The organism is Paractinoplanes atraurantiacus (assembly GCF_900215205.1).
Taxonomy (GTDB): Bacteria; Actinomycetota; Actinomycetes; order Mycobacteriales; family Micromonosporaceae; genus Actinoplanes; species Actinoplanes atraurantiacus.
The window spans coordinates 815456-926657 of the sequence record NZ_OBDY01000001.1 but is presented as its reverse complement, the minus strand read 5'-3'; the positions used below and the strand labels follow the sequence as shown (position 1 = coordinate 926657).

116 protein-coding genes (2 of these 116 cut by a window edge) are annotated in these 111202 nt (G+C 70.8%); 57 read left to right on the top strand and 59 right to left on the bottom strand.

Features of this window, described 5'->3' with window-relative positions:
* Window positions 1-176, top strand: the 3' portion of a protein-coding gene (locus CRP55_RS04445) for a hypothetical protein (RefSeq protein ID WP_097318117.1). It extends 136 nt beyond the left edge of the window; the window shows 176 of its 312 coding nt (coding positions 137-312); the start codon falls outside the window, past its left edge; the stop codon is at window positions 174-176.
* Here CRP55_RS04445 and CRP55_RS04440 read toward each other — a convergent pair.
* A complete protein-coding gene (locus CRP55_RS04440; RefSeq protein ID WP_097318116.1) occupies window positions 164-952 on the bottom strand; it encodes an isocitrate lyase/PEP mutase family protein in 789 nt (262 codons plus the stop codon). The two genes, CRP55_RS04445 and CRP55_RS04440, sit on opposite strands and share 13 nt — an antisense overlap.
* A 176-nt stretch (window positions 953-1128) precedes the next feature.
* On the opposite strand from CRP55_RS04440, the gene CRP55_RS04435 reads away from it, so the two are divergent.
* Complete coding sequence (locus CRP55_RS04435; protein WP_245922774.1) at window positions 1129-1926, top strand: ArsR/SmtB family transcription factor; 798 nt, start codon at window positions 1129-1131, stop codon at window positions 1924-1926.
* Window positions 1927-1976: 50 nt separating this feature from the next.
* On the opposite strand, the gene CRP55_RS54340 is transcribed toward CRP55_RS04435, so the two are convergent.
* On the bottom strand, window positions 1977-3995 hold the full coding sequence (locus CRP55_RS54340; RefSeq protein WP_245922773.1) for a serine/threonine-protein kinase: 2019 nt from the start codon (window positions 3993-3995) through the stop codon (window positions 1977-1979).
* 110 nt (window positions 3996-4105) lie between these two features.
* Between CRP55_RS54340 and CRP55_RS04425 the strand changes: the two genes are divergently transcribed.
* Entirely contained in the window at window positions 4106-5839 is a 1734-nt protein-coding gene (locus CRP55_RS04425) for a CocE/NonD family hydrolase (protein WP_097318114.1), read from the top strand.
* Between the two features lie 8 nt (window positions 5840-5847).
* Here CRP55_RS04425 and CRP55_RS04420 read toward each other — a convergent pair whose 3' ends face one another.
* On the bottom strand, window positions 5848-6207 hold the full coding sequence (locus CRP55_RS04420) for a nuclear transport factor 2 family protein (RefSeq protein WP_097318113.1): 360 nt from the start codon (window positions 6205-6207) through the stop codon (window positions 5848-5850).
* 12 nt (window positions 6208-6219) lie between these two features.
* Entirely contained in the window at window positions 6220-7365 is a 1146-nt protein-coding gene (locus tag CRP55_RS04415; protein ID WP_097318112.1) for a serine hydrolase domain-containing protein, read from the bottom strand.
* A 47-nt stretch (window positions 7366-7412) separates the two neighbouring features.
* Between CRP55_RS04415 and CRP55_RS04410 the strand changes: the two genes are divergently transcribed.
* Complete coding sequence (locus CRP55_RS04410; protein ID WP_097318738.1) at window positions 7413-7874, top strand: hypothetical protein; 462 nt, start codon at window positions 7413-7415, stop codon at window positions 7872-7874.
* Here CRP55_RS04410 and CRP55_RS04405 read toward each other — a convergent pair.
* Window positions 7864-8178 (bottom strand): winged helix-turn-helix transcriptional regulator, encoded by a 315-nt coding sequence (locus CRP55_RS04405; protein ID WP_245922772.1) that lies wholly within the window; start codon window positions 8176-8178, stop codon window positions 7864-7866. The genes CRP55_RS04410 and CRP55_RS04405 overlap by 11 nt on opposite strands.
* A gap of 67 nt (window positions 8179-8245) precedes the next feature.
* Between CRP55_RS04405 and CRP55_RS04400 the strand changes: the two genes are divergently transcribed.
* A complete protein-coding gene (locus CRP55_RS04400) occupies window positions 8246-9043 on the top strand; it encodes an alpha/beta hydrolase (protein ID WP_097318110.1) in 798 nt (265 codons plus the stop codon).
* On the opposite strand, the gene CRP55_RS04395 is transcribed toward CRP55_RS04400, so the two are convergent.
* Window positions 9024-10151 carry an aminotransferase-like domain-containing protein gene (locus tag CRP55_RS04395; protein WP_143234401.1) on the bottom strand — a complete coding sequence of 376 codons (1128 nt, stop codon included), beginning with the start codon at window positions 10149-10151 and terminating at the stop codon, window positions 9024-9026. The genes CRP55_RS04400 and CRP55_RS04395 overlap by 20 nt on opposite strands.
* A 38-nt stretch (window positions 10152-10189) precedes the next feature.
* Complete coding sequence (locus CRP55_RS04390) at window positions 10190-10699, bottom strand: hypothetical protein (protein ID WP_097318108.1); 510 nt, start codon at window positions 10697-10699, stop codon at window positions 10190-10192.
* A 34-nt stretch (window positions 10700-10733) separates the two neighbouring features.
* Between CRP55_RS04390 and CRP55_RS04385 the strand changes: the two genes are divergently transcribed.
* From CRP55_RS04385 to CRP55_RS04375, 3 genes are read left to right on the top strand one after another with little or no spacing between them, the layout of a single operon-like run.
* Complete coding sequence (locus CRP55_RS04385; RefSeq protein WP_097318107.1) at window positions 10734-11300, top strand: dienelactone hydrolase family protein; 567 nt, start codon at window positions 10734-10736, stop codon at window positions 11298-11300.
* Between the two features lie 57 nt (window positions 11301-11357).
* Window positions 11358-11978, top strand: coding sequence for a TetR/AcrR family transcriptional regulator (locus tag CRP55_RS04380; RefSeq protein WP_245922771.1), 621 nt, complete (start codon window positions 11358-11360; stop codon window positions 11976-11978).
* Window positions 11975-13534 (top strand): MDR family MFS transporter, encoded by a 1560-nt coding sequence (locus CRP55_RS04375; RefSeq protein WP_097318105.1) that lies wholly within the window; start codon window positions 11975-11977, stop codon window positions 13532-13534. Before CRP55_RS04380 ends, CRP55_RS04375 begins: the two co-directional genes overlap by 4 nt.
* A 12-nt stretch (window positions 13535-13546) precedes the next feature.
* Here CRP55_RS04375 and CRP55_RS04370 read toward each other — a convergent pair whose 3' ends face one another.
* Together CRP55_RS04370 and CRP55_RS04365 are read right to left on the bottom strand one after the other, a co-directional pair.
* Entirely contained in the window at window positions 13547-13876 is a 330-nt protein-coding gene (locus tag CRP55_RS04370) for a YnfA family protein (RefSeq protein ID WP_097318104.1), read from the bottom strand.
* Between the two features lie 26 nt (window positions 13877-13902).
* Window positions 13903-14259 (bottom strand): STAS domain-containing protein, encoded by a 357-nt coding sequence (locus CRP55_RS04365; RefSeq protein ID WP_097318103.1) that lies wholly within the window; start codon window positions 14257-14259, stop codon window positions 13903-13905.
* A gap of 296 nt (window positions 14260-14555) precedes the next feature.
* Between CRP55_RS04365 and CRP55_RS04360 the strand changes: the two genes are divergently transcribed.
* A complete protein-coding gene (locus CRP55_RS04360) occupies window positions 14556-15554 on the top strand; it encodes an AraC family transcriptional regulator (protein ID WP_097318102.1) in 999 nt (332 codons plus the stop codon).
* Between the two features lie 284 nt (window positions 15555-15838).
* Here CRP55_RS04360 and CRP55_RS04355 read toward each other — a convergent pair whose 3' ends face one another.
* The gene (locus CRP55_RS04355) at window positions 15839-16207 is read right to left on the bottom strand and encodes a hypothetical protein (protein ID WP_245922770.1); all 369 of its coding nucleotides are present in this window, start codon (window positions 16205-16207) and stop codon (window positions 15839-15841) included.
* A 248-nt stretch (window positions 16208-16455) separates the two neighbouring features.
* Here CRP55_RS04355 and CRP55_RS04350 point away from each other — a divergent pair, with 248 nt between their 5' ends.
* From CRP55_RS04350 to CRP55_RS04340, 3 genes are all read left to right on the top strand, one after another.
* Window positions 16456-16746: a hypothetical protein gene (locus CRP55_RS04350; RefSeq protein WP_097318101.1), complete on the top strand. Its 291-nt coding sequence runs from the start codon at window positions 16456-16458 to the stop codon at window positions 16744-16746.
* A 108-nt stretch (window positions 16747-16854) separates the two neighbouring features.
* Complete coding sequence (locus tag CRP55_RS04345; protein WP_097318100.1) at window positions 16855-17355, top strand: SigE family RNA polymerase sigma factor; 501 nt, start codon at window positions 16855-16857, stop codon at window positions 17353-17355.
* The gene (locus CRP55_RS04340) at window positions 17352-18533 is read left to right on the top strand and encodes a hypothetical protein (RefSeq protein ID WP_143234399.1); all 1182 of its coding nucleotides are present in this window, start codon (window positions 17352-17354) and stop codon (window positions 18531-18533) included. The genes CRP55_RS04345 and CRP55_RS04340 overlap by 4 nt, the downstream gene beginning before the upstream one ends.
* Here CRP55_RS04340 and CRP55_RS04335 read toward each other — a convergent pair.
* A complete protein-coding gene (locus tag CRP55_RS04335) occupies window positions 18511-19416 on the bottom strand; it encodes a Gfo/Idh/MocA family protein (protein ID WP_097318098.1) in 906 nt (301 codons plus the stop codon). The two genes, CRP55_RS04340 and CRP55_RS04335, sit on opposite strands and share 23 nt — an antisense overlap.
* A 71-nt stretch (window positions 19417-19487) precedes the next feature.
* On the opposite strand from CRP55_RS04335, the gene CRP55_RS04330 reads away from it, so the two are divergent.
* Entirely contained in the window at window positions 19488-19859 is a 372-nt protein-coding gene (locus CRP55_RS04330; RefSeq protein WP_097318736.1) for a hypothetical protein, read from the top strand.
* On the top strand, window positions 19849-20265 hold the full coding sequence (locus tag CRP55_RS04325; RefSeq protein ID WP_097318097.1) for a hypothetical protein: 417 nt from the start codon (window positions 19849-19851) through the stop codon (window positions 20263-20265). The genes CRP55_RS04330 and CRP55_RS04325 overlap by 11 nt, the downstream gene beginning before the upstream one ends.
* Here CRP55_RS04325 and CRP55_RS04320 read toward each other — a convergent pair.
* From CRP55_RS04320 to CRP55_RS04305, 4 genes are read right to left on the bottom strand one after another with little or no spacing between them, the layout of a single operon-like run.
* On the bottom strand, window positions 20262-21725 hold the full coding sequence (locus CRP55_RS04320) for a glutathionylspermidine synthase family protein (RefSeq protein ID WP_097318096.1): 1464 nt from the start codon (window positions 21723-21725) through the stop codon (window positions 20262-20264). The genes CRP55_RS04325 and CRP55_RS04320 overlap by 4 nt on opposite strands.
* Window positions 21726-21727: 2 nt before the next feature.
* A complete protein-coding gene (locus CRP55_RS04315; protein ID WP_097318095.1) occupies window positions 21728-22138 on the bottom strand; it encodes a hypothetical protein in 411 nt (136 codons plus the stop codon).
* 30 nt (window positions 22139-22168) lie between these two features.
* Complete coding sequence (gene fabG / locus CRP55_RS04310) at window positions 22169-22933, bottom strand: 3-oxoacyl-ACP reductase FabG (RefSeq protein WP_097318094.1); 765 nt, start codon at window positions 22931-22933, stop codon at window positions 22169-22171.
* A gap of 47 nt (window positions 22934-22980) precedes the next feature.
* The gene (locus CRP55_RS04305) at window positions 22981-24621 is read right to left on the bottom strand and encodes an alpha-amylase family protein (RefSeq protein WP_097318093.1); all 1641 of its coding nucleotides are present in this window, start codon (window positions 24619-24621) and stop codon (window positions 22981-22983) included.
* Window positions 24622-24726: 105 nt separating this feature from the next.
* Here CRP55_RS04305 and CRP55_RS04300 point away from each other — a divergent pair, with 105 nt between their 5' ends.
* Window positions 24727-25350 carry a DedA family protein gene (locus CRP55_RS04300; RefSeq protein ID WP_438865751.1) on the top strand — a complete coding sequence of 208 codons (624 nt, stop codon included), beginning with the start codon at window positions 24727-24729 and terminating at the stop codon, window positions 25348-25350.
* Here the strand turns inward: CRP55_RS04300 and CRP55_RS04295 are convergent.
* The 3 genes from CRP55_RS04295 to CRP55_RS04285 all read right to left on the bottom strand — a co-directional run bounded on the left by CRP55_RS04295 (window position 25347) and on the right by CRP55_RS04285 (window position 29255).
* Window positions 25347-26465 (bottom strand): carbohydrate-binding protein, encoded by a 1119-nt coding sequence (locus tag CRP55_RS04295; RefSeq protein ID WP_097318735.1) that lies wholly within the window; start codon window positions 26463-26465, stop codon window positions 25347-25349. The two genes, CRP55_RS04300 and CRP55_RS04295, sit on opposite strands and share 4 nt — an antisense overlap.
* A gap of 92 nt (window positions 26466-26557) precedes the next feature.
* Complete coding sequence (locus CRP55_RS04290; protein ID WP_097318091.1) at window positions 26558-27805, bottom strand: chitinase; 1248 nt, start codon at window positions 27803-27805, stop codon at window positions 26558-26560.
* A 76-nt stretch (window positions 27806-27881) separates the two neighbouring features.
* Window positions 27882-29255 carry a carbohydrate-binding protein gene (locus CRP55_RS04285; protein WP_097318090.1) on the bottom strand — a complete coding sequence of 458 codons (1374 nt, stop codon included), beginning with the start codon at window positions 29253-29255 and terminating at the stop codon, window positions 27882-27884.
* A 143-nt stretch (window positions 29256-29398) separates the two neighbouring features.
* Here CRP55_RS04285 and CRP55_RS04280 point away from each other — a divergent pair, with 143 nt between their 5' ends.
* From CRP55_RS04280 to CRP55_RS04270, 3 genes are all read left to right on the top strand, one after another.
* Entirely contained in the window at window positions 29399-30556 is a 1158-nt protein-coding gene (locus CRP55_RS04280; protein WP_097318089.1) for a carboxylate-amine ligase, read from the top strand.
* A gap of 9 nt (window positions 30557-30565) precedes the next feature.
* A complete protein-coding gene (locus tag CRP55_RS04275; RefSeq protein WP_097318088.1) occupies window positions 30566-31933 on the top strand; it encodes an FAD-dependent oxidoreductase in 1368 nt (455 codons plus the stop codon).
* Window positions 31934-32042: 109 nt separating this feature from the next.
* The gene (locus tag CRP55_RS04270; protein WP_245922768.1) at window positions 32043-33464 is read left to right on the top strand and encodes a polysaccharide deacetylase family protein; all 1422 of its coding nucleotides are present in this window, start codon (window positions 32043-32045) and stop codon (window positions 33462-33464) included.
* Here CRP55_RS04270 and CRP55_RS04265 read toward each other — a convergent pair.
* Window positions 33430-34254: an Fpg/Nei family DNA glycosylase gene (locus tag CRP55_RS04265; protein WP_097318087.1), complete on the bottom strand. Its 825-nt coding sequence runs from the start codon at window positions 34252-34254 to the stop codon at window positions 33430-33432. The two genes, CRP55_RS04270 and CRP55_RS04265, sit on opposite strands and share 35 nt — an antisense overlap.
* Before the next feature lie 20 nt (window positions 34255-34274).
* Complete coding sequence (locus tag CRP55_RS04260; RefSeq protein WP_179855007.1) at window positions 34275-35075, bottom strand: SDR family oxidoreductase; 801 nt, start codon at window positions 35073-35075, stop codon at window positions 34275-34277.
* Window positions 35076-35177: 102 nt separating this feature from the next.
* Between CRP55_RS04260 and CRP55_RS04255 the strand changes: the two genes are divergently transcribed.
* From CRP55_RS04255 to CRP55_RS04235, 5 genes are read left to right on the top strand one after another with little or no spacing between them, the layout of a single operon-like run.
* The gene (locus CRP55_RS04255; RefSeq protein WP_097318085.1) at window positions 35178-36020 is read left to right on the top strand and encodes a helix-turn-helix transcriptional regulator; all 843 of its coding nucleotides are present in this window, start codon (window positions 35178-35180) and stop codon (window positions 36018-36020) included.
* 55 nt (window positions 36021-36075) lie between these two features.
* Window positions 36076-36684: a 4a-hydroxytetrahydrobiopterin dehydratase family protein gene (locus tag CRP55_RS04250; RefSeq protein ID WP_097318084.1), complete on the top strand. Its 609-nt coding sequence runs from the start codon at window positions 36076-36078 to the stop codon at window positions 36682-36684.
* A gap of 55 nt (window positions 36685-36739) precedes the next feature.
* On the top strand, window positions 36740-38134 hold the full coding sequence (locus tag CRP55_RS04245; protein WP_097318083.1) for a chitinase: 1395 nt from the start codon (window positions 36740-36742) through the stop codon (window positions 38132-38134).
* A gap of 25 nt (window positions 38135-38159) precedes the next feature.
* On the top strand, window positions 38160-39056 hold the full coding sequence (locus CRP55_RS04240) for a patatin-like phospholipase family protein (protein WP_097318082.1): 897 nt from the start codon (window positions 38160-38162) through the stop codon (window positions 39054-39056).
* Complete coding sequence (locus CRP55_RS04235; protein ID WP_097318081.1) at window positions 39056-40123, top strand: 1-acyl-sn-glycerol-3-phosphate acyltransferase; 1068 nt, start codon at window positions 39056-39058, stop codon at window positions 40121-40123. The genes CRP55_RS04240 and CRP55_RS04235 overlap by 1 nt, the downstream gene beginning before the upstream one ends.
* On the opposite strand, the gene CRP55_RS04230 is transcribed toward CRP55_RS04235, so the two are convergent.
* Both CRP55_RS04230 and CRP55_RS04225 read right to left on the bottom strand, forming a co-directional pair.
* Window positions 40109-40891, bottom strand: coding sequence for a hypothetical protein (locus tag CRP55_RS04230; RefSeq protein ID WP_179855006.1), 783 nt, complete (start codon window positions 40889-40891; stop codon window positions 40109-40111). The two genes, CRP55_RS04235 and CRP55_RS04230, sit on opposite strands and share 15 nt — an antisense overlap.
* 85 nt (window positions 40892-40976) lie before the next feature.
* On the bottom strand, window positions 40977-41777 hold the full coding sequence (locus tag CRP55_RS04225; RefSeq protein ID WP_097318079.1) for a hypothetical protein: 801 nt from the start codon (window positions 41775-41777) through the stop codon (window positions 40977-40979).
* 146 nt (window positions 41778-41923) lie between these two features.
* On the opposite strand from CRP55_RS04225, the gene CRP55_RS04220 reads away from it, so the two are divergent.
* A complete protein-coding gene (locus CRP55_RS04220; RefSeq protein WP_097318078.1) occupies window positions 41924-43075 on the top strand; it encodes an FHA domain-containing protein in 1152 nt (383 codons plus the stop codon).
* On the opposite strand, the gene rocD is transcribed toward CRP55_RS04220, so the two are convergent.
* The 4 genes from rocD to CRP55_RS04200 form a co-directional block, all read right to left on the bottom strand.
* Complete coding sequence (gene rocD / locus CRP55_RS04215) at window positions 43072-44292, bottom strand: ornithine--oxo-acid transaminase (protein WP_097318077.1); 1221 nt, start codon at window positions 44290-44292, stop codon at window positions 43072-43074. The two genes, CRP55_RS04220 and rocD, sit on opposite strands and share 4 nt — an antisense overlap.
* Complete coding sequence (gene ddaH, locus CRP55_RS04210) at window positions 44289-45095, bottom strand: dimethylargininase (protein WP_097318076.1); 807 nt, start codon at window positions 45093-45095, stop codon at window positions 44289-44291. Before ddaH ends, rocD begins: the two co-directional genes overlap by 4 nt.
* Before the next feature lie 267 nt (window positions 45096-45362).
* The gene (locus CRP55_RS04205; protein ID WP_097318075.1) at window positions 45363-46031 is read right to left on the bottom strand and encodes a hypothetical protein; all 669 of its coding nucleotides are present in this window, start codon (window positions 46029-46031) and stop codon (window positions 45363-45365) included.
* A gap of 108 nt (window positions 46032-46139) precedes the next feature.
* Entirely contained in the window at window positions 46140-46751 is a 612-nt protein-coding gene (locus tag CRP55_RS04200; protein ID WP_097318074.1) for an ATP-dependent Clp protease proteolytic subunit, read from the bottom strand.
* A gap of 248 nt (window positions 46752-46999) precedes the next feature.
* Between CRP55_RS04200 and CRP55_RS04195 the strand changes: the two genes are divergently transcribed.
* Window positions 47000-47410 carry a DsbA family protein gene (locus tag CRP55_RS04195; RefSeq protein WP_143234397.1) on the top strand — a complete coding sequence of 137 codons (411 nt, stop codon included), beginning with the start codon at window positions 47000-47002 and terminating at the stop codon, window positions 47408-47410.
* A 25-nt stretch (window positions 47411-47435) separates the two neighbouring features.
* On the opposite strand, the gene CRP55_RS04190 is transcribed toward CRP55_RS04195, so the two are convergent.
* The 9 genes from CRP55_RS04190 to CRP55_RS04150 all read right to left on the bottom strand — a co-directional run bounded on the left by CRP55_RS04190 (window position 47436) and on the right by CRP55_RS04150 (window position 57712).
* On the bottom strand, window positions 47436-47888 hold the full coding sequence (locus tag CRP55_RS04190; RefSeq protein ID WP_245922767.1) for a lamin tail domain-containing protein: 453 nt from the start codon (window positions 47886-47888) through the stop codon (window positions 47436-47438).
* A gap of 108 nt (window positions 47889-47996) precedes the next feature.
* A complete protein-coding gene (locus CRP55_RS04185) occupies window positions 47997-48530 on the bottom strand; it encodes a hypothetical protein (RefSeq protein ID WP_097318071.1) in 534 nt (177 codons plus the stop codon).
* An 18-nt stretch (window positions 48531-48548) separates the two neighbouring features.
* Window positions 48549-48764: a hypothetical protein gene (locus CRP55_RS04180; protein ID WP_097318070.1), complete on the bottom strand. Its 216-nt coding sequence runs from the start codon at window positions 48762-48764 to the stop codon at window positions 48549-48551.
* Between the two features lie 17 nt (window positions 48765-48781).
* Complete coding sequence (locus CRP55_RS04175; RefSeq protein WP_097318069.1) at window positions 48782-51931, bottom strand: cyclic nucleotide-binding protein; 3150 nt, start codon at window positions 51929-51931, stop codon at window positions 48782-48784.
* A gap of 207 nt (window positions 51932-52138) precedes the next feature.
* On the bottom strand, window positions 52139-53773 hold the full coding sequence (locus CRP55_RS04170; RefSeq protein WP_097318068.1) for a trypsin-like peptidase domain-containing protein: 1635 nt from the start codon (window positions 53771-53773) through the stop codon (window positions 52139-52141).
* Between the two features lie 39 nt (window positions 53774-53812).
* Window positions 53813-55378 (bottom strand): sensor histidine kinase, encoded by a 1566-nt coding sequence (locus CRP55_RS04165; protein WP_438865763.1) that lies wholly within the window; start codon window positions 55376-55378, stop codon window positions 53813-53815.
* Between the two features lie 26 nt (window positions 55379-55404).
* Entirely contained in the window at window positions 55405-56118 is a 714-nt protein-coding gene (locus tag CRP55_RS04160; protein ID WP_097318066.1) for a response regulator transcription factor, read from the bottom strand.
* A 68-nt stretch (window positions 56119-56186) separates the two neighbouring features.
* Window positions 56187-56954 (bottom strand): lysophospholipid acyltransferase family protein, encoded by a 768-nt coding sequence (locus CRP55_RS04155; protein WP_097318065.1) that lies wholly within the window; start codon window positions 56952-56954, stop codon window positions 56187-56189.
* Window positions 56951-57712, bottom strand: coding sequence for a GNAT family N-acetyltransferase (locus CRP55_RS04150; protein ID WP_097318064.1), 762 nt, complete (start codon window positions 57710-57712; stop codon window positions 56951-56953). Before CRP55_RS04150 ends, CRP55_RS04155 begins: the two co-directional genes overlap by 4 nt.
* Window positions 57713-57806: 94 nt before the next feature.
* Between CRP55_RS04150 and CRP55_RS04145 the strand changes: the two genes are divergently transcribed.
* From CRP55_RS04145 to CRP55_RS04110, 8 genes are all read left to right on the top strand, one after another.
* Complete coding sequence (locus CRP55_RS04145; protein ID WP_097318063.1) at window positions 57807-58463, top strand: hypothetical protein; 657 nt, start codon at window positions 57807-57809, stop codon at window positions 58461-58463.
* Between the two features lie 36 nt (window positions 58464-58499).
* A complete protein-coding gene (locus CRP55_RS04140) occupies window positions 58500-59411 on the top strand; it encodes an ABC transporter ATP-binding protein (protein ID WP_097318062.1) in 912 nt (303 codons plus the stop codon).
* On the top strand, window positions 59408-60238 hold the full coding sequence (locus CRP55_RS04135) for a DUF2705 family protein (RefSeq protein ID WP_097318061.1): 831 nt from the start codon (window positions 59408-59410) through the stop codon (window positions 60236-60238). Before CRP55_RS04140 ends, CRP55_RS04135 begins: the two co-directional genes overlap by 4 nt.
* A gap of 136 nt (window positions 60239-60374) precedes the next feature.
* Window positions 60375-64100, top strand: coding sequence for a multifunctional oxoglutarate decarboxylase/oxoglutarate dehydrogenase thiamine pyrophosphate-binding subunit/dihydrolipoyllysine-residue succinyltransferase subunit (locus tag CRP55_RS04130; RefSeq protein ID WP_097318733.1), 3726 nt, complete (start codon window positions 60375-60377; stop codon window positions 64098-64100).
* Between the two features lie 60 nt (window positions 64101-64160).
* Window positions 64161-64340, top strand: a complete 180-nt coding sequence (locus CRP55_RS04125) for a DUF6104 family protein (RefSeq protein ID WP_097318060.1) — start codon at window positions 64161-64163, stop codon at window positions 64338-64340.
* Between the two features lie 16 nt (window positions 64341-64356).
* Window positions 64357-65046: an AAA family ATPase gene (locus CRP55_RS04120; RefSeq protein WP_097318059.1), complete on the top strand. Its 690-nt coding sequence runs from the start codon at window positions 64357-64359 to the stop codon at window positions 65044-65046.
* Window positions 65047-65117: 71 nt separating this feature from the next.
* On the top strand, window positions 65118-67199 hold the full coding sequence (gene pta / locus CRP55_RS04115; protein ID WP_097318058.1) for a phosphate acetyltransferase: 2082 nt from the start codon (window positions 65118-65120) through the stop codon (window positions 67197-67199).
* Window positions 67196-68311, top strand: a complete 1116-nt coding sequence (locus CRP55_RS04110; RefSeq protein ID WP_097318057.1) for an acetate/propionate family kinase — start codon at window positions 67196-67198, stop codon at window positions 68309-68311. The genes pta and CRP55_RS04110 overlap by 4 nt, the downstream gene beginning before the upstream one ends.
* A 36-nt stretch (window positions 68312-68347) precedes the next feature.
* On the opposite strand, the gene CRP55_RS52765 is transcribed toward CRP55_RS04110, so the two are convergent.
* Window positions 68348-68515, bottom strand: coding sequence for a hypothetical protein (locus CRP55_RS52765; RefSeq protein ID WP_179855005.1), 168 nt, complete (start codon window positions 68513-68515; stop codon window positions 68348-68350).
* A gap of 275 nt (window positions 68516-68790) precedes the next feature.
* On the opposite strand from CRP55_RS52765, the gene CRP55_RS04105 reads away from it, so the two are divergent.
* Together CRP55_RS04105 and CRP55_RS04100 are read left to right on the top strand one after the other, a co-directional pair.
* Window positions 68791-69576, top strand: a complete 786-nt coding sequence (locus tag CRP55_RS04105) for an alpha/beta hydrolase family protein (RefSeq protein ID WP_245922766.1) — start codon at window positions 68791-68793, stop codon at window positions 69574-69576.
* A 32-nt stretch (window positions 69577-69608) separates the two neighbouring features.
* Entirely contained in the window at window positions 69609-70178 is a 570-nt protein-coding gene (locus CRP55_RS04100; protein ID WP_218854037.1) for a lipoprotein, read from the top strand.
* Between the two features lie 7 nt (window positions 70179-70185).
* On the opposite strand, the gene CRP55_RS04095 is transcribed toward CRP55_RS04100, so the two are convergent.
* From CRP55_RS04095 to CRP55_RS04085, 3 genes are all read right to left on the bottom strand, one after another.
* Window positions 70186-71136 (bottom strand): zinc-binding dehydrogenase, encoded by a 951-nt coding sequence (locus CRP55_RS04095; protein ID WP_097318054.1) that lies wholly within the window; start codon window positions 71134-71136, stop codon window positions 70186-70188.
* Window positions 71137-71177: 41 nt separating this feature from the next.
* Window positions 71178-72431: an NAD(P)-dependent malic enzyme gene (locus tag CRP55_RS04090; protein ID WP_097318053.1), complete on the bottom strand. Its 1254-nt coding sequence runs from the start codon at window positions 72429-72431 to the stop codon at window positions 71178-71180.
* Window positions 72432-72552: 121 nt separating this feature from the next.
* Window positions 72553-72864, bottom strand: a complete 312-nt coding sequence (locus tag CRP55_RS04085) for a S24/S26 family peptidase (RefSeq protein WP_281260751.1) — start codon at window positions 72862-72864, stop codon at window positions 72553-72555.
* Between the two features lie 84 nt (window positions 72865-72948).
* Between CRP55_RS04085 and sodN the strand changes: the two genes are divergently transcribed.
* Together sodN and CRP55_RS04075 are read left to right on the top strand one after the other, a co-directional pair.
* Complete coding sequence (gene sodN / locus CRP55_RS04080; RefSeq protein ID WP_097318051.1) at window positions 72949-73353, top strand: superoxide dismutase, Ni; 405 nt, start codon at window positions 72949-72951, stop codon at window positions 73351-73353.
* 152 nt (window positions 73354-73505) lie between these two features.
* Window positions 73506-73865, top strand: coding sequence for a trypco2 family protein (locus CRP55_RS04075; RefSeq protein WP_097318732.1), 360 nt, complete (start codon window positions 73506-73508; stop codon window positions 73863-73865).
* Here the strand turns inward: CRP55_RS04075 and CRP55_RS04070 are convergent.
* The gene (locus CRP55_RS04070; RefSeq protein WP_097318050.1) at window positions 73862-74554 is read right to left on the bottom strand and encodes a FadR/GntR family transcriptional regulator; all 693 of its coding nucleotides are present in this window, start codon (window positions 74552-74554) and stop codon (window positions 73862-73864) included. The genes CRP55_RS04075 and CRP55_RS04070 overlap by 4 nt on opposite strands.
* 38 nt (window positions 74555-74592) lie before the next feature.
* Window positions 74593-74988, bottom strand: a complete 396-nt coding sequence (locus CRP55_RS04065; protein WP_245922765.1) for a hypothetical protein — start codon at window positions 74986-74988, stop codon at window positions 74593-74595.
* Between the two features lie 52 nt (window positions 74989-75040).
* Here CRP55_RS04065 and CRP55_RS04060 point away from each other — a divergent pair, with 52 nt between their 5' ends.
* Both CRP55_RS04060 and CRP55_RS04055 read left to right on the top strand, forming a co-directional pair.
* Window positions 75041-75988, top strand: a complete 948-nt coding sequence (locus tag CRP55_RS04060) for a diacylglycerol/lipid kinase family protein (protein ID WP_097318049.1) — start codon at window positions 75041-75043, stop codon at window positions 75986-75988.
* A 402-nt stretch (window positions 75989-76390) separates the two neighbouring features.
* Complete coding sequence (locus tag CRP55_RS04055; protein WP_014447395.1) at window positions 76391-76645, top strand: WhiB family transcriptional regulator; 255 nt, start codon at window positions 76391-76393, stop codon at window positions 76643-76645.
* A gap of 222 nt (window positions 76646-76867) precedes the next feature.
* Here CRP55_RS04055 and CRP55_RS56435 read toward each other — a convergent pair whose 3' ends face one another.
* The 5 genes from CRP55_RS56435 to CRP55_RS04025 all read right to left on the bottom strand — a co-directional run bounded on the left by CRP55_RS56435 (window position 76868) and on the right by CRP55_RS04025 (window position 83524).
* Window positions 76868-78019 carry a CbiX/SirB N-terminal domain-containing protein gene (locus CRP55_RS56435; protein ID WP_438865750.1) on the bottom strand — a complete coding sequence of 384 codons (1152 nt, stop codon included), beginning with the start codon at window positions 78017-78019 and terminating at the stop codon, window positions 76868-76870.
* On the bottom strand, window positions 78001-78765 hold the full coding sequence (locus tag CRP55_RS04040) for a phosphoadenylyl-sulfate reductase (RefSeq protein ID WP_097318048.1): 765 nt from the start codon (window positions 78763-78765) through the stop codon (window positions 78001-78003). Before CRP55_RS04040 ends, CRP55_RS56435 begins: the two co-directional genes overlap by 19 nt.
* 151 nt (window positions 78766-78916) lie before the next feature.
* Complete coding sequence (locus CRP55_RS04035) at window positions 78917-80611, bottom strand: nitrite/sulfite reductase (protein WP_097318047.1); 1695 nt, start codon at window positions 80609-80611, stop codon at window positions 78917-78919.
* 296 nt (window positions 80612-80907) lie between these two features.
* Window positions 80908-82458, bottom strand: a complete 1551-nt coding sequence (locus CRP55_RS04030) for a sensor histidine kinase (protein WP_179855004.1) — start codon at window positions 82456-82458, stop codon at window positions 80908-80910.
* A 28-nt stretch (window positions 82459-82486) separates the two neighbouring features.
* Window positions 82487-83524 (bottom strand): SIS domain-containing protein, encoded by a 1038-nt coding sequence (locus tag CRP55_RS04025; protein ID WP_097318045.1) that lies wholly within the window; start codon window positions 83522-83524, stop codon window positions 82487-82489.
* A gap of 162 nt (window positions 83525-83686) precedes the next feature.
* On the opposite strand from CRP55_RS04025, the gene CRP55_RS04020 reads away from it, so the two are divergent.
* A complete protein-coding gene (locus tag CRP55_RS04020) occupies window positions 83687-85210 on the top strand; it encodes a tetratricopeptide repeat protein (protein ID WP_097318044.1) in 1524 nt (507 codons plus the stop codon).
* Here the strand turns inward: CRP55_RS04020 and CRP55_RS04015 are convergent.
* Window positions 85197-85415 carry a biotin/lipoyl-binding carrier protein gene (locus CRP55_RS04015; protein WP_097318043.1) on the bottom strand — a complete coding sequence of 73 codons (219 nt, stop codon included), beginning with the start codon at window positions 85413-85415 and terminating at the stop codon, window positions 85197-85199. The two genes, CRP55_RS04020 and CRP55_RS04015, sit on opposite strands and share 14 nt — an antisense overlap.
* A 103-nt stretch (window positions 85416-85518) precedes the next feature.
* On the opposite strand from CRP55_RS04015, the gene CRP55_RS56430 reads away from it, so the two are divergent.
* Window positions 85519-85593, top strand: a complete 75-nt coding sequence (locus CRP55_RS56430) for a 50S ribosomal protein bL37 (protein ID WP_369752275.1) — start codon at window positions 85519-85521, stop codon at window positions 85591-85593.
* Between the two features lie 44 nt (window positions 85594-85637).
* Here CRP55_RS56430 and rsrA read toward each other — a convergent pair whose 3' ends face one another.
* The 5 genes from rsrA to CRP55_RS03990 all read right to left on the bottom strand — a co-directional run bounded on the left by rsrA (window position 85638) and on the right by CRP55_RS03990 (window position 88951).
* Window positions 85638-85922 (bottom strand): mycothiol system anti-sigma-R factor, encoded by a 285-nt coding sequence (gene rsrA, locus CRP55_RS04010; protein WP_097318042.1) that lies wholly within the window; start codon window positions 85920-85922, stop codon window positions 85638-85640.
* A gap of 3 nt (window positions 85923-85925) precedes the next feature.
* A complete protein-coding gene (locus tag CRP55_RS04005; protein ID WP_179855003.1) occupies window positions 85926-86720 on the bottom strand; it encodes a sigma-70 family RNA polymerase sigma factor in 795 nt (264 codons plus the stop codon).
* A gap of 209 nt (window positions 86721-86929) precedes the next feature.
* A complete protein-coding gene (locus CRP55_RS04000; protein WP_097318040.1) occupies window positions 86930-87538 on the bottom strand; it encodes an alpha/beta hydrolase family protein in 609 nt (202 codons plus the stop codon).
* Window positions 87539-87551: 13 nt separating this feature from the next.
* Entirely contained in the window at window positions 87552-87956 is a 405-nt protein-coding gene (locus tag CRP55_RS03995; RefSeq protein ID WP_097318039.1) for a WhiB family transcriptional regulator, read from the bottom strand.
* Between the two features lie 290 nt (window positions 87957-88246).
* A complete protein-coding gene (locus tag CRP55_RS03990; RefSeq protein WP_097318038.1) occupies window positions 88247-88951 on the bottom strand; it encodes an SOS response-associated peptidase in 705 nt (234 codons plus the stop codon).
* A gap of 899 nt (window positions 88952-89850) precedes the next feature.
* Between CRP55_RS03990 and aroA the strand changes: the two genes are divergently transcribed.
* The 6 genes from aroA to CRP55_RS03960 all read left to right on the top strand — a co-directional run bounded on the left by aroA (window position 89851) and on the right by CRP55_RS03960 (window position 95625).
* Entirely contained in the window at window positions 89851-91134 is a 1284-nt protein-coding gene (aroA, locus tag CRP55_RS03985; protein WP_438865749.1) for a 3-phosphoshikimate 1-carboxyvinyltransferase, read from the top strand.
* Between the two features lie 2 nt (window positions 91135-91136).
* Window positions 91137-92219, top strand: coding sequence for a ribosome small subunit-dependent GTPase A (rsgA, locus tag CRP55_RS03980; RefSeq protein ID WP_179855029.1), 1083 nt, complete (start codon window positions 91137-91139; stop codon window positions 92217-92219).
* Window positions 92220-92269: 50 nt separating this feature from the next.
* Window positions 92270-93073 (top strand): histidinol-phosphatase, encoded by an 804-nt coding sequence (hisN, locus tag CRP55_RS03975; RefSeq protein ID WP_097318036.1) that lies wholly within the window; start codon window positions 92270-92272, stop codon window positions 93071-93073.
* A 118-nt stretch (window positions 93074-93191) separates the two neighbouring features.
* On the top strand, window positions 93192-94061 hold the full coding sequence (locus CRP55_RS03970; protein WP_179855028.1) for a DMT family transporter: 870 nt from the start codon (window positions 93192-93194) through the stop codon (window positions 94059-94061).
* Between the two features lie 217 nt (window positions 94062-94278).
* Entirely contained in the window at window positions 94279-95058 is a 780-nt protein-coding gene (locus CRP55_RS03965) for an ATP-binding protein (protein WP_245922764.1), read from the top strand.
* Between the two features lie 9 nt (window positions 95059-95067).
* Window positions 95068-95625: a DUF5709 domain-containing protein gene (locus CRP55_RS03960; protein WP_097318034.1), complete on the top strand. Its 558-nt coding sequence runs from the start codon at window positions 95068-95070 to the stop codon at window positions 95623-95625.
* A 107-nt stretch (window positions 95626-95732) separates the two neighbouring features.
* Here the strand turns inward: CRP55_RS03960 and CRP55_RS03955 are convergent, their stop codons facing one another.
* Together CRP55_RS03955 and macS are read right to left on the bottom strand one after the other, a co-directional pair.
* The gene (locus tag CRP55_RS03955; RefSeq protein ID WP_097318729.1) at window positions 95733-96371 is read right to left on the bottom strand and encodes a response regulator; all 639 of its coding nucleotides are present in this window, start codon (window positions 96369-96371) and stop codon (window positions 95733-95735) included.
* Between the two features lie 25 nt (window positions 96372-96396).
* Entirely contained in the window at window positions 96397-97530 is a 1134-nt protein-coding gene (gene macS, locus CRP55_RS03950; RefSeq protein WP_097318033.1) for a MacS family sensor histidine kinase, read from the bottom strand.
* A gap of 77 nt (window positions 97531-97607) precedes the next feature.
* Between macS and CRP55_RS03945 the strand changes: the two genes are divergently transcribed.
* Window positions 97608-98012 carry an ATP-binding protein gene (locus CRP55_RS03945; protein WP_097318032.1) on the top strand — a complete coding sequence of 135 codons (405 nt, stop codon included), beginning with the start codon at window positions 97608-97610 and terminating at the stop codon, window positions 98010-98012.
* A gap of 75 nt (window positions 98013-98087) precedes the next feature.
* Complete coding sequence (locus CRP55_RS03940) at window positions 98088-98984, top strand: carbohydrate-binding protein (RefSeq protein WP_143234393.1); 897 nt, start codon at window positions 98088-98090, stop codon at window positions 98982-98984.
* 1 nt (window position 98985) lies between these two features.
* On the opposite strand, the gene CRP55_RS55540 is transcribed toward CRP55_RS03940, so the two are convergent.
* Window positions 98986-100227 carry a chitosanase gene (locus CRP55_RS55540; RefSeq protein ID WP_097318030.1) on the bottom strand — a complete coding sequence of 414 codons (1242 nt, stop codon included), beginning with the start codon at window positions 100225-100227 and terminating at the stop codon, window positions 98986-98988.
* 53 nt (window positions 100228-100280) lie between these two features.
* On the bottom strand, window positions 100281-100532 hold the full coding sequence (locus tag CRP55_RS03930) for a hypothetical protein (RefSeq protein WP_097318029.1): 252 nt from the start codon (window positions 100530-100532) through the stop codon (window positions 100281-100283).
* A 96-nt stretch (window positions 100533-100628) separates the two neighbouring features.
* Here CRP55_RS03930 and malQ point away from each other — a divergent pair, with 96 nt between their 5' ends.
* The 3 genes from malQ (at window position 100629) to CRP55_RS03915 (ending at window position 102980) form a co-directional block, all read left to right on the top strand.
* Window positions 100629-102560, top strand: a complete 1932-nt coding sequence (gene malQ, locus CRP55_RS03925) for a 4-alpha-glucanotransferase (RefSeq protein WP_097318028.1) — start codon at window positions 100629-100631, stop codon at window positions 102558-102560.
* A complete protein-coding gene (locus tag CRP55_RS03920; RefSeq protein ID WP_097318027.1) occupies window positions 102557-102736 on the top strand; it encodes an antitoxin in 180 nt (59 codons plus the stop codon). The genes malQ and CRP55_RS03920 overlap by 4 nt, the downstream gene beginning before the upstream one ends.
* 64 nt (window positions 102737-102800) lie before the next feature.
* Window positions 102801-102980, top strand: coding sequence for an antitoxin (locus CRP55_RS03915; protein ID WP_097318026.1), 180 nt, complete (start codon window positions 102801-102803; stop codon window positions 102978-102980).
* Window positions 102981-102995: 15 nt separating this feature from the next.
* Here the strand turns inward: CRP55_RS03915 and CRP55_RS03910 are convergent, their stop codons facing one another.
* On the bottom strand, window positions 102996-103376 hold the full coding sequence (locus CRP55_RS03910; RefSeq protein ID WP_097318025.1) for a hypothetical protein: 381 nt from the start codon (window positions 103374-103376) through the stop codon (window positions 102996-102998).
* Window positions 103377-103504: 128 nt separating this feature from the next.
* On the opposite strand from CRP55_RS03910, the gene CRP55_RS03905 reads away from it, so the two are divergent.
* Together CRP55_RS03905 and CRP55_RS52760 are read left to right on the top strand one after the other, a co-directional pair.
* Window positions 103505-104356, top strand: coding sequence for a spermidine synthase (locus CRP55_RS03905; RefSeq protein WP_097318024.1), 852 nt, complete (start codon window positions 103505-103507; stop codon window positions 104354-104356).
* Window positions 104357-104517: 161 nt separating this feature from the next.
* Window positions 104518-106002 (top strand): hypothetical protein, encoded by a 1485-nt coding sequence (locus tag CRP55_RS52760; RefSeq protein WP_179855002.1) that lies wholly within the window; start codon window positions 104518-104520, stop codon window positions 106000-106002.
* A gap of 115 nt (window positions 106003-106117) precedes the next feature.
* On the opposite strand, the gene CRP55_RS03895 is transcribed toward CRP55_RS52760, so the two are convergent.
* Both CRP55_RS03895 and CRP55_RS03890 read right to left on the bottom strand, forming a co-directional pair.
* Window positions 106118-107353 carry a TerC/Alx family metal homeostasis membrane protein gene (locus CRP55_RS03895; protein ID WP_097318023.1) on the bottom strand — a complete coding sequence of 412 codons (1236 nt, stop codon included), beginning with the start codon at window positions 107351-107353 and terminating at the stop codon, window positions 106118-106120.
* Between the two features lie 18 nt (window positions 107354-107371).
* The gene (locus CRP55_RS03890; protein WP_245922763.1) at window positions 107372-108025 is read right to left on the bottom strand and encodes a pentapeptide repeat-containing protein; all 654 of its coding nucleotides are present in this window, start codon (window positions 108023-108025) and stop codon (window positions 107372-107374) included.
* A 286-nt stretch (window positions 108026-108311) separates the two neighbouring features.
* On the opposite strand from CRP55_RS03890, the gene CRP55_RS03885 reads away from it, so the two are divergent.
* The 3 genes from CRP55_RS03885 to CRP55_RS03875 form a co-directional block, all read left to right on the top strand.
* Complete coding sequence (locus CRP55_RS03885; RefSeq protein WP_143234391.1) at window positions 108312-108773, top strand: hypothetical protein; 462 nt, start codon at window positions 108312-108314, stop codon at window positions 108771-108773.
* A gap of 91 nt (window positions 108774-108864) precedes the next feature.
* Window positions 108865-110427: a DUF5305 family protein gene (locus tag CRP55_RS03880; RefSeq protein WP_097318020.1), complete on the top strand. Its 1563-nt coding sequence runs from the start codon at window positions 108865-108867 to the stop codon at window positions 110425-110427.
* Window positions 110428-110492: 65 nt separating this feature from the next.
* Window positions 110493-111202, top strand: partial view of a lamin tail domain-containing protein gene (locus CRP55_RS03875; RefSeq protein WP_245922762.1) — the 5' portion only. Its footprint extends 328 nt past the window's final position; only the first 710 of its 1038 coding nucleotides appear in the window; it begins with the start codon at window positions 110493-110495; its stop codon lies beyond the right edge, outside the window.

The window sequence follows — 111202 nt, the reverse complement described above, 5'->3', positions numbered from 1 at the left end:
CCGCTTACGACCGGGGGGACGTGCCGGCGGCCACCGACGAGCCGGTGCCGTACGACCCGCAGGCCGACAGCGTCGAGCAGGACATCGAGAGTGTGACGGCCCGGCAGGAGGCTGAAGGCGAGAACGTGCCGCTCAGCAAGGACAACCCGTTCCCGCCCACCCGCTACGCGGAATAGCGCATCAAGTCGTTGAGCTCGCCGTAGTCGTACGACTCGGCGAGTTCTTCCGCGTACGTGCCCTGGTCGAGCGCCTGCCTCGTGACGCGGCCGAACATGGCGTACGCCGCCTCGGCCGCCCACGAGCCGAGGCTGACCCGGGCCACGCCCAGCTTCGCCAGCTCGCCGACCGTGGGGGCGCCCGGACCGGTCAGGATGTTGAGCGGGGCGGCGATGCGGCCGGCCAGCGCCGCCACAGTGGACGGGTCGGTCACACCGGGCACGAAGATGCCGTCGGCGCCGGCCTCGACCAGAGCCTCGGCCCGGGCGACGGTCTCGTCCAGGTCGCCGCGGCCACGCAGATAGGCGTCGAGCCGCGCGTTGATGAACAGGTCGTCGCCGGCGGCTGCGCGGGCGGCCGCGATCCGGGCCGTCTGCTCCTCGACGGTCCGGCTGCCGTCCTCGATGTTCACGCCGGCCGCCCCGGCCGCGACCACCAGCCGGACCGTCTCCGCCACGTCGGCTGGTGCGGCGCCGAAGCCGGACTCGATGTCGGCCGTCACCGGCACGGCTACGGCGGCGACGACCCGGCGGATCAGCGCGATCGCGTCGTCGCGGCCGAGGGTGTCGCCGTCCGCGGCGCCCAGGCTCCAGGCGACACCCGCGCTGGTGGTGGCCACGGCCGGCGAGCCCGCGGCGGCGGCGATCCGGGCGGTCGCCGCGTCCCAGGCGTTGACCAGGACGAGCGGGGTGCCGGGGGTGTGCAGGGACCGGAGGAGAGCGGCTTTTTCGTTCACGGGAACGAGTCTTCGCGATGTACCGCCGGAGCCGTAAGGTTTGAGTCCCAGCTAAAACCACGGAGTCGGAATTGGTCTCCATCGCCCTGTCGGCGGTCTCGGCGACGCGTGTCCGCTTTGCCGTCTCTTGCTTGTGGGAGGTGCTCGCCGGCGTACGACGGAACAAAGATCTTGGTTTGTCGCCGGGAGGTCTGCTGGGGCGGCTGGTGGCGCCGACGGGTGGCTACACGCCCGATTTTCTGACGCCGGCGCCGGCCGGGCTTTCGCCCGACCTCGACCGTGAGCTGGCCGGATTGATCGAGACAGACCCTTCGGCTGTACGGGCGCAGGTGTCGCTGATGGCGTCGCCGGTGCGCGCCCTCCACGATGATCCGGTCGGTGGCCTGGCCCGGCTGGCCGACGAGATCGCGGAATATTGGTCCACAGCAGTCAAACCGGACTGGCCACGGAGGCGCGGCCTGCTCGACGCCGAGGTGCAGCGCCAGGCCCGGCGGCTGGCGTCGGAGGGTGCCGACGTCGTCCTGAACGACCTGCATCCGAGCGTGAGCTGGGCCGACGGGGTGCTCCGGGTCGATCAGCCGCATTGCCTGGCGCCGGACGTGCCGGCCGGCAGTGGTCTGGTCCTGATTCCGTCCGTGTTCGTGTGGCCGGCGGTCCTCACGGTCTCGGCCGGCGAGATCCCGCAGATCGCGTACCCGGCTCGCGGCGTGGCCACCCTGTGGGAGCGGCCGGCCGGGCCCTCGGACGCGTTGAGCGCGGTGCTGGGCCGCGGGCGCGCCCGGATCCTGACCGCGTTGTCGGCGCCACTGTCGACGACCGAGTTGGCCCAGCGAACGGGCATCACAGCGGGTGGGGTGTCACAGCATTTGAGCACGCTCCGTGCCGCCGGTCTGGTCACCACGCACCGCCAGGGCAGGGCCGTCCTCAACAGCCGCACGTCGGCGGCCGACGTCCTCCTGGCGGCCGCGCTCTAGAGCGGCAGCACCACGGTGTCGGCTGGCCTGGCGACGCAGGTGACGCCGCTCTAAAGCGGCAGCACCACCGGAGTCGGCTGGCCGGCGACGCAGGTGACGGTGATGCGGTATTTCTTAGCCGGCTTACCAGCCTCGACCTCGGTGTCCGCCGTGGCGAAAAGGATTCGCGCGGTGAACGCCGGGCCCGCCTCGACCTCCTTCGCCGTGTAGCCGGGCGCCGGCTCCCAGCTCGTCAGCCGGGCCTTCCCCTGCTCGCACACCGCGTGGACCGACCCGCCCGCCGAGCCGATCCGCTTGCCCTCGGGCGGCGCGGCCGAGGCCGGCGGAGGCGCCTCGGCCGTATCACTGGGTGTGGGCGCCAGGCTGTCAGAGGGCACGATCGGCATCTGCGATGGTCCTACGGAGGGTGGTGGTCCACTGGCGACGGTCGCGCTCTGTCCCGCCGGCGGGGTGACGATCGGTGCCTGGGCCGCTTGGGTGGCGCGCGTGGTCGGCGACCCCAATCCCCGGCTCGCCGCGGGCCCGGGCGAGGTCGGCGCGACGACGGCCTGCTGCCGCCGCTCGCCCCTCTCGTCGCCGGCGAGACCCCAGGCCGCCAGCCCGGCGACGGTCAAGGCCGCCGCGGCGCCGCCCGCCATGAGCCACTTGCGCTCTTTCAGCGGTACGCGTCGGAGCCCGCCCCCTGCCGCACGCCCGCGCACCGCGCTCTCGCCCGGCTGGACCCGCGTGACCGCCGCGGCCCGCCCACGGTCATACCCGACGGGGCCATCACCAGCTCGCCGGACCGACCGGCCGCCCGAAGCCGCGCCCTCGACCCCCGAACCCGCACGCCCACCGGCCGAACCTTCGCCACCCGCGCCAGCACGTCCACCGGCCGAGCCTCCGGCACCCGCGCCCGCCCACACATCCGCCGAGCCCTCAGCGCCCCAACCCCCACTCCCGCCGGCCGCGCCACCAGCACCCGAACCCGCACGTCCACCGGCCGCGCCTCCGGCACCCGCGCCCGCCCGCCCGCCGGCCGAGCCCCCGCGTCCCCGCCCGAGAGCCGAACCCGCGCCGCCGCTGTCCGAGGCTGCCTGCCCGCCAACCGAGCCGGCGTCCGAAGCCCCGCTGCCTCGGCGACGGTTCCCGGCCGTGCCGGCCCCGCCGCTGGGCGCGGCCATCGGTGGTGGCGTCGAGTCGGCGCGGGCGTCGTCCGCCGGCGATGCCGGGCTCGGGATTCTTGTGGGTGTTTCGCGTGCTTCATCGCGTACCGCGAAAGCCTCGGCCGCGTCGGCCAAGGTGACCGAGACCTCGCTCGCCGTTGGACGCTCCGTAGGGTCCTTGCGGAGACAGCGCGTAATCAGATCGGCCACCCCGGGCGGCACCCCGGGCAGTTCGGGCAGGGGTGCCGGCTCGACGTAGACGTGGGCCCGCAGCATCTGCGTCGTGCTCTCGACGCTCCACGGGGACTCGTGCGCGAGCAGCCGGTAAAGGAGCACCCCCAGCGCGTACACATCGGAGGCCGGCTCCACCGCCGCGCCCGCCAGACGCTCCGGCGCCAGGTACGCCGGCGTCCCCACCAGCATCTCCTCGGGCTCGAGCCCTACCGCCGCCGCGATGCCGAAATCGACCACCTTGGCGCCGGACGGCGTGACCATGATGTTGGCCATTTTGATGTCGCGGTGGACCAGTCCGTCCGCGTGGGCCGCGGCCAAGGCGGCCGCCACCTCGCCGCAAATGCGGAAGACCTTGCGTGGCGGCAGCGGGCCGGACGCCACTCTCTGCTGAAGTGTGGGGCCGTTGATGAGTTCCATCACCACGTACGGCAACGGTGTGCCCGTCTCCGAAGCCTCGCCGAAGTCGTAGACCTGCGCGATGTTGGGGTGGGAGAGGGTCGCCGCGGCGCGGGCCTCGTCGCGGATGCGGGCGCGCGACTGCGGGTCGCCCGCGAAACGGGCGGCCAGCACCTTCACCGCGACCCGGCGCCCGAGCACCTCGTCGCGGGCGCGCCACACCACCGCCATGCCGCCGCTGCCGAGTTCGCCGAGCAATTTGTATCGGCCGCCGAGCGTTTCCCGAACCTCCACCGTGGCAGTGTGCCCGTCCCGCCGGAAAATCGCACATCCGAAGCCCACTCGAATGGCATTCACATTCGCATTTGGCTTATTGTTTCGAGGGCACCGGGGAGGAATTGATCATGGCTTTTCGTTTCGCGGACGCGGCTCTCGGCCGATTGTTGCGGGTCGCGCCCGCAGCCAACGACTACTCCGTGGCCGCCGCGCGCGTGCCCATGCGCGACGGCGTCACGCTGGCCGCCGACCATTTCGCGCCGCGGGTCGCCCGGCCGAAAGGCACGGTGCTGATCCGCACCCCGTACGGCCGCGGATTTCCGTCCTCGGCCCTCGAGGGGCGGCTCTATGCCGCGCGCGGCTACCACGTGGTGATCCAGAGCGTGCGGGGCACTTTCGGTTCCGGCGGCTCTTTCCGTCCCATGGCGCAGGAAGCCTCCGACGGACAGGACACTGTGGCCTGGCTGCGGAAACAGCACTGGTTCGACGGCCGGCTGGCCACGCTGGGCGCGTCCTATCTGGGCTGGGCGCAATGGGCGCTGATGCAGGATCCGCCGCCCGAGTTGCGCGCCGCGATCGTTCTCGTCGGGCCGCATGATTTCCGCGAGGCCGTCTTCGGCACCGGCGCTTTCACGGTCGGCGATTTCCTCGGCTGGAGCGACATGATCGCCCATCAGGAGGACGGCGGATTGCTTTCCCGCGTACGCAACGGCGCCTCCGCGCCGCGACGGCTCCGCCCCGCTTTGTCGGGTCTGCCGATGCCCGACGCCGCCGATCCGGTTCTGCGCGGCCGCGCACCCTGGTATCGCGAATGGCTTTCGCACCCCGACGGCGACGATCCGTGGTGGCAGCCCTATCGCGCCGGCGGCGCCCTCTCCACCGTTTCCACGCCGACGCTTCTGATCGGTGGATGGCAAGATCTTTTCTTGACCCAAACCCTTTTCCAGTACGAGTCCTTGCGCGCCCGCGGCGTCGATGTGGCCCTGACGGTCGGCCCGTGGACCCACCTCGAGCTCGGCTTGCAGGGCGCCGCCACCGTGGCCCGCGAGGGCCTGGCCTGGCTCGACCAGCATCTGGCGGGCGGCCCGCCGGCCCGCCGCTCCCCGGTCCGCGTCTACCGCACCGGCGAGCGCCGCTGGCACACGCTGCCCGCGTGGCCGCCACCCGCGACCCCGGCGGTCTTCCAGCTGCACGCCACGCGCCGCCTGACGCTGTCGGCCTCGCCCGCAACCACCCTCCCGGCCGCCGCCACGCCGGCGGCCGAGCCCGTGCCCGACGTGCCCTCATCCGCCGCGCCGGTACCGGCTGTGCCCGGTGTCGTGCGGGTCGGGCCCGAGGAGGGCACGGTGAGTTTCCGCTACGACCCGGCCCACCCCACGCCGACCGTCGGCGGGCGCACGCTGACCGGCTCGATGGGCGTCAAGGACAACCGCAAGCTGGAGTCGCGGCCCGACGTCGTCACCTTCACCACCGATCCGCTGCCGACCGCGGTCGACGTGATCGGCTCACCCACTCTCGAACTGGCCATCGCCGTCGACCCCGCGTACGCCGACGTCTTCGTGCGCCTCTGCGACGTCGACAGCCACGGCCGCTCCCGCAACTTCTCCGACCACCTGCACCGCCTCGACCCGGCCGTCCCCGCCGGACAGGTGCACCACCTCTCACTGGCGATGGACGCGTGCTTCCACCGCCTGCGAGCCGGCCACCGCCTCCGCTTACAGATCTCCGGCGGCTCTTTCCCCCGGTACGCCCGCAATCCCGGCATGCCCGGCACACCGGCCGAGTCGCGCACGCTGACCCCGTCGGTGCACACGATCCACTGTGCCGGCTCGCGCCTCCTGCTGCCGGTGGCGGCCGCCTGAGGCCTGTCCTAGGAGCGCGGGTGCTTCATCCACCACTCGGTGAACTGCCGGGCCTGCCCCAGATTGTCCAGGCGCAGCACCCACAGGTTGCTGTACACGTCGTTCGGATACGTGGTGGTCGCCTCGATCATGGCGAGTTCCTCGGTGACCAGCAGCGGATGCCACTCGAAGGTCGTGGAGCCGGGCTCGTCCTTGATCGCGAGCCACTTCTCGACGATCGTGTCGCGGCCCAGCCACGGCTCGGCGTAGGGCTCGGTGAAGTACGCCGCGTCCTCGGTGAACAGATCGCCGATGTGCCGCGGATCGTTGGTCTCCCAGGCCTTGCGATAGTTGCCGACCCACGCCGTCACCGCGTCGAGACTGGTCATCGCGCCTCCCTTTCAAGGACGGATGGTGTACGCCAGTTTGCCGAACTCGCCGATGGTCCCGTTCCACAGCAGGTCCGAGACCTGGCTCAGCACGATCAGCGTGACGCCCTCGTGAGGGTCGTTGAACCACGTCGTGCCGCACCCGCCGGACCATCCGTACCGCCCCGGACCGGAGACCTCGTCCGCCTCGACCGTGACGGCCAGACCGTAGCCCCATCCGCTGCCTCCGAGAAAGAAGGAACCCGACTCGATCTGGGCCGGCGTCAGATGGTTGGTGGTCATCGCGGCGACCGACTGTTCCGACAGCAGGCGCGTGCCACCCCGTACACCCTTGTTGTGAAGCAAACGGGCGAAGGCCAGGTAGTCGTCGGCGGTGGAGATCAGACCGCCCGACCCGGACGGGAACGCCGGCGGCCGGCTCCAGTCGCCCATCTCCTGGACCTCGCCGTTCTCGTACTGCGTGGGCAGCTCGGCGGCGAGGGGCAGCGGCACCGAGAAGCCGGTGTTGCGCATGCCGAGCGGCTCGAAGATCCGTTCCCGCAGCAGGTCGCCGAGGGGTTTGCCGGCGGCCCGGGCGAGCAGCACGCTCAGCACGAGCGTGCCCGCGTTGTAGTTCCACCGATGCCCCGGCTGGGTGATCAGCGGCAGCGATCCGAACCGCTTGATCCACTCGTCCGGCTCGTGCGGGATGCGCGGGTACATGCCCAGCATCTGCAGGTCGAGTTCCTGCCAGGCCCGGACGATCGGCCACGGCGGGTCGACCTGGTCGCCGTCGATGACCGCGCCGAAGCCGAGGGTGAAGGTCAGCAGATCCTCCACGGTCACCGGCCGTTCGGCGGCGACCGTCTCGCTCAACGGCCCGTCGGGCCGGGCCAGCACCCGCTGACCGGCGACCTCGGGCAGGAACTTCGCGACCGGCTCCTCGAGGTCGAGCACGTCGTCCTCGGCCAGCATCAGGGTGGCCACGGCCATCACCGGCTTGGTCATCGAGGCGATCCGGAACGGCGTGTCGCGGCGCATCGGCGTGTCACCGCCGAACGCGGTCACCCCGACCGCCTCGGCCAGCACGTCGTCACCCCGCGCGACCAGGGCGACCAGGCCCGGGAACTCCCCGCGCTCGACCCGCGCGGCCATCGCTTGCTGCAGCTGAGATGCCATGAGGTCATCTTCCTTTTTTGTCGGAGGTCATCGCTATGGTGCCGGTCATGGAACAGAACTGGCGGCATCTTCCGGCTCCGGCCCGGCCCATCGCCGCCGCGGCCTCCGAGGCGGTCGCCGCGGCCCAGGCCCACGACGGCGACGCTCTGACCGCGGCCGTCGACGACCTGGCGGCGCTCGACCACGGCCTCGTCCTCGGCACGGCGACCCGCCTGCTGCTGGAGGACGCTCATCCCGACGGCCTCGACGGCGACGCCGTGCGCGATGTGCTGGAGCGCACCGTCCGGTCGGCCGCCGCCTGGCAACCCGACGTCGATCCCCACGTCATCCTGCTCCTGTTGGCGGGCGCTCTGGGCGTACTGGAGGAAGATGACACCCCGCCTCCGAAACCGGACGTCCTGGCCCGCCACGCGGCTCTGCTCCTGGCCGAGCTGCTGAAAGGCCGGGAGACCAAGGCCGTGTTCACCGCGGCCCTGGTGGAGATAGAGCGGGCTCAGCTCAATGATTGACCGAGGCCCACTTGCAGATCGCGGCCAGCGGCTCCTCCAGCGTGAGCCCGAGCGCCGTGAGCTCGTATTCGACGTGCTGCGGCGCGGCCTGTTTCAGCACCCGCCGCTCGACCAGCCCGTCCGCCTCCATGCCGCGCAGCGTCTCGGTCAACATCTTCTGCGTGATGCCCGGCACCCGCCGCCGTAACTCGGCCGGCCGGCGCGGCCCCGCCAGCAGCGAATAGATCAGCAGCACCCGCCACTTCGCGGCCAGCCGCTCCAGCGCCTGCCGGGTCACGCAGCTCTCCTCGAGCACGTCCGGCACCACAGCATGATAGGCACCCGGAAGTGCCTTCTGTCGATCTGCCACGTCCGCAGCCTAGTGTCACGGCGTGACCGAACGAGTGATCATCAGTAGCGAGGGCCTGGCCCTCTCCGGCATCCTGCGCCGCGCCGACTCCGACCGCGCGATCGTCCTGTCCGGACCTTTCACGGGAGTCAAAGAGCAGGTCACGGGCCTGTACGCCGAACGACTGACCGCCGCCGGCTTCACCACACTGGCCTTCGACCACCGCGGCTTCGGCGAGAGCGAGGGCCGCCCCCAGCACGAGGACAGCCAGGGCAAACTGGCCGACCTGCGCGCCGCGGTCTCCCTGTTGGCGCCCCGCCGTGTCGCCCTGGTCGGCATCTGCCTGGGTGGCGGCTACGCCATGCGGGCCGCCGCCACCGATCCCCGCGTCACCGCCGTGGTCGGCATCGCGGGCGCGTACAACAGCCCCGCGTGGTTCGCCGACCGGATGGGGGCGTCCTCCTACCGCGCGGCCCTCGCCGACATGATCGCCCGCTACGACGAATACCTGCCGGCCGTCGCGGAGACCGGCGACGCCGCCATGCCCGGCGAGGAGCCGTGGTCCTACTACTCGGCCCACACCGCGAACTGGACGAACCGGGTGACCCGTGGGTCCCTGCACAGCCTGATGACCTTGGACGTTCTCGGCGTACGCCCTCTGCTCCCACCCAGCCTGATCATCCACGGCCGCAAGGACGACTACTGCTCGCCCGACCTGGCCACGGCCATGGCCGCCGACAAGACCGTCTGGCTCGACACGGACCGTCACGTCGACCTGTACGACGCCGAGCCCTACGTCACCCAGGCCGTCGACGAGACCGTCAGCTTCCTGTCGTCATAGCGGCGGCCTTCAGACGACGGGCGGCTTCGATCAGGTCCGGGGGCGGCAGGTGCGAGAAACTCAGCCGTACGAACCCCGAGCCGCCCCGCCCACCGACATGAAACCGGGTCCCCGGTACGAAGGACGTCCCGTGCCGCTCGGCCACCACCAGAAGATCGTCCGCGTGCACCCCGTCCGGCGTGGGCAGCCACAGGAACCAGCCGCCGTCCGGCGACTCCACCCCGTCGAGGGCGCCCACGAGCGCGTCCCGTTGCGCCGCATACCGATCCCGGATCATCACCAGGTGCCGGTCGTAGGCGCCGCTCCCCCCGAACACCGCCATGGTCAGCGCCACGGAGTGGTTCACGCCCCCACCACTGTCCACATAGCCCAGATCGGCCAGCCGCCCCACGACCTCCGGCGCCGCGTTGATCCACCCCAGCCGCAGGCCAGGCGCCACCACCTTGGAGAAGGACCCGAGCCGCACCACACCGGCTCCCCCGGCGATCCGCCACAGAGACGGTGGCGCCACCCCCGCGTACGAAAGCTCCCGATAGGTGTCGTCCTCGACAATGGTGAGATCGTTCCGCTGCGCGAGCTCCACCAGAGCCCGCCGCCGCTCGCCCGGCAGACTGCGCCCGGTCGGATTGGCGAAGGTGGGAACGAGATAGACAATCGGCACCCGCCGCCCGCTCCCCCGCAGGTCCCGCAGCCGCGCGCCCAGAGCATCCGGCAGCACCCCGTCGACATCGGCCGGCGCCGGCACAAGCTCGAGCCCTCGATCGGCGAGCACCCGCAACGCCAGGTGATAGGTGGGCGCGTCGACGAGAGCCACATCTCCTGGCCGCGTCAGCACCTCAGCGGCAAGAGCCAGCCCATGCGAGGCCCCGCCGGTAACAAAGGTCTCCGCGGCGGCCCCCGCATCCGCCCTGCCCGCCAGCCAGTCGATCAGCGGCCCCGGCCCCACACCCCGCCCATAGGCAAGCTGCCGCCACCCGAATTCCCGCGCCGCCGCACCCCCGGCCACCGCCCACGCCTCCACCGGCAGCAGCTCAGGCCGCGGATGCCCCCACCCGAGATCAAGAATCCCGTCCCGATGCACGAACTGAAGCAGCCGCCCACTGTCCATCCAGGTCACCGTACCGGCGCCCCTGCCGAGACCGCGGCCTACTCCTCGTCCTCCGGGTAGGGCACGGACCGCTCCCACGCCGCCTCGAACTCGGCATGGCTGATCTCCATCCGCACGTATCGAGGGTCCCGGAGGTCTCGCGGCGGATTGGGCAGGTCCTCGGCCAGGCGGAACACGCCCTCCGGTGACACCTCCACCTCCCGCAGGCGGCGCCCGTCCGGGCCCACCTCCACGAGGAAGTCGACTCCCTCCTCGTCGTCGCGCAGATACACCCGCTTCCGCCCCGCAAGCACTCCGTACCCGGGCACCGATCGGTGCGCGGTGCGCTGGTCCCGCAGGTCCGCCAAGGAGGTCCCCGACAGCGCGTCCAGGTGCAACTCCTCGTCGGCGAGGGGACCGCTCTCGCGAATGCTCTCCTCGTCGGTGATCACCTCGATCTCGGCGACGCTCTCCACGATCTCCTCGGGCGAAGCGGCCCACACCCACCACCACGAACCACCCATGCCGTAGTCGTGGCACACCAGATACCGCTTCTTCTCCGGATCCATCGGGCGAGGGTGCCACAACGGGGACCATGGGTGGATGGGGTCGGTTGCGGTTTTTCACTCGGTTTACGGGCTTCGGGAGTCGGTTCTGCGGGCGGCCGAGCGCCTCCGCCACGCCGGGCATGACGTGGTGGCGCCAGATCTCTATGGGCTGCCCGCGGCGGACGACCTGGCGGACGGGTTCGCGCTGGCGGACAAGGTGGGGTGGGCCGGGATCGTCGAGCGCGCCCGTGACGCCGTACGGACGCTGCCGCCGGAGGCGGTTTTGATGGGTTTCTCGATGGGGGTCGGCGTGATCGAGGCGCTGCTTCCGGAGCGGCCGCGGACGGCCGGGGTGGTCATGGTCTCCGGGGCCGGGGCCATTGATTCCGTACGGCCGGGGTTGCGGGCCCAACTGCATGTGGCTGATCCGGATGCCGAGTTCGTGCCGCCGGCCGCCGTGGAGAAGTGGACCGAGAGCATGACGCGAGCGGAGGCGGTCTTCGAGGTCTACCGCTATCCGGGCGTAGGGCACCTCTGGGTGGATGAGGATCTGCCGGACTATGACTGTCCGGCTGCCGGGCGCTTCTGGGACCGGTGTGCGGAATTCTTGCGACTGTCGTGACTTACTGCACAGACTAAAAGTTTGCAGGGACTGCAACTTCGCGCCTAGCCTGCGGCTGTGCTCAATCGCCGGGATCGTAAGAAGCAGCAGACCAGGTCGGCTCTGATGAGTGCCGCCCTGCGCCTGGCCGACGAGCGCGGGCTCGACCACGTGACCGTGGAGGAGATCAGCGAGGCGGCCGATGTGTCGCCCCGGACGTTCTTCAACTACTTCGCGACCAAGGACGACGCCATCATCGGGGAGCAGATCGCCGATGGGCCCTCCGTCTGCGATCGGCTTCTCGCCACGCCGGTCGAGGTGCCGCTCATTCCGGCCATTCTGGCCGCGCTCACGCCCGAGATCGAGCAGTTCCAGGCCGACCGGGATCTGTGGCTGCTGCGCATGCGCGTCATCAAGGACAACCCGGCCCTGCTGCCGATCCTCGTCTCCCGCGGCGCCGTCGCCGAGCAGGAGTCGGCGGTGGCCATCGCGACCCGTCTCGGGCTGCCCGCCGATGACTTCTTTCCGCTGCTCGCGGCCACCCTCACCGGCACCGCCGTGCGCGCCGCGATGATGCGCTGGGCCGACACCGACGGCGCCGGCGACCTCCTCGAACTCGTCCGCGAGGCCTTCGGCGTCCTGGCCGGGGGCCTGCAACCCGAGCACCTGAACCCCGAGAAACAGAAAGGCAATCGATGACAGCCACCCAGGACGAGACCAGCGGGCGGATGTCGCGCGGCGAAGTCGTGCAGGCCCTGTCCGGCCTGATGCTCGGCATGTTCGTGGCGATCCTCGCCTCGACCGTCGTCTCCAACGCGCTGCCCCGGATCATCGCCGACCTCGGCGGCAGCCAGTCCGTCTACACCTGGATCGTCACGACCGAGCTGCTGGCGATGACCGCCACCGTGCCGCTCTGGGGCAAGCTGGCCGACCTCTACAGCAAGAAGCTGCTGGTCCAGCTCTCGCTGCTGCTTTTCGTAGCCGGCTCACTGATCGCCGGCTTCACCCCGGACGTCGGCGTCCTGATCGTCAGCCGGGCCGTGCAGGGCATCGGTGCCGGCGGTATGACCGCGCTCGCCACCATCGTGATGGCCTCGATCATCCCGCCCCGCGAGCTGGGCCGCTATTCGGGCATCTTCGGCGCCGTCTTCGGTGTCGCCACCATCGCCGGCCCGCTGATCGGCGGCGTCATGGTGGACACGTCGTGGCTGGGCTGGCGCTGGTGCTTCTTCATCGGCGTGCCGTTCTCGATCGCCGCCATCCTCCTGCTGCAGAAGACTCTGCACCTGCCGTCGTCGCGGCGCGAGGTGAAGATCGACTGGCTGGGCGCTCTGCTGATCACGGCGGGCGTCAGCACGCTGCTGATCTGGTCCACGCTGGCCGGTCAGCACTTCGACTGGGCGTCGTGGGAGACCGCGATCTTCGTCGTGGGTGGCGTCCTGCTGCTGGCCCTGGCCGTATGGGCCGAGTCGAAGGCGCCGGAGCCGGTGGTGCCGCTGCGCATCTTCCGCAACCGCACGGTCACCCTGGCCATCGTCGCCAGCGTCCTCGTCGGCGTGGCCATGTTCGGCGGCACGGTCTTCCTGTCGCAGTACTTCCAGGTCGCGCTCGGTAAGTCCCCGACGGTGGCCGGCCTCATGAGCCTGCCGATGATTTTCGGTCTTCTGGTCTCCTCGACGGTCGCCGGAGCGCTCATCACGAAATTCGGCAAGTGGAAGATGTACCTGGTCGTGGGCGCGATCGTGATGACCATCGGCATGCTGCTGCTGAGCGCCATCGACGCCCGGACGAGCGTTCTCATGCTCTCGGTGCACATGGCGGTGCTCGGCATCGGCGTCGGCATGCTCATGCAGAACCTGGTGCTGGCCGCGCAGAACGACGTGCCGGCGGCCGAGCTCGGCGCGGCCACCTCCGCGCTGACCTTCTTCCGCAGCATGGGCGGCGCCATCGGTGTCAGCGCGCTCGGCGCCGTGCTGGCCAGCCGTGTGACCTCGCTGTTCACCGAGAAGTTCGGCGCGGCGGCGACGTCCGGCGGCTCCACCGAGGTGCCCGACGTCAGCACGCTCCCGCCGCAGGTGCTGGCCGTGGTCAAGGACATCTACGGCACGGCGACGTCCGACCTGTTCCTGGTCGCGGCCCCGATCGCGTTCCTCGCGGTCATCGCGGTCGTCTTCATCAAGGAGAAGCCGCTGTCGACCCTCAGCGGTGACGAGCGCCGCGCCCAGGAGGAAGCGGCCGCTCTCTCCCTGCACTGAGAGCGCCGGGCCTCACCGGGGTGCGTACATGATGACGGCCACCCCGGTGAGGCACACGGCCGCGCCGATCACGTCGTAGCGGTCGGGCCGGAAGCCGTCCACCACCATCCCCCAGGCCAGCGAGCCGGCCACGAAGACGCCGCCGTACGCGGCGAGGATCCGCCCGAAGTTCGCGTCGGGCTGCAGGGTCGCCACGAAGCCGTACGCACCGAGCGCGATCACACCCGCGCCGGCGAACAGCAGCCCTCGATGCTCGCGGACGCCCTGCCAGACGAGCCACGCACCGCCGATCTCGGCCAGCGCGGCCAGCAGGAAGAGCGCGATCGAGCGCAGAACGGTCATGCGCTCGATCTAAGCAACAAACAAGATCAGGAAGGCCGGAGACCCACTGACGTACGGGGTGAGGGCGGCTCCGCGCACCCGAGGAGCCCCACCAGGCCGGACACCCAGAGCTGGCGGTAGACCGTGGGGCTCGGGTGGCTGACCACCAGCTTGACCCCACTGGCCGCGGCCGTGTGGAAGCAGGCGACCAGGATGCCGATGCCGATGCTGTCGATCAACATGACCCGCTGGAGGTCAAGACAGATCTTGCCCGGCGTGGAGCTGGTCAGCACGTCGTTGACGGCGTCCCGCATCACGTGGGCGTTGTCCAGGTCGATCTCCCCGCTCGGCGCGATCTCAACGGTTCCATCGGCCAACTGGCGGGTGGTGATCGGCAGATACACGGCTGCCCTCTTCCTGGCGTCGAGCGGGCCGACGCCGACTTGCCGCACGAAGGACGCACCACCCTGACCGAGGAGAAAACCGTGGTCCCGGTGTCGTCGGGCACCTCAACCGGTGCCGCTCTCCGACCGCGTTCCTACAACAATCCGCTGGTCTGCAAGTTACGCCACGTAGGCGCGGAACGCCAGAGTAGTTCATATGGCCTGAATGTGCTGGAACGGTCAGCGCGTGGCGGGAACGTTGACGTTCCACGCTTCGGGGCCGAATACTCACCGTATGCGATGGAGCTCATCTCGGCATGGCTGAGGTCTTTCCGAGGTCCGCCCACGCGTCATCCGGGGCGGCCGACGTCGTCCATCTCAGCAGCGTGGACATCGATCAAGCACGTACATTGCTAAATCGGTTCTACTACCCCGTGGCAGTCGGCATGCCCGACGGCGCGGGAACGTTCGCGCTGGGGATGGAGCTGATCCAACTCGGACCCCTGACGGTCGGCCAGCTCAGTTTCGCGACCGCCGTGACCCTGCTCGTGGCCGAGCTCGACGCGTACCACGTGAGCATGCCGACCAGCGGGCGCCTGCACGCGCGGCACGCCGGCCACGAGATCGTCGCCACGCCGTCCACCGGCGTGGTCTTCGGCCCCGGCAGCCCGGTCTACACCTCGCGCGAGGCCCACTCGGCCGAGCTCGCGGTGAAGATCGAGCGCAAGGCCCTCGAGGAGGAACTCTCCGGCCTGCTGGGTCGCCCGATCGAGGGACCCATCGACCTGCCGCCCGAGATCGACCTGTCCAGCGGGCCGGGACACAGCTGGAGCCGGCTCGTGCGCCTGCTGCGCGACGAGCTCGAGTTCTCGCAGAGCCTGTTCTACCAGCCGATGATCGCCGAGCAGCTGCGCAGCGCCGTGCTCAGCGGCCTGCTGCTGAGCGTGCCGCACCGCTACCACCAGGAGCTGACCGGGCCGGCCGCGCCGGGACCGCCGCGCGCCATCCGGCGCGTCGTGGAGGCCATACAGAGCGAGCCGGAGCGCCCGTTCACCGTGACCGACCTGGCCCGGATAGCCGGCATGAGCGTGCGCTCGCTCCAGGACGGCTTCCGCCGCCACGTCGGCATGGCACCGATGACCTACCTGCAACAGGTACGGCTGGGCCGCGCCCGCGAGGCACTGCGAATGGCCGACCCCTTACGAGTGACGGTCGCCGCGGTCGCCCACCGCTGGGGATTCGCCCATCTGGGGCGTTTCGCCTCGGCCTACCGCGGCAAGTTCGGCGAGTCCCCGTCGGAGACGTTGCGCTCCTGAGCCGGCCCGCAGCCCGCCCGACTGCGCGCCCGCGCCCGCCCGACTGGCGCACACGCGCCCGCCTGACCCACGCACACGCGCCCGCCTGACCACGCGCACGCGCCCGAGTGAGGGCGCGCACACGTGACGGCGCGCACGCGGGCTCTTCCCACGCGGATGACAGCGCACGCGGGCACAAAACACGCGGGTACGGCGCACAGCGCACTTGCGGGGGCCGCGCTCGCGGAGGCCGGCGCGGCGCGGGGCGGTGGGGCGGGGCGAGGCCCAGGGCGGCGCGGGGCGCGTTACTCGCCGGGGTCGCTGCGGCGGGGCTGGGGGACCTCGTTGGTGGCGCGGCGGGTCGTCGCGGTTACCCCGAACAGGTGACCCCGCGGCGGCGACCACTCGCGCCACGGGCCCAGACGGGGCGGTACCGACACCAGCTCGCCGTCGCCCGCTCCGCGCTGTTCGCGCAGGTAGGCCACCACGCGCGACGCCGCCTGGCCGCCGTCCTCGGCCAGGCCGAGCAGCAGGCGGCGCGCGTCGTCAGCCGTGGGATCGTCCGCGTCGAGGGCGGGTATCTCCGCCGCCGTCCGGCGCAGCAGGGCCGCCAGACCGGCCAGGGCCTGCATCACGTCACACGCGTCCCGCTCGGCATCGGACAGGCTGGTCACGTCGCGTTCCCCCTTACCGGGCCCGCCGGATCGGGTCCCACCGGCGCATGCCCCCGCCGGCGGTCCACTAACGGGCGCCAAGGCGAAAATGTATTCGGCCAATTACTAAGCGTCCATCCGTAACGCGCAGGCCCTGTCCAGTTAGCGCTCAGTTTGACCGGCGTCGGCATGATCGTCCGATTCCGCCCCATGGTCGGAGCGTCGCGGAACGGGGTAAGAACCGATTGAGCACCCCTGGGGAGGACATCATGACCGACGAGATTCGCCAGCCGCTGGAGGAGACGCAGGAGGTCGCCGACGCCGTCGAGGACGACGTGGCGGTGGAAGCGTTCATCACCGGCGGCGGCAAGGACTCCGACACTCCGGAGTTCCTGGCCCCCGGCGAGGAGCCGGTGATCCGCACCGGCGCCGACCAGCCGTGGGACCCGGAGGACCTGGCCGAGGCCGAGGGCAAGGACCCGACGCCCGAGAACATCGAGAAGGCCCGTCAGGAGCTGGAGCGCGACGGCGCCGCCGCCATCGAGCGCACCGTCCCCTGACCCCGTAACGAATGATGCCGGCGACCGCTAAGGTCGCTGGCATCATCGTGAATCCGCTACAACCTCTTCGCTCCGATCCCCGTCTACTGGTGGACACAGGGAGCGGGGATGAGTGACGAATCGGACGCGGGATATCTCGAGTACGTCCACGGGCGGATGCCGGCTCTGCGGCGGATCGCCTTTCTGCTGAGCGGCGACAGCGACCAGGCCGACGACCTGGTCCAGGAGACCATCACCAAGCTGTACGCGAAGTGGCCGCGCATCTCGCGGGTGGAGCATGTGGACAACTACGTGCACACGATGCTCGTGCGGGCCTTCCTCGACGAGAAGCGCCGCGGCTGGTGGCGGGTCAGCCTGCGCGGCGCGCCACCCGAACCGCCACCCCGTCCGGGCGGGACCACCGAAGAGCGGACCGTGCTGCGCGCGGCGCTGCGCCGGGTGCCGGCCCGCCAGCAGGCCGTGCTGGTGCTGCGATTTCTGTGCGACCAGTCGGTCGCCGACGTGGCCCGGATCCTCGACTGCTCCGAGGGCACGGTCAAGAGCCAGACGTCGCACGGGCTGACCGCCCTGCGCAGAATCCTCGGCGACCGCGTGGGAGGTGCCCTGTGAAGGAAGTGGACTACAGCGCCCATCTGCTGCTCCGGCCGCTGGCCGAGGAGCTGCCCGGGCCCTCGAAGGTCTCCGTCGTGAAGGCCATGCGCGACGGCCGCCGGATGCGCCACCGCCGCTGGTGGGCCGGCGGTTCGGCCGTCGTCGCGGCCGTCACCGCGGCATCGGTCGGCGGCGTGCTGGCCGCGCAGCCGCCCCGCCCGAAGCTGCCACCGGACCCGCCGCTGCCGACCGCGTGCGCGGTCGACCGCCTGCCGCTCGGGAATCACCGCAGCGCCGCCATGCCCGCCGGTGACGCCTCGGGCACCTGGCTCGCCGCCGGGTCGGACTGGGGGCGGGAAACGAGGAACTCGCTGCTGATCTGGCGGGACGGCGTCCTCGTCACCGACGTCCTGTCGCCGGGACTGTCGTTCTACGTGGCGGGCGTGAACGGATCGGGCACGGTGGTGGGCACCTCGAAGGTGGAGCCCTACGTCTATCAGGACGGCACGTTCCGCCGCCTCCTGGGAGGCGGCGGCGAGGCGAACGCGATCAATGACGATGGGGTCATCGCCGGGCTGCTCGGGACGACCGATCAGGAGCGCCGGCCCGTGCGATGGGCCTCGGCCGGCGCCCGGCCCGAGCCGCTCACCGTCCCGAAGGGCGTATCACCCTTGATGGTGTCGATCAGCGGCGTCACCGACGATGGCAGCGTCATCGGCTCGGTCGGCACTTTCGGCTATATCTGGTCGTCTGACGGCAGCGGCCGATATGTCAAGGCCCCGCCGAGACGCGACGGCGTCCCCGCTGAGGCGCCCCAGCCCGGCGCCTCGCCTCCGATCACGACCGTTTTCCATTCGGTGGTCGTCCGCAACGGGTGGATCTACGGCACCCGGGGCAGCCTCGACGTCGAGAGCCTGCGGTACCACATCGAGACCGGCACGTGGCAGGAGCTGGCCGGCGAGTGGAAGGGGCCGCAGATCGGTGACCCCTATTCGCTCGGCGACGAGGACCCGCGGGTCTTCGTCGGGCGGGCCGTGCTGGATCTGCCGGTTCCGGCCGGCGGGCACCCGGGGCGGGACCGGTATTACGTCAGCACCGTGAGCGACGACGCCACGGTGATGGCCGGGAAGCTGGAGGGCGCGGTGGACGACACCACCACGCCCGCCCAGCCGATCATCTGGCGCTGTCGACAGTGACCGTGCGGCCCGTGGTGACCGCCTCCTGAGCCGCGGCCAGGACGGCGGTCACCCCGGCGCCGAAGCGGACGTCGAGCTCGACCGCCGGCCCGCCCGCGGCGGCGGCGATGAGCAGGTCGAGGCCGTGCTTCAGGGCGTCGACCGGCGACCACGGGGCCGACGGCACCGTGCGTACGCCGGCCTCGCCCGAGAAGACCGCCTCCTCGCGCTCGGCCGCCTCCGGCGCGTCCAGCGACAGGGTGAGCGTGCTGATCGCGCCGCCCGCGTGGCGCGCCAGCAGGTGGGTCATGTCGGGGGCGCCGGTCATCGCGGTCACCTCGGTGACCGGGCCGAGCACGCCGATGGCCAGCGCCAGCGCGTGCGGGCCGACGTCCCACAGGCCGCCGCTCTCCTGCCGCCACGGGGACGCGCCGAACGGGTTGCCCGGGGTGAAGATGCGGCCGAGGTGGACGATCCGGCCCTCGACCCAGCCGCCGTCGGCCGCCGCGTCCGCGACGAACTGCTCGATCGAGGGCATCAACCGGCGGGTGAAGAAGACCAGCGACGCCAGGTTCTTCTCGGTCACGGCGGCGACGATGGAAGAAGCCTCGGCGACGGTGAAGGCCACCGGCTTGTCGAGCACCAGGTGCTTGCCGGCCTGGGCCGCGCGCAGGGCGAGCGGCGCCTGCACGTCCGGCGGCAGCGCGACGGCCACGGCGTCGACGTCGCCGATCAGGTCGTCCACTTCGGCGTACGCCTTGGCGCCGTGCTCAGCCGCCAGCGAGGCCGCCTTGTCGGGATTGCGCCCCCACACCCCCACGAACTCGACGTCCGCGTGCTCGGCGAGCGCCGGCGCGTGCGCCAGGTGTGCCCAAGGTCCCGTACCGAAAAGTCCGAAGCGCATCGGAAGTCGCCTGCCTCTCTCATGGTCCAGCCGCAAGCTACCAGGCGACCTTCGATCAGTAGTCTGTGCCGGTGAACGGTCCCCTGTCGGTGGCGACGATCATCGCCGCTCTTGTCCTGGCGGCGTGGTTCCTGCTGCGCGCGGCGCTCAACCGCCCACCGAGCAACGTCGACCTCTGGGCCACGCTCGCGCTCAGCGCCCTGGTCCTCGTGCTGGTCGTGGTGGCCGTGATCGGCCTGTTCGACGGCTCGCGGCCGAGCGACACGCCCACCTTCTTGGGCTACCTGGTCACCACGGTCGCCTTCGGGCCGGTCGCGTTCTATCTGGCCCGGCTGGAGCCGACCCGCTGGGGCAGTCTCATCCTCGGCGTCGCCTGCCTGGTGCTGCCTGTTCTCGTGCTGCGGCTGCAGCAGATCGCGGAGGTGACCACCGGTGTCTCCTGAAACTCCTGCGCGCCCCAAGGACGCGGCCCTCGGCACCGGCCTCGGCCGGGTGCTGTTGCTGGTGTACGGCATCTTCGCGCTGTCGGCCAGCGCCCGCGCTCTCGTGCAGATCTCCACCCACTTCAGCGAGGCGCCGCTGGCGTACCTGCTGTCGGCGTTCGCCGGCCTGGTCTACATCTCGGCAACCGTGGGCCTCGCGATCGGCGGCGCCCGGGGACGGCTGATCGCGCTGGTCAGTTGCAGCATCGAGCTGATCGGCGTGCTCGCGGTCGGCACCCTGAGCATCGCCGACGCCGGTGATTTCCCGGACGACACCGTCTGGTCGAACTTCGGCAGCGGCTACGGATATGTCCCGCTCGTCCTGCCGTTCATCGGCCTCTGGTGGATCTGGCGTCACCGCCCCTAAAGGGACGACTCGATGGTGTGGGGAACGAAGTAGCAGCGGTCCTTCGTGACCAGGCCGTCGTCACCGAGCCCTTCGCGGATGCCCATCCCCGCCGGTTCCCCGTCGATCAGCCACGAGCCGATCACCGGGTGGACCGTGCCCTCCAGGCTCTCGAACGACGGCAGCTCGCACAGCTGCTGCACCACGTAGCGCCCGTCCACGCCGTACTCGGAAGGGTTTTCGCTGATCGTGGCCCCGTCGCGCACCAGCGTGACCGAACCGCCCTCCCGGCCCCAGACGGGTTTCTTGGCGTAGCTGGTCAGCGTCTTGGCCTTGGAGGAGTCGGCGAAATAGGCCGGCAGCAGGTATTTGGAGCGCTCGGGGTCGTCGCCGAACAGCTTCCACAGCACCGGCAGGATCGCCTTGTTGCCGAGCAGGGCGGCCGTGTAGGGCGGCTCGATCCAGACCGTGCCGTGCTTGGTCGGGTCGGCCATGTTGCGGAAGAAGGCCTTGCCGCCCTCCTCGGTCCAGAACCACTCCCACGGGTAGAGCATGAAGATGATGTCGATCGGCTCGGCCTTGTGCTCCTGGCCCGGTGACGGCACGAAGACCACCCGGTCGCCGGCCACGTCCCAGCCGATCTGGCTCATCGCGATCAGCTCGACCGGATATCCGGCCTCCTCGGCCGTGGCCATCAGGTAGGCCACGTTCATCCGGTCCTCGCCGGAGGTCTCGGACGTCTCGTACGCGAAGAAGATCTTCGGTTTCTCCGGCAGCCACGTGCGGGCCTCGCGGAGCTTGTCGATGTTGCGGCGCCAGGCGCCCGGGTCGGCCGGCTCGTCGAGCGAGGCCGGCCAGCCGACGAGGCGGTCGTGGATCGAGTTCCACTGCCGCCACTCGTGCTGGGTGACGCCGGTCTGGTCCATCCAGTGCCACTGGATGACGGCGCTCTCGACCAGCGCGGTCGGCGTCTGCGCGTTGAACTCGAGCAGCTTGGGCGTGCTGCCGGCCCCGTTGTACCAGAGGTCGAACCGGCCGTAGATGCTCGGCGAGTAGTCCGGCGTCTCCATCGGCAGACGCATGTCGGGGTCTTTGTCGTAATGCGTCCACGTCTCGGCGTCGCCGTCGAACCACGTACGGATGATCTGCTCGTGGGCGAACTCGGGCACGCCGATCTTGGCCAGGAAGCACGTCTCGGGGTTGCAGACCGAGGCGAAGTAGCCCTCCTTGCGGCCCTGCACGGTGTGCCGCGGGCACTGCCGGACGATCCAGTCGCCGGCCTCGAGGCACATCGCGTGCAGGGTCGTGGTGGCCGTCTCGAGCTCTTCGATCTCGGCCGCCGTGAAGTCGTAGAACGGGCCCTCCTGCCAGTACGAGATCATCGTCCCGTCCGGCAGCTCGGTGTCGTTGTACGTGAGGCCGAGGCTGAAGTTGGTGAGCTGCCAGCCCTCGCGGACCGGCCCGTAGGGAACCCGTCGCACGCTCAGCCGCCCGACTTGCTGGACGAGGAGCCCTTGGCCGAGCCGCCCTTGCCGACCACGCTGGTCTTCACGGTGCCGTTGCCGATCTTGCCGGTGGCCGGCAGTCCGAACGACTGCCGGGCCGCCTTGTCGTTGTACGCGAACTTGTTACCGCCGGACGGCAGCCGGTAGCCGACCGGATATCCCGCCCGATATCCGGACGAATACCAGATGAAGAAGGGAATGGCGCTGCCGCCGTACGAACGGTCGTCGTCGCAGTAATCCTCGTCGACGACGACGCCGTTCGCGTCGGCGCAGTAGAAACCCGCGTCCTGGTAATCGTCGTCGTTGTCGCACGCCGCCGCGCCGCCCGCCGCCAGAAGCAGGAAGGTGCTCGTCAGCGAGACGCTGCGGGAAGCCATGCGTCGATTCATAGTTCCTTTGTAACGCCTCTCAGCAATGATCTACGCGCGCGGGCCCCCGGCGACGTAGATGACCTGGCCCGAGACGAACCCGGCACCCTCACTGACGAGGAAGGATACGGTGTTCGCGACGTCTTCGGGACGACCAGCCCGGCCAACGGGAATCTGAGCGACCGCGGCCTTCTCGAACTGGTCGAAATCGACGCCGACGCGGGCCGCGGTGGCGGCGGTCATGTCGGTGACGATGAAGCCCGGCGCGACCGCGTTGGCGGTGATGCCGAACCGGCCCAGCTCGATGGCCAGGGTCTTGGTGAAACCCTGGAGGCCGGCCTTGGCCGCCGCGTAGTTGGCCTGGCCGCGGTTGCCGAGGGCGGAGGTGCTGGAGAGGCTGACGACGCGGCCCCAGCCGGCGTCGACCATGTGCTTCTGCACCGCGCGGCTGAACAGGAAGGCGCCGCGCAGGTGGACCGCCATGACGGTCTCCCAGTCGTCGTCGGTCATCTTGAACAGCAGGTTGTCGCGGAGCACCCCGGCGTTGTTGACCAGGATGGTGGGCGGGCCGAGCTCGGCCACGACCTTTTCCACGGCCGCGGTGACCTGGGCCGGGTCGGAGACGTCGGCGCCGACGGCGAGGGCGGTGCCGCCGGCGTCGTGGATGGCGGTCACCGTGTTGGCGCAGGCGCCCTCGTCGAGGTCGACGACGGCGACGGCCAGGCCGTCGGCGGCGAGCCGGCGGGCGGTCGCCTCACCGATGCCGCGGGCGGCGCCGGTGACGATGGCGGTACGGGTGGGAGCGGACTGCGACATACGGCTCTCCTACATAGCACTGGCTCTATTTGCACTCGGAGTGCACTTTACGCGTAGCGACGCAGCCTGATCCAGCGGTAGCCGTGTCCGGCCACCGGTACCGCTTCGAATTTGCCGAGGTCGGGGTACTCCTGGTCGGCGAGCACGTCGGTCGGGAACTCGGCCTCGGGATAGAGCGAGCTCAGGTCGAGCACGCCATCGGAAGGGCCCAGGTTGTGTACGAAGACCATCGTGCCAGTGACGTCGTCGGCCCGGTGCACGAGGATCGATCCCGCGTCCGGCAGGTCGACGTGCTTGCAGGTGCCGGATCCGACCTCGGGCGCCTCCCGCAGCGTTCGGATCATGCGCTCGAACCAGGCCAGCAACGACGCCGGGTCGTGGCGCTGGAGGCTGACGTTGACGGTCTGATAGCCGAAGTCGCCGCCGTCGATCACCGGGCGGACGGGCTCGTTCGACGTGGTGAAGCCGGCGTTGGGCAGGGCGGACCACTGCATGGGGGTACGGATCGAGTTGCGGCCCGGCAGCGACAGGTCCTCGCCCATGCCGATCTCCTCGCCGTACCGCACCACCGGGGTGCCGCGCAGGCTGAACTGCAGGGCGTAGGCCAGCTCGACGCGCCGCCGGTCGTTGCCGAGCATGGGTGCCAGCCGCCGCCGGATGCCGCGGCCGTACAACTGCATGTCCTCGTCCGGCCCGAACTCGGCGAAGACCTGCTCGCGCTGCTCGGCGGTGAGCCGGGACAGGTCGACCTCGTCGTGGTTGCGCAGGAAGGTGGCCCACTGCCCGCCCGCGGGCAGCTTCGGCGCCTCGCGCAGGGCTTCGATGACCGGCTCCGGGTTCTGCCGGGCCAGCGCCAGCATCAGCTTGGTGTTGAGCATGAAGTCGAACAGCATGTGGATGCGGTTGGCCGAGCCACCGGAGTCGCCGAAGTACTCCTTGAGCTGGTCGGGCTCCACATTGGCCTCGGCCAGCAGCACCGCGTCGCCCTTGCGCCACTGCACGAACTGCCGCAGCTCGGTGATGAAGTCCATGTCCTTGGGCGAGTTCGGGTTGCCGGCCTGGGTCTCCTCGATGATGAACGGCACCGCGTCCATCCGGAATCCGGCGACGCCGAGCTGGAGCCAGAACGCGCAGATCTTCTTGATCTCCTCGCGGACCTCGGGATTGTTGATGTTGAGGTCCGGCTGGAACTTGTAGAACCGGTGGTAATACCAGGACTTGGCCGTCCGGTCGTACGTCCAGGTCTCGTTCTGCTCGCCCGGGAAGACCATGCCCTGCTTGCGGTCGGCGGGCTCGGTGTCGCTCCAGACATACCAGTTCCGGTACGGCGAGTCCGGCGACTTGCGGGCCGACTGGAACCACGGGTGCTTGTCCGAGGTGTGGTTGACGACCAGGTCGATGATCACCTTGATGCCGAGGTTGCCCGCCTGGTGCAGCAGCTCGGCGAAGTCGCCCAGGTTGCCGAAGCGCGGATCGACGTTGTAGAAGTCGGACACGTCGTAGCCGTCGTCCTGGTCGGGCGACGGGTGGATCGGGTTCAGCCACAGGCAGGTGACCCCGAGCCGGGCCAGATAGTCGAGACGGCCGATCAGACCGCGGATGTCGCCGCAGCCATCGCCGTCCGAGTCGGCGAAGGTGTCGATGTCGAGGCAGTAGATGACGGCTTTCTGGTACCACCGGTCGGTCATGTCCCTCTACTTCACCGGCGTCACGGCCGGGCAAACAGCACTCAGGTTCGGCGCAGGTTCGTTGGGTACAAACATCGGATGGGCGGCGGCGGACTGACAGCGTGGGTGACCTCTGTCATCGAATCACTCGGTGAACTCGGCGTGGGGCTGCTGGTGGCCCTGGAAAACCTGATCCCGCCGATCCCGAGCGAGATCGTCCTGTCGCTGGCGGGATATCTGGCCAGCGAGGGCCGGGTCAACTTCGCCCTGGTGCTGTTCGCGGCCACGGCCGGTTCGGTGATCGGCGCGCTCGCCCTCTACTGGCTCGGTTACGCGCTCGGCGAGGACAGGCTGCGCCGCTGGCTCGACAAGATCCCGCTGGTCGACGCCGACGATCTGAACACGGCCGACCGCTGGTTCGAAAAGCACGAGAAGGCGGCTGTGCTGTTCGGCCGCTGCGCGCCCGTCGTGCGCAGCCTGGTCTCGATCCCGGCCGGCGCCAACAAGATGCACCTGGGCATGTTCACCCTGTTCACCGCGATCGGCAGCGGGGTCTGGAACACCATCTTCATCGGCGGCGGCTACCTGCTCGGGTCGCAATATCAGGACCTGGAGAAGTACGCCCATTACTTCGACTACGTGATCTGGGCGCTGATCATCTTCATGGTCGGCAGCTGGGTCATCAAGAAGATCAGGAAAAGGCGACGCGCGGCCGCCCGCCAGAGCGACCGCGCGTCGGTGGACAACTAGAAGCCGGCGCTGATCTTCGTGAACGCCCAGTCGGCCTGCGCGATGCCGGAGCAGTTCGAGACCACGCCGCCGCCGGCGCAGCCGCGGTCACGGTTGACCGCCCAGAAGGTGAAGCGGGCGAGCCCGTTGTTGCGGGCGTAATCGCGGATCCGCGTCCACGTCTCGACGGTGGTCAGCTCCTGCTGGTCGGACAGGCCGTTCATGCCCGAGATGCCCATGTGCGAGTACGCCTGGGCGTCGGTGTAGCCGAACGTGGTCTTCAGCAGGTTCTTCAGGCCCTCGGACGTGTTCACCGTGGCGGTGTAGATGTCACTGGCCCCGAAGTCGAACGGCATCTGGGTGAAGATGTCGATGTTCGCGCCGAGCGCCTTGGCCTGCTGCACGAGCCGGGTGCCGTAGTAGTTCGGTCCGGTGGTCGTGGTGCCGAAGGTGAGGATCGTCTTCACCGACGGGTTCTTCTGCTTGACGATCTTCAGGGCGCCCAGGACCCGGTCCTGCACGACCGTGTTCTCGAACTCGTCGGTGTTCTCGATGTCGATGTCGATCGACTTCAGCTGGAAGGCGTCGATCACCTTCTGGTACGCGCCGGCCAGCGCCTCGGGGGTGGAGCAGTTCGGGCCGAGCTTGTTGCCGCTCCAGCCGCCGATCGACGGCACGACGTCGGCCCCGGCCGCGCGGATCGCCGCGATGGTGCTGGCGTGCACGCCGCCGGTCAGGCCGGTCTCGCCGTCCCAGGCCGGGTTGCAGCCGTTGTTGGCGAGCACGAAGGCCATCGTGAAGGCCTTGATGCCGGTCGCGTTGACCACGGTGGCCGGCGCCGGCGGGTTGCCCCAGCCGGGGTAGATGTAGGGCGCCGAGGCCATCTTGGCGCCGGTCGCCGGCGGCTGGGTGGTCGGCGGGGTGGTGGGCGGCGTGGTCGGCGGGGTCGTGCCACCGCAGACGCCCTGGTCGGCCCAGACGTCCCACTGGCCGCTGTGTGTGGCGGGGGATTCGTTCTGCGTCCACCACTTGGCCGAGTAGTTGTGCCCGTTCTGCGAGGCGGTGTTGCCGCCGGTGTAGACGGCCGACGAGGACCACGCGGGGGCGCAGGCGGCGGCCGCGTTCGAGGTCGCCATGGGCAGGATCGCGGCGGCCGTCGCGGCCAGGGCGACCGAGCCCAGTACGAGGAGTTTCTTCACGGGGATGCTCCTGTGGGGGTGGGGGGGTGTTACGGGAGGGTGGCGAGGTGCGGCTTGACGGTGTTGGCGAAGCCGTTGCCGTTGGCGACGTCCCAGTTGATCGACCAGGTCATCGCGCCGCGGATGCCCGGATAGGTCGCCGGGGGCTTGAAGGTGCCGCAGTTGGTGCCGCGGGCCAGGCAGTCGAGCGCGTTGTTGACCACCGAGGGGGCGACGTAGCCGCCACCGGCGGCCCGGGTGCTCGACGGCAGGCCGAGGGCGACCTGGTCGGGGCGCAGACCGTTCTGGGTCTGAATGCAGGCCAGCGCGGTCAGGAAGTTCACCGTGCCCTGGCTGTACGCGGCGTTCTGGTCGCAGCCGAGCATCGAGCCGGAGTTGTAGAACTGGGTGTGTACGACCGTGAGGATGTCCTTGATGGACAGCGCCAGGGCGAAGTACGAGGAGCCGGTGCTCTGCATGTCGATGGTCTGCGGGGCCATCGTGATGATCAGGTTGCTGCCGGCCTTGGCCCGCAGGCTGCGCAGCGCCTGGGCCATGTAGGTGGCGTTGAGCCCGTTCTCCAGGTCGATGTCGACGCCGTCGAAGCCGTACGTCGTCATCAGTGAGTAGACGGAGTTGGCGAAGTTGGTGGCCGCTGCGGCGTTCGCGACGCTGACCGTGCCCTTCTCACCGCCGACCGAGATGATGACCTTCTTGCCGCGGGCGTGCAGGGTGGCGATGTCGGCCTTGAACTGCGCGTCCGTGTAGCCACCGACGGCGCCGGCCAGACCCGGGTCGAGCGTGAAGGAGACCGCGCCGGGGGTGGCGGTGGCGTCGGCGAAGGCGACCGCGATCAGGTCGTAGTTCGCCGGGACGGCGGCCAGCTTGAGCGGGGCCGCGCCGTTGTCGAAGTTCTGCCAGTAACCGGTCAGGAAGTGCGCGGGGAGAGTGCCGTTACTGGGCGGCGGCGTCGTCGGGGGCGGGGTGGTGGCCGGCGGGGTGGTGGGTGGTGTTGTCGGCGGGGTGGTGGGTGGTGTCGTACCACCGCAGGCGCCGTTGTCGGCCCAGACGTCCCACTGGCCGCTGTGCGTGGCGGGCGACTCGTTCTGCGTCCACCACTTGGCGCTGTAGTTGTGGCCGTTCTGCGAGGCCGTGTTGCCGCCCACGTAGACGGCGGTCGAGCTCCACGCCGGCGCGCAGGCCGCTGCGGCCGACGCTGAGCCCGAGAAGTAGGTGGCCGCGCCGCCCGCGAGCAGCGCGGCGACAGTGGCCAGGACGACCGATCGATAGCCCTTCATGTGTTAATAATTAAGGACTGTTAACAGTTAAGTCCAGAGGGGCCAGCCCTTAAATATCCTTAAATTTCTCGATGCGTCACTTGCGGAACTGGATCCAGTTCACGTTGACGAAGTCGGCCGGCTGCCCGCTCGTGAAGGTCACGTAGACGGTGTGGGTGCCGGTGACGCCGGAGACGTTCCCGGGTATCGACTGCCACGTCTGCCAGCCGCCCGTGCTGCCCAGCGCGAAGCTGCCGATCGGCGCGCTGGTACGGCTGTCGAGGCGCACCTCGACCAGACCGCTGACCCCGGAGCCGGCGCCGGAAGCGACCCGGGCGACGAAGTCGCGCACCCCGCCCGAGCCGAAGTTGACGTTGTTGAACTGGAGCCAGTCGCCGTTGGCGATGTAGCCGACGTCCTGGCCACCCTCGGAGCAGGTCTCGACCTGCACGCCGGACGCCGCGTTGTACGACTCGGCCTCGATGCGGGAGAAGGCGTCCCGCGTGCCCGACGGCGGCGGGGTGGTGGTCGGCGGCGTCGTCGGCGTCGTGCCGCCCGACGACTGGTAGACCGCCACGTAGTCGACGATCATCGGCACGCCGGGCTGGGTGGACGCGGTGGGCCCGCCGCCGAACGCGGCCGGAAAGCCGCCGCCCATGGCCACGTTGAGGATCACGAAGAAGCCGTGCTGGGTCGCGTTGTTCCAGGTGGTCGCGTCGAGCTGGTTCTTGCTGAACGTGAAGTAGTTGTTGCCGTCGAGGTACCAGCGCAGCTGCTCGTTGGCCGTGGTCCGGTCGTACTCGATGGCGTACGTGTGGAAACCGGTCTTGCAACCGCTGCACGCGCGCTCGCCGCTGGTGATGCCGGTCGTCTCGTTGCAGGGACCGCCCGGGTTGGTGCCGCAGTGCAGCGCCGCGAAGACGGACTCACGGCCGTTGATGTTCTCCATGATGTCCCACTCGCCGATGCCCGGCCAGTTGGTCGCGCCGACCGGGCGGGCCGCCCCGCCCAGCGCCCAGAACGCCGGCCAGTAACCGGCCGCGGCGGCCCCGCTGACGTTGGGCTGCTGGAGCCGCGCCTCGATGCGGACCTTGCCGCCGGCCGGCGCTGCGAAGTCGGTGCGCTGGGTCTCGACCCGGCCCGAGGTCCAGCGGCCGGAGGAGTCGCGCAGCGGCTTGATGACCAGGTTGCCGTTGCCGTCCTGATAGACGTTGGCCGTCGAGTCGGTCATCGTCTCGACCTCGCCGGTGCCCCAGTTGGCGGCGCCGCCCGGATAGCCGGTGCCGGTCGCGTAGAGCCAGTTGGAGCGGTTGAGCCCGGTGCCCGCGGCGCCGGTGAAGTCGTCGCTGAACACGGTGGTCATGCCGGAGGGAGCGGCGGGAACGGCCGCCTCGGCGGTCATCGCGAAGACCGCGGACGCGGCCAGGGCGAGCGCCGCCGCGGCGCCCGCTGTGACAACACGGAGTCTCATGGAGTGCGCCTTCCATCGGGGGGAGGGTGTGAGAGCGCTCTCAGCGGATTTCACGCTTGTTACGAACGTGCTGTCAATATGGACTGCCATCGATTGCCCGTTGGTACCGTTTCCGGGGCGCGAAGATCGGGTATTTCGCGGCCATGGACACGGGCGGTACCACGATCGATCCTGAACTGGCCGAGATAGCCGAGGCCCACGATCTGCACACGCTCGGCGTCGAGGAGGAATACCTCCTGATCGACGCGGTCGAGCCGCGCGCCGTGGAAGCGGTCGAAGACGTCTTCGCCCAGCTGCCGGCCGACCTCCGCCCGTCGGTGCAGCACGAGTACATGCGCAGCCAGATCGAAGTGGCGAGCCCGCCGCAACTCGACCTCGGCGCCCTGTCGGACGCGTTGCGCGGCCTGCGGGCCGGCGTCGCCTCCGCGGCCGAGCGCGCGGGCGCCCGGCTGCTGGCCATGGGCACCGCACCGGTGGCCGGACCGCACATCCGGGTCGTCGACAACCCGCGCTACCACCGGATGCAGGAGCGCTTCGGCGACCTCTCCCCCGGCGCCGGCATGTGCGGCACCCACGTGCACGTGAGCATCCCCGACGACGAGACCGGCGTGCAGGTCCTCAACCACCTACGCCCGTGGCTGCCGATCTTCCAGGCCGCCACGGTGAACTCGCCGTTGTTCAAGGGGCGTGACACCGGCTACGCGAGCTGGCGCTACATGATGTGGGAGCGCTGGCCCACCGTCGGCCCGGCGCCCTACCTGGAGTCGTACGAGCACTATCTGACGCTCATCTCCGACCTCGAGGCGAGCGGCGCCATGCTCGACGAGGGCATGCTCTACTGGTATGCCCGGCTCGCCGCGAACTACCCGACGGTCGAGCTCCGGATGGGCGACGTGATGCCCTCGGCCGACGACGCGGTGCTGCTCGCCGCGCTGGCCCGGGCCCTGGTCGCCACGCTGGTCAACGAGGTCCGCGACGGCAAGCCGGCCCCGGTCGTGCCGGACACGCTGCTGGTGGCGGCGCACTGGCGGGCCGCGCACGACGGGCTCGAGGGCGTCAACATCGACATGGCCACCCGCGAGCCGCGTCCCGCGTGGCGGCTGATGCGCCAGCTCTTCGACTACGTGCGCCCCGAGCTCGAGCGCCACGGCGACCTGGAGCGCGCGACCGTCCTTCTCGGACGGCTGCGCTCGGAGGGCACCGGGGCCGCCCGGCAGCGGGCGATCCTGGCCCGCGGCACGGTCGCCGATGTGGTGGACCACATGGCGAAGGCGACCCGGGGCGAGCTCGGAGGTCAGTAGTCTGGGCTGATGAAGCTCGTCGTGATCGGCGGGGACGCGGCCGGCATGTCGGCCGCGTCGCAGGCCCGCAAGCGCCTGGGAACGGACCACCTCGAGATCGTGGTCTTCGAGCGTGGGCGCTTCACGTCGTACTCGGCCTGCGGCATTCCGTACTGGATCGGCGGCGCCGTCGACGAGCGGGACGCGCTGATCGCCCGTACCCCCGAAGAGCATCGCAAGAACGGCATCGACGTCCGCCTCCAGCATGACGTGGTCGGCATCGACCTCGACCGCCGGCAGGTGGTGGCCTTGCACGGGGACGGCGAGGTTCGGGAGAGCTTCGATCATTTGGTGTACGCGGCCGGCGCGTCCCCGGTCGTGCCCGAGTGGGCCCGCGTGCGGGAGGCCGGCGTCTTCGGTGTGCAGACGCTGGAGGACGGCGACGCCATCCACGCGTGGCTCTCCTCTTCCGCCGCGCGGAAACCTCGCCGGGCGGTGGTGATCGGCGGCGGCTACATCGGCGTCGAGATGGCCGAGGCGATGATCCAGCGCGGCCTCGAGGTGACGCTGCTCGAGAAGTCGCCACAGCCCATGGCCAAGACGGCCGACCCCGAGATCGGCCAGATGGTCCAGGACGCCATCCGCGGTCTCGGCATCGACATCGTGACGAACGCCCACGTCGAGGGCCTCGAGACCGCCGGCGGCCGGGTCACCGCGGTGGTCACGCCCTCCGGCTCGCTGCCGGCCAACATCGTGGTCATGGGCTTGGGCGTACGGCCGAACACCGCCATCGCCCGCACCGCGGGCCTTCCCGTGGGCGCGACCGGGGGCCTGCGCACCGATCTGCGCATGCGCGTCGAGGGCCACGAGGACATCTGGGCCGCCGGCGACTGCGTCGAGACCCGCCACCTGATCACCGGGCGCCCGGTGCACGTGCCGCTGGGCACCCACGCCAACAAACAGGGCCGGGTCGCCGGCATCAACATCGGCGGCGGCTACGCGACCTTCCCGGGCGTGATCGGCACGGCGGTGACGAAGGTCTGCGATCTCGAGGTGGCCCGCACCGGCCTGACGTCGCACGAGGCCGATCAGGCCGGGTACAAGTTCGTCACGGCCACCGTGGAGTCGACGAGCCGGGCCGGCTACTACCCCGGCGCCTCGCCGATGACGGTCAAGCTGATCGCCGAGCGGCGCACCGGGCTGCTGCTGGGCGCCCAGATCGTCGGCCGGTCCGAGGCGGCCAAGCGGATCGACGCGCTGGCACTGGCGGTGTGGAACAAGATGACGGTCGAGGAGATGACGGCGCTCGATCTGAGCTACGCGCCGCCCTTCGCGCCGGTGTGGGACCCGGTGTTGATCGCTGCCCGAAAGGCGACGGACGCGGTGCACGCGGCCTGATTCGCCGGATTCGCCTCCACCGAGCGCTACCAGGTGAAATCGCGCTCCGTAGCGTGACAACCACCGATACGGTCTCGCGCTCGATCTTGCGGCACGGTAGGCATGCAGGATGTCGCCGCAATCTCCCCGTTATCCGACCCCGGCCGGACAGACGACGCGCGGGCGGCATCATCGACCGGAGTCGCTGGCCGACGTGACGTCGGAGCACCCGATCATCGAGTCTTCCGCCCCCGACGCCTCGCCCGTCGCCGTCATCGACCGGCCCGAGACCCGCTATCGCCGGGGCAAGCCCGTCGTGAGCTTCGTCGGCGACGACGCGTCCGGCTCGCCGGCTTCCCTGCCCCGCCAGCGCGGCGCGACCCGCGGTCAGCGGCCCACCCGCGCCGGCCGGCATGCCGTGGCCAAGCCGCCGGCCCAGCGCCCGCCCACCATGGGCAGCCACCGCGCGCCGGGCACCCTGCCGATCGAGTCGTGGCTGCTGATGGGCAAGTCGCGCCAGCAGGTGCTGCTGGCCTCGCTGGTCGCGATCGGCATCCTGCTGCTGGCCATGCCGGCCGAGCAGCGGCGCGAGAGTGTGAACGCGGTGAACGCCGCCGCCCAGGCCGTCGTCGGCGTGCAGCCGAAACCGTCAAAGGCCGCCCCGGTCAAGGACGACGAGGAGCCCACCAGGTCCAAGCCGGCCGGCAACAAGGACGAGAAGCCCGCCGCCGATATCCCCGCGGCCTCCGGCGATGACGCGGCCGCGCCGCAGCCGACCGCCGCCGTGCCCACAGTGGCGCCGAGCGCCACGCCGGCCGCGCAGCAGACCGGCGAGAGCGCGCCCAAGGTCCCGCCGGCCGGCCCCGGCGCCTCGCTGCGCACGACCGGCACCGAGGCCGTCGCGCTCACCTTCGACGACGGCCCCGACCCGGTGCAGACGCCGAAGATCCTGGCCCTGCTGGCCAAGAACGACGTCAAGGCGGTCTTCTGCCTGGTCGGGTCGCAGGTCAAGAAACACCCCGAGATCGTGCGGCAGATCGTCGACGCCGGTCACACGCTGTGCAACCACACCTGGGACCACAGCCTGAAGATCGGCAAGGACAAGCCCGAGAAGATCAAGGCCGATCTCGACCGTACGAACGCGGCCATCCGCGCCGCCGTACCGGGCGCCGAGATCCCGTTCTTCCGGGCGCCCGGCGGCAACTTCACCGACCGGCTGGTCGCCGTGGCCGGCGGGGCCGGCATGACGTCGATCTACTGGGAGGTCGACCCGCGCGACTGGGACCACCCCGAGGGTGAGACCGACGCCCAGCACGTCGACCGGGTCATCGCCGAGGTCCAGAAAAGCGTGAAGCCCGGCGCCATCGTGCTGTCGCACGACTTCGGCCAGCCCGACACGATCGCCGCGTACGAGAAGCTCCTGCCCTGGTTCAAGGCGAACTTCACGCTGGGCCTGCCGCAGATCCCGGGCCCGCCGCCCTCGGCCCTGCCCACGCAGACCCCGCCCGCGCCGGCGGTCACCCCTTCGGCGACCCCGCCGGCTGGCACGTAGGACACCAGTAGAGATTGCGCCCGGCCAGCGGGCCGCGCGCGATCTCGGTGCCGCACACCAGGCACGCCTGACCGGGACGGCGGTAGACGTAGACCTCGCCGCCGTGCCGGTCGACGCGTGGTGCACGCTGCATCGCCTCCGGCGTGTGCTCGGTGTGCACAGTGTCGATGCGGCCCCGGGCGACGCCCTCCTTCATCAGGGCGCGCAGGTCGGTCCAGAGCTCGTCCCACAGCTCCGCCCCGATCAGCCGCCCCGGCGTGGTCGGCGCCAGCCCGGCCCGGAAGAGCACCTCGTTGGCGTAGATCAGCCCGCACCCGGCGACGATCGACTGGTCGAGCAGCAGCGCGAACAGCGGCTTGGTGCTGGTGCGGACCCGCGCGTACGCCGCCGCCGGATCGGCGTCGTCCCGCAACGGATCCGCGCCCAGCCGGTCGCGCAACTGCTGCGCCCGCAACGGATCGAGCACCTCGCACGCGGTCGGCCCGCGCAGCTCGAGCCAGTGCCCGTCCCCCACGACCCGCATCCGCACCTGCCCCACGGGCTCCGGCACGGGCGCCGCACCGTCGGCGAACTTCCCGTACAGCCCGAGGTGAACGTGCACGCTCAGGTCGCCCTCGTAGTGGTGCAACAGATGCTTGCCGTACGCCTCGGTGTCGGCGAGCCGCCGCCCGTCAACCTGCCGGGCCCCGCCCGCGAACCGCCCCTGTGGGCTGCTGACCTGCAAAGACTGCCCCGCGAAGAGCTCCCGATGCCGGGCCGCGAGCCGATGAATGGTGTGTCCCTCTGGCACGGCCGCAACGGTACCCGGCGTTACTTGAAGGCCGCCTGGTTGTCGGTCACCCAGGCCGCGAAGGGGCGTGCGGGGCGGCCGGTGAGGGTCTCGACGTCGGTGGTCGGGCCGACCACGGCGGCGGCCGGGCCCATCGTCTCCAGGATCGGCACCGGCAGGCCGGCCTCGGCCTCGGTGATCTCCTGAACGACGTACGACCTGGTCAAGATGGTGTTGATGGTGTTGACCTGGTCCCGGACGGAAACCAGGGCCGGGCCTGTGATCAGGTAGGGGCCGGGCTTCGGGTCGTCGGCGAGCAGCTGGGCGACGGCCGAGGCGGCGATGTCGGACGGGTCGACGATCGGCAGCGGCACGTCGGGGTTCGGAGCCCGGACGACGCCGTCCTCGCCCACCCAGAGCAGGATGTTGTAGTCGAAACCGGCCGCACGCAGGAACGTGGACGGCACGCCGGCCTCGGTCAGGGCCCGCTCACCGGCCTGATGACGGGCGGTGACGAAGTTGGCCGCGCCGGAGGGCAGCTCGGTGACGGCGGTGAACGACGACAGCAGCACGACGTGGCCGACGCCGCTCGTGGCGGCCTCGGCGGCGAAGACGGCGCCGTTGTCGTCGGCCATGGTGAGATAGGCGCGGTCGACGCCGGCCAGCGCGCGGCGGACGTCCCCGGCGTTGGTGAGATCTCCCTCGATCAAGGTGATGTCGGCGGGCAGATCCGCTTTCGCCGAGTCGCGAACCAGGGCGACGACCTCGTGGCCGCGGCCGGACAGCTGACGGGCGACGTGACCACCGACGGTGCCGGTGGCACCGGTGACGAGAATCTTCATGGGGCAACCATCCGGCCGCGTACGGCCGAACGGGAGAGACCTTCCGAGACAGGTATCGCCGGTCCCTGTCTGACCGGCCCGGCCGCGCGCCATGCTGCATGCATGGACCAGAAGGAGCTCGCCAACTTCCTGCGGCGGCGCCGCGAGCTGCTGCAACCGGCCGAGGTCGGCCTGGCCGAGGGCGCCCGGCGCCGCACACCCGGCCTGCGCCGGCATGAGGTGGCCCAGCTCGCCGGGATGTCGCCCGACTATTACATCCGGCTCGAGCAGGCCCGCGGACCGCAGCCGTCACCGCAGATGCTGGCCGCGCTGGCCCGCGCCCTGCGCCTGACCGTCGACGAGCGCAACCACCTGTTCCACCTGGCCGGGCATCCGGCGCCGCCGTCGTACGGCGTCGACGAGCACGTCAGCCCCGGCCTGCTGAGGCTGCTCGACGCGCTCACCGACCTCCCGGCGATGGTCATCTCCGACCTGGGCGTGATCCTCGTGCAGAACCCGCTGGGTGTGGCCCTGCTCGGCGAGCACACCACGCGCACCGGCCTGGCCCGCAGCTTCGTCTACCGCTGGTTCACCGAGCCGGCGGCGCGCGAGCTCTACCCACCGGAGGACCGCGACCGCCAGGGCGAGATCCAGGTCGCCGACCTGCGCGCCGCCGTGGCCATGCGCCCGGCCGACCCGTTCGCCCGGCGCCTGGTCGCCGCCCTGCGCGCCGAGAGCCCCGAGTTCGCCGCCCTGTGGGACCGTCACGACGTGGCCGTGCGCCGCAGCGACCGCAAACGCATAGTCCACCCCACGGTCGGCATCATCGACATCGACTGCGAGGTGCTGGCCACCGCCCGCCAGGACCAGCACCTGCTCGTCTTCACCCCACGCCCCGGCACCGACGCCGCCGGCCGGCTGGACCTGCTGAAGGTCGTCGGCCGCCAGAACCTGACGGCACCATGAGCACGGCGGCCCACCGCTTTGCCGAGCCGGCGGCCCGGCTCCACAATGGCTCGGTATGACCGCCGCGCAGTTCCATGCCGCTGAGGGTGTCGAGGATTGGCGCGTTCTCTACCACGTGGTCGCGGCCCACTTCCGGACACGTTCGTTCGCGGAGGGTGTGGCGTTCGCCGGCGAGATCGGCCGCCTGGCCGGGGACCGTGAGCCTCGGGTGGAGCTGCGGGAGGCCGGTGTCACGGTCACGCTGACGCGGAGCGACATCACACTGGCCCGAGCGATCTCCCAGGCGGCGCGCCGGTCGCGGCTGACGGCCGACCCGGCCGCGGTCCAGCTGGTCAACGTCACCATCGACGCGCTGGTCGTCGCCGAGGTCCTGCCGTTCTGGCGTGCGCTGCTCGGCTACCACCAGATCGGCGACGACTACCTGGCCGATCCGGCCCGGCGCGGGCCGGGCGTCGAGTTCCAGGCCATGGCCGTCCCGCGGCCGCAGCGCAACCGGCTTCACCTCGATGTGGCCGTGCCGCACGATCAGGCCGGGGCCCGGATCGCCGCCGCCCTGGCCGCCGGTGGCCGCCTGGTCTCGGACGAGCACGCGCCGAAGTGGTGGACACTCGCCGACCCCGAGGGCAACGAGGCCTGCGTCGCGACCTGGCTCGGCCGCGACTGACGTTTCGTGGCGGTGAGATATTTACAAACAAAGTTAACAGTATTCATACTGAGCCATGCGCCGATCGATGATCTTCGTCATGGCTGCCGCGGTCGCGGCTACGGGTGGCACCGTCTATCTGGGCTCGTCGGCGGAGGTGGCCAGTGCGGCCGCCGCGTGCGCGCCGGCCTGGAGCGCCACCGCCGTCTATGTGAAGGACAATGTCGCTTCGCAGAACGGCCACAACTACACCGCCAAGTGGTGGACGCAGAACGAGGCGCCGGCCACGCACAGCGCCCAGTGGGACGCCTGGGCCGACAACGGCGTCTGCGGGGGCACCACCACCCCGACGACACCGCCGCCGACGACGGCACCTCCGACCACTCCTCCTCCCACCACACCGCCCCCGACGACGCCGCCACCCACCACGCAGCCGCCGGTCACCGGGCTTCCCAAGCGGGCGCTCATCGGCTATCTGCACGCCAGTTTCGCCAACGGCTCCGGATATGTGCGCATGGCCGACGTCCCCGCCAACTGGGACATCATCAACCTCGCCTTCGGTGAGCCCACCTCCGCCACGTCCGGCGACATCCGCTTCACGCTCTGCCCGGCCACCGAATGCCCGGGCGTCGAGTCCGAGGCCGACTTCATCACCGCCATCCGGAACAAGCGGGCGGCCGGCAAGAAGGTGCTTCTCTCCATCGGCGGCGCCAACGGCCAGGTGCAGCTCACCACCACCGCGGCCCGGGACAAGTTCGTCAGCTCGGTCAGCGCCATCATCGACCGTTACGGACTGGACGGCGTCGACGTCGACTTCGAGGGGCATTCGCTCTCGCTGAACACCGGCGACACCGACTTCAAGAACCCGACGACGCCGGTCATCGTCAACCTGATCTCGGCCCTGAAGACCCTGAAGGCCCGCTACGGCGCCAATTTCGTCCTCACCATGGCGCCCGAGACCTTCTTCGTCCAGCTCGGCTACCAGTACTACGGATCGGGCCCGTGGGGTGGACAGGACCCGCGCGCCGGCTCGTACCTGCCGGTCATCTACGCCCTGCGTAACGACCTGACCGTGCTGCACGTCCAGGACTACAACTCGGGCTCCATCATGGGCCTGGACAACCAGTACCACTCGATGGGCGGCGCCGATTTCCACATCGCCATGACCGACATGCTGCTCGCCGGCTTCCCGGTCGCCGGCAACACCGCCAACATGTTCCCCGCGCTCCGCGAGGACCAGGTCGGTTTCGGCGCTCCGGCCTCGGTCAACGCCGGTAACGGACATGTCGCCCCGGCCGCCGTCCAGCAGGCCGTCGGCTGCCTGGTCAAGGGCACCAACTGCGGTTCCTACACCCCGCGCAGCGGCACCAACCCCAACCTGCGCGGCCTGATGACCTGGTCGATCAACTGGGACAAGTTCGCCGGCTGGGAGTTCCAGAACCAGAACGGCGCCTACTTCAAGAACCAGTAGGAGACGCGCGTGCCACCATGAACGCATGGTCGACGGTCCGGTGGCGTTCGTGCTCGGTGGCGGAGGAGTGCTCGGAGCGGTCGAGGTGGGCATGCTCCGGGCCCTCTTCCGGGCCGGTTACCGGCCCGACGTGGTGGTGGGCACGTCGATCGGCGCCGTCAACGGCGCTCTGGTCGCCTCCGATCCGAGCGAGGCCGTCACCGACCGGCTGGTCCGGCTGTGGACCTCGCCCGAGGCGGCCACCGTCTACGGCGACTCGCTCGGCCGGCAGCTGCGCCGGTTCGCCGCCCGCACCCACCTGCACTCGCCCATGCCGCTGCGCCGGCTGCTGGAGAGCGAGCTCGGCGACACCGCCTCCTTCGCCGACCTCAAGGTGCCGTTCCGCTGCTGCGCGGCCAGCATCGAGCGGGCCGCCGAGCACTGGTTCGACAGCGGGCCGCTCGTCGACGCCGTGCTCGCCTCCTCGGCCGTTCCCGGTCTGCTGCCCCCGATGGAGATCGCGGGAGAGCACTATGTGGACGGTGGGATCGTCAACTCGATCCCGATCAGCGAGGCCGTACGGGTCGGCGCCAAGCTGATCTTCGTGTTGCAGGTGGGCCGGGTCGAGCGCCCGCTCGCCGTGCCGCGACGTCCGTGGGAGGTGGCGCAGGTGGCCTTCGAGATCGCCCGCCGGCATCGGTTCGCGCGGGACCTTGCCTTCTTGCCCGACGATGTACGGGTGCACGTGTTACCCAGCGGCGGCGGCGAGGGCCGGGACGACAGCCCGTGGGCCTATCGGGACATGGCCGCCGTGGGCCGCCGGATCAGCCGGGCCTACACGGCGTCACGGCGCTACCTGGCCGCCAATGTCCCTCCAACCGCCCCACCCGCCGCCCTTGAGCGGCCTGAAGGCCGTCTGCCACCGGGGCAGGGCGAACGCTGATGCCGCTTCCTCCGGTCTGGATACGCCGCCTGCTCATCGCCCCCGCCGTCGTCCTCCTGGCGTTCGCGCTGGTGACGACCCTGCCGCTCTGGCTCTTGTTCGGCCTGGTGGCCTCGCCGCTGGTTCCCGGCCATCTGCGCGTGCCCCGCCTGGTCCTGCTCGGCATCCTCTACCTCTGCTGGGACGCGGCCGCGCTGATCGTGCTGGGCGTGCTCTGGGTCTGGTCCGGGTTCGGCCGCAACATCCGTACTGCCGAATTCCAGCTCCGTCATTATCAAGTGACCGGATCTTTCCTGCGGGTGCTCTTCTGGATCGCCCGCTGGGCGCTGCATCTGACCGTGGACGTGGTCGGCACCGACCCCGACACCGCCGTCCCCGGCCGGCCCGAGATCGTGGTGAGCCGGCACGCCGGCCCCGGCGACTCGTTCATCCTGATCCACGCGCTGGTCAACTGGTTCGACCGCGAGCCGCGGATCGTGCTCAAGGCGACGCTGCAATGGGATCCGGCGATCGACGTGCTGCTCAACCGCCTGCCCAACCGCTTCATCTCGCCCGGCCGCACCGGCACCACCACGCTGGAGCAGCAGATCAGTGAGCTGGCCACGGGCCTCGACGAGAACGACGCCTTCGTGATCTTCCCGGAGGGCGGCAACTTCACCCCGCGCCGCCGGACCAGGGCGATCGCCCGGCTGCGGGATCGCGGTCTGGCCGAGGTGGCCGACCGGGCCGAGCATCTGCGGCACGTGCTGCCGCCGAAGCCGGGCGGGCTCTTCACGGCCATCGACGCCGCCCCCGACGCCGGGGTCGTCTTCGTGGCGCACACCGGCCTCGACCGGATGGTGACCGTGTCCGACGTCTGGCGGGAGCTGCCCATGGACAAGCGGCTGCTCATGCGTTTCTGGAGCGTCCCGCCCGAGGAGGTGCCGACGGAAGAGGAGGAGCGCGTCGCCTGGCTCTACGACTGGTGGGAGCGGATCGACGCCTGGATCGACGAGAACCGCCCCGCGTTCCGCCCGTTGAGCACGGACTGGACCGCGAGGCGGAACGCGACGTCAGCTTCCGAGTGACTGGTAGAGGCTGTCCGGCGCCTCGGTGATCTCCGAGGCCGCGGGCCGGGCCGCGGTCACCGGCACGCCGTAGTCGGTGTAGAGCACCTCGAGCGGCTGGGCGTTCGGGATCTGGATCGTCAGCACCGACAGCCGGCCCTGGTCGTCCAGCCCGGCCGTGAAGGGCACGTTCTGGGCCTGGGTGTTGTCGACCGTGACCTGGGAGACGCCGGCCAGGCCGGCCGCCTTGGTCAGGTCGAGCGTGCCGGCGTAGCTGTTGGCGCCGGTCGCGTGCACGTCGGTGGCCGAGCCGAGCAGGTTCGACGTGTTCACCGGGTCGATCTCGCCGGGCCGCAGGCCGACGTTGGCGCCCTCGGGCAGCCGGGCGACGTCGACGTGGGTCCACGTGCCGGCCTTGGTGAAGCCGGGCACCTGGAGGTAGAGGTCCTTCTCGATCAGCAGCGTCTTGAGGCTGAGGTCGGCGTTGGTGCCGGTGGCCTTGAGGTCGGCCGTGCCGACGCCCTTGGCCGGGTCGATCGCGCCGGCGAGCTTGAAGCCCGTACCCGAGGTCGCTGTGATCTTGAAGCTCGTGGTGCCGAGCTGCGACGTCGCCTTGGTCAGCGCGTCGACGGCGGCGGGGTCGGCCGCGCTCACACTCGCGCTCGCGCTCGCTCCCGCGCCGGCCGGCGCGCTGGTCGCATCGGCGGTGGGTGTCGCTCCGCTGTTCGAGCAGCCGGCGAGGACCAGCGCTGTCGCGAGACCCACCCCGGCGAACCGTGCTGTCCGCATGTCCGTCCCTTCCTGCCGACCTCCGGGTGACGCCGGCGACACCGGCATCAATGCCCGAAGGTCGTTCCGGACAAACAGGACCAGGTCAGGCGCCCATGGCCTTGCGGAACTTGGCCGGCATCTCGACGACCTCACCGGCGGCGGGCTTGGCGACATTAACCGGCTCGCCCCAGTTCGAATAGGTCGCCGTCATCTCACCGGCACCGGGCGCGATCGACTCGAGCGCCATCGAGAGCTTCGTGAGCCGGCCCTCGGCGTCGGTCTCGGCCGTGAACGGCACCGCCTTGGCCTTGGCGCCGAGCGCCTTGAGCATCGTCGCGTTGGCGGTGGCCGACTTGGTCATGTCGAGCGTGCCCTTGAACGTGTGATCACCGGTCTTGGTCACCTCGGAGGCGGTGGTGATCAGTTTCGCGGTGTTGGCCGGGTCGGTGTTCTTGATGCTGATCGGGCTGCTGTCGGGCACCTGGGACACGTCGATGTGCATCCACTTGCCCGCCGTGGCGCCGATCGCGTCGCCGACCTGGCCCTCGGTCTTGACGTACAGGTCCTTGCCGATCTGCCGGGTCACCATGCTGCCGGCCGAGGCGAGATCGGTGGTCATCTCGGACGATTTCGTCTTCGCGTCGATGGCGCCGGTGCCGGCGATGCCGGCGGCGGAGGCCAGCTCGAACTTCACCGGGGTGTCGCTGAATTTGGCGTACGCCTGCGTGAGCTCCTCGGAGGCGGACGCGGGAGCCGTGGTCGCGGGCGGTGCCGCGCTGACCGTCGTGTCCCCGGCCGGAGACGCGCCCTTGGTGTCGGTCTTGCTGTCACCACTGCAACCGCCGGCCACCAGGACCGCGGCCAGGGTCAGACCGGCGATGGCCGGCCGTCGAATACTCGTCATCGGGCTCCCCGTCCATGTGTCAATATCAACCGCGTCGATGGTGCGAGCGGACGGCTGACACGGTAGCCCAGGGGTGTGACGCCCGCCTCCGGAGCGCACGCGGCATGATTGCCGTGGCAGAAACCGCTCACCCCTCGGGAGGACCCGTGAGATTCGAGATCAGCAAGGTCCTCGACGCCATCGAGGCCCGGCTCACCACCGACCCCGCCCTCGCGCGCGCCGTGGTCGACATGTCGGAGATCATCCGTTACGCGGACCTCGACGGCGGCCGTCCGGCCAGCTCGGTGCGGCTGGGCCTGGTCCTCGACGCGCTCGGGCTGCGCTTCGCCGAGGAAAACGTCCCGGTCTACGTGGTGGTGCCGCGCGGTCTTCTTTCCGACACCGATCTGACCTCGAACGAGCGAATGGTCATCCGCCGGTGGGCGGACGACGGCAAGGTCGAGGTGGTTCCGCAGCTCGACGGCCGCGTCTTCGAGGCGGCCGACCTGCTCGGCGTTCCGGTGCTCACCCGCAGCCGGGCCGATCGCGAGCGCGAGCGCTACCCCTGGGTCGACGAGCCGGGCCGTCTGCTGGCCGCGGTCGCCGGCGAGGGCGGCACCACCGTGCTCGTCCCCCGGGTCGGCCGCAACGAGCCGCCGCGCCCGCCCGAGCGCTCCGCGATGGGCGACCGGCTGCTGGCCCGGGTGTGGAGCTGCCCCGAGCCGAACTGCGCGAGCTACGGCAGCGGGGGCGACCCGGACAGCTTCTTCGCCGACATGCGCACCTTCACCAGCCCCGTCTCGCAGCCGCCGCCGGCACTGCGCGGCGGCGTGCCGACCTGCCCCCGGCACGGCGCCCGGCTCAAGGACGCCGGTCAGCGGGCGGCGGTCGAGGTGCTCTCCGTGCGCATCGACGGCGTCATCCGGCGCCGGTTCGTGGTCTCGACCGACGAGCCCGTGGTGGTCGGCCGCGCCCCCGAGGGCAGCGGCGTCATGCTCGGCCAGTGGCTCACCGACGACGCCCGAAAGTGGATCAGCCGCGGCCACGTGAAGTTCACGCTGCGCCCCGACGGCACGCTGACCGTGCAGGACGTGAGCACCAACGGCAGCGGCGTGCGCCCCGGCGGCTCGGCCGACGACGACACCCGGCTCACCCTGCGCCGCGGCGAGACCCGCACGCTCGGCCCGGAGGACGTGGTGGAGCTCTACGCCAACGTCAACGTGGGCCGGGCCAGCATGTGGGCCACCGGCGGCGTCGCCCAGCCCCAGTCGGTGATGGGCGAGGCGCCGACGATGGCCCTGCGCAAGTTCGAGCGTTAGACCGCTTCGGCCAGGATGGCCGCCAGCTGGTCCACCGCGTGGTCGATCTCGGCCTCGGTGACGACCAGCGGCGGCGCCAGCCGGATCGTCGAACCGTGCGTGTCCTTGGCCAGCACACCGCGCTCGGCCAGCAGCTCGCAGGCGCGGCGGCCGGTCATCAGCGCGGGGTCGAGGTCGACACCGGCCCACAGACCCCTTCCCCGAACGGCGACGAGGCCGCGCCCGACGAGCTCGCCCAACCGTGCGTGCAGGCGCTCACCGAGCTCGGCCGAGCGCTTCTGGAACTCGCCGGTGGCCAGCAGGCGCACCACCTCGTGGCCGACCGCGCAGGCCAGCGGGTTGCCGCCGAAGGTCGAGCCGTGCTCGCCCGGCTTGAGCACGCCCAGCACGTCCCGGTCGGCGGCCACGGCCGAGACCGGCACGATGCCGCCGCCGAGCGCCTTGCCGAGCACATACATGTCGGGGACGACGCCCTCGTGCTCGATCGCGAAGGTGCGGCCGGTGCGGCCCAGCCCCGACTGGATTTCGTCGGCGATCATCAGCACGTTCTGCGCGGTGCACAGCTCGCGGACGCCCGCGAAATAGCCGGTCGGCGGCACGAGCACGCCGGCCTCGCCCTGGATCGGCTCCAGCAGCACGGCCACCGTGTTCGGCGTGACCGCGGCGGCCAGCGCCACCAGGTCGCCGTACGGCACCACGACGAAGCCCGGGGTGTACGGCCCGAAGTCGGCCCGCGCCTCCGGGTCGGTCGAGAAGCTGACGATCGTGGTCGTCCGGCCGTGGAAGTTGTCCGCGGCCACGATGATCTCGGCGCGCTCGTTCTCGACGCCCTTGACCTGGTAGCCCCACTTGCGGGCCACCTTGATCGCGGTCTCGACGGCCTCGGCGCCGGTGTTCATCGGCAGCACCAGCTCCTTGCCGCACAGCTCGGCCAGCGAGCGGCAGAACGCGGCGAACTGGTCGTGCACGAAGGCCCGGCTGGTCAGCGTGACCCGGTCGAGCTGGGCGTGCGCGGCCGCGATCAGCTCCGGGTGGCGGTGGCCGAAGTTCAGCGCCGAATATCCGGCCAGGAAGTCGAGGTAGCGGCGGCCGTCGACGTCGGTGACCCAGGCGCCCTCGCCCTCGGCCACCACGACGGGCAGCGGGTGATAGTTGTGCGCGGTGTACCGCTCGGCCTCGGCGAGCTCGGCCGGCGTGCGCTGGTCAACGGTGGTCATGCCCGTACCTCCAAGGTGCAGCACTTGGGACCGCCGCCGGCCTTGCGAAGCTCGGAGACATCGACCCCGACGGTCTGGTAGCCGGCGGCGCGCAGCGCACCGGCGAGATGAGTGGCCTGTTCCGGCAGAACCACGGTACGGCCGTCGCTGACCGCGTTGAGGCCGAGAACGGCCGCGTCCTCCGCATTGGCGATCACCGCGTGCGGGTAGAGCTGCCGCAGCACGGCCTGCGAGCCGGGCGAGAAGGCGGACGGCAGGTACGCGATGTTGGTGTCGTCGAGCACGCAGAGCGCCGTGTCGAGGTGGTAATACGCCGGGTCGACCAGCTGAAGCGTGATGACCGGGCGCTGAAGGGCCTCCTGCGTCTCGGCGTGCGAGGCGTGCGACGTGCGGAAACCGGTGCCGGCCAGCAGCACGTCGCCGGCGAGCAGGATGTCGCCCTCGCCCTCGTTCGTGTGCTTCGGCTCGATGACGGTGAAGCCGCGCTCACGGAACCAGGACGCGTACGCCGGGGCCTCGTCGGCCCGCTCGGCGTCGCGGAACTGCACGGCCAGCACCCGGCCGTCGACCACGGTCGCGCCGTTGGCCGAGAACACCATGTCGGGCAGGCCCGGCAGCGGGTCGATCAGCTCGACGGTGTGCCCCAGGTCGAGGTACGTCTGCCGCAGGCTCTCCCACTGGCGGACGGCGAGCGCGTTGTCATAGGGCGCCGTGGGATCCATCCACGGATTGATCCGATAGGTGACGGCGAAGTGGGTGGGCCGGCACATCAGGTAGCGGCGCGGCGAGGCCGTGGTGTTCATGGCTGAAACGCTAGAGCCGCCACCCCGCACGATGCCCTGGTTCAACCATGCGCCTGGCTTTCGATCATTGCGTGCTCAGGCGCTCCGGCGTCGAATCGTTGCGCTGGGGCGAAAACACCTCGCGGGCGGCCTGAACCAGGCCGCCCGCGGAGGGTGAATGAGTGCCGGCGAACCGCCGGGTTTTTCGGGGCGGGAGGGGTGGTGACCCCGTCCCGGTTCCGAGGGGTGCGCCCGGCTTCATTGCTGGCCGCAACAGTTACTTACCCGTCAGAAACGGTCGACAAACTGTGCATCAAGCCACTCGCGAAAATTGTTCACGGGCTGCATGTCGGTGCCCAGCCAGTTCAGCGAGCCGGTCAGGGCCAGGATGCCGAGCACGATCGCGCCGAGCGAGAAGATCATGCCGAGCAGGGCGTCCGACTTGCCGGCGACGTGCCGCTTGCCGGTGGCGTGGATGCCGCTCAGCGACAGGATCAGGGCCAGGCCGGCCACGCCGATGCCGTAGCCCAGCAGCGGGCCCGACAGCACCAGGAAGACGGAGGCCACACCCAGGATCAGGCCGAGGGTGGCCAGCAGGCTGGCCCGCGGCTTCGGCCCGGCGGGGACGACCGGCGTGTTCTCAGGCTCCGCGGCAACCTTCTTCTGCTCCGCGGTGACGGTCTTCTGCTCGAGGGTGGGCGGCTCGTCGCGGTCGACGCGGCGCGGGGGCGTCCGGTCGACGACGGCGCTGCCGGTGGGGCGGCCCACCGAAGGAGGGGGCGGCGGGGGTGCGAGCTTGCGCTCCGCCGTGGTGGGCTCCGCCTTCGCCGGAGCCGCCGGAAGATCGGCGGTGGCGTCGGGGTCACGCCGCGGCCGTACGGGGGAGGTAGCGGCCGGCTGGGCGGGAGTCTCCGTGGTATCGGTCTCGGTCTGGCGGGAGAACGTCGGGATCCTCACGTCAGCACCTCCTTGAGCGATTCGGGGGATGACAGTTCTCTACCCCGAACCCTCAGGAAACACACAACGGGCACGCGACCATCGGTCGCGTGCCCGCATCTGCGCAGGTCAGGAGATCGGAGCGCCGCTCGCGTTCACCTGGTTGGCCCGGCTGATCACGTGGTCGATCAGCCCGTACTGCTGGGCCTGCTCGGCCGTGAACCAGCGGTCACGGTCGGAGTCGCGCTCGATCTCCTCCGGGGTGTGCCCGGTGTGGAAGGCGATGCGCTCGTTCATCGTCTGCTTGATGTGCAGCATGCTCTCGGCCTGGATGGCGATGTCGGCCGCGGTGCCGCCGATGCCGCCGGAGAGCTGGTGCATCATGATCCGCGCGTGCGGCAGCGCGTACCGCTTGCCCGGCGTGCCCGCGCACAGCAGGAACTGGCCCATCGAGGCCGCCATGCCCATCGCGATCGTCGCCACGTCGTTCTTGATGTACTGCATCGTGTCGTACACCGCCATGCCGGCGCTGATCGAGCCGCCCGGCGAGTTGATGTAGAGCGCGATGTCCTTCTCGCTGTCGGCCGAGGCGAGCAGCAGCAGCTGGGCGCAGATCCGGTTGGTCACCTCGTCGTTGACCTCGCTGCCCAGGAAGATGATCCGCTCGCGCAGGAGCCGCTCGAACACCTGGTCGTCGAAGGATGCGCCGCCGGCCCGCATAATCAACTCGTCAACACTCATGACAACACCCTCTCGCATCCGTCTGGGGGCCTGTCACTCGACCGGCCGTTCGACGCCTTAAAGCTTTACGCAGGAGTGCCCACTCTCCCAGCGATTCCCCTGTCGGCGAATCAGCTCTGGGCATAACGGGCCCACTTATGTGCATCCGCGGGCCTGAGCCGCCCGGTCTGTTCGAGACGGAGCCCGCCGCGGACAAGCTCCACACCGGCGCGCGGTGCCGGGTCGGCATTCCACCCACCGTCGTCCACGTGATCGAGGTGCAGCGTTTCGATCCGCCGCTCGAGACCGGCCGGCTCCCCCGCCCGTCCCTCGAGATCGTCGTGCTGCGCCGCGGCGTGACCGAAGACCCTGAGATCTTCGAGCAGGGGTACGGCTTCAACCCGGACGACGACATCCCGCGGGAGATCAAGTTGGTCTTTCGCCCGTACGCCTTTCTGGAGCCCGGCGAGGATGTGGCCGACGCGGCCGGCCGGGCCTGGCGGTTCGACAGTCTCTGGGACTGGCACGCCTACGACGGCCGCGACGGGGCTCCGGCCTGGCCGTTGATCCGCCTCGCGGATGACGGCGGCGCGGTGCCGGCCGCCACCGCGACGGGCTCTCACGAGGCGGAGATCGAGCGGTGGCGGCGGGCGGCCCGGGCCGAGCCCCCGCGCCGGTGAGAGTGGCGCGGGGGTGTTGTCCTGATCAGCAGTTGGTGGCTACGCCCTTGCCGAACTTGCAGGTGTTGATGGTCTTGCCGGCCGGGTTGCGCAGAGTCGCGGTGTCGCCGGTGTTGTTCCAGATGTAGTTGCCGGAGCCCCAGTAGCGGTCCACAGCCGACGGCTTGCCGGCGGTGCCCTTGCCGGTGTGCACGACCACCGACTTGCCGGGGGCCAGGGCGTAGGCGCCGAACTTGTAGACGTGGTTGGCCGCGTCGCGGACGGTGAAGTTCTTCAGCTGGATAGTCTTCTTGGTGCTGTTGGTCAGCCGGAACCATTCGGCGTTCAGGCTGGCGTTGCTGCGGGTGTCCTTGCCCGGCGAGTCGTAGTAGATCCGGCTGAAGTACACCGGCGCCTCGGCCGCCTGCGCCGGCGTGGCCACCGCGAAGCCCAGCATTGACGCCGCGGCCGCCGCCGCCACGAAGAACCTCTTCTTCACCCTGTCTGCCTTCCCACACGTGAACGGAGCACCCGATGGTGCCCTGTCCAACGAGGAGTGACCTCCGAAGGCAGTTCCGCTGATCGGCCGGAACCGTCCGGCCGTACGTCAGCTGCCCTCGGTCCAGACGGCGCGGTCGAGGAAGCCGTCGCCGTCGTCGTCGTACATCCGTTTCTCGAAATCGCCGTCGTGGTCCTTGTCGTAGCCGGCGAAGTCGACGCGGTTGTCGAGGTCGAGGTCGACGCCGATGAAGTCGGTGCGGCCGTCGTCGTTGAGGTCGACCAGGATGTCGACGCCGCCGTCGGCCCGGCCGCGGTAGGTGGCCTCGTCGAGGGTGCCGTCGCCGTCGGCGTCGACCTGGTTGTCGTAGCCGTCGGGGGGTTCCAGCTCCCGTACGGCCTCGGCCGTCTCCCGCACCGCCTCACCGATCGCGTCGTCGAGCACGAGAGGGGAGTCGGGCACGAGCGGGGCGTCGCCGAAACCCGTGACGGCCGGAAGGTTGTCGAGGTCGGGGTTGTCGCCCAGGCCCGTGTGCACCTCGGTGGACGCCGAGAGGTCCTGCCCGTTCTGGGTCGCGACCATGCCCGCCACCGTGCCGAACTCGGACCACGGGCCCAGGTCGTCGCTGCCGAACTTAGCCATTACTGCACCATAGGGCCATCAGTCCAGCTCCGGCATCGCCACCGCGTGTGGACGAGGCCGGCAGGAGCCGCATTGCACCGCGTCGTCGACGACGAGCGCCTCGGCCCGGCGCCGGCTCTCGGACCGGTTCACCTGAAGGATGTACGGCCCGAACCGGGCGTGGTCGGCGCAGACGCCGCGGCCGCAGAAGCGGCAGGTGGCGCGGGCGGCTTCGGCGCAGAACCAGCAGAGCATCGGGCCTCCTGTGTGGGCTACCCGCTGCTCTCCGTCGCCTCGGGCACGTCCGGCGTGGTCGGCGGCGTCGTCGCGGGAGTCGTCGGCGGGGTGGTCGGCGGCGTCGTCCTCGGAGTCGTCGGCGGCGTGGTCGGTGGCCGGGGTGTCGTGGGGCGGACGGTCGGCGACGTCGTGGTGGGCGGCGCGGTGGTCGCCGGCCGGGTGGTGGCGGTGGTGGTCGTCTCCGTCGGGCCGGCGGGCGCCTCGGGCTCGGTGGTCTCGACGGGATCATCGGTCTGTGACGGTGTGACTACAGTAGCGCTCGGCGAGGCGGAAGTGCTTGGAGCGGTCGAGGGCTCGTCGGCCGGTGTGGACTCCTCCGACTCGGACGGGGCCGGGGCGCTCTCCTCCGGCGGGGCCACCGGGGCACCGTCCTTGCAGGCCAGCTGCGCGCCGGTCGCGGCCGCGGCCGCCCCATCGACGGCGACCTTGCCCGACGAGACGGTGACCGTCGCCGGCTCGACCGCGAACCAGGCGGCGCCACTGTTGGTGACCCGGCCCTCGCTGCGGTCGACGGTGAGGGCGAGCGGCTGGAAGGCGCCGCTCGTGCTGCCGGTGCCGGCGAGCAGCCGGCCGCTCTGCAGCGAGAGCATGGCCACCGGCGCCCGGTGCCGGCCGCCGTCGACGTGCAGGCCGCCGATGCCGACCTTGCTGCCGCCGCAGACCCGCGCCGACGCGCCGCCCGGGAAGATCAGATCGGCCGACGAGCCGGCCGGCACGTCGACGGTCTCGCCCTGGTCGATGTGGCGGGAGGCGCCCGCCTGGAGGGCCTGCTCCTCGCCGTCGAAGGTCGCGGTCACTCCCCCGGCGCCGACCGTCAGCAGCAGCTGGTCGGAGGGCATCTCGGCCCACGCGGGGCCGGCCTTGAAGTTGAGGCCGGCGAAGAACAGCGCGCCGGTCAGCACCAGCACGGTGGCCCACCGCAGCCCGCGCTCGAAGCGCTGGTCGGCCGCGGGGTCGCCCTCCTGTTCGGGCGGGCCGGGCGGCACGGCGAGGGGCGGGTAGGCGCCCCGGGCGCCGGAGCTCAGGAAGCCCCGCACGGTGACGACGGGCATCTCGGAGCCGGGCCGGTGGGTGGCGCCGACCAGGGGTGGCAGGTCGGAGGCGTCCGGCAGCACCCAGAGCCGCACCGGCGTGCGCGACTGGGCCACCATGCCGGGGCTGCCGTCGCCGACCGGGCCGACCAGCGTGCCCCGGCGCAGCTCCATGCCGTCGGGCAGGGCGATGACGCCGGACTCGACGACCACCGCGTGGGTGGGCCCGGGCAGGATGACCGGCGCGCCGGGGTCGAGGTCGACCGGGTGGGCCGAGGCGATCAGGGCGAGCCGCTGGTCGACGGCGAGGCCGGCCAGCGCCGGGGTGTCGGCGAACAGCGCCTCGGCCTCGGCCCGGTCCTGCGGCGGCGGGCCGGGCAGCGGCCCGACCACCGTGGCCACGGTCGCGGTGGGCACGGAGAGCAGCGTGGTGCCGGCGGTGTGCCAGTCGAGCTGGGTCGACCGGCCGGTCAGCGCGTTGACCAGGCCGACGACGGCGCCGGGGCCGACGTGGTGGCGGATCGTGCCGGGCGGGTCGCCGGGGCTGCGGGCCTCGAGGGCACCCTCGACGACGACGAACACGGCCTGTTGCGAGCCGCCGGAGAGCACGACCTGGCGCCCTTTCGGCGGGTGCACCCAGCGGGCCCGGGCGGCCAGGCCCTGCAACGCCGGCTCGGGCAGGCCGCCGAGCTCGGAGGCGCGCAGCGCGGCGAGCCGGCGCGGGCTGTCGGCCTCCCGGTCGTTCTCGGCGCGGCGCAGCCGGGAGGCGGCCAGCCGGCGGGCGGCCTTGCCGGCCATCAGGAAGACGACCGGACCGGCCACGCCGATCATGATCAGCAGGAGGAGCAGCGCGCCGAGCGGCCCGGAGTGCCACAGGCCGGTGGCCGCGCCGGACACCCGGTCGATCCAGAGCCGATAGGCCAGGACGAGCGCGAACGCGATCCAGGCCACGGCGAGATAACCGTAGAGCGCGATCAGGCGCCCCTCGCGGTCGAGCGCCTTCCAGCCCGGCGAGCGCCCGCGCAGCCGGCCACCGAGCCAGGCCAGCGCCCGGTCGCGCAGCTGCGGAATCTCGGTCCAGTCGGTCAGCAGCTGCTGGCCGTCGCGCCGCAGCAGCGGGCTGAGCTGGAAGAACAGGCTCAGATAGCAGAGGAAGGCGAGCTTGAACGTGAGCCCGGCCAGCGGCGGCGCGGCCAGGCCGGCGAGCTGGGCGGCGCCGGCCAGCAGCAGCGTGCCGGCCGGACCGGCGGCGGCGGCGAGCAGACGGGCGCGGCGACCGGCCATCCACACGTCGCTGGTCTCGACGAAGAGCGAGGGGATTCCGTACGACACGAGCAGGCCGGCCGCCGGGACCTCGCGCCCCGTGGCCTTGACGGCCAGGGCCCGCCCGAGCTCGCGCACCCCGACCACGACCAGGTTGAGCAGCAGGAGCACGATCGCGCCGAGCAGGTAGGAGTCGCCGGCCAGGAACAGCGACCGGCTGCCGCGGGCCCAGGTGACGGCGAACAGGGCCAGGCCGATCACCGAGAGCGCGCCGACCGCGATGCCGGCGCCCCGGCCGAAGAGGAAGCGGCCGCCGGCCCGGTAGAGGGTGAGGAACAGGCCGTCGGCGTCGAAGGTGAGCAGGCGGGGCCCGGCGGCGGCGGGCGAGGGCAGCGGCCGGCGCCCGATCTCCTCGAGCGGGCGGAACGCGTCCATCGGCAGCTCGTCGAGCATGCGGTGGGCGGCCAGGTCGGCCACCACCCGGCGGACCTGGTCGGGGGCGAGCCGCCCGGCGATCCGCGCGAACTCGGCGACCAGCCGGGTGACCGTGTTCTCGCCGTCCATCAGCAGGGCGAGCTGCCACTCCTCGCCGGTGAGGCGCAGATATCCGGCGCGGGTGCCGTCGTCGGGCGAGCGCAGCAGGAGATAGTCACCGCCGCGGGCGTCGGCGAGCTGCACGGCCTCGATGCCGGCGCGGAGCACCGGCCGGGCCCGGGACGGGTTGAGGCGGTCGACGACGGCGCCCCAGAGACCCGGGTCGCCGGACTCACCCGGGGCGCGCCCGGCCACGGCCTCCCAGACATTTGCCGAGCTTTCGACGTACGACGTCACGGAAGGGCGCGCCTCTCACTGCCTCGGTGTCGCCGCATGGGCGATGGCGAATGGCAGATTAGGCCGTCCGGGTGGCGGAAGGCGAGACCCACGTACCGAATTGCGGCGTTTTCCCGTAATCGGAGAATGACACCGGACAAACGTACGGCGGGCGGTGCGGCAACCCCCTTGCCGCGCCGCCCGCCGTAGCGGGAGGGAACTGCTGGTCTACTTGGACTCGGTCAGCGTGACCGTGACCGTCTTCTTGGCGCCGTCCCTCGTGTATTCCAGGGACATCTGCTGACCGACCGAGCCGCCCTGGACCGCGGCGACCAGGTCGTCGGAGTCGCCGATGGCCTTGCCGTCGGCCGAGGTGATGACGTCGCCCTGCTGGAGGCCGGCCTTGGCCGCCGCGCTGCCCGCGGTGACCTGGCTGACCAGGGCGCCGCCGTTCTCCGCGTCGGCCACGCTGACGCCGAGCGCCGGGTGGCTGACCTTCTTGCCGGCCATCAGGTCCTCCGCGACCTGCTTGGCCTTGTCGCTCGGGATGGCGAAGCCGAGGCCGATGTTGCCGCTGCTGCCGCCCTGGGTGGCGATCGCCGAGTTGATGCCGATGACCTCGCCGCTGGTGTTGACCAGGGCGCCGCCCGAGTTGCCGGGGTTGATCGGCGCGTCGGTCTGCAGCAGGCCGGACATCGTCGTGCTGGAGCCCGACTGCTGCTGGCTCTGGCCGCCGAACGGGCTCTGCTGCTGCTCGTCCTCGCTGCTGGACTGGATGGTGCGGTCCTTGGCGCTGATGATGCCGGCGGTGACCGAGCCCTCCAGGCCGAGCGGGCTGCCGATGGCGAGGACGGTGTCGCCGACCTGCATCTTGGCGCTGCTGCCGAAGGTGGCGGGCTTGAGGTCGGACAGGCCGGACACCTTGACCACGGCCAGGTCGGTCCGCTCGTCGGTGCCGACGATCGTGGCCGACGACTTCTTGCCGTCGGCGAAGATCACGGTGACGTTGTCGCCCTGCGCGGTGGCCACCACGTGGTTGTTGGTGACGATGTAGCCGTCCTTGGACAGCACGACGCCGGAGCCCTCACCGCTGCCGGTGGTGATCGAGACGACGCTGTCCTGCACGGCCGAGGCGATCGAGGCGAGCGACGAGCGGTCGACCACCTTGGTGACCGACGAGTTGCCGGTCTGCACCGCGGGCGACGAGCTGTCGTCGTCGAAGGCGAGCGCGGTCGCGGCGCCGACGCCGCCGGCGCCGAGCGCGATCAGCACGGCCGCGGCGCCGGCGATCAGGATCTTGCGGCCCCGGGTGTTGCGCGGCCGCTGCTGCTGGTCGACGGGCGCGGCCCAGGCCGGCTGCCCGTCGGAGACCCAGGTCTGGCCCTCGCCCCAGGCCTGGCCCTCGGCGGCGCCGATCTGGGGCTGCGTCTGCGTGGTGCTGCCGGCGGGAGCCCAGGCGCCGGGCGTGCCGGCGTAGGCCGACTGCTGCGCATAGGGCGACTGCGGCTGCTGCGGCTGGCCGTAGGGCTGCTGCGGGTAGCCCGGGTGCTGGTAGCCGGGATGCTGCTGCCAGGGCGACGGCTGCTGCCACTGGGGCGGGCCGGACTGGGGCTGGCCGGACTGGGGCGGGCCGGACTGGGGCGGGCCGGACTGGGGCGGGCCGGACTGGGGAGCAACGGGCGCGCCGGACTGGGGAACGCCGGACTGCGGGGCAGCGGCCGGCGGGCCCCACTGGGGGGTCTGCGGCGCGGCCGGGGGAACGACGGGCTGCGCGGCCGTCGGCTCCTCAGACTGTCCCCGCTCCGGGCTGCTGCTCTCAGAGGAGGCGTCCGCGGGTCGCGGGTCGGTCTCGTTCTCGTTCATGCCCACAACCTTGCCCCGTCGCGCTCGTACCGACCTGTGTTAGGCCTGGATGTTTTCTGTGAAGCCTTTATCCGGATTTAGCGTAGGCAAAGTCACCTTGAAGGTGGCACCCTGTCCCGATTCCGAGATCACCTCGACGGTTCCTTGGTGCGACCTGACGATCGCCGCCACGATGGCCAGCCCCAGACCCGTCCCGGTGGCCGCCCGCTGGGTGTTGCGCGTGCGCGCCTCGTCCACCCGGTAGAACCGCTCGAAGATGTGCGCCTTCTGATTCTCGGTCAGCCCCGGCCCGGTGTCCGACACCTCGAACGACGCCCGGCCGTCCGGCTCCGCGTAGACCCGCAGGGTCACCGTCGCCTCCGGCGGCGTGTGCACCAGGGCGTTGGTCATCAGGTTGCCGATCACCTGGCGCAGCCGGGCGTCGTCGCCGCTGACGACCAGGCTCTCGGCGCTGTCGCGGACCTCGAGCTCGATGGTGCGCTCGGGCGCGGTGGCCTGTGCGGCCTCGACCGCGTCGAGCGCCAGCACCGGCAGCTCGACCGGGGCCAGGTTGAGCGGCCGCTCCCGGTCGAGGCGGGCCAGCAGCAGCAGATCCTCGACGAGCAGGCCCATCCGGGCCGCCTCGTCCTCGATGCGGCGCACCAGCTTGGCGACGTCCTCGGGGTCGGTGACCGCGCCCTGGCGGTAGAGCTCGGCGAAGCCGCGGATGGTGGTCAGCGGCGTGCGCAGCTCGTGCGACGCGTCGGCCACGAACTGCCGCATCTTGCCCTCGGAGCGCACGGCCCGCGACTCGGAATGCTGGGCCGCCTCGGCCGCCTCGTTGGCCACCGACTCGGCCGCGCGGGCCGCCGCCTCCGACTCGGCGCGAGCGGTGAAGGCCGCCTCGATCTGCGCGAGCATGGCGTTGAGGGCCCGGGAGAGCCGGCCCAGCTCGGTCGTGGGTGGCCCGCCGTGCCCCTCGGGGTCGGGGACGCGCTGGGTGAGGTCGCCGGCGCCGATCGCGGCCGCGGTGCGCTCGATCTGGTGCAGCGGGATCAGGCTCTGCCGGACCAGGGCGGCGCCGACCGAGGCGAGCGCGATCAGCACGCCCACGCCGACCAGCAGGTCGACCCAGAGCAGCTGGCTGACCGCCTGCTTGATCACCGAGAGCTTCTCGGCCACCTGGAGCACGGCGCCGCTGCTGTCGACGACGACCAGCACACGCCACTCCACCTTGCCGTTCGGCGACTTGACCGTGTACGGCTGACCGAGCACCGCGTTGATGTCGTCGAGGCCCTTGACCAGCGGCGGGAAGTCCTGCTCGCCCAGCTTGTCGTCGCCGGCGGCGACGCCGTCGGCGTCACGCACACCACTGACCGAGCTGAGCGAGACGTAGAAGTCGGCCGGCACCGGGATCTTGGTGGCGTAGCGGAGCCGGGAGATCGTGGCCGCGTAGACGCTGATCGACGAGTCGACCCGCTTGAGCAGGTAGTTGTGCAGGGCGTAGGTGCTCGCGGCGCTTATCGCGACCAGCGCCGCGAAGACCAGCGTCAGCACGGAGGCCACCAGCTTGACCCGCAGCGGGACGGAGCGCAGGCTGCCCTGCAGCGGGAGCGTGGTGCGCACCCGCTCGGTGAGGGTCACGGCGCGGCTCAGACGGCGGGTTTGCGGAGCACGTACCCGACGCCGCGAAGCGTGTGGATCAGGCGCGGCTGCACGTTGTCGACCTTGCGGCGCAGGTACGAGATGTACGACTCGACGATGTTGTCGTCACCGCGGAAGTCGTATTTCCAGACGTGGTCGAGGATCTGCGCCTTGGAGAGCACCCGGTTGGCGTTGAGCATGAGGTAGCGCAGGAGCTTGAACTCGGTCGGCGAGAGCTGCACGCGCTGACCGGCGCGGTAGACCTCGTGGGTCTCCTCGTCGAGCTCGAGGTCGGCGAAGACCAGGCGCGACGGCTCCTCGTCGCCCTGCGTCGTGCGGCGCAGCACCGCCCGGATGCGGGCGGTGAGCTCCTCGAGGCTGAACGGCTTGGTGACGTAGTCGTCGCCGCCCAGGGTGAGGCCGCGGATCTTGTCGTCCGTGCCGTCCCGGGCGGTCAGGAAGACCACGGGGGTACGCTGGCCGCCCTCGCGCATGAGCCGGATGACCTCGAAACCGTCGAGGTCGGGCAGCATCACGTCGAGGACGACGAGGTCGGGGGTGGAGTTCTTCGCCGCGCTGACCGCCGCGCTGCCGCTCATCGCGGTGCTCACGTCGAAGCCGGCGAATCGGAGGCTGGCGGAAAGCAGCTCGAGGATGTTCGCGTCGTCCTCGACGACGAGCAGTTTCGCCTCGGCCTGCTTGGGCTGGGTCTGAACGGCCATGACACCCAGTATTTATCAGTCCGCTGCGACTGGCCTGCACGGCGGCTGAAAGTTTTCTGAAAGCCTGCTTAGGCCGCCAGGCGGTAGCCGGAGACGCGGAGCGAGGACTGCGCGGCGCGGGCGAGCACCTTGCGGTCGGCTCCGGCGGCGGGACGCAACGCGGGCGCGGTCACGAGGGTAACGGTCAACTTCTTGAGAGCGGCGACCCGGCGTACGGAATCCCACAGCGTGTCGTCACCGATGAAGGCGGCCGCCGTCGAGTCGTAGACGAGCGAGGCCGGCACCACCGGGGCGCCGGCGTCGATCGCGGCCTGGAACAGCGCCGGCCGGAAAGCGCCCTGGTTGGCGCCGCAATAGGTGGTGCCCTCGGGGAAGGCCGCGACCGTCCGGCCCGACCGCAGCGCCGCGGTCACCTCGGCCACCGTGCCCGGCAGCGCCTTCGGACGGGAGCGGTCGATGAAGATCGCGCCGGAGAGGCCGGCCAGCGCGCCGATGCCCGGCCACGCGCCGACCTCGCCCTTGGCCACCAGACGGACCGGCGCCGACGCGGTCAGCACCAGGATGTCCAGCCAGGAGACGTGGTTGGCCACGATCAGGCTGCCCGGCCTCACCGCCGGTCCCTGCCGGACGACCTTGATGCCCAGGACCGCGAGCATCGTGCGGGCCAGGGTCCGCAGCGCGACTCCCCGCAGGACAGGCACGAGCAAGAGACCGCTGAGGAGTACGCCGGCCAGCGTGACCATGCGCAGAAATCCGGCACCGGGAAGCACCCGCCGGTCGAGCCCGTCACGGCACAGCGCGGTGCACCCGGACACCGGCTGCCAGAGGGCGATCATCGGGTCGCTCCGAGGAAGTGGCGGCGGTACCGCGGGTCCAGCCGGTCCATGGAGAACAGCACGTAGAAGTCGGCGCAGTTGAAGTCGGGGTCGTAGGCCGGCTCGCCGCAGACCCAGCTGCCGATCCGCAGATAGCCCTTGAGCAGCGCCGGCGGCTGCACCTTGGGGTCGCCTTCGAGATCGGTCCCGGCCAGCCAGGGCCGGCGCGGCGTGACCCGCAGGGCGGGCGGTGAGAGGTGCTTGCCGCGCACCCGGGCCCACACGCCGGCCGCGGTGACGCCGCCGTCGTCGAGCGGCACCGAGGCGCAGCCGCCGAGCCAGCGCAGGTTGTTCAGGTGCAGGTAGCGGGCGATGCCGGCCCACATCAGGTTGACGACCGCACCGCTGCGGTGGTCGGGGTGCACGCAGGAGCGGCCGGTCTCGACCAGCTGGTCGCGCAGGGGCCGCAGGCCGGCCAGGTCGAACTCGCCGTCGCCGTAGCGGCGGCCGGCGCGCTCGGCGGCCTTCGGGGGAAGCATCCGGTAGGTGCCGACCACCGCGCCGGACGCGTCGTCGCGCACGATCAGGTGGTCGCAGAACTCGTCGAACTCGTCGACGTCGCGCCCGTCGGCGGAGGCGGGGAGACGGGCGCCGAGCTCGCCCGCGAAGACGTCGTGTCGCAGCCGCTGCGCGGCGGCGACCTGCTCGGGGTCGTCGGCGATGAGCAGGGTGTAGCCGCTGGTCCCGGTGGGGGCGGCGGCGGTAAGTAATACGGCCATGTGATCTGTGTAAGGGTGACACCTGCCGATGGAATGTCGGTCCAGGTGGCGATTCATGGCCACAAAATGAACGGCTTGTGCGAGCCTTCCTCGCATGCACATTCCTGCTCGTTACAACGGTCCACCGGGCACAGGGAACGGTGGTTGGTCGGCCGGGGCCTTCGCGGTCGCGGCGGGTGCGCGGGTGGGTGGGCCGGTCTACGAGGTGACCCTGCGGGTGCCGCCACCGTTTGAGACGCAGCTGCGGCTCGACGGCGGCTCGGTGCTCGACGGCGACACGCTCGTGGCGTCTCTGGCCGAGGTGGACCCGGGGCTTGCGGCGGTGGCGCCGGCCGGGCTCGCGGAGGCGGAGGAGGCGTCGCGGTCGTACCCCGGTTTCACGGCGCATCCGTTCCCCACGTGCTACGTCTGCGGCACCGCGCGCCCCGACGGGCTGCGCATCTTCTCCGGGCCGCTGCCGAACGGGCGTACGGCCGCACCCTGGTCCGTGCCCGAAGAGGCGGATCTTCCGGTGGTCTGGGCCGCGCTCGATTGTCCCGGCGGATGGGCGGCCCTGATCAACGGGCGGACGTACGTGCTGGGCCGGATCGCGGCCGAGGTGGCCGCCCTCCCCGAACCGGGCACGACCTGCGTCGTCGTGGGCGCCGCGGTCGAGTTCAGCGGCCGCAAGGCGCTGGTCGGCTCCACCGTGTACGGGCCGGAGGGTGACCGGATCGCCACGGCACGGGCCACATGGATCGCCACGGTTTAGTAGGTTGACCTCTCCCAGCCCTCGGAAAGGATTTCGATGAGCACCGACGAGATCGTCGTCGAGCACCTCACGAAGCAGTACAAACGTCTACGTGCGGTGGACGATCTCTCGTTCAGCGTCCGCACCGGCCGCGTGACCGGCTTCCTCGGTCCCAACGGCGCGGGCAAGACCACGACGCTGCGCATGCTGCTCGGCCTGGTCACGCCGACTTCCGGCCAGGCCACCTTCGGCGGCACGAAATACGTCGACCTGCACGACCCGCTCAAGCACGTCGGCGCGGTGCTCGAGGCGTCCAGCGCCCACCGCGGCCGCACCGGGCGCAACCACCTGCGGATGATCTGCCGCGCGGCCGGCCTGCCGGACAGCCGGGCCGACGAGGTGCTGACGATCGTCGGGCTCACCCCGGCCGCCAACCGCAAGTTCAAGGGCTACTCGCTGGGCATGCGCCAGCGGCTCGGCATCGCCGCGGCCCTGCTCGGCGACCCGCGCGTGCTGATCCTCGACGAGCCGGCCAACGGCCTCGACCCCGAGGGCATCCGCTGGATGCGCGACCTGCTCAAGGCGCTGGCCTCCGAGGGGCGGACGGTGCTGGTCTCCAGCCACCTGCTGGGCGAGATGCAGCTGCTGGCCGACGACGTGGTGATCGTGGCGGCCGGCAAGCTGATCCGGCAGGGCCCGGTCGACGAGGTGCTGGGCACGATGGGCACGGGCGCGCACGTCCGGGTCCGCACCCCGCAGGCGGCCGAGCTCAAGGCCGCCCTCTCCGAGCTGAACGCGACCGCCACCGAGCAGTCCGACGGCTCCCTCATGGTCGTCGGCGCCGAAGCGGCCGCGATCGGCCACGCCGCCTTCACCGCCTCGGTCGAGCTGCACGAGCTGGCCACCGAGCGCGGCGATCTCGAACAGGTGTTCCTGCAGCTGACGGCCGGAAAGGCTGGAATCCGATGAGTCTCGGCCTGGTCAACGCGGAACTGTTCAAGGTCCGCACCACCTCGATCTGGTGGATCCTCGGCATCGTCCTGGTGCCGTTGTACGCGGCGAGCGTGCTGGCCAACTGGGCCACGTTCGCCACCACCGACCCCGCCACCACCGAGGGCGCGAGCGACGTGCAGGCCGAGCAGGTGCAGGCCGCGCTCGAGCCGGTCAACGTGGCCACCACGATGTACACGAGCGGTCAGTACTTCGGCATCCTGATCGTGGTGCTGCTCGCCGCGATCATCGTGACGAGCGAGTTCTTCCATCTGACGGCCACTACCACGTTCCTGACCACGCCGCGGCGGGAATCGGTCATCCTGGCCAAGTTCGGCGCCGCGATCGTGGTGGGCCTGATCGTGTGGCTGCTGACGACGGTGATCAACCTGATCGTCGTACCACCGATCATGTCGAACCTCGACGTGCCCACGCAGCTCGGCTCGGCCGACGTCTGGCGGGCGATCGGGCTCAACGCGCTGGCCTTCGTGCTGTGGGCGATCCTCGGCGTCGGCGTGGGCGTGCTGATCCGCAGCCAGATCGCGGCCACACTGGTCCTGGCCATCTCCTACGTGGTCGGCAGCGCGGCCCTGCAGCTGGTGTTCTTCCTGCTCAGCCAGTGGGTGGCCGAGTGGATCAACAAGCTTCAGGTGCTCGTGCCGACCACCGCCTCGCAACTGATGATTTCCGGAACCGACCTGCCGGGTAACCCTCCGCGATGGGTCGGTGCCGCCGTGCTGATCGGCTACGCCGCCATTACCGGAATCATCGGCACATTGATCACCAAGCGTCGCGACATCTCTTGAGGAAAGGGCGTCACACAACCGACGTGGGGACAGTTCGCCTCTAGGGACGGCGTAGCCTGGATGCCGAATCCTTCCCGTCCCATGTGACGGAAACAGTCGCGTGCTGACAAACATGGTGAAAGAGGCGAACACGGAAGTGTCGACCCAGCAGACCTCTCATGAGAACCCACTCGCGGACTTCGGTCCCAACGAGTGGATCGTCGACGAGATGTACCAGCGTTACCTGGCCGACCCCACCAGCGTCGACCCCGCATGGCACGACTTCTTCGCCGACTACAAGCCGGCGATGGCCACGGGTTCGATCGTGACGCCCGACGAGGCGACCGCGGCGAACGCCACCGCCAGCGCCAAGCGCGCCGGCACCGACGCACCGGCCGCCACCACCGTGGCCCCCGTCAAGCCGACTGTTCCCGCCGCGGCTCCGGCCCAGGAGAAGCCCGCCCCGAAACCGGAGGCCAAGCCGGCGCCCAAGCCGGCTCCGGCCGAGGCCAACGGCAAGGCGTCCGAGGGTGCCAAGACCACCACGCTCCGCGGTGTCGCTGCCAAGATCGTACAGAACATGTCGGCCTCGCTGGAGGTGCCGACCGCCACATCGGTGCGCACGGTCCCGGCCAAGCTCATGGTCGACAACCGCATCGTGATCAACAACCACCTCCAGCGCGGCCGGGGCGGGAAGGTCAGCTTCACCCACCTGATCGGCTGGGCGCTGGTCCGCGCGGTCATGAAGCACCCGGAGATGAACAACTCGTTCGCCCAGGTCGACGGCAAGCCCGCCCTGGTGCAGCCGGAGAGCATCAACCTCGGCATCGCCATCGACCTCGCCAAGAAGGACGGCTCCCGCACGCTGGTCGTGCCGTCCATCAAGGGCTGCGAGAAGATGGACTTCCGCAAGTTCTGGCAGGCGTACGAGGACGTGGTCCGGCGCGCCCGCCGCAACGAGCTGACCATGGACGACTACGCCGGCACGACGATCTCGCTGACCAACCCGGGCGGCATCGGCACGGTGCACTCCATCCCCCGCCTGATGACCGGCCAGAGCGCCATCATCGGCGTCGGCGCCATGGAGTACCCCGCTCCCTACTCCGGCATGAGCGACGAGACCCTCACCGACCTCGGGGTCAGCAAGGTCACCACGCTGACCAGCACGTACGACCACCGGGTCATCCAGGGCGCGCAGTCCGGCGAGTTCCTCAAGGCCATGCACGAGTTCCTGCTCGGCGACCACGGCTTCTACGACGAGATCTTCACGTCGCTGCGCATCCCGTACGAGCCGGTCCGCTGGGTCCGCGACGTCGCGCACACCTCCGAGGGCCAGATCGACAAGGCGGCCCGGGTCGTCGAGCTCATTCACGCGTACCGCGTGCGCGGCCACCTCATGGCCGACACCGACCCGCTCGAGTTCGAGATCCGCCGCCACCCCGACCTCGACGTGCTCCAGCACGGGCTGACCCTGTGGGACCTCGACCGGACGTTCCCGGTCGGCGGCTTCGCCGGCAAGCAGAAGATGAAGCTGCGCGACGTGCTCGGCGTCCTGCGCGACACGTACTGCCGCCGGGTCGGCATCGAGTACATGCACATCCAGGGCCCCGAGGAGCGGCGCTGGATCCAGGACCGCATCGAGATCAAGTACACGAAGCCCGACGCGGACGAGCAGAAGCACATTCTCAACCGGCTCAACGCGGCCGAGGCCTTCGAGACCTTCCTGCAGACCAAGTTCGTCGGCCAGAAGCGGTTCTCGCTCGAGGGCGGCGAGTCGCTGATCCCGCTGCTCGACGCGGTGCTCGAGTCGTCGGCCGAGGCCGGGCTGGACGAGATGGTCATCGGCATGGCCCACCGCGGCCGGCTGAACGTGCTGGCCAACATCGTCGGCAAGCCGTACGAGAAGATCTTCAACGAGTTCGAGGGTCAGATGGACCCGAAGTCGGCCCACGGCTCCGGCGACGTCAAGTACCACCTGGGCCAGACCGGCAAGTACACGGCGCCCGACGGCGAGCACGCGACGACCGTCAGCGTGGTCGCCAACCCCTCCCACCTGGAGGCGGTCGACCCGGTGCTCGAGGGCATCGTCCGGGCCAAGCAGGACCGGCTCGACCTCGGCCTGCACGGCTACACGGTGCTGCCGGTGCTCGTGCACGGCGACGCCGCGTTCGCCGGGCAGGGCGTGGTGGCCGAGACGCTCAACCTCTCCCAGCTGCGCGGCTACCGCACCGGCGGCACGGTGCACGTGGTCGTCAACAACCAGGTCGGCTTCACCACCGCGCCCGAGTACAGCCGCTCGTCGCTCTACTCGACCGACGTCGCCCGGATGATCCAGGCGCCGATCTTCCACGTGAACGGCGACGACCCCGAGGCCGTCGTGCGGGTCGCCAAGCTGGCCTTCGAGTACCGCCAGGCGTTCAACAAGGACGTCGTGATCGACCTGGTCTGCTACCGCCGCCGCGGTCACAACGAGGGCGACGACCCGTCGATGACCAACCCGCGGATGTACGAGATCATCGACACCAAGCGCTCGGTGCGCAAGCTCTACACCGAGGAGCTGATCGGCCGGGGTGACATCACCGTGGACGGCGCTCAGGAGCAGCTGCGCGACTACCAGTCCCAGCTGGAGCAGGTCTTCAAGGCCACCCGCGACTCGGCCGGCACGCCGCCGCGCCCGCGGGTGATCTCCGAGGAGGCCGAGCCCGAGGTCGACACCGCGGTCGACGCGGCAGTGGTCCGCTCGGTCGGCCAGGCCCACATCGAGCTGCCCGAGGGCTTCACCCCGCACAAGCGGGTCCAGCAGCTGCTCGAGCGCCGGGCCAAGATGGGCAACGACGGCGGCATCGACTGGGGCTTCGGCGAGCTGGTCGCGTTCGGCTCGCTGCTCAGCCAGGGCGTCACGGTCCGGCTCGCCGGCCAGGACTCGCGCCGCGGCACGTTCGTCTCCCGGCACGCCTCGGTCGTCGACGCCAAGACCGGCAAGGACTTCCTGCCGCTCTCCACCCTGGCCACCGGCAACGCCCGCTTCTTCGTGCACGACTCGCTGCTCAGCGAGTACGCGGCGATGGGCTTCGAGTACGGCTACTCGGTGGAGAACCCGGAGGCGCTGGTCCTCTGGGAAGCCCAGTTCGGCGACTTCGTCAACGGCGCCCAGTCGATCGTCGACGAGTTCATCTCCTCCGGCGAGGTGAAGTGGGGCCAGAAATCGTCGCTGGTGCTGCTGCTCCCGCACGGCCAGGAGGGCCAGGGCCCCGACCACTCGTCGGGCCGTCCCGAGCGGTTCCTGCAGCTCTGCGCGCAGGACAACATGCGGGTGGCCAACCCGACCACCCCGGCGAACTACTTCCACCTGCTGCGCCGCCAGGCCCTGTCCAGCAAGCGCAAGCCGCTGGTGGTCTTCTCACCCAAGTCGCTGCTGCGCCACAAGCTCGCGGTGTCGTCGGTCGCCGACTTCACGCAGGGCACGTTCCAGCCGGTCATCGGCGACGCCGGGGTCAACGGCACGCCGCTGGACGCCGGCTCGGTCAAGCGGGTCCTGCTCTGCTCGGGCAAGGTCTACTACGACCTGTTCCAGGCCCGGGCCGAGCGCGGCATCACCGACACGGCGATCATCCGGATGGAGCAGATCTACCCGTTGCCGGTGGCGGAGCTCAAGGCGATCCTGGCCCAGTTCCCGAACGCCGAGGACTACGCCTGGGTGCAGGAGGAGCCGGCCAACCAGGGCGCCTGGTCGTTCGTCGCGCTCAACCTGCTCGAGCACCTCGAGGGTGTGCGCCTGCGGCGGATCTCCCGCCCGGCCGCCGCCGCGCCGGCCGTCGGCTCGGCCAAGATGCACGACGCCGAGCAGACGGCACTGATCGAGGCCTCGCTGCCGCGGCCGTGATCTCGTTGTGAAAGAGGGGGCGCTCCGCCGCGGCGGAGCGCCCCCTCTTACTATCCGGGCATGTACTTCACCGATCGCGGCATCGAGGAGCTGGTCGAACGGCGTGGCCAGGAAACGGTCACGCTGGAGTGGCTCGGCGAGCAGCTGCGGACCTTCGTCGACCTGAACCCCGAGTTCGAGACCCCGATCGAGCGGCTGGCCACGTGGCTGGCCCGCGACGACGAGGACGAGGACGAATAGTTCTCCGGTCCGGCGCGTGGAGCTCTCCCCCGATGCCGAGATCGACCGAACGCAGTGGTGGGCACGGATCCCAGCCGTCCGTGCCCTGCTCGACCACGGGCTGAACATCCCGGGCGGGGTGACGTTCCTGGTCGGCGAGAACGGATCGGGCAAGTCGACGCTGATCGAGGCGCTGGCCGTGGCCACCGGGCTCAACCCGGAGGGCGGGTCGCGGTCGGCCCGGCACTCGACCCGGGCCACCGAGGCGCCGCTGGGTTCCCTGCTGAAAGTCATCCGTACGCCAGGGAAGCGCGTCAACTCGTACTTCCTCCGGGCCGAGACCACCCACGGCCTGTACACGTACCTCGAAGGTCTTCCGGGCGACAATCCGGACGCCGGGCTGCACGAGCAGAGCCACGGCGAAGGGTTTCTGGAGCTTTTGACCCGCAAGTTCCGGGGGTACGGGTTCTATCTGATGGACGAGCCGGAGGCGCCCCTCTCGTTCACGTCGACGCTGGGGCTGCTCCAGATGCTGGACAAGCTCCGCGCGGACGGCGCGCAGGTCGTGGTCGCCACGCATTCGCCGCTGCTGACGGCCCTGCCCGGGGCGACGATCCTCGCGCTCGGCGCGGACGGCATCGCGAAGGTGGCGTGGGACGACCTGGAGATCGTGGCGAACTGGCGCGGATTCCTGGCCTCGCCGACCGCGTACCTCCGCCATTTGTGACAGGCATGGCGTCATCCACAGTTAGGACTTTCGGCCCGGCGGTGCCCGGGTCTCGCCGGTAGGTTTGGTCCGTGGCACGAAGTGTGTATGTGACCGGTCTGGGGCCGAGCGTCGGCAAGGGCACGGTCGCCCTCGGGTTGGTGGAGCTGCTCTCCCGGCAGGTCGCGCGGATCGGTGTCTTCCGGCCGCTGGTGGCCGGGGCCGAGGACGATCCGCTGCTCACCCTGCTGACCAAGCGCTATCCGGTCGTCGCGCCCTACGCGGAGTCGTACGGCGTGACCACGGCCGAGGCGAGCGCGCTGGTCGCCGACGGCAAGTGGGAAGAGCTGATCTCCCGCATCGTCGAGCGCTACCGCGAGGTCGAGCGGCTGGCGAGCTCGGTCGTGGTGATCGGCAGCGACTTCGCGGCCGGCGCCAGCGCCGACGACGAGATCCCGCGCGAGCTGGGCTTCAACGCCCGGCTGGCCACCGAGTTCGGCAGCGTCGTGATCCCGGTGATCAGCGGCGCCGGGCGCGGGGCGGAGTCGCTGGTCGCGGCGGCCCGCAGCGCGTACCACTCGCTCACCGACCTCGACGCGACAGTCCTCGCCGTCATCGCCAACCGCGTGCCGCCCACGGTCCGGACGGCCCCGCTGCTCGAGGCCGGGCTTCCGGTGCCGATGTGGGCCATTCCCGAGGTCGCCGCGGTGAGCGCGCCGACCGTGGCCGAGGTGGCGGCCTCACTCGACGCGACCGTCATCTCCGGCGGGGCGAGCGCCCTCGACCGCGACGTGCTCGACTACGTGGTCGGCGCCGCCCACGTGCCGGCCCTGCTCGACCACCTGACCGACGGGGCGCTGCTGATCACCCCCGGCGACCGGGCCGACCTGCTGGTCGCGGCCAGCGCCGCCCACGCCGCCGGCAACGTGACCCTCGCCGGCCTGGTGCTGACCCTCGGCGAGCGGCCCGACGAGCGCGCGGTCCGGGTGATCGAGCGGCTCAACACCGGCCTGGCCATGCTGGTGGTCGACTCCGACAGCTACCACACCATCTCCGCCGCCGGCCGCATCGAGGCCCGCCTCGGCACGGGCACGCCCCGCAAGATCGAGGCCGCGCTCGGCGCCTTCAAGGAGAGCGTCGACACCGGCGAGCTGACCCGCCTGCTCGACGTGGCCCGTTCCAGCCGGGTCACCCCGCTGATGTTCGAGAACGATCTGATCGACCGGGCCCGCGCCGAGCGGCGCCACCTCGTGCTGCCCGAGGGCACCGACGAGCGCATCCTGCGGGCCACCGAGACGCTTCTGCGGCGCGGCGTGGCCGACCTGACCCTGCTCGGCGTCCCCGACGAGATCACCCGGCGGGCCCGCGAGCTGGGCCTCGAGATCGGCGGCGCCCAGCTGGTCGACCCCGAGACCAGCCAGTGGCGCGACGAGTTCGCCGCCACCTATGCCGAGCTGCGCAAACACAAGGCGGTCTCGCTCGATCTGGCGTACGACGTGGTCCGCGACGTCAACTACTTCGGCACCCTGATGGTGCAGGCCGGCAAGGCCGACGGCATGGTCTCCGGCGCCAACCACACGACCGCGGCCACCATCCGGCCCGCCTTCGAGATCATCAAGACCGTTCCCGACGTGTCGGTGGCCTCCAGCGTGTTCTTCATGCTGCTGGCCGACCGGGTCCTGGTCTACGGCGACTGCGCGGTCAACCCCGACCCCGACGCGGCCCAGCTGGCCGACATCGCGCTCTCCTCGGCGCGGACGGCGGCCGCCTTCGGCATCGAGCCGCGGGTGGCGATGCTGTCGTACTCGACCGGCAGCTCCGGCGCGGGCGCCGACGTGGAAAAGGTCGCGGCGGCCACGGCCCTGGTGCGCGAGCGGGCGCCCGAGTTGCCGGTCGAGGGCCCGATCCAGTACGACGCGGCCATCGACCCCGCGGTGGCGGCGACCAAGCTGCCCGACAGCACCGTCGCGGGCAAGGCGACGGTCTTCATCTTCCCCGACCTCAACACGGGCAACAACACGTACAAGGCGGTGCAGCGCTCGGCCGGCGCCGTCGCGGTCGGCCCGGTCATGCAGGGCCTGCGGCGCCCGGTGAACGACCTGTCGCGTGGGGCGACAGTCAAAGACATCGTCAACACAGTGGCCATCACAGCGATCCAGGCGGCGGCACGATGACTCGAGTTCTGGTCCTCAACAGCGGTTCCTCGTCGGTGAAGTACAGGCTTTTCGACGGCACCGAGACGGTCGCCAAGGGCCTCATCGAGCGGATCGGCGAGGCCGGCGGCGACACGGCCGACCACCGCGCGGCCCTGCAGCGCATCATGGACTCGGTCGACCTGTCCGGCCTGGCCGCGGTGGGTCACCGGGTCGTGCACGGCGGGCCCGAGTTCAGCGCGCCGACGGTCATCGACGACGAGGTCGTCGCCCGCATCGAGTCGCTGGTGCCGCTGGCCCCGCTGCACAATCCGGCCGCGCTGACCGGCATCGAGGTGGCCCGCAAGCTGCTGCCCGACGTGCCACAGGTGGCGGTCTTCGACACGGCGTTCCACGCCACGATCCCGCCCGAGGGCGTGACCTGGGCGATCGACGCCGCATTGGCCGAGCGATGGCAGATCCGGCGGTACGGGTTCCACGGCACCTCACACGCCTACGTGGCCCGCAAGACGGCCGAGCTGCTGGGGCGCCCGGTCGAGGACACGAACGTGATCACGCTGCACCTCGGCAACGGAGCGAGCGCCTGCGCGGTCCGGGGCGGCCTCAGCGTGGCCACGTCGATGGGCATGTCACCGCAGGGCGGCCTGGTGATGGGCACCCGCAGCGGCGACATCGACCCGACGGTCGTCTTCCAGCTGCATCGCGTGGCCGGCCTGCCGATCGAGGAGATCGAGAACAGCCTGACCCGCCACGCCGGCCTGCTCGGCCTCACCGGCGAGAACGACCTGCGCGCCGTCATCAAGCGCCGCGACGCGGGCGATCCGGCCGCCGGCCTGGCCTTCGACGTCTACTGCCGCCGCATCCGCGAATACGTCGGCGCCTACCTGGCCGTGCTGGGCCGCGTGGACGCCATCGCCTTCACCGCCGGCGTGGGCGAGAACTCGCCGCCGGTCCGGGCCTCGTCCCTGTCCGGCCTGGAGCCCCTGGGCATCGAGATCGACCCGTCCCGCAACGAGAGCGGCGACAGCGTCATCTCGCCGGACGGCACCCGCATCCCGGTCTGCGTCGTACCCACCGACGAGGAGCTGGAGATCGCCGACCAGTCCCGGACGGCGCTCTCCCTCTCCCGCTGACGGCCGGCGCGGGTCATGCCCGCGCCGGGCCGGCGCTCAGGCTACGAGCCAGACGATCAGGGCGATGACGACCACGGCGACGGCGACGGCGCCGATGATCAGCGGGGTCTTGGAGGCCGGGGCCTGCTGTTGCTGCGGGGCATCCTCCGTGAAGGCACGGAACGCCTCGGTGTTGCCGCTCGGGTCGACTCTGTTGTCAGACATGCGCAAGACCTTAGCGAAACAGCGCTCGCCCTCCGACCCCACAGTCACCGCGCGGCCCGTCTACCTGGACAAACGCCCCGTACCGGGATTCACCCCAACGAGGAGGGGCTCAGCCGTAACGTCGCTCGCCGGCGGGTTGCGCAGCGCGAGTCAGAATGGGACGGGTGCATCGCCGAACTCTTGTCCTCGGGCTCGGAGCCGTCGCGCTCGCCGGTTGTTCGACCGAGAAAGCCGCACCCAGGCCCAGCCTTCCGCCCGCCACGAGTGTTCCGACCGTGACAGCGACCAGCCCGGCCACCTCGAGACCGGCGGCGAAGAAGGCGCCGGCACGGCAGTTCCCGGTCGGCACGCGGCGGCTGGCGCTGCGGCGAGGGGCGGACCGGCCGCTGACGACGACGGTCTGGGCGCCGAAGGGTGACGGGCCGTTCCCGCTCATCCTCTTCAGCCATGGGCTGACCGCGAATCCCGGCAGCTACGCCGACCTGCTGCGGTCGTGGGCGCGGGCCGGGTTCGTGGTGGCGGCGCCGGCCTATCCGCACACCTCGGGCGAGTCGGGCGAGCTCAACGTGCTTGATGTGCTCAATCAGCCGGCCGACGCCTCGTACGTCATAACCGAGGTCCTGGCCGAGCTCAAAGGGAGCATCGACGCCGAGCGGGTCGCCGCCGCCGGGCACTCGGCGGGCGGGATCACCACGATCGGCATGTTCAGCAACGCCCGGGACGAGCGCCTGGTCGCCGGGGTCGTGCTGGCCGGCCGGCAGGTGCTCGCGTCCCCGTTCACCGGGGCCGAGGCGCCGCTGTTCTTCGTGCACGGACAGCGCGACAAGGTGGTGGGCTACAGCGACGGCCGGGCCGCCTACGACGCCGTGCCCTGGCCCAAGGCCCTGCTCAGCGTCGTCCGGGGCGGGCACATCGCGACCGGCCCGGCCTTCGACGTCGTGTCCGCGACGACCACGGACTTCTGGCGCTGGAGCCTGTACGGCGACTCCGCCGCCCGCAACCGCCTGAAAGCGGACGCGACGCGCGGCGGGCTGGCCACGCTGGACGAAAAGCTGCATTGACACCCATGCCCACGCAAGATCCAATATGCCGCGTGAGAACGGGGACACGGATCGTGGCGGCCGCGGCCGCCGTCGCACTACTCGGCGGTTGTTCCGGCGAACAGCGGGACCTCCCGAAAGCGGAGAGTGACACCTGGGGCGATCCCCCGGCAGCGGCCTCGGCCGCGAAGATCGGCGCGCCGGGCTCGGCCTGCCCGCTTCCGGTCACCTTCGACCTGGCCGCGGACTGGTCCCCCGAGGGGGTCGAGGACGGCCTGTTCGACCAGGGCGGCTTCGCCCTGCGCTGCGAGATCGACGCCAAGCCGGCCGGCCACCTGGGCTTCCTGCGCGTCTGGACCGGTCCCGGGGCCGACTCCGCGGCCGCGCTCGAAACCTTCGTCAAGGCCGAACAGGGCACAGCCGCGATCACCGACCGCCGCACCCGCCCCCACAAGCTCGGCACCGAGGCGACCTACATGGACGTCGAGAACGAGCGCCCCGAACGCGTCCTCGCCGTGTTCACCACCCAGGGCATCGTCATCCTCACTCTGGGCGGCGCCGACACCGAGGAGCACAAGGCCATGCTTCCCGCGTACGTCCTGGCCAGCCGGACCATCGCATAAGCGCTGCTCAGTGCAGCAGGTCGACGACGACCTTGCCGAAGATGTCACCCGACTCGAGGCGGGCGAAGGCGTCGCCGACGGCGCTGAAGCCGTACGTCGAGTCGACCACCGGGCGCACGCCCGTCGACACGAGCAGGCCGAGCAGCTCCTCCAGGTCGTCCCGGGTGCCCATCGTGCTGCCCAGCACGTCGAGGCGCATGGCGAACAGCCGCCGCAGGTCCACGGTGGCCAGATGGCCGCCGGTGGCGCCGCAGACGACGATGCGGGCGCCCGGATTGGCGCATTTCATCGAATGCTCGAAGGTGGGCGCGCCCACCGACTCGATGACGACGTCGACCCGCTCGGGCAGGCGCGCGCCGGGCTCGACCGCCGTCGCCCCGAGCTCCGCGACGCGTTCCCGTTTTCCCGGGTCGCGACTGGTGGCGTACACCCTCTTGCCCATCGCCAGCGCCAGCGCGACCGCCGCCGTGGCCACCCCGCCGCCGGCGCCCTGCACCAGCACGGCGTCCGCCTCGTCGACGCGGCCGCGCGTCTTCAGCATGTGAAACGCCGTGAGCCAGGCCGTGGGCAGGCAGGCCGCGTCCACGAAGGACAGCCCGGCCGGCTTGGCCACCAGGCTCTCCGGCGGCACCGCGACCCGCTCGGCCAGCGTGCCGGGATGACGCTCGGAGAGCAGCGACAGACCGCGCGGGTCGGCCTCGTCGGCGACGACCGGATAGATGACCACCTCGTTGCCGTCCGGGTCGACGCCGGCCGCGTCACAGCCGAGGATCATCGGCAGGCGGTCGGCGGGCAGCCCCACTCCGCGCAGCGACCAGAGGTCGTGCTGGTTGAGCGAGGCGGCCCGCACCTCGATCGTCACCCAGCCGTCGGGCGGGGTCGGCTCGGGCCTCTCGCCCACGCGCAGCGCGGAGCGGGGGTCGTCGGGATCGGCGGCGATGGCGTAGGCGGCGCGCATAGCTGAGAACCCTAGTGGCGCGCCGCCCTCGGACGGAACGGTCAGGAAACCGCTGTCGTACGGGTCTCGGGCGCGACCGGCGCACCACGGCGGGCCACCCCGTCGGCGATGGCCGCGGCGGCGACCGCCTCGGCAACCGCGGGCGCGACCCGGGGGTCGAGCGGCGACGGCACGATCGCCTCGGGGCGCAGGTCGTCGGAGACCACGTCGGCGATCGCCTCGGCCGCGGCCACCTTCATCCGCTCGGTGATCGTGGAGGCCCGCACGTCGAGGGCGCCCCGGAAGATGCCCGGGAAGGCCAGCACGTTGTTGATCTGGTTGGGGAAGTCGCTGCGGCCGGTCGCCACGACCGCCGCGTACTTGTGGGCGAGGGCCGGCGGCACCTCGGGCGTCGGGTTGGCCAGGGCGAAGATGATGCCGCCGGGCGCCATGCCGGCGATCGCGCTCTCGTCGATCGCACCGCCGGAGACCCCGATCAACACGTCGGCGCCGATCAGGGCCTCGGTGATCCCGCCCGTACGGCCCGACAGGTTGGTCGTCGCCGCCAGCTCCGCCTTGATCGTGGTGAGGTCGCCGCGCTCGGCGTGGATGATGCCGCGCGAGTCGCAGACGATGACGTTGGCGCCCTCGACACCGGCCGCGATCAGCGTCTGGGTGATCGCCACCCCGGCCGCGCCGGCGCCGCTGATCACGACGCGCAGGTCGGCGAAGCGGCGGCCGAGCAGCTTGGCCGCGTTGCGCAGCGCGGCCAGCGTGACCACCGCGGTGCCGTGCTGGTCGTCGTGGAAGACCGGGATGTCGAGCTCGGCGTCGAGCCGGCGCTCGATCTCGAAGCAGCGGGGCGCGCTGATGTCCTCGAGGTTGATGCCGCCGAACGACGGCGCCATCGCCTTGACCGTCGCGATGATGCCCTCGACGTCCTGCGTGTCCAGGCAGATCGGGATCGAGTCGACGCCGCCGAACTGCTTGAACAGGATGGACTTGCCCTCCATGACCGGCATCGCGGCCTTGGGGCCGATGTTGCCGAGACCGAGCACCGCCGACCCGTCGGTGATGACGGCGACCGTGTTGGCCGTCCATGTGTAGTCGGAGTAGAGCGACTCGTCGTCGGCGATGGCCTCGCAGACCCGGGCCACGCCGGGCGTGTAGGCCAGTGACAGGTGGTCGCGGCTGGTCAGCGGGACGGTCGCGCTCATCTCCATCTTGCCGCGCTGGTGCAGCTCGAAGACGGGGTCGGCGGCGAGGGCGGGATCGAGCTCGAAACTGAAGTAGGACACGGTGACTCCAACCGGCATCAGGACGTTGTCGAGGCGCTCACCGATCGCACGGCGAGTTGTGCGCCGGACCGGAGCGCGATGCGGGGATCACCCGTGTAACAGCTATCGCAGCGCGAGTGTGCGCTGCGATTTCCGAACCCTAACGTAGCCGACCGACGCGCGGGTAGTAGCGAATTAACGCGCAGCCGATGACATCCGCCACCCCGTACGCTCGCGAATCGTCCTCCACCAGGGAGTTGTCGCCCTCGATCCACCAGCCGCCGTCCTGCTCACGGACCGCTCGCTTGATCACCAGCAGGTCGGGCCGGGAACGGAAACGCGCGACGACGATCCGGCCCGGTCTCAGCAGGCGAACCCCGCGCCACACGATCAGCGCGTCGCCCGATCGAAGGGCCGGCACCATCGACGGTCCGCGGACCAGGACCGCGAACAGTGGTAATTGCCATCTCAAGGCATCAGTCCTCCGTCGCGTTACGGGAAGTATGTAAGGGGTAGTGTCAACCACGGATCATCGCAACCGTATGGAGGAGTCCTGATGCGACTTCCACGTTTCCTCACGCCTCGCACCGAGGTCAGCGCCCACTGCGACCTGCCCTGTGGCGTCTACGACCCGGCGCAGGCCCGGATCGAGGCCGAGTCGGTCAAGGCCATCGCCGAGAAGTACCAGGCGAACACCGACCCGGAGTTCCGCACCCGCGCCATCCTGATCAAGGAGCAGCGCGCCGAGCTGGTCAAGCACCACCTGTGGGTGCTGTGGACCGACTACTTCAAGGCCCCGCACTTCGAGAAGTACCCGCAGCTGCACGGCCTGTTCAACGAGGCCACCAAGCTGGCCGGCGCCTCCGGCGCCAAGGGCTCGGTCGACCCGGCCGTGGCCGACCAGCTGCTCGGCAAGATCGAGGAGATCTCCAAGATCTTCTGGGAGACCAAGCAGGCCTGAGCCTCGCGCACGACGGCAGGCCTCGTCATCCGACGGGGCCTGCCGTCGTCGCACACTCTGCGGCCGGACGCTAGAGTCCGTGGCGTGGGGAGGATGACACGGTGACTCTGACGGACACACACCCGGACCCGGCGATCGGCGACGACGTCGTCATGCTCACCGTGCCCGCCGACGGTGGCTATCTCGGCGTGCTCCGTACGGCGACGGCCGGTCTGGCCGCCCGGCTCCACTTCGCCCTCGACGAGATCGAGGATCTGCGCATCGCCGTCGACGAGGCGTGCGCGATGCTGCTCGCCATCGCGACCCGCGGCGCCGAGCTCGACTGCCGCTTCGCGGTCACCGAGGACGCGCTGACCGTCGAGGTCACCGTGACGACCGTGCGCGGCGCCAAGCTGCCGGCCGAGTCGTCGTTCGCGTGGAAGGTGCTGACCGCCCTGACCACGTCGGCCACCGCCGAGGCGACGGGCCAGCGCGCCACGATCCGCCTCGTGACGCGCCGCGTCAATTTCTAGCGCACGACCGCCGCGATGTAATCGAGGTGGCGGGCCGCCGCCTTCGTGGCCGACTCCGCGTCGTGCATCGTCAGGCAGTCGAGCAGCAGCCGGTGATCGGCGTCGATCTGGCGCCAATAACCCGGCGGCAGGTCGCTGGTGACGTCCTCACCGAACGACGCGTGGTAGAGCGGCCGCACCACCAGTTCGAACAGCGGGTTGCCGGTCGCCTTGGCCACCGCCATGTGGAACGACGCGTGCGCCGCCAGCATCGTGTCGAGGTCGTCGATCGCCGGGTCGAAGAGCGCACCGTGTATCTCGAGGAGATGCTCGTCGTCGCGCCGCACCGCGGCCAGCCCGGCCGCCGGCACCTCCAGCGCCCGGCGCAGCTCGAGCAGGTCGGCCAGCCCGACGTCGGCCGAGTTGCTCAGCAGCGTGAAGCCGGTGGCGAGGGCGTCGGCGAGCTGCTCGGCGTCGGGGTGCGCGACGAAGCTCCCACCGGTCACCCCGCGGGTCGTCACGATGAGATGCTGGCTGGCCAGCAGGCGTAAGGCCTCCCGCACCGTGCTCCGGCTGACGCCGGTCTTGACGCACAGCTCAGGTTCCGGGGGCAGCCGCTCACCCGGTTGCAGGCGCCCCGAGGTGATGTCGGCCCGTAACTCGTCCGCCAGCAGTTGGTACGCGGGCGGCCGCACCGTTGATCCGGTCACTCCCACAGGGTAGGCCCTGATACCCGAAATAAGGCCGGTTAATCGATGCCCAGTGCTCTTGTGCTCGCCGGAAGGACGACCAGCAGGCCCACCAGCACACCCAGGGCCATCAGCACAACACCCAGCCAGAGTGGATTCACCTGGATGAGGAAGCCGCCGGTGGCGATCACGAAGAGCTGGATGACGATGGCCGGGCCACGGCTGCCGCGCCGGCGCTGACCCAGGAAGCGCGCCACGAAGAAGATGAAGGCGACGCCGACCGCCGCGAACACCGTGAGGGACGCGGCCACGCCGATGTTGACGTCGTCGCTGGTCAGATCTTGGACGACGAGCCACACCGTGAGCGCGGCCAGCGCGGCGCACTCCAGGTAGAGCAGCCGCACCGCCCACACCAGCGTCGAGGGGTTGTCAACGACTGACTTCTCACCGGTCACAGCAGCACCATACCGACAGTGTTTCGGGCCGTTGTTGGGTACAGTGCCGCGCATGCGAGCGTTACTGCTGGTCAACCCCAAGGCTACGACCACCAGCGAGCGCAGCCGGGACGTCCTGGTCCGTGCCCTGCGCAGTGCGGTCGACCTGTCGGTGGAGTACACGACACGCCGCGGGCACGCCTCGGCGCTGGCGCGCACGGCCGCCGAGAGCGGCGTCGACGTGGTGGTCACCCTCGGCGGCGACGGCACGGTCAACGAAGCGGTGAACGGGTTGATGACCGCCGAGGGCGCGCTGACCGGCATGACCGACTCGCGGGCCCAGGCGCTGCCGGCGCTCGCGGTGGTGCCGGGCGGATCGACGAACGTCTTCGCCCGCGCGCTCGGCCTGCCCCGTGACTGGGCCGAGGGCACCAGCGTGATCCTCGACGGGCTGCGCGACGGCCGGCACCGGGTGATCGGACTGGGCCGGGCCGACGACCGCTTCTTCACCTTCGCCGCCGGCTTCGGCTTCGACGCCGCCGTGGTGCGCCGGGTCGAGCAGGCCCGGCTGCGCGGGCGCACCTCGACGCCCGGCCTCTATTTCCGTTCCATCGTCGGCCAGTTCTTCGGCGACGACCGCAAGACCCCGCCGCTGAGCATCGAGCGCCCCGGCGAGCCGGCCGAGGTCGACCTGGGCACGGTCATCATCCAGAACACGGCCCCGTGGACCTATCTGGGCGACCGGGCCATCAACCCGAACCCGAACGCCTCGTTCGACCGCGGCCTCGACGTGCTCGCCCTGCGTGGCCTGGCGATCACGAGCACGACACGGACCATGGCCCAGCTCGCGACGCGCAAGGGCGATCCGAGCGGCAAGCAGGTGCTGCAACTGCACGACCAGGACGAGTTCACCGTCGTGGCGTCGCGTCCGCAGCCTTTCCAGCTCGATGGTGACTATCTGGGCGAGCGCCAGAAGGTGCACTTCGTGTCCGTTCCCGAAGCACTACGTGTGATCTGCTGATCACGGGGTAGGGAACCTCACGATCCGTTACAGAAACTCGGTCAAAAGGTCGGCAGAAGGGCCGTGACCGTACTACATTGATGGGAGCGTTCGTCACCGGGTCCTGGCAGTAGCCCCGAAACCGGACAAAGGGGCGGTGAGCCAGCTCACCCGCCGGGAGAAACTTCTGGCGCTACCCTTGACATCGCCAGAGTTCGTGAAAGCATTCACAAGCGATATGAAGTAACCGGCTGCTGCTTGTGCGCGTTCCTAATTCAGAGGCGCCGAACGGCTTGCCGCATACAAAAAGCTTGCTGACGCACGGCGAGCGGAGGGTTCCAGCCCACCGGCCGCCAACGCGCATGCATAGGTAAACCAGTAACGCGATTCATTACCCCATCCGAAACAAGGAGTGTTGCCGCCATGGACTGGCGTCACGATGCGATCTGCCGCGACGAGGACCCGGAGCTGTTCTTCCCGATCGGGACGTCCGGCCCCGCGCTCCTGCAGGTCGAGCAGGCCAAGGCCGTGTGCCGGCGGTGTCCCGTGACCGAGAGCTGCCTTTCCTGGGCACTCGAATCGGGTCAGGACGCCGGCGTCTGGGGCGGGATGAGCGAAGACGAGCGGCGCGCCGTGAAGCGCCGCGGCGGCCTGCGGGTCGGCGCTCCTACCGCCTGAACCAATCCCCCACAGCATTTGCGCCCCGGGCCGATCGGCACCGGGGCGTCTTGCTGTTTCCGGTCGATTACTCAGCGCGCCGATTCCTGAGAGATTCCTTCGGGGTTTGCCCAGCGCGCCAATTCGATCACGTTGGGTTCCATCGAGAATCCACGAAATGATCTCGAAATTGCCGGCGCCCGCAACCAATGGTCCACATTCTCCATACGGTCCGTGCCGGCCTTACGCCGCAACGGGATAGTGACTCTGAGTCATGGCGACACGGGCGATCACAAGGCGTACAAGATCGGCCGCGTCACCCAGCGGCGCCGCCACCGCCACCGCCCCCGCGTCGAGCGCCGAGCGCACCGCGAGGTCGTAGAGGTGACCGGGAGCGAGGAAATAGGCCGCCATCCCGACCCGCCCCCGCAGAAGCCCCACAGCGCCACCGGGACGCGGCAGGGCGCCCGAGGCATAGGCGACGGCACACGGAAGGCTCAGGCGCGCGCTGAGAGCCTCCGCCACCCACATGATCGTTTCCCGCGCGGCCGCATCCCGCGTCCCCGCAGCCGCAAGCACAACCCCGTCAAGCCCGCCGCCGATCCCGCCGAGCCCGTGGCCGATCCCTTTGAAACCGGCGCTGCCGCCGTCGAGCGCCAGCGCAAGCCGGCCGATCAGCCCATCGAGCAGGGCGCCCGGAACGTCCGCGCCCGCAACATCCGCACCCGCAACATCCGCACCCGCCCCGTCCGCACCCGCCATGTCCGCGCCTCCAGCACCCAAGCCGGACATATCGCATTTGTCGGAAGAGTTCGCGTTGAGGGCAGGGGTCGCGCTGAGGGCAGGGGTCGCGCTGAGGGCAGGGGCCGAGCCGACGGCAGAGGCCGAGCCGACGGCAGAGGCCGAGCCGACGGCAGAGGCCGAACCGACGGCAGACGCCGAACCGACGGCAGACGCCGAACCGACGGCAGACGCCGAACCGACGGCAGACGCCGAACCGCGGACAGGGGCCGGGCCAAAGGCAGAGGCCGAACCGAGCGCAGGAGTCGGGCCAAAGGCAGAGGCCGAGCCGAGGGCAGGGGTCGGGCCGAGGACGTCGGCCAGCGTCACGTGAATAGGCAGCGCGGCGGCGGCTGCCACGACCGCGGGGACGTCGACGCGGCCGTGGTACGCCGCGGTCAGCAGCAGCGGCACCACGACGGCCCGGGAGCCGGCGGGCAGGGCGGAGAGCACGTCCAACGGCCGCGGCCCGGCGTGGTCCAGGTATGAGGCGCGGACGTCCCAGTCGCGGCGCGCCCGGCCCACCGCGCGGGCCAGCGCCTCGGTGGAGGCGGCGGCCCGCGGATCCCGGCTGCCGTGCGCGACCAGCAGGACGGTCAGACGTGCAGACCGCATTCGGTCTTCTCGAACATCGCCCAGCGGCCCGCGCGCGGGTCCTCGCCGGCCTTGGTGCGCCGGGTGCACGGCCAGCACCCGATCGAGCCGTAGCCCTTTTTGAAGAGCTCGTTGACCGGCACGTTCCACCGGCTGATGTAGCGGTCCACGTCGGCCTGGGTCCAGGCCGCGATCGGGTTGACCTTGACCTTGCCCTTCTTGGCGTCGAACGCCACCACCGGCGTGTTGGCCCGGGTCGGCGACTCGTCGCGGCGCAGGCCGGTGGCCCACGCGTCGTAGTCGGACAGCGCGCGCTCCAGCGGCTCGACCTTGCGCAGGAAGCAGCACTCGTCGGGGCTGCGGGCGAACAGCCGCGGCCCGTACTCGCCGTCCTGCTGGCCGACCGTCATCCGCGGGCGGATCGAGCGGACGTTGACGTTCATCGTCGCGGCGACGGTGTCGCGCACCTTGAGCGTCTCGGGGAAGTGCAGTCCGGTGTCGAGGAAGACCACGTCGACGCCGGGCGAGACCCGGGAGAAGACGTGCGCCACGACCGCGTCGGCCATCGAGCTGGTCACGCAGAAACGGTCGCCGAAGGTGTCGGTCGCCCACTTAGCGATCGCCTCGGCCGGAGCGCCCTCGAGGTCGCGCGCGGCGCTCAGGGCGAGCGCCTCGAGCTCCTCACGCGAGCGGCGGGTGGGGTCCTGGGCGACGGCCGGAGCGCCGAGGTTGACCAGGTTGAGAGAGGTAGCGGCCACGATGGTCATTTCTTGACTCCCCGCGATAGCAAGCCGTTGAACTTCACCGTGAAGACTCGGGCGCAGGAGTGGCACTCCCACGCGCCGTGCGAAGCCTCGTTCGGGAACAGGTCCTCTTCGCCGCAGTAGGGGCAGTACAGCGGGGTGGATCGGGCGTCGCTCATTTCAGGAGCTCCTCGTCGGCACGCAGGACCCACGTGGCGAACGTCTCCTGCGACGACTCCCGGTCGCCGAGATAGTTGCGGGCGAGCTTCTCGACGTACCCCGGAAGCTCTTCCGCCGTGGCCTTGAGGCCGCGCAGCTTGCGGCCGAAGCCGGACGTCTGCCCCTGCGCCATGCCGAGGCCGCCGCCGAGGTGCACCTGGAAGCCCTCGACCTGCTCGCCGTGCGCGTTCATGACGAGCTGGCCCTTGAGGCCGATGTCGGCGACCTGCGTGCGGGCACACGCGTTGGGGCAGCCGTTGATGTGGATCGAGATGTCGGCGTCGAAGTCGGCGAGCCGCTCCTCGAGCCGGGCCACCAGTTCCTCGCCGCGCGCCTTGGTCTCGACGATGGCCAGCTTGCAGTACTCGATGCCGGTGCAGGCCATCGTGCCGCGCCGCCACGAGGACGGGCGGGCCTCCAGCCCGATCGCGCGCAGCTTGGCGATGGCCGACTCGACCTTGTCGTCGGAAATATCAAGGACGAGGAGTTTCTGGTACGCGGTCAGGCGTACCCGATCCGAACCGTGCTCCTCGACGACGTCGGCCAGTTTCGCCAGCTGGGTGCCGGACGTGCGGCCGACCACCGGGGCGGCGCCGATGTAGTTGAGCCCGTCGTTCTGCTTGTGCACGCCGATGTGGTCGATCGGCTTGGCCGGCAGCTCCGGCGGCGGCCCGTCGATCAGGGCCCGGCCCAGGTACTCCTTTTCGAGGATCTCGCGGAACTTGGCCACGCCCCAGTCGGCCAGCAGGAACTTCAGCCGGGCGCGGTTGCGCAGCCGCCGGTAGCCGTAGTCGCGGAAGATGCCGACCACGCCCTCCCAGACGTCCGGGATCTCCTCGAGCGGCACCCAGACGCCGAGGCGCTCGGCCAGGCGCGGGTTGGTGGACAGGCCGCCGCCGACCCACAGGTCGAAGCCGGGGCCGTGCTGCGGGTGGACGACGCCGACGAAGGAGATGTCGTTGGTCTCGTACGGGCCGTCGGCCAGCCAGGAGATCTGCGACTTGAACTTGCGCGGCAGGTTGGAGTAGCGCTCGTCGCCGATGTAGCGCTTGAGGATTTCGTCGATCGCCGGCGTGCCGTCGACGACCTCGTCGCGGGCGATGCCGGCCACCGGCGAGCCGAGCACGACGCGCGGGCAGTCGCCGCAGGCCTCGGTGGTCTGCAGGCCGACCGCCTCGAGCCGGCGCCAGATCTCCGGCACGTCCTCGACCCGGATCCAGTGCAGCTGGATGTTCTGCCGGTCGGTGATGTCGGCCGAGTCGCGGCCGAACTCCTGGGAGATGCCGGCGATCGTGCGCAGCTGGGCGAGGCTCAGCGCGCCGCCGTCGACACGGACGCGGAGCATGAAGTACTCGTCCTCGAGCTCGTGCGGCTCGAGCACGGCCGTGCGGCCGCCGTCGATGCCCGCCTTGCGCTGGGTGTAGAGACCCCACCAGCGGAAACGACCGCGCAGGTCCTGCGGGTCGATCGAGGCGAACCCGCCCTTGGCGTAGATGTTCTCGATGCGGGCGCGCACGTGGAGCGGGTTGTCGTCCTTCTTCATCCGCTCGTTGGGGTTGAGCGGCTCACGGTGTCCGAGCGCCCACTGACCCTCGCCGCGCGCCTTGCGGGGACGAGCGGCCGGGCCTGCGGGTGTGCTGCTGGGCGCCATGTCGGCGGTCCTCCGGGCTAGGGTGGGCGCGGGAGGACGCTTCGGCCGTTTCGAGGACTCGCGACTTCGGTGTCAGGAGTGGCCGGGGCGTCTCGCGCACCCGGAACACAAATCGGGTGGCGTCAGGAACCCGGACACATCGCGCTGCGGACACGCCCGTAATCAACGTGGCGGCGGGCCACGAAGCGGCGGTCAACTGCAGCGGTCATGTGGGCTAGCCTCTCATGCCCGACCATTCTCGGCCAGTGTGGTCCAGATTTCGAGAATGTGTCACGCCGCATAGATCACCTCCGGCCTCACCTCTTGCCGAGCGGCACCACCAGCACGGCCTCGGTGCCCCCACCGGCGCGATTGCGCAGCTCAATGCTGCCGCGAAGCTCACCCGTGGCCAGCGCGCGCACGATCTGCAGGCCGAGCCGGCCGCCGGCGTCGGCCGCGAAGCCCTCGGGCAGTCCCTGCCCGTTGTCGGCCACCGTGACGTGCAGCTGCTTGCGGAACCGGTGGGCCGACACCACCACCTCGCCGGTCTCGGGCCCGGGCGGCTGCGGCTCGCCGTTCTCGTCCTCGTCGGCCGGGAAGCCGTGCTCGACCGCGTTGATCAGCAGCTCGTTGAGCACCATCACCAGCGACGTGGCGATCTCGGCCGGCAGCACACCGAAGGTGCCCTCGCGGCGCATCTTGACCTGGATGCTGGTCGCCGCGACCTCGGCCGCCGCGGTGGCGACCCGGTCGACGATGCCGTCGAACTCGACCGCCTCGTCGCTCGACATCGACAGCGTCTCGTGCACGAGCGCGATCGAGGCGACCCGGCGCACCGACTCCTGCAGCGCCATCCGGGCCTCGGGCGCGTCCACCCGCCGGGCCTGAAGGCGCAGCAGCGCGGCCACCGTCTGAAGGTTGTTCTTGACCCGGTGGTGGATCTCCCGGATGGTCGCGTCCTTGGTCATCAGGGCGCGGTCCCGGCGGCGGACCTCGGTCACGTCGCGCACCAGCACGAGGGCGCCGATCGGCACGCCGGCCGGCAGCAGCGGCAGGGCCCGGGTGAGCACTGTCGCGCCGCGGGCCTCGACCTCCTGCCGGGGCGGGAACTCGCCGCGGAGCGCGGCCAAAATCCGCTCGGCCGCGTCGTTGCCCTCCAGTGGGTCGGCCGCGAGCCGGCTGATCAGGTTTGACAGCTCCTCGCCGACCAGGTGGGCGTTGAAGCCGAGCCGGCGGAACGCCGACTGCGCGTTCGGGCTGGCGTAGGTCACCTTGCCACCGGCGTCGAGCCGGGCCAGGCCGTCGCCGACGCGCGGGGCCGAGGTGGTCTCTCCCGGGTGCCGCGGCGGCGGGAAGGTGCCGTCGGCGACCATCTGGGCCAGGTCGTCGGCGGTGGTCAGATAGTTCAGCTCGAGCTGGCTGGGCGTCCGCGCGGTGGAGAGGTTGGTGTCCCGCCCGATCACCGCGATGACCTGGCTCCAGCCCTCCTCGCGGCCGTTGTCGTCGCGCAGGCGGACGGGGATGGCCTCGTGGCGGGCGGGCGTGTCGCCGTACCAGACCGGGTCGCCCTCCCGCCAGATCCGCTCCTGGCTGAAGGCGATGTCGAGATGGGCGACCTCCGGGCCGCCGACGATCTTGCCGACCTGGTCGTCCTGGTACGCGGTGGGCGCGCTGTTCGGGCGCACCTGGGCCACGCACAGATATTCGCGCGGCTGCCCGTCCTCCCGCTTCACCGGCACCCAGAGGAGCAGGTCGGCGAAGGAGAGGTCGGACAGCAGCTGCCAGTCACCCGCGAGCCGGTGCAGGTGGTCGATGTCGGCAGGGCCGAGGGAGGTGTGCTCCTCGGCCAGATCACGCAACGTGGACACAGCCCAAGCTTTCCACGTCCATATTTCTTTAAAGGGTCGTCGTGACCTTCTTCAAGCCGCGGGGCGCGTCGGGATCCTCACCGCGGGCCAGTGCCAGGGCGAGCGCGAGCTTCTGCAGCGGCAAAATGTCGAGCAGGGCGCTGTAGCGCTCGTCGGCGACGGCGGGCACGGCCAGCCGGCCCGAGGCGCCGGTCACGTCGGTCGCGCCGACCGTCACCACGTCGGCCCGGCGCTCGGCGAGCCGGGTGACCACGTCGCGCATCGACCGGCCGCCGGGGCCGTCGCCGACCACGGCCAGCACCGGCACGTCGGGGTCGGTCATGGCCAGCGGCCCGTGCAGCAGATCGGCCCCCGAGAACGCGAGCGCGGGCAGGTACGAGGTCTCCATGAGCTTGAGGGCGGCCTCGCGGGCGGTCGGATAGGCGTACCCCCGCCCGGTCGTGACCATGCGCGACGCGAACCGGTAGCGCTGGGCCAGATCGTCGGCGGCCGGATCGCTGAGCGCGTCCTCGGCCAGCTGGGGCAGCTTGTCCAGGGCGGCCCGCTCGTCGTCGGGCAGCCGGCCGTCGCCGGCCCGGATGCCCTCGACGAGCATGAGAAGGGCGAGGAGCTCGGCCGTGTACGTCTTGGTGGCCGCGACCGCCCGCTCGTGCCCGGCCGCCACGTCGATCGACAGCTCGGCCGCCTGAGCCAGCGGGGAGGACGGGTTGTTGGTGACGGCCAGGGTGAGCGCGCCGGTCTCCCGGGCGGTCTGGAGCACGCCGGTGAGGTCGGGCGAGCCGCCGCTCTGGCTGACGCCGATGACCAGCGTGCCGGCGAAGTCGGGCCGCGCGCCGTAGAGCGTGATCGCGCTCGGCGAGGCGCTGGCCACCGGCAGGCCGAGGCGGATCTCGGTGAGGTACGCCCCGTAGAGCGCCGCGTGGTCGGAGGTTCCCCGGCCCACGAACACCACGTTGCGCGGCTTGCGGCGGGCCACCTCGGCGGCGACCGCGGCGATTCCGGCGGCGTGCTCACCCCCGATGAGCCGAGCGAATCCGCCCGGTTGTTCCGCGATGTCCGCCGCCATCCCCTGGCCTCGCTGTGTCACGTGTTCCTCCCCTGATGAGCATCTATCGCGCAATCGATGCGCAGTCTTGCAAGAAATAGCTTAGATCGTCAATGTTTCGAGCACTAATGCGCAGCCGACGCATGCTGACATACTCGCCCGTATCGCTTACTGTTCTGCACCGTGGATGTACGCCGTGCGGCCGACCGCGCACTTGAGCAGGCAAGATCCGCTCTGGCGCGCGAGGAGCCGGAGAAAGCCGCCGATCACCTCGCCGGGGCGCTGGCCCACGCGCCGGTCCTCCCCGAGGCCCACGAGCTGCTGAGCAGGCTGGCCGCCCGTCCCGGCGGCGGCCTCGACCTCTTCCAGGTCGGCCCGCACACGTCGGCCGGCCGGCTCGCCGCCCGCGCCCACCTGCTCGCCGCCGCCGGCCGCCCCGAGGACGGCCTGCCGCTGCTGACCGCCGCGAGCGGGCACGCGCCCGCGGCCGACTGGGCCGGCGTGCCCTGGGTGGCCGAGCCCGCCCTGGGCGTGCGCATCGAGCCCGGCCTGCTCGCCCAGATTCTCATGCGTCTCTGCACTCGGGTGGGCGAACCGGCCCCGCCCACCCTGCGGCCCTACCTGACCGTGGTCCGCCACGCGATCGCCGCCCATCCCGAGCACGCGATGCTGCTCGGCGCCGGCTCGGCCCTGGCCCGGCGGGTCGGCGAGCACGACCTGGCCGTCGACTGGGCCGCCCGCGGGGCCCGGGTCCGCCCGTCCAAGCTCGGCGAGATCTGGCTCGGGTACGCCTATCGCAGCGCCGGCCGCCTGCCCGAGGCGCTCGCCGCGCTGCGCCGCGCGGTCGCCCACGACCCCGACGACCTCTCGGTCTACGCCGACATCGCCGGCACCCTGGCCGACAACGGCCGCCTGGAGGACGCGCTGAGCTGGGTCGACCGGGCGCTGGAACGCGACCCCGACTACGACTGCGCGGTGCACACCGCGCACCGGCTGCGCTACCGCGCCGACGGCGACCTGATGCATCTGGTCCGCCTGGCCGACTACATCCGCGACCACCCCGACGAGTCGCACGAGCACAGCGACCTCGGCGACTGCTGCCGTGACACGCCCTGGCTCGGCGGCGCCCCGGCGGCGGCCCCGCTGCCGCGCGGCCACGCCCCCGACAGCGGCGAGCCCTCCGACGAGGCGGTCCGCCGCCTGCGCCAGGTGGCCGCGCTCTCCTGGACCCACCCGTCGGCGGCGTACGACGCGGCGATCCCGCTGATCATGCTGTCGCCGCAGGACCTGACGGCGCTGCTGGCCCACCCGCCGGCCGACGTGGCCGCGGCCGAGATCTGGGCCTGCCTGGGCCTGCTGCACCACGGCACCGAGGAGCCCTGGCTCGACTCGGCCCGCCGCCGGCGGCTGCTCGAGCTGCTCGACGGCGGCCTCGATCGGGTGACCGAGGCGGCCCTGTTCGCGATGATCGTCGCGTCCTGGGTCGACCCGGCCGCCCGCGACGACGTGGCCGCGATCGTGACGGCCCGGCTCAGCGAGGTGGCGTCCCGTCCGGGCGCGCGCTCGGTGGCCGAGCTGGCCCTGGCCACGCCGGCCCTCGACCGGTCGACGCGTCAGCTCGCGGCCGCGATGACCCGGGTCCCGGTGGTCCCCCGCCCGCGCGGCCGCAACCGCCTGCTCCTGAAGTGGTCGTTCAGGCAGCGATGACCGCGATGAGGTCACCCTCCTGAACCACGTCGCCCTCGTGCACGGCCAGCTCGGCGACCGTGCCCTCCGACTCGGCCAGGACCGGGATCTCCATCTTCATCGACTCGAGGATCACCAGGGTGTCGCCCTCGGCGACGGTGTCACCGGCGGCGGCCACGACCTTCCACACGTTCGCCACCATCTCGGCCCGGATCTCGTCGGCCATCGGTAATCCTCCTCGCTTCGTGGGCTTAGGTGGGGTCATCAAACCACGGAAGCGAGCCGACTACGATCGACGCGGGAAACACCGCACCGACAGGAGTCTCACCATGGCTAAGAAGGCCCGTAAGAAGAAGGCCCGTAAGAAGAGCAGCGCGAACCACGGCAAGCGCCCCAACAGCTGAAACAGAAAAAGCCCGGCGAGTTCGCCGGGCTTTTTCGTGTCGTCTTAAGGGAGGTACTCCCGGGTCTCGACCTGCACCTCGAGCTGGTCGAGCTTGACCCGCAGCCGGTCACGCAGCTCGCGCGGGGCCTTCTCGTCGCCGCAGCAGCGGGAGACCAGGGCCTTCACCTCGTGCTCGATGCCGTACTCCCGCAGACATCCGTCGCAGTCGTCCAGGTGCTTCTGGATCAGCGTGCGCCGGTCCTCACTGCACTCCAGGTCGAGGTAGAGATAAACCTCGGAGAGGACGATCCCGCAATCGGTGTCGTGCTCGTCGTCGTGGCCGCTCATCGGTTACGCCTCCTGCGGTTCCGAAGCGGACCGGGTGATGCCCCGGTCGACAGCGTACGACTCCAGGGTCTTGCGCAGGTTGCGCCGCCCGCGGTGCAGACGGGACATAACGGTGCCGATCGGCGTGCCCATGATGTCGGCGATCTCCTTGTACGAGAAACCCTCGACATCAGCGAGGTAGACGGCCAGGCGGAAGTCCTCGGGCAGAGCCTGAAGGGCCTCCTTGATGTCGCTGTCCGGCAGCCGGTCCAGCGCCTCGGTCTCGGCCGACCGCAGGCCGACCGACGTGTGCGACTCCGACGAGGCGAGCTGCCAGTCGGTGATCTCCTCGGTGGGAGCCTGCACCGGCTGACGCTGCTTACGCCGATAAGAGTTGATATACGTGTTCGTGAGGATGCGGTACAGCCAAGCCTTGAGGTTGGTGCCCTCCTCGAACTGGTGGAACGCGGAGAACGCCTTCAGGTAGGTCTCCTGAACAAGGTCCTCGGCGTCCGCGGGATTGCGCGTCATCCTCAGGCCAGCCGCGTACAGCTGGTCCACGAAAGGCAACGCGTCCCGCTCGAAGCGCGCCCGGCGCTCCTCGGTCCGTTCTGTCTGGGCCACCCTGAGCTCTCCCCTCGACCGCCCCGCCGAGGATACGGGTAGTGCCCCATCAGCGGCTTCGAAAACCGCCGGTGTGCTGACACTCACCGATAGAGAGGCGGGTTGCGCGGCCGGCCACTCGGGGGAATCCAGCAGATCCCGCACCCGAGTCACCTCCGCGCCCTCGCGCTCGAGGAAGTCGGTTCCGGCTCGCACCTCATTTACCCCTTCCGACGTACAAGCTCCGAGCCGTATAACCGCAGAAGCGCAACTTGCATTCCCTCCTGATGGCCTCGCTCCGCTCGGCGGGCACTTCGCCCCAGGAGGTCGTTGTCGAGGTCACCGAAAGTCCTTCGGCTGCGCCTCGCACTTTCGGCGCCCTCGACAACGACGGGCGAAGTGCGACTTCGGTAGCGGTCAAATCTTCAATCGGCCCATCCGCGACGCCGCAGCCACTCGATCGCCAGCTCGGCCGTCGATTTGACGTCTTTGCGCAGGTCATGCGTGGCCCCCGGGCGAACGATCACCTCGACGCCGGCGGTTGGCTCCGGGACGCCGAAGGGATCCCGGTCACCGTTGACGACCAGGGTGGGCACGTCGGTGGGCAGCTCGCCGGCGCGGCTCTTCTCGGGCTTGCCCGGCGGATGCAACGGGAAGGCGAGACAGAGAACGGCCGCGGCGCCGAGGCCGGTCGCGGTCCGGCAGGCGACTCGCGCGCCGCTGGACCTTCCGCCGACGATCAAAGGAATTTGCCGTACGCCCGCGGTCAAGCCCCGCACGACGGCGGTCCACGCCTCGTCGAGCTGGCCGGCGGGCGCGGGCGCGCGACGGCCGGCGACCCGGTAGGGCTGGGTCACGAGCGCCACCCGTACCCCCGAAGCGACCGCCAGGTCGTGGACGGCGATCAGATCGGGCGCGTCGACACCGCCGCCCGCGCCGTGGCCCAGGACGAGCAGGCTGACGGGCGGACCGGCCGGTTCGGTGATCCGAAGGCCGGCCGGCCCGCGCGGTGTCTCGATTTCGGAGCTGGTCACAGCCCCTATGTAATCAGCGGCTCACCGGCATCACCGGTAAGAGGGTGAGCAATCTGCGGTCTTCCTCGTCCGGCTCGTCGTCGACCGCCTCGCCGTCCGGTCCGACCCGTTCCCGCCAGGCCACCAGCATCGCCCGGCGCTCGCGCGGCGTGGTGCCGCCCCAGACGCCGTGGCAGTCGCCGACCTGCAGCGCCCAGGCCAGGCATGGCCCCTGGACCGTGCAGGTGCCGCAGAGCGAGACCGCGCCTTCGGACGGCTCGTTCGGTGCGGGAAAAAACGTTTCCGGATCGACGGAACGGCATGCGCCGCGTGTCCGCCAGGCCTCGTCCGTGCGCCGCTCGCGGATCGCCTCGAGAAGCCGAGGATCGCGTCGCGCGATGGCAACTTCGTGTGGACGCGGCATACGTGCCCGTGTCATGAGCCCACCTCCCCCGTGGGACCGGTCGTGCATGTGGCGACTCGTCCGCACCGTGCGAACCAGCACCACTCCGGCGCAGTTTTGTATCGCAGGGAAAGAGATCAGAACAAGGGTCTTATCTATCTTGAAACAAAGTTGCCTATTAAAAATACTGACAATTACCGACCAAACGATCACTTGATCATGGCCGTTCCCAGCCAATCGTTACCGTCCGGGCGTCCCCTTCGAGGCCCCGCCGTGGGATCGCTCCCATGGCTCCACCCCCGTACCGCGCGGCGCCGCGGCGCTCGTCAGAACAGGGTCGACTCGGCCGGCGGGGCTGCGGGCGCCGGCTCCAGCGGCGGGTCGAGGAGGTGGGGGCCGTTGTTGCGCACGTTGCCGACGTCAGGGCGTACGGGACGAATCTCGATGGCCTCCAGCGCACCCAGCGCAAGCGGAGTGAGAAGCTCAGCGGCGTCGCCGCCGCCGGCGAGCCAGGCCGACCAGCGCTCCCGAGGCAGGATCAGCGGCATCCGGTCGTGCACGCGGGCCAGCCCACCCAGCGCCGCCGTCGTCAGAACGCTGCACGTCACGATCGACTCCGGGCCCCAGGCCGACCAGATGCCGGCGAACGCGAGAGGCGACCCGTCGGCCGGCGTCATGTAGAACGCCTGGCGCTGCTTGCCGTCACGCACCCACTCGAACCAGCCGTCGGCCGGCACCAGACAACGCCGCTTGGCGAACGACGGTGCGAAGGCCGGCGACGTGGCCACCGTCTCGGAGCGGGCATTGATCATCCGAGCCCCGGCCCGCAGGTCCTTGGCCCACGGCGGCACGAAACCCCAGCGCGCCGTGTCGAGAACGCGCGCCTCGTGAGACTGCGAGACCCGCACGACAGGCACCGGATCGGTCGGAGCGACATTCCAGCTCGGCCCCAGCGTCTCGGCCACACTCACGGCCTCGAAGAGATCGCTGAGGTCGGCCTCACTCCGCGTCGTCGCGTACCGCCCGCACATGGCCGGAAACGGTACGCCTTCCGCCCGCACTCCGCGGCCCCGCGCCCCGGCCTGTCGCCGACATGGCACATCGCTGTCCACAGCAGCGCGGTTGTCCACAGCCCACCAGCACGATCTTGCGATCTCCGGGAGAATGACCAGCGGGGGCCGAACGGGGGTGGCGTAGCGCTCCACGTCCCGGCGAGCCAGCCGCGCTCCGGCGGGCAGCTGCGCTCCGGCGGGCAGCTGCGCTCCGGCGAGCCAGCCGGCGGTCCGGTGGCAGCGGGCAGGACGCCGGCCACGGCGGTGACAAGGCCGGAGAGGCCAGCAGCAGGGCGCCGCCCAGGCCGACCAGCGAGCGGATCATCTCGGAGCGCGGCGGGCGGCCCTCGACCGGCGCGGCTGGTGGGTGGCTCTCGACCGGCGCGGCGCGGAAGCGGCGTCAGTACTTCATGCCCGCACGGCGCAGCAGCGCGATGCCGGCCAGGCTGGCCGGCACGACCGGCGCGATCGCTCAGCCGCCTGCCCTCGAAAGGGCCGACGGCGGCGACCGATCCCTTGGGTAGGGCGGGCTCCGTGTGGTGACGGCGAAAGCTGCTCTCGGTGAGTTCGGGCTCTGGGTGTGTGCGGAATTCTCCCGGCTCATCCTCGGTGCCCCTTGACCTGTGCGCCGGTTCGCCAGGTGGCGCCGATCATGGGTGCGACCGCGCTCTCGGGCAGCGCGTCGCCGATCGCACTGACGCGGTCGCGGTGGCATCGGACATGGCAGTCAGCCTCAGTAGGGGTGATCGCGGTCAACGCCTCGTCGCTGCCCCTTGTCGGTGCGGAAGGCTTCGGTTCTCGAGATCGCCGGTGAGCACGGTCCCGGCGGGCGGGAAGCCTGCGGGGAAATGTCGGTGGGGGCGGGCAGAATGGCGGGCGTGACTGCACAAGCTCGCCCCTGGACCGCACCGACCGCTTCCGGACCGGTCAGTGGGGTGGTCCGCCTTCCCGGGTCCAAGTCGATGACGGCGCGGGCGCTGGTGCTGGCCGCGCTGGCCGGTGAGCCGTCGGTGGTCGAGCGGCCGCTGCGGGCGCGGGACACCGAGCTGATGGCCGCCGGGTTGCGGGCGCTCGGGGTGGGCGTCGACACGAGCGCCGACGAGCGGTGGCTGGTCGAGCCGGGGCCGCTGCGGGGGCCGGCCCGGGTCGATGTGGGGCTGGCGGGCACGATCATGCGGTTCCTGCCGCCGGCCGCGGCTCTGGCCGAGGGCACCGTCGAGTTCGACGGCGATCCTCATGCGCGCAACCGGCCATTGCGGCCGATCGTCGAGGCGCTGCGGGCGCTCGGGGTGTCGATCGAGGCCTCCGAGTCCGGTGGGCTGCCGTTGACCGTGCGCGGGGCCGGGCTGGTCGAGGGCGGCGAGGCCGTGATCGACGCTTCCGGGTCGAGTCAGTTCGTGTCGGGGCTGTTGTTGTCGGCGCCCCGGTTCACCAAGGGGCTGCGGCTGCGCCATGAGGGGCCGCCGGTGCCGTCCGCTCCTCACCTGCGCATGACGACCCACATGCTGCGGGCCGCCGGCGCCGTGGTCGACGAGAGCGTTCCGGACGTGTGGGCGGTCGAGCCGGGTGCGTTGCGGGGGCGTACGTGGGTGATCGAGCCCGACCTCTCCGGCGCCGCGCCCTTCTTCGCCGCGGCCATGGTCACCGGTGGCGAGATCACGCTGGCGGGCTGGCCCGAGGAGAGCTGGCAGCCGGTCGGGCGGGTCACCGAGCTGCTCACCGCCCTGGGGGCCGAGGTGACCCAGACGGCCGAGGGGCTGACCGTGCGGGGCACCGGATCGCTGCGCGGCATCACGGCCGACCTGTCCGAGGTCAGTGAGCTCACCCCGGTGGTCGCGGCGCTGGCCGCGCTGGCCGACGGTCCCTCGGAACTGCGCGGGGTCGCGCACATCCGCGGGCACGAGACCGACCGCATCGCGGCGCTGGCGGCCGAGCTGGGCCGGGCCGGGGCCGAGGTCACCGAGTTCCCGGACGGGCTGCGGATCGTGCCGGGGGCGCTGCGGGCCGCGAGCTTCGAGACGTACGCGGATCACCGGATGGCCCACGCCGCGGCGGTTATGGGCCTCGCTGTCCCGGGCATTGCCCTCACAGACGTAGCGTGTACGTCGAAGACGTTGCCCGAGTTCCCCGAACTCTGGGCGGGACTCGTGGCGAGGAGCTAGATCTGCCTGAGCGCAAGCGGGAGTACGACGAGGACGACGTCCGGATCCGTCCGGGCCGCTCGTCACGCCCGCGTACCCGGACCCGGCCGAAGCACGACGACGCCGTCGACGCCTTGGTGATCACCGTGGATCGTGGCCGGTACGGCTGCGTGGTCACCGACGCGCCGCCGGACAGCCCCGTGATCACCGCGATGCGCGCCCGCGAGCTGGGCCGCAAGTCGGTGGTCGTCGGCGACCGGGTGGCCCTGGTCGGCGACGTCACCGGCGCGCCCGGGGCGCTGGCCCGCATCGTCCGCATCGCCGAGCGCACCTCGGTGCTGCGCCGCACGGCGGACGACGACGACACCACACCGGAGGGCCGCCTCGAACGGGTCGTGGTGGCCAACGCCGACCAGCTCGTGATCGTCAGCGCACTGTCCGACCCGCCGCCGCGCACCGGCTTCATCGACCGCTGCCTGGTCGCCGCCTACGACGCCGACATCGAGCCGCTGCTCTGCCTGACCAAGGCCGACCTGGCCGGGCCCGAGGCGGTGCTCGACTACTACGCGGAGCTCGATCTGCCGTACGTGCTGGTCCGCCCCGACAGCGACCTCGGCGACGTCCGCAAGCGGCTGGCCGGGGCCATCTCGGTGCTGGTCGGTCACTCCGGGGTGGGTAAGTCCACGCTGGTCAACCGGCTGGTGCCGGACGCGCTGCGCGCGGTCGGCGCGGTCAGCGCCATCGGCAAGGGCCGGCACACGTCGACCAGCGCCGTGGCGTTGCGGCTGCCGCCGGTGGGGCGGTCCCGCAAAGACCCGGGGTGGATCATCGACACGCCGGGCATCCGCAGCTTCGGCCTGGCCCACGTCAGCGCCGAGAGCCTCCTGCACGGCTTCCCCGACCTGGTCGAGGGCACGCTCGACGACCAGCCCAACTGCGGTCACACCGCGGCCGACGTGGGCTGCCGCCTCGACACGTGGGTGGCCGAGGGCAAGGCCGACCCGCGGCGCCTCGCCTCCTATCGCCGCCTGCTGGCCTCCCGCGCCGGCGACACCGACCCCCGCGACACCCCACCCGACGACACGCTCACCCCGCATCCGGTCTGAGGCGCCGGGCTCTCAGGAACGGGGCGACGGGGATCGACTACCGTTCCGGCATGGCCGGTTACGCGGACGATCTTGCTCTCGCCCACATGCTGGCGGACACCGCCGACTCGATCTCGATGGGGCGGTTCCGGGCGCTCGACCTGCGCGTCGAGTCGAAGCCTGACCTGACGCCCGTGTCGGACGCGGACACCGCTGTCGAGCAGGCGATCCGGTCGACGCTGGGCCGGGCCCGCCCGCGTGACGCCGTGCTCGGTGAGGAGTTCGGGCGCACCGAGGCGGCGGCCGGGCCCGGCACCCGGCGGTGGGTCATCGACCCGATCGACGGGACGAAGAACTTCGTGCGCGGGGTGCCGATCTGGGCCACGCTCATCGCGCTGCTCGAGGGCGACACGCCGGTCGCCGGTCTCGTCTCCGCCCCGGCTCTGGGCCGGCGCTGGTGGGGCGCCCGCGGCCACGGCGCCTACGCCGGCAAGCACCAGCACGCCGCCACCCGGATCGGCGTGTCGGGGGTCCGGCGGATGGCCGACGCCAGCTTCTGCTTCGCCAGCCTGTCCGGCTGGTCCGACGCCGGGCTGCTGCGCAACGTCGTCGATCTGAGCCTGGCCTCGTGGCGCAGCCGGGCCTACGGCGACTTCTACGGATACATGCTGCTGGCCGAGGGCGCCCTCGACGTCATGGTCGAGCCCGAGCTGTCGCTGTGGGACATGGCCGCGCTCATCCCGATCGTCACCGAGGCCGGCGGCACCATCACCGACCTGGCCGGGCGGGTGCCGGCCGACAAGTCCTCGGTGATCGCCACGAACGGCCCGCTGCACGAGACCGTCCTGACCGCCCTGACGCCGAAACTCCGGTAGCCCTGCGTAACAGAGCCGGCACCGGAGAAAAGCAAAGCGCCCCGAACCGCTGAACGTCGCCCGCCCCTGGTCTATCGTGCGTCACGTGGTGTCCTCGGGCTGGCTCTTCCTCACCGCCATGATTCTGGCGTACGGGGTGGCTAACCTGCTGCAGTCGGCGGCCGCGGCCCGCACGACCGTGCACCACACCTTCGACCCGGGTCTGCTGGTGCGTCTCGCCGGTCAGCGGACCTATCTGCTCGGCCTCGGCTGCCAGGTCCTCGGTTTCGTGCTGGCCTTCCTGGCCCGCGAGGATCTCCCGCTCTTCCTGGTGCAGGCGAGCGTCGCCGCCGGGCTCGGCGTGACCGCCCTGCTGGGTGTGGTCATTCTCAAGTGGTCCCTGCCGGTCGCCGAGATCGGCCTGCTCGCGCTGCTGCTGGTCGGCATCGCCGGCCTGGTCCATTCGGCGAAACCGGCCCCGGCGCGCCCGCTGGGCGCTTTCGCCGTCGCCATGCTGGCGCTGTCGGTTCTGGTCATCGCGGCTTCGGGCTTCTTCGCCGTACGGCTGCAGGGCGCGCTCGGCTCGGTCGTGCTGGGCTCGCTGGCCGGTGTGGGCTTCTCGGCCGCCGCGATCGCCGCCCGCCCGCTCGCCAACGAGCACACGGTCGGTGGCTTCTTCGCCAATCCGCTGCTCTACCTGCTGGTGGTGCACTCCCTGGTCGGCCAGTTGCTGCTGGGCCTGGCGATGCAGCGCGGCTCCACCACCGCCGCCGTGGCCGCCATGGACGCCGGCGGCGCCGTGCCGGCCGCGGTCGTCGGCCTGCTGCTGCTGGGCGATCAGATCCATCCCGGCCGGGGCTGGCTGGGCGCGCTCGGCTTCGTGATCACCTTGGTCGCCGTGATCGGGCTGACCCGGTACGCGGAACCCCAGCACCATCACGCCACGGCCGAGGCGTGCCGCCCGGAGAAGAAGAAGACTCCGCTGCGCCCGGCCGCCACCAGCCGCTGACCGTCCTCCAGCCCCCGCCCACCGCCTTAACGGGACTGAAGACTGATCTCTCTGTGACCGGCGCCGCTCGGTGTGTATGGAAGTGCGGTGCGCGGGTAAAAAGCTGACCATGCCGTAGTGGCGGTTATGTCCCGATTACCCGACTCACGCGAGCCGTTGCCGAGATTTTCGCCGCGAAAATGCGAAAGCGGCACGTGTTCTGCACAATGGAGCGATCATGTCGAGCGAGGTGCGGCACCTGGTGGACCGCGGGCAGACGTACCCCCTGGTCCAGCTCACCGGCGTGCTCGACGCTGGAAGCGCTCCCACGGTCCGTTCCGTCCTGCTCGACCTGCTCGCCGAGCAGCCCGAGGCGGTCGTGGTCGACGTCGCCGGCCTGAGCCTCGACGGTCCCGAGTCGGCCGGCGTGCTTCGCGACGTCCACCGGGAGACCGCCGACTGGCCCAGTGCCCATCTCGCCCTCTGCGCCACCGACACCGCCCTCTGGCAGGGCACCGGCTGGCCGGTCTGGCCGGACCGGGCGCAGGCCTTCACGGCGCTCGGCGAGCCCGGCCCCGAGCATCGGGTGAGCCTGGAACTGGAGCCCGCGACCGGCGCCGCCCGGCGCTCGCGGGAGCTGATCACCGAGCAGTGCGGTCGCTGGGATTGCCCCGACCTGGCCGGCCCGGCCTGCATCGTGGTCACCGAGATGGTCAACAACGTGGTGGCGCACGCGCGGACGCCGATGATCGTGCTGCTGGCCACGCACGGCGACGGCATGAGCGTGGCCGTGCGCGACCGCTCCGAGACCGTGCCCAGCTTCGACGGCACCCCGGCCCCGGTCACGGCCTACGGCGGGCGCGGCATGCTGCTGATCGATTCCGTGTCGGCCCGCTGGGGCAGCCTGCGCCTCGACGGCGGCAAGGTCGTCTGGGCGCTGATCGAGGACGAGGAAGCGGCGAAGGCCACTACCCGGAAACCCAACGGGGCGAGCATGGCCGACCCCGCACGCGGGTAGATTGCGCTCATGCGAGACAACGACTACCCCGCCGAGGTGTCCGACCCGGAGGCTTCGGGCCTGCCGGACACCGCGGATGACGATTCGACCGCCTACGACGAGGTCGAGAGCGGCCGCTGGGCGGACGGCGCCGACCCGGCCGCGCTGGCGGGCGTCGGCCCCGGCGGCTCCAACCGCTTCGGCGACACCGCCGAGGAGGCGCGCGAGGGCGAGTCCCTCGACGCCCGCCTGCGCCAGGAGGAGCCCGACTTCGGCGCCGAGGACCCGATCCCGCAGCGCCGCGACCCGATCGACGAGACGGTCGACAGCTCCGAGCAGCGCGACTTCGACGCGGACGTGTGGGGCGCGAGCCCGACCTCGGACCCCAAGTCGCAGGTGTCGCTCTACGACGACGGCCAGCTCGACGACGACGACCCGCAGCCGGTCGGCCGCCTGGTCGCCCCGGACGAGGGCTACGGCTTCGACGACGAGGCCGACAGCGTGGCCTACGACGCCGGCGCCTCGGGCGGTGGCGCCTCGGCCGAGGAGCTCGCCATGCACGAGACCAACGCACCCGACTACGACTGAGGCTCGGGCTCCTCGAGTCCCTGCTCGGGATCTCGCCCGTCGATGTCGAGGGCGTCGAAAATCACGTCGGCTGCGCCTCGTGATTTTCGACGGCCTCGACATCGACCTTATGGGGCGGGCTCCTCGTCGAGCGGAGCGAGACCGGCTTGCAGGGCATAGCGGGTCAGCTCCACGCGGTTGTGCAGCTGGAGCTTGCCGAGCGTGTTCTGGACGTGGTTCTGCACCGTGCGGTGGCTCAGCACGAGCCGCTCGGCGATCTGTCGATAGGACAGGCCCTTCGCCACCAGGCGCAGCACCTCGGTCTCCCGCTCGGTGAGCTTCGGCGCGGCCTCCCGCGGCGCTATCCGGCGGAACTCGCCCAGCACCAGCCCGGCCAGGCCGGGGGTGAAGACCGTGTCGCCGGCCACCGTTCGGCTCACCGCGTCGAGGAACTCGTCGAGCCCGGCCGACTTCAGCAGATATCCGCAGGCGCCGGCCTTCATCGCGTCGAGCACGTCCTGCTGCTCGCCGCTGGCCGAGAGCATGAGGATGCGTACACCAGGAACCTCGCTCTGAAGCCCGTTGATGACCTCGACACCGGAGACGTCCGGCAGCTGGAGGTCGAGGACGATCACGTCGGGACGGGCCGCCGCGGCGATGCGGACCGCCTGGCGTCCCTCACCCGTCGTCGCCACCACCTCGTAGCCGGCGGAGGTCAGGTCACGGCTGACGCCCTCGCGCCACATCGGGTGGTCGTCGACCACCATCACCCGGATCGCAGCGGTCACCCGATCACGATATCGGTGCCCGCGGAACGGCCATCTCCACCTCGGCCCCCTCGCCCGGCGCGGAGACGATCGCCACCCGGCCGCCCAGGTCGGCCACCCGGCCCCGGATCGACTGGGCCACACCGAGCCGCCCCTGCGCCTCGGCCTGGGCCAGCCGGTCGGGCTCGATGCCGCAGCCGTCGTCGCGCACGGTCACGACGACCTGGGCCGGCTCGTCCTCCACGAACACGTAGGCCTTGGTGCCGGGCGGGCAGTGCCGCGCCACATTGTCCAGCGCGGCCGCCACCGCCAGCTTCAGCTCCCGCGCCGTCGCCGCCGGGAGCGACACCGGCCCGGCCGGTCCCGAGACGGTCACGACCGGCGACTCGTACGCCTCCAGCAGCGCCATGAGATCGAGCTCGGCCCCCTGCGGATCGCTCAGGGCCCGGCCCGCCATGAGGCTGCGCAGCGCGGTCTCCTGCTCCCCGGCGAGCCGGGCCAGCTCGCCCGCCTCGCCGTCCAGGCCCACACCCCGCCGCTTCACCAGCGCGAGCACCTGGAGCACCGAGTCGTGCACCTCCCGGGCCAGCCGTTCCCGTTCCCGGGTGGCCGCCTCGAGCTCGACGGCCCGCTCGAGCCGTTCCTGTGCCACCTCGGCGATCCGCACCAGATAGCCGACGGCGATCGCGGCCAGCAGCATCAGCACCGCGCCGGTGAGCGCGGCCTGGTCGTAGTGGGCCCGCACGATCAGGTCGGTGGCGCCCATGGCGAGCGCGGCCGCGATGCCGGCCCGCCGTCCGCGGGCGACGGCCCAGCAGAGCACCGGCGCGACGTGCCAGGCGACGGCCAGGGTGGGGCGCCCGGCCTCCAGCGCGGTGCGCCCGACCACGAGGACGCTGGAGGCCAGCGCGGCCATGGTGATCAGCAGGTCGGCGAGAAGCAGGGGCGGACGGCGACGGGCCGGGTTCCCGTACGCGTACGTGGTCACGACCGTCCACGCGGCCATGACGGCCAGCACCGGCCAGGCGAGCATCGGTCTCAGGTAGTCCCCGACATTGCTGACGACCAGGATCGTCGCGTACGTCAGGGCGGCGATCCGGTAGACCGCGATGGCCCGCCACAGCGGGGTCTGGAACCCGCTGTTCCGTACGTCCGGCATGCGCCGACCATCCCACATGGCGCGCGCCACCCGCAGGCCGCACTGCGGGAAGATCGGGCGTGGCCTAACGTCGAAGGATCAGCACCCAGGTTCTGCTCTCCGAGACGTTCGACCACAGCTCGATCACCGCGCTGCGGCACCTCGTCGCGTCCTGTGCCGCGGAGGCCGGCCTCCGCGGCGACCGGCTGGACGATTTCGTGGTCGCGGTCAACGAGTTGCTCACCAATGCCGTCCGGCACGGCGGCGGTCTGGGCCGGGTCGCCCTGTGGCACGCCGACGGCTCCGTCGTGTGCGAGGTGAGCGATTCCGGCGGCGGCCTGCCGGCGCACCGGAGGAAGCCGCCGGCGCGCCCGGCGGCCGATCAGCCCGGCGGGTGGGGGCTGTGGCTGGCAGAAGAACTGACGGACGAGTTCGACCTTCGTACGGGCGGTGGCGGCACCACGGTCCGGGTGTCCAGCCGATCTTCCTTAAGAGAACCTTAAGCCGCGTCCCCCGAGCTTGCGCGAGTGCGTCTCACGTTTAGCATCGTGCCTGCTGTTACCTGAGGGGGAGCCGCTGTGGGCGAGGCACGTCACCGGACCGTCACGTCGAGATGGCCCATCCGCCCGCGCGCGGTGGCGGCGCTCGCGGTGGCCATCGTCGGGCTCGCGGCGGCGATCTATCTGCCCGGCCGCAACGACGTCGCGGACGCCTCGGAGCGCCGGTCGAGCTTCTCCGACGACTTCGGCGGCGAGCGGCTGGACGCGGCCAAGTGGCTGATCGACGGCGACGACCGGGAGAACGGCCGGCAGCGCGACGGCGAGCTCGTCGTCGACCGCCTGATGAGCACCCGCAAGGCCTTCGCGCAGCCGTTCGGGCACGCCGAGGCGCGGATCAAGGTCAACCGGGAGAGCGGCCCGTGGCGGGCCTTCGGGGTGGTCGACAAGTACGGCCGGGTGCTGCGCGGCACGCTCGAGACCCTCGACGAGGACGCCGATCGGACCTCGGGCGACGACTTCCACACGTACGTCATCGACTGGTCGCCGACCGCCATCGTGTGGTCGGTCGACGGCCGGCCGGCCCTGCGGCTGGTGCCCGAGGAGCCGGGTCTGCCGATCGCGCTGGTGCTCAACCTGGCCACCGACGGCCGCCGCCCCGGCCGCATGATCGTCGACTTCGTGAAGGTGACGGCGAGCTCGAAGCCCCTGCCCGCGCCGTCCGCCCCCTCCTCGGAACCGACCAGCGCCGCCCCCACCAGCGCCGCCCCCACCAGCGCCGCCCCCACCAGCGCCGCCCCCACGAGCGCCGCGCCCACCAGCGCCACGCCCGCCGTGCCCGCGTGGAAGGCGTTCACCGCTTACGCGGCCGGCGACCTGGTGACGTACAAGGGAGTGACCTACAAGGTCAAGGAGGCGCACACCTCCCTGCCCGGGTGGGAGCCGACCGCGCTGCCCAACCTCTTCCAGAAGGTCTGACTCAGCGGGCGATCCGATAGGCGTCGCCGTAGACGCTCCAGCTCAGCGGGGCGGTCAGATCGAGGTTGCTGCGGCCCAGCAGGCTGCGCTGGGCGGTGTCGACGCGGGTGGTGTCGCTGTGCGCCTCCTCCGAGCGCATCTCGGCGACGCGCGCGTTGAGGAAGGCGTTCAGATAGGCCGGCTCGTCGCCGCCCTGGGCCGGGGTCTTCGCCGTACGCATCGCGGCCGCCCGGATGCCCTGAAGCCCGGACACCCCGTGCATGACGGCCGCGTCGAAGTAGGCGAACTGGCCCAGCGCCCGCAGGCCGTCCAGGCGGGCCATGCGCACCGACGGGTTGAAATACATCCAGTCGCGGGCGTCCTCCTGGACCTTCTGGAAGATCGGGTCTTTGGCCGCCGTCCGCCAGGCGGCCGGGAATCCCGGGTCGAGCCCCGCGTGCGAGTCGGAGCCGTCGACCGTGCGCAGCGCCGGGATGTAGCGGGCGAGCACGTTCGCCGGCTTGCGCTTCGTATATTCGAGCACCACCTGGAGCATGTCTGACGTGCCCGAACAGAAGCCCACGATGCCGGCCGTGTAGCCGCGGCCGTCGTCGATGTCCTCGATGTAGCCGAAGGACCTCCGCCAGTTCACGGTCGAGTTCTCCGCGGTCGACACCAGCTGGAGCGCGGCCTCCTTCTTGCCCTTGTCCTCCAGGCCGGAGGCGAGCGAGCCGGTCGGCGGGGCCGCGGCCGGCAGCACCTTCGACGCCGGGCCGTAGACGCGGACGTCACCCAGCGCATAGCCGCCGGTCCGCGTGGCCCGCTGCGTCGCCAGCACCCGCACGAAGCGGCCCGTCCCGTTGAGGCGCTTCAGATCGTCGGTGCCGCCGTTGCCCTTGGTCGTGGCGTAGACCGACGCCCAGTTGGCGCCGTCCATCGACGTCTGCACCCGGTAGGTCCGGGCGTACGCCCCCGACCAGCGCAGCGAGACCCGATCGACCCGCTTGACCGAGCCCAGGTCGATGCGCAGCCACTGGCTGCCGGGGCCGCTCGCGCTGGCCCACCGGGTGACCGTGCTCGTGTCGGTGGCCTGGGCCGCCGTGGCGCCCCGCTCGACCGACGACGCGGTCGCCGGCCGGCCACGGGAGATCAGCACATTGCTGTCGGCGCCGGCCGCGACGGAGATGGCCAGGGGTACGCAGAGAGCCACGGCCACCCCTGTGCCGAGCGCCGCCGATCTGATCGATCCTGCTCGGATGCGCATTCTTCAACGCTAGGCCGGGATCCGCCATGATCCCCGGGGTTCGGCGAAAAGCCCTACTTCCGCTTGCGGCCGCGGGAGATCAGGACGATGGCGAGCACGATGCCGGCCACCACGAACAGGCAGCAGAGCGCGCCGAAGATGCCGAAGAAACCGAAACCGCCCCGTCGCCTCGACCGCGCCGCCTCGACCGCGACGTCGGCGACCCCGTTCGTCGCCGCCCACGCGTGCACCGGCACGACCAGCGTCAACACCGCGCCGGTCACGACCGCGGCCATCCGGGACCACCACTTCACCACAGCAGACATGCACCCCATCTTGACCGACACGGGCAAGGACGGCCACGCGAGTACCCCCGGATCCGGCAGGGTATGACGAGCAGGACCGAACTGAGAGGGGTGCGGATGGACGCCGACCTGGCGGCACTGGCGACGGCTCACGGAGTGGCCACCTGGTACGAGGACTGGCACCGCGAGCGCAAGGACGTCTCCGCCGAGTCCGTCGCCGGGGTGCTCGGCCTGCTCGGCGTGGACGCCACGACGCCGGCCGCGATCAGCACCGAGTTGGCCGCCGTGCGCGAGCGCGAACGGCTCGGGCGCATGCCGGGCACCGTGGTCGTGCGGCAGGGCAGCGGCCGCGACCTGCCCGGACCGGCCACGATCGAGCTCGAGGACGGCACCACCCGCGAGGTCCGCGAGGTGCCGGACGACCTGCCCCTGGGCTGGCACCGACTCGACATCGGCGACCAGCGGGTGACGCTCGTCGTGGTGCCGACCGAGCTGCCCGAGCCGCCGCAGACCTGGGGCTGGATGCTCCAGCTCTACGCGCTGCACTCGGCTCGGTCGTGGGGCATGGGCGACCTGGGTGATCTGCGCGAGTTCCTGGGCGTCTCCGGGTCGCCCGGGCTGGTGCTGCTCAACCCGCTGCACGCGATCACGCCGACGCTGCCGGTGCCGGCCTCGCCGTACTCGCCGTCCAGCCGCCGCTTCGTCAACCCGCTCTACCTGCGCATCGAGGACATCCCGGAGTACGGGCGGGCCGACGCCGGCACCCGAGCCATGATCGACGCGCTGCGGCCTCCGAAGACGGATCTGATCGACTACAGCGCCGTCTGGAAGGCCAAGCTCCAGGCGCTGGAGCTTCTGTGGCCCCTGGCCGAGAAGGCGGACACCGAGGACGAGGGCCTGCTGGACTTCGCCCGGTTCTGCGCGCTCGCCGAGGTGCACGGCCCGAACTGGCAGCAGTGGCCCGACGAGTTCCGGCGGCCCGACTCGCCGGCGGTTCGCGCGTTCACCAGCGAGCGGATCGCCTTCCACGCGTGGCTCCAGACGCTGCTGCTGCAACAACTGGAGGCTGCGAACGAGGAGGCCCGGCGCCGGGGCATGCCGGCCGGCGTGGTGCACGACCTGGCCGTCGGCATCGACCCGAGCGGGGCCGACGGCTGGCTGTTGCAGGACGTGCTCGCGGCCGGCGTCCACGCGGGCGCCCCACCGGACGCGTTCAACCAGCTCGGCCAGGACTGGGGGCTGGCCGCCTGGCGGCCCGACCGGCTCATCGAGACCGGCTACGCCGCCTACCGGGACATGCTGCGGCGGATCTTCCGGTACGCCGGTGGGCTCCGCGTCGACCATGTGGCCGGGCTCTGGCGGCTCTGGTGGGTGCCGCCGGGCATGGGCGCCGACGGCGGCACGTACGTGCATTACGACCCGGACGCGATGCTGGGCATCCTGGCCCTGGAGGCGCACCGGGCGGGCGCCGTCGTGATCGGTGAGGACCTGGGGACCGTACTGCCGGAAGTGACCGAGGGTCTGGAGCGGATGAACATGCTCGGCTCGGCCGTGCTGTGGTTCACCCGCGACGACGACGATCCGGACGGCGGCTATCTGCCGGCCGGGAAGTACCCGCGCAACGCCCTGGCCTCGATCTCGACGCACGACCTGCCCACCGCGGCCGGGTTCCTGGCCGGCGAGCAGGTGAAGGTGCGGGCCGAGCTCGGGCAGCTGGCCGGGCCGGTCGAGCAGGAACGGAAGAACGCGGACAAGGACCGCGCCCAGCTCCTCGCCGCGCTGCGGGCCGAAGGCCTGATCACCGCGACCAGCACGGACGCCGAGATCATCGTGGCCATGCACGAGTTCCTGGCCCGGACGCCGTGCCGCTTCGTGACGGCGTCGCTCTACGACGTGCTGGGCGAGCTCGATCAGCCCAACCTGCCCGGCACCATGGACGAATACCCGAACTGGCGGATGCCGCTCAGGACCGGGCTGGAGAAGATAGCCGAGGACCCGCGGGTGCAAGCGGTCGCGAAGGTCCTCGGAGAGAGAAAGGCGAGCCGATGAGCTTCATGGACAAGGCCAAGGACTTCCTGGACAAGCACGACAAGCAGGTCGACCAGGCCCTCGAGAAGATCGGCGACGAGGTCGACAAGCGCACCGGCCACAAGTATTCGTCGCACATCGACAAGGGCGTCGACGAGGCGCAGAAGCGCACCGGCGACGGCGACACCCGTCCCTGACGTTTTGCTCCGTCCTGCCCGGGAAGCAGATAAGGCGTACCCCCGAGCAAGAAGGAGTTGGACGATGGGCTTCATGGACCAGGCCAAGGACTTCGCCGACAAGCACGACAAGCAGGTCGACGAGGGTCTCGAGAAGGCCGGCGACCAGGTCGACGACCGCACCGGGAACAAGTACTCGTCTCAGGTGGACAAGGGCGTCGACCAGGCGCAGCAGCGCACCGGCGACGGCGACACCAACGGCTGAGCGCCGCCGGCCGGCTCAGACCGCGAGTGGCGGTGGCGGCGGGTCGTCGTCGACCGCGTGCAGCATCGGGTGCAGCGGGACGAAATTGTCCCGCTGCCGGCACAACAGCGGCGGCAGCAGTGACGACCGGTGGTCCGGGTGTTCGGCGCAATGCCGCATCGCCCGGGTCATCGCGTCGCTGTGGTGCCGTCCGCCTCCGTACTCACCGCAACTGGCGCAGTCCCAGCGCCAGAACGCCGGGCCCTCGTCGGAGAGGTAGCGCCTGATCTTCAGCGGCGGGCCGGCCTCCTCCTGCGCCGCGGCCAGGATCGCGGGCATGGCGCCGGCCGGCGGTGGGCCGGTGGGGCGGCGCGCATCCCCGCCGATGATCTGCGCCAGCACATTGCTCGTGGACACGGCTCACCTCCGTACATAAAAAGAGAGACGACGCCGAGAAGTCTGGCCAGAAAAAAGCGGTTTGGGGCCGGAACTGTAGAAATGGTCCCCGACGCGGTGACGCCCGCGCCGACCTGGATACTTGCGGCGTGGCACAGCGCAGGAGGTCCGAGCGGACCGTCGAGACGGTCGCCTCCGGCGTCGCCGAGATCGTGCCCGATCCCGACCGCGACAGCGCCTTCACGCTGGTGCTCGACGGCGCGCCGCAGTCACACGTCGACCTGGCCGACCCCACCCACCTGGAGTTCGAGTACATCCGGCGGATGGCGGCCGCGATCGACCTCATCGCTCCGCCGGGCAAGCCGCTGCGCTCGCTGCACCTCGGCGGCGGCGCTCTGACGCTTCCCCGCTACCTCGCGGTGACCCGGCCCGGCTCGGCCCAGCGCGTCATCGAGATCGACGGGCCCTTGGTCGAGCTCGTACGCCGGGCCCTGCCGCTCCCGGCGAAAGCGAACATCCGCGTCCGCGTCGCCGACGCGCGGGCGGCCCTGGAGGGCATGCGCGACGGCGGGTACGACCTGATCGCGCTGGACGTCTTCGCCGGCGCCCGCACCCCGGCCCACCTGGCCTCGGTCGAGTTCATGGCCGAGATCGCGCGGGTGCTCGACCCGGCCGGCTGGCTGATCGCGAACATCGCCGACGGGCCGCCGCTGCGCCACGCCAAGGCGCAGGTCGCCACGATCCGGGCCGCGCTGCCCGAGGCGTGCCTGGTCGCCGACGCGGCCGTGCTGCGCGGCCGCCGCTTCGGCAACCTGGTGCTGCTGGCGGGCCGGACCCCGCCGCCGATCGCCGAACTGTCGCGCCGGGCGGCCGGCGACTGGTTCCCGGGACGGGTCGAGACCGACCTCGACCGGTTCACCGGCGGGGCGGCACCCGTGACGGACAGTGTCGCCGTAGCGTCACCCCTTCCCCCAGCGGGCCTCTTCGGTAACCGTAAGTAACCACTTTCGGTCCAAAGGGTTGAAGCTTTTCCGGCCTGTCGTGTACTCGTCAGGAAATCCGGTGTGATTCGCGCTTGCCCACTTGTTTGACTACCGGCACCCCGCTGTAATCGGTTACGGCCGCGTGTGGGGGCGCGGCACTACTGGGGGGATAGCCGCGCATGCCGGACAAGTACTTCGCGTCCGCAGATACAGGGCAGGTGGCCGCGCCGACGAGCGCGGCCCCCGCCGGATCGTCACTGCGTGACTCGATACAGAGCGCGACGGAGCGTGTGCTCTGGAGCGGAAAGTGTGCCGTCGCCGAGTACGCGTTCGACGAGCCGGCCTCGATGCCGCGCTGGACGCTGCCCGAGGAGACCGAGGTCGTGGTCACCGAGGAGCGGGTGCTCTACCGCGACCCGGTCACGCTGAGCACGGGCGAGCTGCGCTGGCCCTGGCCGCAGCACCTGCGCGTGCAGCCGGGCAACCGCGACGCGGGCCGCTCCGGCACGGTCACCCAGATCCAGCTGGTCTGCGCGGGGCCTCACAACTCGTTCCCGGCCCTGGTCTTCGCCGGCGGCGACCTGGCCGCGGTCGGCGACGCCGACCGCCTGGCCAACACGCTGCGGCAGGCGATCGCCCGGTACCGGGTGGAGCACGCCACCGAGCTGGGCATCCCTGTGATGCAGGCGCGCATGCTGTCCCGCCTGGTCATCGGCCCCGAGTTCAACAACTTCCAGGGCGGCGACGGGCAGACCGTGACCCTGATCGGCGCGGTGTCGGTGCAGCGCCTGGCGGCCGAGCCGCAGCAGCCGCAGAACCCGTGGGTCGCCTCGGCCTACGCCCCGCCGGCCTCCGACGCGTACGCGAAACCGGCGCCCCCCGCCCACGCCGCCCCTCCGGCCTACGACGCCGACCATGCCGCTTCCTCGGCCTATGCCACCCCGGACCATGCGGCACGTCCCGGCTACGCCCCGGCTCCGCACTCGGCTCCCCCTGTCGTTTCCGGTCCCCCTGCCGCCGCCGGCTTCGCGCCCGATGCGGCCGGTTACGCGGCCAATGCCGGATTCGCTCCCGCTGCCGGCTCCGCGGGGGCCGCCGCGGGCTCGGCGCCGGTGATTCGCGCGGCGACGCCGGCCTCGCCTCCCCCGCCGATCGTTCCCGCCCCGGCGCCCGCTCCCCCGCCGGTGCCCGCGGCGGCCTTGCCCACCTCGGCCGCGCCCACGTCGCCGGCCGCCGGCCGGGGCCGTTCCGCCTCCGAGAGCTGGCGGGTCCAGCCGGCCGACGACAACGCCCTGCGCGGCCGTGACGACCTCGACTCCCGCGCCGCCAGCCTGGCCGCGCGCGTGGCCGACCTGGTCTCGGGCGGCGCCGAGACCGGCAGCACCCGCCCGACCGGCGAGACCAACCTTTCCGCGTTCCTCGAGCGGCCCGTGCCCCGCTCGCCCGAGCCACCCCCGTACGGCGGCGCTTCCTCGCCGACCTCGGGCGCGGGCTGGGACACCCCCGCACCCACCTCGGGCGCCGGGTGGGAGGGCGGGGACCGGGCCGAGTCGGTGCGCCGCACCGCGGCCCGTTTCGCCGGGAACGCGGCCCGCAGCCGCGGCTCGATCCCGCGCCAGGACACCGGCGACATCCCCAGCCAGGGCAACCACCGCCAAGGCTGACCTCGACGGGGCCTCTGCCGACTCGAGCACGGGCTCGGCATGCCCCGCCGGCTCCGGCCCCAGGCCGGGCGATCCCCCGCTGGCTCAGGCGCGGGCCGGGCGATCCCCCGCTGACTCAGGCGCGGGCCTCGCGGCTCCCCGCCGACTCGGGGACGAAGCACGTGCCGGCGGCCACGCGCTGCTCGTGCAGTTGGTGTGCCCGGTGCAGCAGCGCCATGAGCTCGTCCTCGGCGCGGATCTGCGCCCGGTACTTCTCCGGCAGGCTCTTGAGGCGGGCCTCCTCGACGAGGAGCTTGTGGAAGATCTCGTCGCAGTAGGCGGGGTCCGTCTCGATGTCCAGGAACTCTGTCGCGTGGCGGCGCGCCGCCGCCACGTACGTCTGGGTCCGGCCCTTGGGACTCAGAAGCGACGCCACCACGGTGATCAGCAGGATCGAGATGATCAGCGCGAGGGACAGGGCCGTGGAGATCTCGACGACGTGGATCGACTCGCCGTCGTTGATGAACGGCACGTTGTTCTCGTGCATGGCGTGCAGGATCAGCTTCACGCCGATCAGGGCCAGGATCGCAGCTAGGCCGTACGACAGGTAGACCAGCCGGTCGAGCAGGCCGTCGATCAGGAAGTAGAGCTGGCGCAGGCCGAGGAGCGAGAACGCGGTCGCCGTGAAGACCAGATAGACGTTCTGGGTCAGGCCGAAGATGGCCGGGATCGAGTCGAGCGCGAACAGAATGTCGGTCCCGCCGATCGCCACCATGACCAGCACCATCGGGGTCAGGACGCGCTTGCCGTCCTGATAGGTGAACAGCTTGTCGCCGTCGTACTCGTCGGAGGTGCGCAGGACCCGGCGGGCGACCCGGATGACGAAGTTGTCGGGCTTCTCCTCCTGGTCGCCGTGCTGCTCACGCAGGAGGTTGCCCGAGGTGACCAGCAGGATCAGCCCGAACAGGTAGAACACCCAGGCGAACGAGTTGATCAGCGCCGAGCCCAGGAAGATGAACCCGGTCCGGGCGATCAGCGACACGACGATGCCGACGAGCAGCACCTTCTGCTGGTCGGCCCGGGGCACCTTGAAGCTGCTCAGCAGCAGCAGGAAGACGAACAGGTTGTCGACCGACAGCGCTTCCTCGGTCACATAGCCGGCGAAGTACTCGGCGCCCATCTGGTTGCCGCCGAAGATCCAGACGCCGACCCCGAACAGGATCGCGATCGACACGTAGATCGACGTCCACCGGGCGGCCTCGCCGAGCGTCGGCACATGCGCCTTGCGCACGTGGAAGAAGAAGTCGAACAGCAGCAACCCGACGATGCCGAGCACGGTCGCCACCCACACCACACCCGACACATCCTGCATGCGCTCATCCTAGGGCGACTAGGTGACCGCGGCGCGACGTTGGGAGGCCGTGAGGAAGAGCACGCCGGTCAGATCGGCGCCGCGAAGATCCGTACCCCGGAGATCGGCCCCGGTGAAATCGGCCCTCCGCAGATCGGCCTCCCGCAGATCGGCGCCGATCAACAGCGCCCCGCGGAAACTGGCGCCGCGCAGATCGGCCTTGCGCATCCGGCGGCCGATCAGATCGGCGCCGCTGTGATCGGGCCGGTTGCGCCCGCGGGCGAGCTCGCTGGCCTTGCGCAGCAGCGGGTTGACCCGGCGCCGATGGGCGTCCAGGTCGAGGGCTTTCAGCTCCTCCGGCGTCCCGCCGGCCAGACGGTCGGTCTCGGCGAGAGCGTTTTCCAGCTTGAGATGTACGGGGTGAGCCTCGCCCAGCTGCAAAGCCTCGCTCAGATACCACATGATCTCGTGCAGCTGCCGCACGACGGGCAGGGCGGCGAACATGGGCCCGGACAATTCGGGGGCGTCCCGCCACGTACGGCCGCCGAAGGTCTCCTGGGTGATCCGCTGCCCCGCGCCGAAGCAGTCGAAGACCACACACCCGTGAAACCCGCTCGGCTCGAGCCGCTCATGGATCCGGCACCGGAAGTCGTCGGCCAGGTTGAGGCAGGCTTGGCCGGCCGCTTTAGTCACGGCAAAGTCTGACGATTTGACGAATGCGGGTGCGACACAGCACAGCCCCGCGCAGCGGGCGCAGTCAGCTTGAAGTTCTCGTCCAGTCATACGGCCCCTACTGTCTCAGACCGTCCGGCGCGCCCGTTTCCCGGATCCAGCGGCACCCGAGATGCAACCCCCTCGTCTTCATGTGTCCCCGCCCCGCGGTCGAAACATCTTGTGTCCGCAGCTGACAACGAAAACCCCGGACCGAAACCGGGACGACACGGATAACCGAAACCAGGGGAGATACAGAATGCGCAACATGCTTCAGATCGTGGGCGGAATCGCGGCGGCCGGCGTCATCGCGGCGGGTGCCACGGCGCTGACCGGTGCGGGCGTCACCCGCACCGGTGGAGCTGCCGACACTTGGATCGGCGGTAAGGTCACGCAGACCGTCACCGGCGCGGTCGTGACCGACATCGACTACACCTTCATTGACAACACCGGCGCCAATCAGCAGCTGAGCGGTATCGACATCGATCTGACCGGCGCAGAGAGCAAGACCGTGGTAATCAAGCCGACGGGCGGTTCGCTTCAGACCGCGGTCGAGTGGTACTGCACTGGCGCCGACATCACGAGCCAGACGTACAGCAACGTCACCAACGCTGTCACCGTGGTGGGCGGCCCGGCAAACGCGGACATCAACTGCATCACTGCCAACGTCGGCCACAGCGCTGCGGGCTACTACTCGGGCCTCAGCGGGCTCGACATCACGGTCAGCTAATCCACCCACTCGGGCTACTTCGGAGTGCGAGGCTACATGTAGTCGCGCGGCCCCGGGAGCACCGATCCACAAGACCTTTCGCACCGCCGTCGTGGCCGTCATCCTCGGGATGGCGGCCATTGGTGCTTGGGCGGTCATGACGGAACGGCTCACCTACGTCGTGACCGATGGCGTGAGCATGAATCCCGTCTATTACCAGGGCGACCTAGTCTTCGTCGCGAAGGCCGATTCGTACCATGTGGGAGAGATTGCCGCTTATCATGGATCCATCCCGGGGCAGCGAGTCCTCCACCGCATCATCGGCGGGGACGGGTCAACCGGATTTGTCCTGAAGGGGGACAACAACCAGTCGATCGACACGGTGACCCCCACGACAGAGGAGATGATCGGCCAAGCCGTCCTGCACATCCCGAAGGGCGGCCTGTGGCTGAAGCCACTCCTCGGCCCAAGCGGGCTCGGGATGCTGAGCTTTCTGGTGGTGGGCGGCGGAGTCGCCACCGCGGCGCGAAACCGGCGGGAGATTCCGCGAGGTCGCCGGAAGAAGAGGGTGAAGGCCATGTCGCGGCAGGGAGGCTCATTGGAGACCGCCGCAGCGGTCTTCAAGACAGTGCAACGCCTTCCGTCCCCGCTTCGCGGCGGGGCTTACCTCGTCGCCGCGCTCACTGTGGTGGCACTCCTGTTGGGCGTTTTAGGCTGGATGAAACCGATCGTCGAGACCCTCGCGGTCGCCGCTCCGCCCAGCCAGTCCATCACCTACTCCTATTCGGCAAAGGTGCCGAAGTCCGCGGCGTACGACGGCACCACCGTGACCTCTCCCGAACCAATCTTCCGCAGGCTGACCAACACCGTCGACCTGCTCGCCGAGTACACCGGACCGGCCGGCACCTTCGATCTGAGCGCGGAGCTGAGTAACGGCACCGGCTGGCACACCACCATCCAACTGGTAGAGAAGAAGGCCTTCAGCAGTTCGTCCTATGAAGCGACGGCGAAGTTCGACCTCAAGGCGCTAGTCGCACGATCCGATGCCGCGTCAGCAGCGATCGGAGCAGCCAGCAGCGGCGCGGTAACCGTCGCCCTGACCGCACGAGTCGTCTCGCCCGGGGTCGGAACGCTGACTGCACCGCTCACGTTCGCGGTGGATCCGATGCAGATGGTGCTCGGCAGCAACACCAAGCTGACGAAAAGCAATTCGGGAACGGCGAGCACAACCGTCGTTCCGCGTGAAATCGGGATTCTCGGCCTAACGGCCTCACAGGCACGCTCTTACGCCATTCTCTCCCTCATCGCCGCAGGAATGGTTGCCGCCCTTGTGTTCTTCCTCGCACGGCGCGGGATGCCCCTTCGCACCCGTGCCCAGATTGAACGGCGTTACCCCCAACTCCTTGTTCATGTTGAGCCGATGCCGAGTCCTCCGGGCAAACCTGTGGTCAACGTCGACAACTTCCCGGCGCTGGTCAAACTGGCTGAGAAGTATGGGCAGATGATTTTGACGTGGCGGCGGGAGGATTCGGACGACTTCGTCGTTCGGGACGAGGGGATCACTTACCGGTACCGGGTTCCGCTGGAGGGGCCGGAGCTTCTGGATATCGAGCATCGGAATCGGCCCGCAACGGCTGGTAGCCATCGGCGGAAAGCGTCCTCGCCGGTGTCCTGATGGTGGCCGTGCATTGTCCGCGCGGACCATCTGAGCAGCTATTTCATGTCATTACACTGCTGCGAATGATCTCCAGGCTCGTGTCCAAGGCCACCGTTGCCGCGATCGGCGCGGTCATTGCCGTCGCCGCGCCGGCTTCCGCGGCGGGCGTTCCCACGCTGCAAGCCAGTGCGCCGGTCATCGTGGGCTACAAGCCGGTGACGCTGTCGGGCGTCGCCGAGGCCGGCGCCCAGGTGCAGCTCTACGAGACGGCGATCGGCTGGAACGACATGCAGCCGGCCCAGAACTGGACGACCGGTGGCACTGTCGTCGCCACCGCCGACGCCTCGGGTCGCTTCTCGTTCAGCCGGTGGGTCGACTCGGGCTTCCTCTTCGAGGTTCACCAGGGCTCCGCGGTCTCCAACCGGGTCACGGTCTACTCGCGCCTCGAAGTCGGCCTCAGCGGCGGGTCGACGGTCGCCGGCCGGGCCGACCTGACCGCCTGGAACGTTCCCGGCCAGGGCGGGCTGCCGTACCAGTTCCAGCTCAAGCAGGCCAACGGGACCTGGAAGACGGTGTTCTCCGGCAAGGGCTCGAGCGACGCGGACGGCGCCTTCCTCAACGCCAAGATCAGTGGCCTGGCGCCGGGCAGCTTGCAGACGTTCCGCGCGTACGTCGGCGGCGACACCTCGCAGGGCCTTCAGGGCAACTACTCCAAGGAACTGAAGATCACCGTCAAGGCCGCTGCGCCGGTCCAATTCACCAAAATCAGGTACGACTCGACGGGCGCCGACAC

Excerpts from the sequence above, each read along its gene's own strand:
- CRP55_RS04425 (WP_097318114.1), top strand. The coding sequence starts at position 4,106 with ATGGCTTTTCGTTTCGCGGACGCGGCTCTCGGCCGATTGTTGCGGGTC.
- CRP55_RS04420 (WP_097318113.1), bottom strand. The coding sequence starts at position 6,207 with ATGACCAGTCTCGACGCGGTGACGGCGTGGGTCGGCAACTATCGCAAG.
- CRP55_RS04415 (WP_097318112.1), bottom strand. The coding sequence starts at position 7,365 with ATGGCATCTCAGCTGCAGCAAGCGATGGCCGCGCGGGTCGAGCGCGGG.
- CRP55_RS04410 (WP_097318738.1), top strand. The coding sequence starts at position 7,413 with ATGGAACAGAACTGGCGGCATCTTCCGGCTCCGGCCCGGCCCATCGCC.
- CRP55_RS04395 (WP_143234401.1), bottom strand. The coding sequence starts at position 10,151 with ATGGACAGTGGGCGGCTGCTTCAGTTCGTGCATCGGGACGGGATTCTT.
- CRP55_RS04390 (WP_097318108.1), bottom strand. The coding sequence starts at position 10,699 with ATGGATCCGGAGAAGAAGCGGTATCTGGTGTGCCACGACTACGGCATG.
- CRP55_RS04385 (WP_097318107.1), top strand. The coding sequence starts at position 10,734 with ATGGGGTCGGTTGCGGTTTTTCACTCGGTTTACGGGCTTCGGGAGTCG.
- CRP55_RS04375 (WP_097318105.1), top strand. The coding sequence starts at position 11,975 with ATGACAGCCACCCAGGACGAGACCAGCGGGCGGATGTCGCGCGGCGAA.
- CRP55_RS04370 (WP_097318104.1), bottom strand. The coding sequence starts at position 13,876 with ATGACCGTTCTGCGCTCGATCGCGCTCTTCCTGCTGGCCGCGCTGGCC.
- CRP55_RS04360 (WP_097318102.1), top strand. The coding sequence starts at position 14,556 with ATGGCTGAGGTCTTTCCGAGGTCCGCCCACGCGTCATCCGGGGCGGCC.
- CRP55_RS04350 (WP_097318101.1), top strand. The coding sequence starts at position 16,456 with ATGACCGACGAGATTCGCCAGCCGCTGGAGGAGACGCAGGAGGTCGCC.
- CRP55_RS04345 (WP_097318100.1), top strand. The coding sequence starts at position 16,855 with ATGAGTGACGAATCGGACGCGGGATATCTCGAGTACGTCCACGGGCGG.
- CRP55_RS04335 (WP_097318098.1), bottom strand. The coding sequence starts at position 19,416 with ATGCGCTTCGGACTTTTCGGTACGGGACCTTGGGCACACCTGGCGCAC.
- CRP55_RS04315 (WP_097318095.1), bottom strand. The coding sequence starts at position 22,138 with ATGAATCGACGCATGGCTTCCCGCAGCGTCTCGCTGACGAGCACCTTC.
- fabG (WP_097318094.1), bottom strand. The coding sequence starts at position 22,933 with ATGTCGCAGTCCGCTCCCACCCGTACCGCCATCGTCACCGGCGCCGCC.
- CRP55_RS04305 (WP_097318093.1), bottom strand. The coding sequence starts at position 24,621 with ATGACCGACCGGTGGTACCAGAAAGCCGTCATCTACTGCCTCGACATC.
- CRP55_RS04295 (WP_097318735.1), bottom strand. The coding sequence starts at position 26,465 with ATGGCGACCTCGAACGCGGCCGCCGCCTGCGCCCCCGCGTGGTCCTCG.
- CRP55_RS04290 (WP_097318091.1), bottom strand. The coding sequence starts at position 27,805 with ATGAAGGGCTATCGATCGGTCGTCCTGGCCACTGTCGCCGCGCTGCTC.
- CRP55_RS04285 (WP_097318090.1), bottom strand. The coding sequence starts at position 29,255 with ATGAGACTCCGTGTTGTCACAGCGGGCGCCGCGGCGGCGCTCGCCCTG.
- CRP55_RS04280 (WP_097318089.1), top strand. The coding sequence starts at position 29,399 with ATGGACACGGGCGGTACCACGATCGATCCTGAACTGGCCGAGATAGCC.
- CRP55_RS04275 (WP_097318088.1), top strand. The coding sequence starts at position 30,566 with ATGAAGCTCGTCGTGATCGGCGGGGACGCGGCCGGCATGTCGGCCGCG.
- CRP55_RS04270 (WP_245922768.1), top strand. The coding sequence starts at position 32,043 with ATGTCGCCGCAATCTCCCCGTTATCCGACCCCGGCCGGACAGACGACG.
- CRP55_RS04260 (WP_179855007.1), bottom strand. The coding sequence starts at position 35,075 with ATGAAGATTCTCGTCACCGGTGCCACCGGCACCGTCGGTGGTCACGTC.
- CRP55_RS04255 (WP_097318085.1), top strand. The coding sequence starts at position 35,178 with ATGGACCAGAAGGAGCTCGCCAACTTCCTGCGGCGGCGCCGCGAGCTG.
- CRP55_RS04250 (WP_097318084.1), top strand. The coding sequence starts at position 36,076 with ATGACCGCCGCGCAGTTCCATGCCGCTGAGGGTGTCGAGGATTGGCGC.
- CRP55_RS04245 (WP_097318083.1), top strand. The coding sequence starts at position 36,740 with ATGCGCCGATCGATGATCTTCGTCATGGCTGCCGCGGTCGCGGCTACG.
- CRP55_RS04240 (WP_097318082.1), top strand. The coding sequence starts at position 38,160 with ATGGTCGACGGTCCGGTGGCGTTCGTGCTCGGTGGCGGAGGAGTGCTC.
- CRP55_RS04235 (WP_097318081.1), top strand. The coding sequence starts at position 39,056 with ATGCCGCTTCCTCCGGTCTGGATACGCCGCCTGCTCATCGCCCCCGCC.
- CRP55_RS04230 (WP_179855006.1), bottom strand. The coding sequence starts at position 40,891 with ATGCGGACAGCACGGTTCGCCGGGGTGGGTCTCGCGACAGCGCTGGTC.
- CRP55_RS04225 (WP_097318079.1), bottom strand. The coding sequence starts at position 41,777 with ATGACGAGTATTCGACGGCCGGCCATCGCCGGTCTGACCCTGGCCGCG.
- rocD (WP_097318077.1), bottom strand. The coding sequence starts at position 44,292 with ATGACCACCGTTGACCAGCGCACGCCGGCCGAGCTCGCCGAGGCCGAG.
- ddaH (WP_097318076.1), bottom strand. The coding sequence starts at position 45,095 with ATGAACACCACGGCCTCGCCGCGCCGCTACCTGATGTGCCGGCCCACC.
- CRP55_RS04200 (WP_097318074.1), bottom strand. The coding sequence starts at position 46,751 with ATGAGTGTTGACGAGTTGATTATGCGGGCCGGCGGCGCATCCTTCGAC.
- CRP55_RS04185 (WP_097318071.1), bottom strand. The coding sequence starts at position 48,530 with ATGGCTAAGTTCGGCAGCGACGACCTGGGCCCGTGGTCCGAGTTCGGC.
- CRP55_RS04180 (WP_097318070.1), bottom strand. The coding sequence starts at position 48,764 with ATGCTCTGCTGGTTCTGCGCCGAAGCCGCCCGCGCCACCTGCCGCTTC.
- CRP55_RS04170 (WP_097318068.1), bottom strand. The coding sequence starts at position 53,773 with ATGAACGAGAACGAGACCGACCCGCGACCCGCGGACGCCTCCTCTGAG.
- CRP55_RS04160 (WP_097318066.1), bottom strand. The coding sequence starts at position 56,118 with ATGGCCGTTCAGACCCAGCCCAAGCAGGCCGAGGCGAAACTGCTCGTC.
- CRP55_RS04155 (WP_097318065.1), bottom strand. The coding sequence starts at position 56,954 with ATGATCGCCCTCTGGCAGCCGGTGTCCGGGTGCACCGCGCTGTGCCGT.
- CRP55_RS04150 (WP_097318064.1), bottom strand. The coding sequence starts at position 57,712 with ATGGCCGTATTACTTACCGCCGCCGCCCCCACCGGGACCAGCGGCTAC.
- CRP55_RS04145 (WP_097318063.1), top strand. The coding sequence starts at position 57,807 with ATGCACATTCCTGCTCGTTACAACGGTCCACCGGGCACAGGGAACGGT.
- CRP55_RS04140 (WP_097318062.1), top strand. The coding sequence starts at position 58,500 with ATGAGCACCGACGAGATCGTCGTCGAGCACCTCACGAAGCAGTACAAA.
- CRP55_RS04135 (WP_097318061.1), top strand. The coding sequence starts at position 59,408 with ATGAGTCTCGGCCTGGTCAACGCGGAACTGTTCAAGGTCCGCACCACC.
- CRP55_RS04125 (WP_097318060.1), top strand. The coding sequence starts at position 64,161 with ATGTACTTCACCGATCGCGGCATCGAGGAGCTGGTCGAACGGCGTGGC.
- CRP55_RS04110 (WP_097318057.1), top strand. The coding sequence starts at position 67,196 with ATGACTCGAGTTCTGGTCCTCAACAGCGGTTCCTCGTCGGTGAAGTAC.
- CRP55_RS52765 (WP_179855005.1), bottom strand. The coding sequence starts at position 68,515 with ATGTCTGACAACAGAGTCGACCCGAGCGGCAACACCGAGGCGTTCCGT.
- CRP55_RS04095 (WP_097318054.1), bottom strand. The coding sequence starts at position 71,136 with ATGCGCGCCGCCTACGCCATCGCCGCCGATCCCGACGACCCCCGCTCC.
- CRP55_RS04090 (WP_097318053.1), bottom strand. The coding sequence starts at position 72,431 with ATGCCGGTTGGAGTCACCGTGTCCTACTTCAGTTTCGAGCTCGATCCC.
- sodN (WP_097318051.1), top strand. The coding sequence starts at position 72,949 with ATGCGACTTCCACGTTTCCTCACGCCTCGCACCGAGGTCAGCGCCCAC.
- CRP55_RS04075 (WP_097318732.1), top strand. The coding sequence starts at position 73,506 with ATGCTCACCGTGCCCGCCGACGGTGGCTATCTCGGCGTGCTCCGTACG.
- CRP55_RS04060 (WP_097318049.1), top strand. The coding sequence starts at position 75,041 with ATGCGAGCGTTACTGCTGGTCAACCCCAAGGCTACGACCACCAGCGAG.
- CRP55_RS04055 (WP_014447395.1), top strand. The coding sequence starts at position 76,391 with ATGGACTGGCGTCACGATGCGATCTGCCGCGACGAGGACCCGGAGCTG.
- CRP55_RS56435 (WP_438865750.1), bottom strand. The coding sequence starts at position 78,019 with ATGCGGTCTGCACGTCTGACCGTCCTGCTGGTCGCGCACGGCAGCCGG.
- CRP55_RS04040 (WP_097318048.1), bottom strand. The coding sequence starts at position 78,765 with ATGACCATCGTGGCCGCTACCTCTCTCAACCTGGTCAACCTCGGCGCT.
- CRP55_RS04035 (WP_097318047.1), bottom strand. The coding sequence starts at position 80,611 with ATGGCGCCCAGCAGCACACCCGCAGGCCCGGCCGCTCGTCCCCGCAAG.
- CRP55_RS04025 (WP_097318045.1), bottom strand. The coding sequence starts at position 83,524 with ATGGCGGCGGACATCGCGGAACAACCGGGCGGATTCGCTCGGCTCATC.
- CRP55_RS04015 (WP_097318043.1), bottom strand. The coding sequence starts at position 85,415 with ATGGCCGACGAGATCCGGGCCGAGATGGTGGCGAACGTGTGGAAGGTC.
- rsrA (WP_097318042.1), bottom strand. The coding sequence starts at position 85,922 with ATGAGCGGCCACGACGACGAGCACGACACCGATTGCGGGATCGTCCTC.
- CRP55_RS03995 (WP_097318039.1), bottom strand. The coding sequence starts at position 87,956 with ATGACACGGGCACGTATGCCGCGTCCACACGAAGTTGCCATCGCGCGA.
- CRP55_RS03990 (WP_097318038.1), bottom strand. The coding sequence starts at position 88,951 with ATGTGCGGGCGGTACGCGACGACGCGGAGTGAGGCCGACCTCAGCGAT.
- hisN (WP_097318036.1), top strand. The coding sequence starts at position 92,270 with ATGGCCGGTTACGCGGACGATCTTGCTCTCGCCCACATGCTGGCGGAC.
- CRP55_RS03970 (WP_179855028.1), top strand. The coding sequence starts at position 93,192 with ATGATTCTGGCGTACGGGGTGGCTAACCTGCTGCAGTCGGCGGCCGCG.
- CRP55_RS03965 (WP_245922764.1), top strand. The coding sequence starts at position 94,279 with ATGTCGAGCGAGGTGCGGCACCTGGTGGACCGCGGGCAGACGTACCCC.
- CRP55_RS03960 (WP_097318034.1), top strand. The coding sequence starts at position 95,068 with ATGCGAGACAACGACTACCCCGCCGAGGTGTCCGACCCGGAGGCTTCG.
- CRP55_RS03955 (WP_097318729.1), bottom strand. The coding sequence starts at position 96,371 with ATGGTGGTCGACGACCACCCGATGTGGCGCGAGGGCGTCAGCCGTGAC.
- macS (WP_097318033.1), bottom strand. The coding sequence starts at position 97,530 with ATGCCGGACGTACGGAACAGCGGGTTCCAGACCCCGCTGTGGCGGGCC.
- CRP55_RS55540 (WP_097318030.1), bottom strand. The coding sequence starts at position 100,227 with ATGCGCATCCGAGCAGGATCGATCAGATCGGCGGCGCTCGGCACAGGG.
- CRP55_RS03930 (WP_097318029.1), bottom strand. The coding sequence starts at position 100,532 with ATGTCTGCTGTGGTGAAGTGGTGGTCCCGGATGGCCGCGGTCGTGACC.
- malQ (WP_097318028.1), top strand. The coding sequence starts at position 100,629 with ATGGACGCCGACCTGGCGGCACTGGCGACGGCTCACGGAGTGGCCACC.
- CRP55_RS03920 (WP_097318027.1), top strand. The coding sequence starts at position 102,557 with ATGAGCTTCATGGACAAGGCCAAGGACTTCCTGGACAAGCACGACAAG.
- CRP55_RS03915 (WP_097318026.1), top strand. The coding sequence starts at position 102,801 with ATGGGCTTCATGGACCAGGCCAAGGACTTCGCCGACAAGCACGACAAG.
- CRP55_RS52760 (WP_179855002.1), top strand. The coding sequence starts at position 104,518 with ATGCCGGACAAGTACTTCGCGTCCGCAGATACAGGGCAGGTGGCCGCG.
- CRP55_RS03895 (WP_097318023.1), bottom strand. The coding sequence starts at position 107,353 with ATGCAGGATGTGTCGGGTGTGGTGTGGGTGGCGACCGTGCTCGGCATC.
- CRP55_RS03885 (WP_143234391.1), top strand. The coding sequence starts at position 108,312 with ATGCTTCAGATCGTGGGCGGAATCGCGGCGGCCGGCGTCATCGCGGCG.